This is a genomic window from Stenotrophomonas sp. TWI377, from assembly GCF_039674525.1.
Classification (GTDB): domain Bacteria; phylum Pseudomonadota; class Gammaproteobacteria; order Xanthomonadales; family Xanthomonadaceae; genus Stenotrophomonas.
Map to the genome: position 1 here is coordinate 1 of NZ_JBDJNT010000006.1, position 115,343 is coordinate 115,343.

Sequence of the window (115,343 nt, forward strand, 5' to 3'; positions counted from 1 at the left end):
ACCCCCATGAACCCCGGTAGAGCCGACCGTTGGTCGGCTGCCGTTGTTCGTACCGCCGGCCTCAGGCCGCCTGCGACTGCTCCCGGCGCGGGCCTTCCTTCAACGCGCGGCCGACCAGGCCGACCAGCAGGTCCAGCTCTTCGCCGTCCATGCCGAAGTGCGGGGTGAAGCGCAGCGAGTTCTCGCCGCCATGGATCACATTGATGCCATGGTTGCGCAGCCACTCTTCGGTGGAGCCGGTGCCATAGCACTTGAACTGCGGGGCCAGCTCGCAGGAGAACAGCAGGCCGGTGCCTTGGACCTTGGTGATCAGCCCGCCCAGCTCGGTCTTGAGCTGTTCCAGCTTGCGCACGGCTTCCTCGCCGCGCACGCGGATGTTCTCGCGCACCTGCGGGGTCAGCAGCGACAGTGTTGCGCAGGCCACGTCCAGCGCCCGCGGGTTGGAGGTCATGGTGTTGCCGTAGATGCCCTTGCGATACAGCTGCGCCGCATGCTCGGTCACGGCCAGCACGGAAAGCGGGAACTGGGCCGCGTTGAGCGCCTTGGAGTAGGTTTCCATGTCCGGCACATCCAGGCCTTCGAAGCCCGGGTAATCCACGATCGAGAGCACGCCGTGCGCGCGCAGGCCGGCCTGGATCGAATCCAGCAGCAGCAGGCTGCCGTGCTGGCGGGTCAGTTCGCGGGCCAGCGCATAGAACGCGGGCGGCACCGAGCGGCCGGGGTCGCCTTCGCCCATCACCGGCTCCAGGAAGACCGCCTCGATAAACCAGCGGTTCTGTTCGGCCTCGGCGAACACGCGCTTGAGCGCCTCCTCGTCATAGGGCGCGATCGCGATCACCGTGTCCTCGCCGCGGTAGCTGGCCAGGTGCTGCATGTAAGTCTTGCGACTGGAATCGGAATACAGGCCCGGGCGGTCGGTGCGGCCGTGGAAGCTGCCCTTCACCACCACGCGCTTGATCTTCGCACCGGCGTGGCGGGCGCCCGGATCGGTCTGCAGCTTGGCGTTGACATCGGCGATGCGGGCGGCCAGCCCTACCGCTTCGGAGCCCGAGTTCAGGCACATGAAGTGGCTGTACGGGCAGCCGCCACGACGGTGGCCGATCTCCTTGCGCAACGCCTGGATGAAGCGCTGCTGGGACAGGCTGGGGGTCATCACATTGGCCATGACCTGCGGCGCGGCCATCGCCTGCATCACCGCCTCGGGGGTGTGCCCGAAGCCGAGCATGCCGTAGCCGCCGGCGTCGTACAGCACCGCGCCCTTCAGGGTGACCACCCATGCGCCACGGGCGGCGAGGGCGACGTACGGGGTGACCGCATCATCGGCATAGAAATTGACGAACCCCTCCTGCATCGCATCGATCTGGGCGCGCTCGTCCAGTGCCAGCAGGCCGCCAAGATCGGCGCGCACGCGCTCGAATTCAGCGGCGGCGGCGTCGATGGCGGCGACCAGGGCGGGGTGGCCGGCGGCCAGGCGTTCGAGGGTGGCGTCATCCAGGCCGGTGGTGAGGCGGGTGCCGGGCTGGGCGCGGAGCGGGGCGAGACGTTCGATGAAGCTCATTGCAGATCTCCTGAAACGATGGCGGCACGGCGGAAAAGCAAAACGCGCGTCTATTCGCGCGCGCTTCGGGCATTCCTGCTCGTGCATCAGACTTCCGGCTCGATGCTAGCACGCGGTTTTTCGCGCGATAACCCCGTCAAAAACTGTTGCAAAGCAGCATTTTGCGCGACGTTTGGCGAATCCTTCGTTGCCACCGAGAGCCAGTCGTACAATGGCCGACATTGCCTACACGTTGCCGTGCGCTCCCTTGAAGAAGTCCGATTTCAACTACGACCTGCCGCCTGAACTGATTGCCCAGGCGCCGCTCGCCGAGCGCTCGGCGAGCCGCCTGATGGTGGTGCCGCCGGCCCCGGCCGCGTTTGATCACCGCCAGGTGCGCGATCTGCCCGACCTGCTGCAGCCCGGCGACCTGCTGGTCTTCAACGACACCCGGGTGATCCCGGCCCGTCTGTTCGGCCAGAAGGCCAGCGGCGGCCGTGTCGAGATCCTGATCGAGCGCCTGCTCGGTGGCCAGCAGGCCCGCGCGCAGGTCGGCGCCAGCAAGTCGCCCAAGCCAGGCAGCCGCATCGCGCTCGACGCCGGTGGCGAGGCCGAGGTGCTGGGCCGCGACGGCGAGTTCTACGTGCTGCAGTTCCACGTGCCCGAGGCGCTGGAGCAATGGCTGCTGCACGCCGGTCGGCTGCCGCTGCCGCCCTACATCCAGCGCGAACCGGGCGTGGACGACCGCGAGCGCTACCAGACCGTGTTCGCGCGCGAGATCGGCGCGGTGGCCGCCCCGACCGCCGGCCTGCACTTCGATGAGGCCCTGCTGGCCACGTTGAAGGACAAGGGCGTGGCGTTCGGCCACGTGACCCTGCACGTGGGTGCGGGCACCTTCCAGCCGGTCCGCGTGGACGATCTGAAAGAACACGTGATGCACCGTGAGTGGCTGAACGTCGGGGCTGAACTGGTCCAGCAGGTGCGCCGCACCCGGGCTGCGGGCGGCCGGGTGATCGGCGTCGGGACCACCGTGGTGCGCGCGCTGGAAAGCGCCATGCGCGAGGGCGAACTGCTGCCCTACGCCGGGGAAACCCAGATCTTCATCACGCCGGGCTACCGGATCCGCAGCGTGGACGCGATGGTGACCAACTTCCATCTGCCGGAAAGCACGCTGCTGATGATGATCTCGGCGTTTGCCGGCCAGGCCCGGGTGTTCGAGGCCTACCAGGCCGCGATCGCGGAGAAGTACCGCTTCTTCAGCTATGGCGATGCGATGCTGCTGTTCCCGCAGGGGGAATGACGGCAGCGGGGCAGGCGCGGCCGTTTTCGGCGACAATGGCAGACTATTTGCCCGAATGACCGCTCCATGTCCCGACTCCAGTTCCAGCTCCAGACCACCGACGGTCGCGCCCGCCGCGGCCGCCTGACCTTCCCGCGCGGGACCGTGGAAACCCCGGCCTTCATGCCGGTGGGGACCTATGGCTCGGTGAAGGGCATCCTGCCGGAGCAGATCCGCGCGCTGGGTGCGGAAATCATCCTCGGCAACACCTTCCATCTCTACCTGCGCCCGGGCCTGGACGTGATCGCCGACCACGGCGGCCTGCATGGCTTCGCGCGCTGGAACGGCCCGATCCTGACCGACTCCGGCGGCTTCCAGGTGTTCTCGCTGGCCCACCGCCGCAAGATCACCGAGCAGGGCGTGACGTTCTCCTCGCCGACCGACGGCGCCCGTGTGTTCCTGGGCCCGGAAGAGAGCATGCGCATCCAGAAGGTGCTCGATTCGGACGTGGTGATGATCTTCGACGAGTGCACCCCGTACCCGGCCACCGAGCCGGTCGCGCGCACCTCGATGGAGCTGAGCCTGCGCTGGGCGCAGCGCAGCCGTAACGCGCACGATGAACTGGGCAACGACGCGGCGCTGTTCGGCATCGTCCAGGGCGGCGTCCATCACGACCTGCGCAGCCGCTCGGCCGAGGGTCTGCAGCAGATCGGCTTCGACGGCTACGCCATCGGCGGCCTGGCCGTGGGCGAGCCCGAGCACGAACGCAACGCCATGCTCGACCATATGCACCCGATCCTGCCGGCCGATCGCCCGCGCTACCTGATGGGCGTCGGCCGCCCGGAGGATCTGGTCGAAGGCGTCGCCCGCGGCGTGGACATGTTCGATTGTGTGATGCCGACCCGGAATGCCCGCAACGGCCACTATTTCACCTCGTTCGGCACGGTCCGCATCCGCAACGCCCGCTACGAGCGCGACATGGACACCATCGAGCCGGGCTGCGGCTGCCATGCCTGCACCAGCGGCTATACCCGCTCGTATCTGCGCCACCTGGACCGCTGCAACGAGATGCTGGCGCCGATGCTGGGCACCATCCACAACCTCTATTACTACGAGAAGTTGATGGCCGACATGCGCGAGGCGATCGCGGCGGGAACCTTTACCGCCTTCCGCGAGTCCTTCTACGCGGCCCGTGGTGCGGTCACGCCCGCGCTGTAAAGTGCCCCCCGCCAGCCGATCCAGCGCGCGAACCCTGCCAAACGGCCCAAGGACGAACTCCCGGGGCCATGGCATACTTCGAGGCTGACCCCCGTTTCGCGGCGACTCCCCGACCCTCAAAGAGGGCAGGGCGCCTCCCAACCCAAGGACACACTATGAACCTGCTCGCCTTCCTGATTCCCACCGCCAACGCCCAGGCCGCCGGTGGCCAGCCGCAGGGCATGGGTCTGACCACCCTGCTGTTCCCGATCATCCTGATCGCGATCATGTACTTCCTGATGATCCGCCCGCAGATGAAGCGCCAGAAGGAACACAAGGCCATGCTGGAGAAGGTCAAGCGCGGTGACGAAGTGCTGACCAACGGCGGCATCGCCGGCGTGGTCACCGACATCGGCGACAACTTCATCACCATCGAAGTGGCCGAGAACGTGCGCATCCGCGTGCAGAAGGGCGCCGTGGGCAATGTGCTGCCGACCGGCACGCTGAAGTCGGCCAACTGATCCACTCCCTTTCCGTTCAACCGCGGTGCCGGGACGGGCACCGCGCGGGACCCAAGCAATGCTCGAATTTCCACGCTGGAAGTATTTCCTCATCCTGATCGTGTTGGCGGTCAGTGCGTTGTACGCACTGCCCAACATCTACCAGAAGGACCCTGCCGTGCAGATCACCGCCAACCGTGGCGGGCAGATCGACGACGCCCTGCGCGACCGCGTGCTGGGTGACCTCAAGCAGGCCGGCGTGGAGCCGCTGTCGGTGGCCAAGGAAGGCGACAGCCTGATCGTGCGCCTGCCGACGCTGCAGGCGCAGACCGCCGCCAACGACGCCCTGCGCGACGAGATGGGCGAGGACTACGTGGTCGCCCTGAACCTGGCCTCCACCGTGCCGGAGTGGCTGAGCGACCTCGGCGCCAAGCCGATGGTGCTCGGCCTGGATCTGCAGGGCGGCGTGCACTTCGTGCTGCAGGTCGACCAGAAGGCTGCACTGGACAAGCGTCTGGACGCCTACGCCGAAGACGTGCGGACCAGCCTGCGCGATGCCCGCATCGCCTACCAGTCGGTTGAGCGTCGTGGCGACAACACCATCGTGGCCACCATCAGCCCGTCCGCCGGTGCCGATGCCGCCGCGCGCGCCCGCGAAGTCATGGTCAAGGCGCAGCCGACGCTGGGCTACGAGGTGGCGGGCAACCGCATCACCGTGAGCATGCCGGAGACGGAACTGACCGCGATCGCCAACGGCGCCATCGAGCAGAACGTCAACACGCTGCGCAACCGCGTCAATCAGCTCGGCGTGGCCGAGCCGATCATCCAGCGCCAGGGTGCCGACCGCGTGGTCGTGCAGCTGCCGGGCGTGCAGGACACCGCTGAAGCCAAGCGCATGATCGGTGCCACCGCGACGCTGGAGTACCGCGCCGTGGTCGAGGGCAATGCCCAGGACGCGATCACCAGCGGCCGTATCCCGCCGGAGGCCAAGGTCTACCAGCAGCGTGACAACCGTGGCCCGATCCTGCTCAACAAGCGCGTGATCGTGACCGGTGACCAGATGGTCGCCGCCCAGGCCACCACCGACCAGAACGGCGCTGCGGCCGTGAGCGTGACGCTGAACAATGTCGGCGGCCAGCGCATGTTTGATTTCACCAGCGCCAACGTCAACAAGCCGATGGCGGTGGTCTACACCGAACGCATCCCGACCGTGAACGTGGTCGATGGCAAGGAAGTGCGCAGCTTCCGCGTCAAGGAAGAAGTGATCTCGGTCGCCAACATCAACGGCGTGTTCGGCAAGAACTTCCAGACCACCGGCCTTGAGAAGACCGAGGCGGAAAACCTGGCCAAGCTGCTGAAATCCGGTTCGCTGGCCGCACCGATGGACTTCGTTGAAGAACGCATCGTCGGCCCGAGCCTGGGTGCGGAGAACGTCGAGCGCGGCGTGACCGCGGTCGGCTTCGCGTTCCTGTTCACGCTTATCTTCTTCACCGTGTACTACCGGATGTTCGGCGTGATCACCTCGGTGGCCATGCTGTTCAACCTGCTGATCGTAGTGGCGGTGATGTCGCTGTTCGGTGCGACGATGACGCTGCCCGGCTTCGCCGGTCTGGCGCTGTCGATCGGCCTGTCGGTCGACGCCAACGTGCTGATCAACGAGCGTATCCGTGAAGAGCTGCGGGCCGGCATGCCGCCCAAGACGGCCATCGTGGCCGGTTACGAGAAGGCCTCCGGGACCATCCTGGACGCCAACCTCACCGGCATCCTGGCGGGTGTGGCGTTGTATGCGTTCGGTACCGGTCCGTTGAAGGGCTTCGCCGTGACCATGATCGTCGGCATCCTGGCCTCCATGTTCACTGCAATCACCGTCTCGCGTGCCCTTGCCGTGCTGGTCTACAGCCGCCGCAAGAAGCTCAAGACCCTGGCCATTTGACGGGAAGCGAATAGAAACCATGAAACTTTTCCCGTTGCATCTGATCCCGAACGACACCAAGTTCGACTTCATGCGCACCCGCTGGGTGGCCATCGGCCTGGCGGCGCTGGTGTTCATTGCCGCCATCGGCTGCATTGCCTTCAAGGGCTTCAACTACGCGCTGGACTTCACCGGCGGCACCGTGGTCGAAGTCCGCTTCGACAAGCCCGCTGACGTCGATGCCGTGCGCGACCATCTGGAAGGCGCCGGCTATGCCGGGGCCCAGGTGCAGAGCTTCGGCAGCGGCAGCAACCTGCTGATCCGTCTGCAGCCGCAGGAGATGGCCGAAGGCGAGAACGCCGGTGAGGCCAACAACCGCACCGCCGAAGCCGTGCAGAAAGCGATCTCGATGGAGGGCAACCAGGCCGCCATCGTGGGTGCCGAGTTTGTCGGCCCGCAGGTGGGTAAAGAGCTGGCGCTGAACGGCCTGTACGCAGCGCTGTTCGTGCTGATCGGCTTCCTGATCTACATCGGTTTCCGCTTCGAGTGGAAGTTCGCGATGGTGGCGATCATCACCACGCTGTTCGACGTGCTGGTGGTGGCCGGTTACTTCTCGCTGAGTGGCCGTGAGTTCGATCTGACCGTGCTGGCAGGTCTGCTGTCGGTGATGGGCTTCTCGATCAACGACACCATCGTGGTCTTCGACCGTGTGCGTGAGAACTTCCGCAGCCTGCGCGTGGAGCCGCTGGAAGTGATGAACCGGTCGATCAACCAGACGCTGTCGCGCACGATCATCACCTCGCTGGTGTTCTTCCTGTCGGTGCTGGCGCTGTACCTGTACGGCGGTGGTTCGCTGGAAGGGCTGGCGCTGAGCCAGATGATCGGTGCGGTGATCGGTACGCTGTCGTCGATCTTCATTGCCTGCCCGCTGCTGACGATGGGCGCGCTGGCGGTGACCAAGCAGGATCTGCTGCCGAAGGCCAAGGACGTGGAAGCGTTGGAGCGTCGTCCGTAAGTTTTCTGGTGGTGTGAAACATCTGAGAGGCCGCGCATTGCGCGGCCTTTCTTTTTGTTTGGGGCCAGCGCCGGAGTTAGAGCCGGAGCCGGAGCTGGAGCCAGACCCAGAGCCGCAGCCAGAGCGGCGCCTTGGATGTTCACTATTGGAGGGCGACGGATAGCGCTGTGCTGGACCCGCCGTAAACCCATCCCTGGGGGCTCGTGAGCGCCATCCATGGCGCTCCAACGGTCCTGCACATCGCTATCCGTCACCCTCCAGACAGGGGGCTGGATGGCGGTTGGTAGGGCAGAGCGAAGCAAGGCAAAGCCACGCAAAGCAAAGCCACGCAAAGCAAAGCCACGCAAAGCAAAGCAACGGCACCCGCGCTGGCGTGGATCTACGTGGGGCAAGAATCGGCCTTGGCATTGGTGACTCTCTGCACGCGCGATCCTGGTTCGGCGACAGTCGGCCAATCTCCAAGAGTCAGCATCCACTGCACTCGTCACAGCGTCAGGTGTGGCAGGTAGAGCCACGCCATGCGTGGCTGCTCTCCGTCCGCAGCGACCCTGTGTCGGGCAGGGGCCGGTGAGGGCAGGGCGGGACCGTCACCCGCATGGATGCGGATGTCGAGCCTCCAGGGGCGGATTCACGGCGCGTCCCGACCTGCCCTCACCGGTCCCAGGCCACGAGGAACATACACCCCCGTCGGTTGTACTAAGCAGCGCTGCGCACTACGATCCCTTGCGTTCCGCGCAGCCGCTCCGGTGGCGCGCGACCTCCCTTTTCATCGCGCCGGTCCGCCCTGCGCCAGTCCCCTCGAGGTTTACATGGTCATCAAACCGCGTGTGCGCGGCTTCATCTGCGTCACCACCCATCCCGTCGGCTGCGATGCGGCCGTCAAGCAGCAGATCGATTACATCCAGTCCAAGCCGAAGATCACCAATGGCCCGAAGAAGGTGCTGGTGCTCGGCGCCTCCACCGGCTACGGGCTGGCCGCGCGCATCACTGCCGCCTTCGGCAGCGATGCCGCCACGCTGGGCGTGTTCTTCGAGCGCCCGGGCACCGAGACCAAGCCCGGCACCGCCGGCTGGTACAACACCGCCGCGTTCCACAAGTACGCCGAGCAGGCCGGTCTGTACGCCAAGAGCGTCAATGGCGATGCGTTCTCCGATGAGGTCAAGGCCAAGGTCATCGAGCTGATCAAGCAGGACCTCGGCCAGGTCGACCAGGTGGTGTACAGCCTGGCCGCGCCGCGCCGCAAGCATCCCAAGACCGGTGAAGTGATCAGCTCCACGCTCAAGCCGATCGGTGCGCCGATCACGCTGCGTGGCCTGGATACCGACAAGGAAGTGATCACCGAGACCACGATCGAGCCGGCCACGCCCGAAGAGATCGCCGGCACCGTCGCCGTCATGGGCGGCGAAGACTGGCAGATGTGGATCGATGCGCTGCTCGAGGCCGGTGTGCTGGCCGAGGGCGCGACCACCACGGCCTTCACCTATGTCGGTGAGGAAATCACCCAGGCGATCTACTGGAACGGCTCCATCGGCGCGGCCAAGAAGGATCTGGACGAGAAGGTCGTCGGTCTGCGCCAGAAGCTGGCCCCGATCGGTGGCGATGCGCGCGTGTCGGTGCTCAAGGCGGTGGTCACCCAGGCCAGCTCGGCCATCCCGACCATGCCGCTGTACCTGTCGCTGCTGTTCAAGGTGATGAAGGCCAAGGGCACGCATGAAGGCTGCATCGAGCAGCTCGATACGCTGTACGACATCCTCTACGGCGGCAAGGATGCGGGCACCGCAACCGAGCGCCTGCGCCACGATCTGGTCACCGATGGCGGCCGCAAGGTCGAGCTGATCGATGACGCCGGCCGCCTGCGCGCGGACTACAAGGAAATGGCACCGGAGGTGCAGGGCGAGGTGGTCGCGCTGTGGCCGCAGGTGACCAACGAGAACCTGTACGAGATCAGCGATCTGGCCGGCTACAAGGCTGATTTCCTGCGTCTGTTCGGGTTCGGCGTGGAAGGCGTGGATTACGACGCCGATGTCGCCACCGACGTGAAGATTCCGAACCTGGTCGAGATGGCCTGATCGGAAGGAGGGATGCCGACCAACGGTCGGCATCTACCGGTGTGGTGCGCGCAGATGCCCACGCGCCGCGCCGTGACGCCCATGCGGCGCACCGGGATGCGCCGGCAGCGCACCCGGATGTCCGGGAAGCCGTAGGTCACGACCGTTGGTCGTGACGCTCAGACGCTCAGCTGAAGTCGAAGTTCATCACCGGCCCCGCCGGGCCGACGAACTCACCCTGCACGTAGTCCACGCCGGCACTGAAGAGCAGGCTCATCGAGTTGGCATCGGCGACGAACTCGGCGATGGTCCGGATGTTGGCGGCCTGCGCACGCGCGGTGATCTCGCTGATCTTCTCGCTGTGCTCGCGGGTGCGGGCGAAGTCGGACGTGAAGTCGCGGTCCAGCTTGAGGAACTGCGGCTGGAAGTGCGCCAGCAGCTGGAACGAATCCAGCCCTGATCCGAACTGCTCCAGACCGATCCGGCAACCCAGCGGGGCGACCGCGGCCAGGAACTGCTGGGCATTGCGCAGGTGGGTGAACACCTTGGCCTCCGGCGCGTGCAGCCACAGCTGTTCGCCCGGCACGCCCTGCGCCTCGAGTTCGCGCCGGAGCGTGGCGATCATCTGCGGGTCGTTGAACGACTCCGGGGTGATCTTCACCATCAGGTGGGTCACATGGCCCTCGCGCTTGCGCGCGGCGAGCATGCCGATCGCGTGGGTGACCACCCAGCGGTTGATGTCGGCCAGCAACCCGTGATCCTCGGCGATGCCCAGGAAGGCTGTCGGGCTGAGCAGCTCGCCGTTGTGGTCCAGGCGCAGGTAGGCTTCGTAGAGCTCCAGCGCTTCGCCCTGCAGGTTGAGCACCGGCTGGTAATGCAGCTGGAAGCCATCGCCGGCCAAGGCCTGGCGGATGCGTGCCACCCAGTGCTGGATGCGTTCTTCTTCCACGCGATCCACCGCGGCCGGATCGAATACGCGGGTGGTGTTGCCCAGCTCCAGTGCCGCCTGGGTGCACTCGGTGGCACGCGCCAGCACCTGGCCGATGCTCGCGATCTTTTCACCGACCTGCACACCGCCCACGCTGACCGTGACCGTGGCCGAGCGCTCGCCGATGCTGAACACCTGCGAGGCGAATGCCTCACGGATCTGGTCGGCCAGGGCGACGGTCTGCGCGTAGGGCGCTTCGGTCAGCACGGCAAAGCTGTGCTCGCCGAAGCGCGCCACCTGTGCGGTGTCGCCCACCGAGTGGGCCAGCACGCGGGCGAGGGCACCGATCAGCGTGTCGGCCGAGTCCAGGCCGATCTCCGGCAGCAGGCGCGCGTAATGATCCGGTTCGATCAACAGCAGGCCGAACCGGCCCTCGCTGCGACCGGCCTGGGCCACGGCATGTTCGACATGCAACATGAAGGTCGGGCGGTTGAGCAGGCCGGTGACCTGGTCGCGCTGGCGCAGGTCCTCGACCTCGCGCGCCAGCTCCGGATCGAACTCCATGCGGCGGCGGAACACCACCTGCAGGCACGATTCGCCCTCATAGCTGGCCTGGGTGAACTCCATCGTGGCCGGGAACACCGCGCCGTCCTGGTTGCGCGCATCCACCTGGTACTGCGGCGGCGGCGCATCGCCCTTGCTCATGGATTTGAGCAGCTGCTTGAAGCCGTCCACATGCTGCGGGGCGACCATGTCCAGCAGCGAGATGCCTTCCACATCGTCGAAGGTTTCGTAGCCGAACATCTCCAGGTAGGCCTCGTTGGCCCGGATGTGCATGCCTTCATGGATGTAGGCGATCGGGTCGCGCGAGGAGGAGATCAGCGCATCGCAGCGGCGCTCGGTCTCGCGCATCTGCGCCTCGATCCGGCGCAGCCCGCGGCGCGCATGCAGATCGGTCCATTCGTTGCGCACTACCGCCAGCAGGTGCTCGGGGCGGTGGCGCAGGGCGATGGCGCGGATGCCATTGGCCCCGGCCTCGACCCACTCGGTTTCGTTGATCGATTCGGCCAGCAGGATCATCGGGATGTCCTTGCCGCTGGCCGCGATCTGCTGGGTCACCTGCAGCAGTGGGATGCTCTGCGCCGCGGTGACCAGCACCAGGTCGATCGGCTGGGTACCCAGTGCCTGGGCCAGTTCCTCACTGTGCTGCGGGCGCGTCGGGCGCACCGCGATGCCGCTGTTGCGCAGCGTGCTGACGATGGTCTCGGCGTTCTCGCCGCTGTCGTCCACGATCAGCAGGCGGACCGTCATGTCATTCGCGTTCTGCATTCACTACTCCCCGGACTGCAAACTTGATACACGATGCGTGTGACTACGTCCATGCGGCAAACGGTAGCCGATCACGGAACGCTGGTTCCGGCTCAGGCCACGCTCCCTGCCGCATGGCCACAGGCCCAGGCCCACTGGAAGTTGTAGCCCCCCAGCCAGCCGGTCACGTCCAGCACCTCCCCAATGAAGTGCAGGCCGGGAACCACGTGCGATTCAAAGGTACTGGAGGACACCTTCCGGGTGTCGACTCCGCCCAGCGTCACTTCGGCGGTACGGTACCCCTCGGTGCCACTGGCCACCAGCGGGAAATTCTGCAACAGCTCGGCCGCCTCGCGCAGCTGTGGCTCGTCGATCTGGCGCACCAGCCGGTCCGGGAGCCAGTGCTCGCACAGGCGCAGCGCCAGCCGGCGCGGCAACACCTCCGACAGCACCGTGCGCAGCTCGGCGGCACCGCGTTCGGCCTTCATCCGGCGCAGCCACTCCAGCGCGTCCTGGCCGGGGAGCAGGTCCAGGTGCAGCGTATCGCCGGGCTGCCAGTACGAGGAGATCTGCAGGATCGCCGGGCCGCTGATGCCGCGGTGGGTGATCAGCATGGAGTTGCGGAACTCGGTGCCGTTGCAGCGCGCTTCGATCGGCAGGGCCACGCCGCTGAGATCGTTGAAGCGCTCCTGATGCTTGCCACTCAGGGTCAGTGGCACCAGCCCGGCGCGGGTCGGCAGGACCTCATGACCGAACTGGCGGGCCAGCTCATAGCCGAAGCCGGTCGCGCCCATGCTCGGGATCGACAGGCCACCCGTGGCCACCACCAGCGAGGCGGCATGGAAGTGCCCCTGCGCGGTGTGCACGTGGAAGCCGTCCGCGCCGCGCTCCACCTTCTGCACGCCGCAGTCGGTGCGGATCTGCACGCCGGCGGCCTGGCATTCGTCCACCAGCATCTTCACGATCTGCTTGGAGGAGATGTCGCAGAACAGCTGGCCCAGCTCTTTTTCGTGATACGCGATGCCGTGCCGCTCCACCATCTCGATGAAGTGGTATGGCGTGTAACGGGCCAGCGCGGATTTGCAGAAGTGCGGATTGGCCGACAGGAAGTTGGCCGCCGTGGTGCCGGTGTTGGTGAAGTTGCAGCGCCCGCCGCCGGACATCAGGATCTTCTTGCCAACCTTGTTGGCATGGTCGATCACCTGCACCAGGCGCCCGCGTTTGCCTGCGGTCATCGCGCACATCAGCCCGGCCGCGCCGGCCCCGATGACCAGCACATCACAGCGGATCACACTCACGCCTGCGGCTTCTGCTTGCGCCAGGTGGGGATGACGCTGAGCTGCGCCTTGTCGGACGTCAACTGCACTTCGCCGTCCTGGATCTGTACGTCCCACTGCATCGTGCGTTCGATCTGCGCGCCCCATTCGGTGACGAACTCGCCCGGCAGGTCCATCACGTCCAGCGTGGACAGCTTCTTCAGTGCGGAGGCGTTGCGGTCCCACCAGATGTCGGCGGCGCGGCCGCCGTAGGTGACCAGCTGCACCGCGCGCGCGCGGCCGGCGGCCTTGCGCAGGCGCGACTCGTCGGGCTGGCCCAGTTCGATCCACAGCTCGACGTCACCGGTGTAGTCGCGTCGCCACAGGTCCGGCTCGTCGTCCACGCTCAGGCCGCGGCCGAACTCCAGCCGGTCATCGGCGTTCAGCGCGAAGGTGAGCAGGCGCACCATCAGGCGGTCGTCGGTCTCGGACGGGTGCTGGGCCAGCGTCAGCGTATGGCTGGCGTAATAGCCGCGATCCATGTCGCTGATCTGTAGTTCGGCCTTGCGGATGGTGGCGGTGAGGGCCATGGGGATACCTGAAACAAAGAGCGCCATGATAATGGTTCGCCATGAGCCCGTCCGATCCGATCCTCGCTGCCCCCGCACCCAGCCGCCTGCAGTTGCCCCCCGGCGACTGGCCGAGCCTGCTGGAGGGACTGTGTGCGCGCTTTCCGCGCATCGACCGCGCGCAGTGGGCAGACCGCTTCGCCCGGGGGCGGGTGCAGGACGCGCAGGGCAGGGCGCTCGCGCCGGACCAGGCCTGGCAGGTGGGGCTGGAGATCGTGTATTTCCGTGAAGTGGCCGATGAGCCGGTGATTCCCTTCGCCGAGGCCATCGTCCACCAGGACGCGGACCTGCTGGTGGCCGACAAGCCGCACTTCCTGCCGGTCACTCCTGCCGGCGGTTACGTGCGCGAGACGCTGCTGGCCCGGCTGGTGGCGCGCACCGGCAACCGGGATCTGGTGCCGCTGCACCGCCTGGACCGGCTGACCGCCGGGCTGGTGCTGTTCTCCACCCGGCCAGACAGCCGCGATGCCTACCAGCGCCTGTTCCGCGAGCGGCGCATCGAGAAGGTGTACGAAGCCTTGGCGCCGGCATTGCCGCCCCTGGCGTTCCCGCTGGAACGCCATACGCGACTGGTCCCCGGTGAGCCGTTCTTCCGCATGACCGAGGCGCCCGGTGAGCCCAATGCCCGAACCCGCATCGAGGTGGCCGACAGCACCGGACCGGTCTGGCGCTACCGGCTGCACCCGGTCACCGGCCGCAAGCACCAGCTGCGCGTGCACATGGCGGGGCTGGGCGCGCCGATCCTGGGCGATGATCTGTACCCAGACCTGCTCGCGGACGGGCCGGCGGATACGCCGCTGCAGTTGCTGGCGAAGGAACTGACATTCGATGACCCGCTGACCGGGCAGCGGCGCACGTTCACCAGCGGCCTGTCGCTCCACCTGTAGAGCCGGCCGCTGGCCGGCTGCCGGGGTGTGTGGTGGTCACCAAGCGCTACGGAGGAGCCGGCCGGCGGCCGGCACTACCGGGCCGCGACTTTCCGCCGCGCCGGACCTCGACCCGCCATCCGTCCGTTCATCTTGCCGAACGCTTGGCCAGCCAGCGGTCCAGTTGCGCGGCAAAGGCCTGCTTGTCCCGCGCATGCAGCGGCGGAGGGCCGCCGGTCTGAACGCCGGCGCCGCGCAGTTCCTCCATGAAATTGCGCATCGACAGCCGCTCGGCCATGTTGTTCGGGGTGTACAGGTCGCCGCGCGGGTTCAATGCGACGGCCTTTTTGTCCAACACCAGGGCCGCCAGCGGGATGTCCTGCGTGACGACCAGATCGCCCGGCTGGACCCGTTCCACGATCACACTGTCGGCCACATCCAAGCCCGGCGGAACCTGGATCGAGCGGATGAAACGGGACGGAGGGGTCCGCAGCCAGTGGTTCGCGACCAGCGTCATCTCGATCCCGGCGCGCTCGGCGGCCCGGAACAGGATCTCCTTGATGACGGCCGGACAGGCGTCGGCGTCCACCCAGATGTGAACTTTAGGGGTCGGGGCATCGGTCATTTGGCTGATCTTAAGGTAGGAAAAATCTGAATAGGGGGTGCGATTTCGTGTAGGATCGCCCGACCCCTTGTCCTGTCAGGCGGGAGGGGGAGGATGGCTGAATCACCCAGCTATCGCTTTTTCGGTAAAACACGAGTATCGTCACCCACACTGTGTTTGCTAGGGTCACCGTGAATCGTGGCCTGGTGCAGTTGATCTCACGATCTGCTCATCGATCCGCTTTACCAACGCCTGCAACTCAGTCTCGGCTCCGATACGCGGCGGCCGCGATTATTTCAACTATTGTTTCAGGAGTTAGTACATGTCTGATCGTCAGCAGGGCACCGTGAAGTGGTTCAACGACGCCAAGGGCTTCGGCTTCATCACCCCGGAAAGCGGCCCGGACCTCTTCGTGCATTTCCGCGCGATCCAGGGCACCGGCTTCAAGTCGCTGCAGGAAGGCCAGAAGGTGACTTTCGTCGCCGTGCAGGGCCAGAAGGGTATGCAGGCTGACCAGGTGCAGGCGGTCTAATCGACCCCCCGCCACCGTAAGGTCGCCTAAAACGCCGGAAGCGAAAGCTTCCGGCGTTTTTTATTGGGCGGCGTCCGGCCATCGTCGACGCAGAGCCGTTGAAGACGTCATCGCAGACCCCGTTGAAGACGTCATCGTTCCTGTTGCCCGGTTACGATGCCGCTTTGACCCTGCGGAACCCTCGATGATCAAGGTGCACCATCTGGACCACTCGCGCTCGCTGCGCGTGCTGTGGATGCTCGAAGAACTGGGCCTGCCGTACCAGGTCGTCAACTACCAGCGCGATCCCAAGACCTGGCTGGCACCGCAGGCGCTGCGCGACGTGCACCCGCTGGGAAAATCGCCGGTGCTGCAGGACGATGCCCTGGTCCTGGCCGAATCCGGCGCGATCCTGGAATACCTGGCCGACCGCTACGACAGCGGCCGCCAGCTCTCGCCCGAGCCGATGCCGGCCCAGGCCCCCGAGCGCGTGCGTTACCGCTACTGGATGCACTACGCCGAAGGCTCGGCAATGCCGCCGCTGGTGATGACGCTGGTGTTTTCGCGGCTGCGCAAGGCGCCGATGCCGTTCTTCGCCAAGCCGATCGCACGCTCCATCGCCGACAAGGCGCTGAACGGCTTCGTGCGTCCGCAGGTAAAGCTGCACATGGACTGGATGGAACGCGAGCTCGGCCAGTCGCCGTGGTTTGCCGGTGAACGCTTCACCGCTGCCGATATCCAGATGAGCTTCCCGATCCAGGCCGCCGGCGCGCGCGGTGGCGACATGACCGCCTATCCACGGCTGCAGGCGTACCTGGCGCGGATCGAGCAGCGCCCGGCGTACCAGCGTGCGGTGGAGCGCGGCGGTCCGTTGAACCTCGGCGGCGGTTCGCGCTGAACTTGCGGGGCAGCCGGTCTGCCCCCATTTCATACCGATGAGCACCCAGCCCCTGCGTTTCGACAACCGTTTCATCCGCGACCTGCCCGGCGACCCGGAAACCGGCCCGCGCGTGCGGGAGGTGCGCGAGGCCGCGTGGTCTTCGGTCATGCCGACGCCGGTCGCCGCGCCACAGCTGCTGGCGTACTCGCCTGAGGTGGCCACGCTGTTGGGCATGGGCGAGGACCTGATCGAGAGCGAGGATTTCGCGCGGGTGTTCGGCGGCAATGCGCTGTATGCCGGGATGGCACCGTGGGCGGCCAACTACGGTGGGCATCAGTTCGGCCATTGGGCGGGGCAACTCGGCGATGGCCGTGCGATCTCGCTGGGCGAGCTGCTCACTCCGGATGGTGCGCATTGGGAGCTGCAGTTGAAGGGTGCCGGGCGCACACCGTACTCGCGGGGCGCCGACGGGCGGGCGGTGCTGCGCTCGTCCATCCGCGAGTTCCTGTGCAGCGAAGCGATGCATCACCTCGGTGTGCCGACCACGCGGGCGCTGAGTCTGGTTGGCACCGGCGATGCCGTGGTGCGCGACATGTTCTACGACGGTCGCCCTGAAGCCGAGCCCGGCGCGATCGTGTGTCGCGTCGCGCCGTCGTTCATCCGCTTTGGCAGCTTCGAACTGCCGGCGTCGCGCGGCGACACGACGTTGCTGCGGCAGTTGGCCGATGTCTGCATCGCGCGCGATTTTCCTGCGCTGGCAGAGGCGGGCGAGGCGCGCCATGCGCGCTGGTTTGCCGACATCTGCGAGCGCACCGCGGTGCTTGTCGCGCATTGGATGCGCGTCGGTTTCGTGCATGGCGTGATGAACACCGACAACCTCTCCATCCTCGGGCTCACCATCGATTACGGCCCGTATGGCTGGGTCGAGGATTACGATACCGAGTGGACCCCCAACACCACCGACGCGCAGGGCCGACGCTATCGTTTCGGCACGCAGCCGCAGGTGGCGTACTGGAATCTCACCCGGCTGGCGCAGGCCTTGGCGCCGCTGTTCGAGGATGTCACCCCGCTGCATGACGGGCTGGCGCGCTTCCAGCAGGTGCACGCGCAATGCGAGCGCGCCGACATCGCCGCGAAGCTGGGCCTGGACGGCTGCCGCGATGACGACGTGGCGTTGATGGCGGCTTGGCTGGAGATCCTGCACGAGGGCGAGATGGACATGACGCTCGCGTTCCGCGGGCTGATGGCGATCGATCCTGCATCGCCTTCGGTGGCGGTGCTGGAGGAGGCGTTCTACAGCCCGGCCCGTCGCGAAGCGGTGCTGCCGTCGCTGCAGGCATGGCTGCAGCAGTACGCGGTGCGCCTGCGTTCCGATGGCTTGAGTGCACAGGCGCGTCAGCAGCAGATGGGCCGCGCCAACCCGGTCTACGTGCTGCGCAACTGGCTGGCCCAGGAGGCGATCGAGCAGGCGGAGCAGGGCGATCTCAGTGGCGTGCACACGCTGCTGGAGGTGCTGCGGCGCCCGTATGACGTGCAGCCCGGGCGCGAGCACTTCGCGGCCAAGCGACCCGAGTGGGCGCGTGTGAAGGCCGGCTGCTCGATGCTGTCCTGCAGCTCGTAGGGCGCTCGGTTACCCTATGCCACCCTTTGTGCTGTGCCGATCATGACCGAGTCTTCCGCCACGCCCGCCTGGGCCGGCCGCCTGCGCGACATCGCCGATTTCCCCAAGCCGGGCATCCTGTTCAAGGACATCATGCCGTTGCTCGCCGACGGCCCGGATTTCGCGGCCGCCATCGATGCGATGGTCGCGCCCTGGCGCGACGCCAATCTGCAGGCGGTGATGGGGATCGAGTCGCGCGGTTTCATCCTCGGCGCGGCCATGGCGCGGGTGCTGGGCGTGGGCTTCGTGCCGGTGCGCAAGCCGGGCAAGCTGCCGGGCAAGGTGCTGCGCCAGGATTACACCCTGGAATACCGCACCGACAGCATCGAAGTGCACGCCGATGCCTTGCCGGCCGGTGCACGCGTGCTGGTGATCGATGATGTGCTCGCCACGGGCGGCACCCTGCTGGCGGCGTTGTCGCTGGCCCGCCAGCTGCAGGTCGAGGTGGTCGGCGCGGCCGTGCTGGTGGAACTGGCGGGCCTTGGCGGCCGCGACCGCTGGACGGATGACGTCCCGCTGCTGGCCAACCTGGTCTATTGAGCCGGACATCCGCGCGGGCGCGCCGGCACTGGTAGTGCCGGCCGCTGGCCGGCACCTCAAACGCCCCGACGCAAGTGCAGCCGACCAACGGTCGGCTCTACCCAATGCGTGAAGCGATCAGCCGACCAACGGTCGGCTCTACCGCTCAGACATCCATCTTGCGGACGCGGAACCGGCGGCCCTTGATCTTGCCGGCCTCCAGCTGGGCGATCGCCCGGCCGGCATGTTCGCGCGCGATTGCCACATACGAACGCGTGGCGTAGATGTCGATCTTGCCGATGTACTTGGCTGCCAGCCCGGCATCGCCGGTCAGTGCGCCGAGGATGTCGCCCGGGCGCAGCTTGTCGGTCTTGCCGCCATCGATGCGCAGCGTGGTCATCGCGGCCTGCGGCAGCACCGGCGGGCGCGCGGTGGCCAGCGGCGTCTTCTGCCAGTCCAGCGGCTTGCCCTGTGCCATTTCCAGCGCATCGGCGCGGTTGCGCTCGCGGTGCGTCACCAGGCTGATCGCCAGGCCCGTGGCACCGGCGCGGCCGGTGCGGCCAACGCGATGCTCGTAGGTTTCGATATCGGTCGGCAGCTCGTAATTGATCACCGCGGCCAGATCCTGCACATCCAGGCCCCGCGCGGCGACGTCACTGGCGACCAGCACGTTGCAGCTGCGGTTGGCGAAGCGCACCAGCACTTCATCGCGGTCGCGCTGCTCCATCTCGCCGTGCAGCGGCAGCGCGGAGAACCCGAACTGCTGCAGCGAAATGGCGACATCGTCGACATCGCGGCGGGTGTTGCAGAACACCACGGCCGATTCCGGCGTGTACTTGAGCAGCAGGCCGGCCAGCGCCTTCTGCTTCAGTGCCAGCTCGGTCTCGCAGAACAGGTGGCGGATCGCCGGCGCGTGATCGGCGCCTTCCACGGTCACTTCCACCGGATCGCGCAGCAGCACGCGGGCGATCTCGCGGATCTCATCCGGGAAGGTCGCCGAGAACAGCAGCGTCTGGCGGTCCTTGCTGGTGCGCCCGGCGATCTCGCGGATCGGCTCTTCAAAGCCCATGTCGAGCATGCGGTCGGCTTCATCCAGCACCAGGGTGGTCACGCCGCCCAGATGCAGGACGCGCTTGCGGCCCAGCTCCTGGATGCGCCCGGGGGTGCCGACGACGACCTGGGGATCGTGTGCCTCCAGCGAGGCCAGCTGCGGGCCCAGCGGCATGCCGCCGGTCAGCACCAGCAGCTTCAGGTTCGGAATGCCGGTGGCCAGCTTGCGGATCTGCTTGCCGACCTGGTCGGCCAGCTCGCGGGTCGGGCACAGCACCAGCGCCTGGGCGCGGGTCACGGACGGGTCCAGCGCCTGCAGCAGGCCCAGCCCGAAGGCCGCGGTCTTGCCGCTGCCGGTCGGGGCCTGTGCGATGACATCGCGGCGCTCAAGGATGGCCGGCAGGCTCTGGGCCTGCACGGGGGTGAGCGAGGTATAGCCCATGGCATCGATGCCGGGCAGCAGCGCTGGTTTCAGCGGCAGGGAGGAGAATTCAGACATGCGGTAGTGTCGCAGAAGTCCGCCCGGCGTGCCTCAGCCGAGCAGCGCGTGCACGCCCAGGTTGATCCCCAACCCGCCCGCCAACAGCCAGCCGAACAGCAGCAGCGCCAGCAGCAGCGGCTTCATCCCGGCCTTGCGCAGCGCCGAGGCGTGCGTGGTCAGACCGAGCGCGGCCATCGCCATCGCCAGCAACACGGTGTCCAGATCGATCGCTGCACTGACGATGGCCGCCGGCAGCACCTGCAGCGAATTGAGCCCGGCCACGGCCACGAAGCCGAACGCGAACCAGGGCACCACGATCTTCGCGCGCTGGCCGTCAGCGGCTCCCTTGCGGCCCCGTGCCAGCAGCATCGACAGCCCGATCAGGAACGGCGCCAGCATCATCACCCGCACCATCTTGGCAATCACGGCGGTGTCGGCCGCCGGCGCACTCACTGCACGCCCGGCAGCGACCACCTGGGCCACCTCATGCACGGTCGAGCCGGTGAACACGCCGTAGACCTGCGCGCTCATCGGGATCCAGCCGTGCGCCTGATTGAGCTGGTACAGCAGCGGGTACAGGAACATCGCGAGCGTGCCGAACACCACCACGGTGGAAACGGCCACCGTCACCTGCTCGGCGCGCCCGCGCACCACCGGTTCGGCCGCCATCACCGCCGCCGCCCCGCAGATCGAGCTGCCGGCGCCGATCAGCAGGGCGCTTTCCTTCTCGAGACCGAACCATCGCGTGCCGGCCCACCAGGCCAGCGCGAACGTGCTGGTCAGCACCAGCGCATCGATCAGCACCCCGCTGATACCGACCTGGCCGATATCCTGGAAGGTCAGGCGCAGGCCGTACAGCACGATGCCCGCCCGCAGCAGCCAGTGCTTGGAAAAGCCGACCCCGGCGCCGGCATGGACCGCCAGCCGCGGGTAAAGGGTGTTGCCCAGCGCGATGCCCAGCACGATGGCCAGGGTGAGCGCGCTGATGCCGTGCGCCTGCAGCCACGGCAGTGGCGCCAGTCCCATGGCCGCAGCTGCAACGGCGCCGGTCAGCAGCAGCCCGGGCAGGCGGCCGCGCCAGCGCTGCGCGGTGGTGGGTGAGGGCAGGGCGGCGGCAGAAGTGTTCACAAGGGTCTCCAGTCAAAGCACAGCCCTAGGCTGCGCGTCGCCGATGAACCTGTAAAACGCATTGTTCATGTCAATTCGACCTGTTTGGTGCGTTAATTGGCCTCATGCACCTCACCCTCCGCCAATGGCAGGTTTTCGTCTCCATTGCCGACGCCGGCACCACGGCCGCGGCGGGCGCGCAGCTGGCGTTGTCGCAGTCGGCCACCAGTGCCGCGCTCAACGAACTGGAGAGCCACCTGGCCAGCCCGTTGTTCGACCGGATCGGGCGTCGGCTGGTGCTCAATCCGCAGGGGCGGGCGCTGCTGGATCCGGCCCGCGCGCTGCTGGTCGCCGCCGCCGATCTGGAGCGGCTCGCCGGCGCAGGGCAGTCCAGCGCCGGCGTCCTGCCTCTGCTGCTGCGGCTCGGGGCCAGCACCACGATCGGCAACTACCTGCTGCCGTCCTGCGTCGCCGCGCTGCTGGCCGATAACCCGCAGGCGCAGGTGGACCTGCGGATCGGCAACAGCGCGGACGTTGTCGCGGCCGTACAGCGGCTGGAGGTCGATCTGGGCCTGATTGAAGGCCCGTGCCATGAAAGCGGCCTGCAGGTGCTGCCGTGGCAACGCGATGATCTGGTCATCGTGGCCGCGCCGGGAACGACGCCCACGTGCATGGACGTCGCGGCGCTGGCGCAGGCCCGCTGGCTGCTGCGTGAGCCGGGTTCGGGCACCCGCGAGGAGGTCGAGCAGGCGCTGCTGCCGCACCTGCATCACTTTGCCCGCGCCATGCAGTTGGCCAGCACCGAGGCGATCAAGCAGGCGGCTGCGGCCGGGCTTGGCCTGGCGTGCCTGTCGCGGCATGCGGTGGCCGATCTGCTCGCGCTGGGCAGCGTGCGCGTCGTGGAAACGCCGGTGCCGCCGATGTCGCGCCAGCTGTGGGTGGTACGCCATCCGGCCAAGCGGGTGCCCGCGGCGCTGTGGGCGCTGCTGGGGCTGCCTGCGGACGCGTTCGGTCAGGAGTAAGCGACGCGGTTGCCGTCAGACCGTACAATGGTCAGATGCCTCTGATTACTCTGCAAAACGTCGACTTCAGCGTCGGCGGCCCCCTGTTGCTGGAAAAAGCCGAACTGTCGATCGAGCCGGGCGAGCGTATCGCCCTGATCGGGCGCAATGGCGCCGGCAAATCGACCCTGCTCAAACTGCTGTCCGGCGATCACAAGCCCGATGATGGCGAAGTCCGCGTGCAGCAGGGGGTGCGCATCACCCGCCTGGAACAGGAGGTGCCGCACGGTGCCGCCGGCAGCGTCTTCGACGTGGTCGCCGACGGCCTGGGCGAACTGGGCCAGTGGCTGGCCGAATTCCATCACCTGAGCATGGCCGACGATTTCGACGGCGATGCGCTGTCGGCCGTGCAGGCCAAGATCGACGCCGCCAACGGCTGGGGCCTGGACCAGCGCGTCAGCGAAACCCTGACCAAGCTCGACCTGGATGGCGAGGCCGAATTCGCGCGCCTGTCCGGCGGCATGAAGCGCCGCGTGCTGCTGGGCCGCGCGCTGGTGTCCTCGCCGGATCTGCTGCTGCTCGACGAACCGACCAACCACCTGGACATCGAAGCCATCGACTGGCTCGAAATGTTCCTCAAGAACTGGAACGGCAGCGTGGTGTTCGTCACCCATGACCGTCGCTTCCTGCGTGCACTGGCCACCCGCATTGTCGAGATCGACCGCGGCCAGGTCACCAGCTGGCCGGGCGACTGGGCCAACTACGAACGCCGCCGCGAAGAGCGCATGAACGCGCAGGCGCAGGAAAACGCACGCTTCGACAAACTGCTTGCGCAGGAAGAGATCTGGATCCGCCAGGGCATCAAGGCCCGCCGCACCCGCGACGAAGGCCGTGTGCGCCGCCTCAAGGCAATGCGCAACGATCGCTCGCAGCGCCGCGAACTCGGCGGCAACGTGCGCATGGAAGCGGCGCAGGCGGAGAACTCCGGCAAGAAGGTGATCGACGTCAAGGACATCTCGTTCGCCTTCGGCGAGCGCGTGATGGTCAAGGACTTCAGCACCGTCATCCTGCGCGGCGACCGCATCGGCCTGATCGGGCCGAACGGCAGCGGCAAGACCACGCTGCTCAAGCTGCTGCTGGGCGACCTGCAGCCGCAGAGCGGCGAAGTGCGCGCCGGTACCAACCTGCAGATCGCGTATTTCGACCAGTACCGTGCGGTGCTGCGCGAAGACTGGACCGCGATCGAGAACGTGGCCGAGGGCCGCGATTTCATCGAGTTCAACGGCAAGCGCAAGCACGTGCACGCCTACCTGCAGGACTTCCTGTTCTCGCCCGAGCGCGCCCGCGCGCCGATCACCCGTTTGTCCGGTGGTGAGCGCAACCGCCTGCTGCTGGCCAAGCTGTTCGCGCAGCCGTCCAACCTGCTGGTGATGGATGAACCGACCAACGATCTGGACGTGGAAACCCTCGAGCTGCTCGAAGAGCTGCTGAGCGATTACACCGGCACGTTGCTGCTGGTCAGCCATGACCGTGACTTCCTGGACAACGTGGTGACCTCCACGATGGTGATGGAAGGCGACGGCGTGGTCGGCGAGTACGTCGGCGGCTACACCGATTGGCAGCGCCATGCTGCACGCGTGGCCGCCGCGGCTGCGTCCGCACCGGTGGTGGCGGCCAAGCCGGTTGCTGCGGCCGCCGCTGCTGCCGCGCCGGCCGAGCCCAAGCGCAAGCTGAGCTACAAGGACGCGCGCGAGCTGGAACAGCTGCCGCTGAAGATCGAAACGCTGGAGAAGGACGTCGAAGGCCTCACCGCCGCGATGAACGACCCGGCGTTCTATCAGCGCAGCGCGCCCGACATGGCCGCGCACAATGCGAAGCTCGCCAAGGTGCAGGCCGAGCTGGATGCCGCGTACGCGCGCTGGGAAGAGCTGGACGCCTGATCCAGCGATCGATGTAGAGCCGACCGTTGGTCGGCTGGCGTTGCCATACCGGTAGTGCCGGCCGCTGGCCGGCTCCAGGCAATCCAGCGGAGAGCCGGCCAGCGGCCAGCACTACCTCATGGCGCCCGGACGGAAGGCAGCCGACCAACGGTCGGCTCTACCGCCGTCACTTCAAGCCGTGCAGATCCCGCAGCTGGGTCGGCCGTGAGCCGAAATAGGCCGCCAGATCGGCGATGTCCTGATCACTCAGGTCGGTCGCCTGCGGGGTCATCAGCGCGTGCTGGCGATCCCCCGCGCGGTAGGCCTGCAGGCTGTGCGCCAGGTAATCCCCGTACTGCCCACCCAGTTTCGGGTAGGTCGGGTCGATCGGCTTGTTGCCGTCCGCCCCGTGGCAGTCGATGCAGCTCTGGCCGGTGGCTTTGCCCTTGACCTGGGCACGCGCCTCACCGGCGGCGATGCGGCCGGCCGGCAGGCCGGCGGAGGAGCCGGACCCGTGTTCACCACTGGCGTGGCCCGGATCGGCGGCGGAATCTGCGCTGTTCTCCACCTGTGACTGCGAGCACGCAGTCATCAGCAGGGCAACGGACAGGGCGATGGCGTAACGCTGGAGTGGCGTGGCTTTCGACATGAGCGCGCTTATTTGACGGTGGACAGGTAAACAGCGAGATCGGCGATCTCCTGTTCGCTGAAACTCATCGACTGCGCCTGCATCGTCGGATGCTTGCGCTTGCCGTGGCGGTACTCGGTCAGCGCCTGGCTGAGGTACTCACGGGTCTGCCCGCCGATCTTGGGCACCTTGTAGCTGGGGTAGGCGTTCTTGTACCCGGTGATGCCGTGGCACCCCTGGCACGTGTACGCCAGGACCCGGCCATTGTCGAACCGGCCGGTGACGGCGGCGGGCGCCGGCGCGGTGGCGGCCGGAGCGGGGGTGGCGGGTACTGCAGGAGCGGGTGTTGCGGCCTGTGCGGCGGCCCCGAGGGGCAGGAGGACGGCCAGAACGAGACAAGCGGCGAGCGGCTGCGGGCGCATGATGTCCTTTTCCGATAAACGGGTCTGGTCGTTCCGGCGTGGGGTACGGAACTGGGCCGAGTATAGCCTGCCATTTCATCTAGCTGAAACCGGGCCCGGGAAGCCGTCGCCGCAGGTCACCATGACCTTTGGGATATGGTGTGGTCGTGACGTGGTGCATTACTTTGCTACCACACCTGCCCACGCATCCTTAGGGACACGACGATGTCGCGACACACTTTCCTGCTCGGCCGCACCGGACGCTGTGCCGCTGCACTGCTGATCACCTCCACCCTGCTGCTGAGCGGCTGCGGTGGCGCCGGCCCCGCCGAAGCCAACGCTGCTGAAAAGGACGGCAAGGCCGAGAAGAAGGTCGATGCGGTACCGGTCGAAGCCGTCGCTGCCAGCCGTCGCGCCGTCGCCGCCAGCTATACCGGCACGGCCGCACTGGAACCGCGGGGCGAGTCGCAGGTGGTCGCCAAGACCTCTGGCGTCGCGCTGGTCGTTCTGGTCGAAGAAGGGCAGCAGGTACGTGCCGGCCAGCCGCTGGTGCGGCTGGACCCGGACCGTGCGCGCCTGGCGGTTGCCCAGAGCGAAGCGCAGATGCGCAAGCTGGAGAACAATTACCAGCGTGCCCACAAGCTGGTCGGCGAGCAGATGGTCAGCGCCGCCGATGTCGACCAGATCAAGTACGACCTCGACAACGCCCGCGCGCAGTACCGCCTGGCCACGCTCGAACTGTCCTACACCACGGTGGTCGCGCCGATCTCGGGCGTGATCGCCTCGCGCTCGATCAAGACCGGCAACTTCGTGCAGATCAACACACCGATCTTCCGCATCGTCGACAACTCGCGCCTGGAAGCCACGCTCAACGTGCCCGAGCGCGAGCTGGCCACGCTGCGCCCGGGCCAGCCGGTCACGCTGATCGCCGACGCGCTGCCGGGCAAGACCTTCCCGGGCACGGTGGACCGCATCTCGCCGGTGGTCGATGCCGGCAGCGGCACCTTCCGCGTGGTCAGCGGCTTTGGCGAAGATGCTGAAGGCCTTCAGCCGGGCATGTTCGGCCGCATCCGTATCGACTACGACCAGCGTGCCGATGCTCTGGTGGTGCCGCGGATCGCACTGCTCGACGATGGCGAGCCGGCGGTATTCCGCGTGCGCGAGGGCAAGGCCGCACGCGTGCCGGTCAAGCTGGGCTATGCCGAAGGCCCGTGGGTGGAAATCCGCGAGGGCCTGGCCGCCGGCGACCAGGTGGTTACGGCCGGCAAGGTGGCGCTGCGTGACGGCACCGCGGTGCAGGTGATCGGCGCCAAGCCGGCCGCCACTGCCGTCGCCAAGCCGGCGCCGGCCAAGGCGGAGAGCCGTCAATGACAGCGGCCGGCAACGACCACGGCAATGGTCCGCACCAGGGCGAGCGCCCCGGTGCCCAGGGCGGCGGCCTGGTGGAATTCGCCACCCGCCGCCGCGTCACCATCGCGATGTTCACCGTCACGCTGATGCTGTTCGGCTTCATCGCGCTGGGCAATCTCAAGGTCAATCTGCTGCCCGACCTGAGCTACCCGACCCTGACCGTGCGCACCGAATACACCGGTGCAGCGCCGGCGGAAATCGAAACGCTGATCACCGAGCCGGTCGAAGAAGCCGTCGGCGTGGTCAAGAACCTGCGCAAGCTCAAATCGATTTCGCGTACCGGCCAGAGCGATGTGGTGCTCGAGTTCGCCTGGGGCACCAACATGGACCAGGCCAGCCTGGAGGTGCGCGACAAGATGGAAGCGCTGAACCTGCCGCTGGAGGCGAAGTCCCCGGTGCTGCTGCGCTTCAATCCGTCCACCGAACCGATCATGCGGCTGGTGATCTCGGCGAAGACCGATCCGTCCAGCGATGCCGAGGCCGTGCGCCAGCTCACCGAGCTGCGCCGCTACGCCGATGAAGACCTGAAAAAGAAGCTGGAGCCGGTCACCGGCGTGGCGGCGGTCAAGGTCGGCGGCGGTCTGGAGGATGAAATCCAGGTCGACATCGACCAGCAGAAGCTGGCCCAGCTCAACCTGCCGATCGACAATGTCATCAAGCGGCTCAAGGAAGAGAACATCAACATCTCCGGCGGTCGCCTGGAGGAAGGCTCGCAGCGTTACCTGGTGCGCACCGTCAACCAGTTCGCCGATCTGGAGGACATCCGCAACCTGCTGGTGACCACCCAGAGCAGCAACGGCAGCGCGGCCGATGCAGCGATGCAGCAGATGTTCGCCATCGCCGCCTCGACCGGCTCGGATGCCGCCGTGGCCGCCGCCTCGGCCGCGCAGAGCGCATCCAGCAGCAGCTCCACCAACATCGCCAACGGCGTGCCGGTGCGGCTGAAGGATGTCGCCACCGTGCGCCAGGGCTACAAGGAACGCGAAGCGATCATCCGTCTGGGTGGCAAGGAAGCGGTCGAGCTGGCGATCTACAAGGAGGGCGATGCCAACACGGTGTCGACCGCCGAAGCGCTGCGTGCGCGGCTGGAGCAGATCAAGGGCCAGGTGCCCGGCGATGCCGAGCTGACCACGATCGAAGACCAGTCGCGCTTCATCGAACACGCCATCAGCGACGTCAAGAAAGACGCCGTGATCGGCGGCATCCTCGCCATTCTGATCATCTTCCTGTTCCTGCGCGATGGCTGGAGCACGTTTGTGATCAGCCTGTCACTGCCGGTCTCGATCATCACCACGTTCTTCTTCATGGGCCAGCTCGGCCTGAGCTTGAACGTGATGTCGCTGGGCGGTCTGGCGCTGGCCACCGGCCTGGTGGTGGACGACTCCATCGTGGTGCTGGAGAGCATCGCCAAGGCGCGCGAGCGTGGCCTGAGCATCCTGCAGGCCGCCATCGTCGGCACCCGTGAAGTGAGCATGGCCGTGGTCGCCTCGACCCTGACCACCATCGCGGTGTTCCTGCCGCTGGTGTTCGTGGATGGCATCGCCGGCCAGCTGTTCCGCGACCAGGCGCTGACCGTGGCGATCGCGATCGCGATCTCGCTGTTGGTCTCGATGACCCTGATCCCGATGCTGAGCTCGCTCAAGGGCCGCCCACCGCTGGCCTTCCCGGAAGAACCCGCGCATCAGCCGTGGCAGCCGGACAGCCGCTGGTTGAAGCCGGTCGCCGGCAGCCGTCGTGGCGTAGGCACGCTGGTGCGCTGGATCTGCTTCGGGATGGCCTGGTCGGTGATCCGCGTCTGGCGCGGTCTGGTGGCCGTGGTCGGCCCGGTGATGCGCAAGGCCAGCGATGTGGCGATGAAGCCGTACGCCGGTGCCGAACGCGGTTACCTGAAGCTGCTGCCGGGCGCGCTGCACCACCCGGGCAAGGTGCTGGGTCTGGCCGCGCTGGCCTTCGTCGGCACGATGGCGCTGGTGCCGATGCTGGGTGCGGATCTGATCCCGCAGCTGGCCCAGGACCGCTTCGAAATGACCGCCAAGCTGCCGGCCGGCACGCCGCTGAAGCAGACCGATGCACTGGTCCGCGAGATGCAGCTGGCCCATGCCAAGGACGACAGCATCGCCTCGTTGTACGGCGTCAGTGGCAGCGGCACGCGCCTGGATGCCAGCCCGACCGAGAGTGGCGAAAACATCGGCAAGCTGACCGTGGTGATGGCCGGTGGCGGCAACGCACGCACCGAAGCGGCGATCACCGAGCGTCTGCGTGAGTCGATGCAGCAGCATCCCGGCGTGCAGGTCGATTTCGCCCGCCCGGCGCTCTTCAGCTTCTCCACCCCGCTGGAAGTGGAACTGCGCGGCCAGGACATGGCCACGCTGGAAACGGCCGGCAAGGCGCTGGCCGCGATGCTGCGCAACAACCCGCACTACGCAGACGTCAAATCCACGGTGGAAGAGGGCTTCCCGGAGATCCAGATCCGCTTCGACCAGGAGCGCGCCGGTGCCTTGGGCCTGACCACGCGGCAGATCGCCGATGTGGTGGTCAAGAAGGTGCGCGGTGATGTGGCCACGCGCTACAGCTTCCGCGACCGCAAGATCGACGTGCTGGTCCGTGCCCAGGAAGGCGACCGGGCCAGCGTGGACAGCATCCGCCGGCTGATCGTCAATCCGGGCAGCAACCGGCCGGTGACGCTGGATTCGGTGGCCGAGGTGGTCGCCACCAACGGCCCGAGCGAGATCCATCGCGCCGATCAGACCCGCGTGGCGGTAGTCTCGGCCAACCTGCGCGATATCGACCTGGGCGGCGCCGTGCGCGAAGTGCAGGACATGGTCGCCAAGCAGCCGCTGGGTGCCGGTGTGGGCATGCACATCGGCGGCCAGGGTGAGGAGCTGGCCGATTCGGCGCGCTCGCTGATCTTCGCCTTCGGCCTGGCCATCTTCCTGGTGTATCTGGTGATGGCCTCGCAGTTCGAGTCGCTGCTGCACCCGTTCGTCATCCTGTTCACCATCCCGCTGGCGCTGGTCGGTGCGATCCTGGCGTTGATGCTGACCGGCAAGCCGATCTCGGTGGTCGTGTTCATCGGGTTGATCCTGCTGGTGGGCCTGGTGACCAAGAACGCGATCATCCTGATCGACAAGGTCAACCAGCTGCGCGAGGCCGGTGTGCCCAAGCGCGAGGCGTTGGTGGAAGGCGCGCGCTCCCGCCTGCGGCCGATCATCATGACCACCCTGTGCACGCTGTTCGGCTTCCTGCCGCTGGCGGTGGCGATGGGCGAAGGCGCCGAAGTGCGTGCGCCGATGGCGATCACCGTGATCGGTGGCCTGCTGGTCTCCACCCTGCTGACCCTGGTGGTGATCCCGGTGGTGTACGACCTGCTGGATCGTCGTGGCGACGCCTACTACCGCGCGCGTGGCCGGCACCTCAAGACGCCGCTGGCCGATGCCGGCCATGACACCGCACAGGAGCCGGCATGAGCATTGCCGAGTTCTCCATCCGCCGGCCCATCACCACGATCATGTGTTTTGTGTCGTTGGCGGTGGTGGGCCTGATCGCCTCGTTCCGGCTGCCGCTGGAAGCACTGCCGGACATCTCCGCGCCATTCCTGTTCGTGCAGGTCCCGTACACCGGTTCCACGCCGGAAGAGGTCGAGCGCAACATCATCCGGCCCACCGAAGAAGCGCTGGCAACGATGACCGGGATCAAGCGCATGCGCTCCTCGGCCACCTCCGAAGGTGCCAGCATCTTCATCGAGTTCACCGACTGGGACCGCGACATCGCCATCGCGGCCTCCGATGCCCGCGAGCGCATCGATGCGATCCGCAGCGACCTGCCTGACGACCTGCAGCGCTACAACGTGTTCAAGTGGTCCAGCAGCGATGACCCGGTGCTGAAGGTGCGCCTGGCCAGTGCCACCGACCTGACCGGCGCATACGACATGCTCGACCGCGAGTTCAAGCGGCGGATCGAGCGCATCCCGGGGGTGGCGCGGGTCAACATCTCCGGTGCCCCGCCGAACGAGGTCGAGATCGCGATCAGCCCGGACCGGTTGACCGCGCACAACCTGAGCATCAACGAGCTCAGCGATCGCCTGCGCACGCTGAACTTCTCGATCTCGGCCGGGCAGATCGACGACAACGGCCAGCGCGTGCGCATCCAGCCGGTGGGCGAGATCACCGACCTGCAGGAACTGCGCGATCTGGTGATCGACACCAAGGGCCTGCGCCTGGGCGACATCGCCGAGATCCGGCTCAAGCCCACGCGCATGAACTACGGTCGCCGCCTGGACGGCAACCCGGCCGTCGGCCTGGATATCTACAAGGAGCGCAGCGCCAACCTGGTGGAGGTCTCGCGTGCCGCGCTGGCGGAAGTGGAGGCGATCCGCACGCAGCCCTCGATGCGCGATGTGCAGATCAAGGTGATCGACAACCAGGGCAAGATGGTGACGTCTTCGCTGCTGGAGCTGGCCGAGGCGGGTGCAGTGGGCCTGCTGTTGTCGATCACGGTGCTGTTCTTCTTCCTGCGCCATTGGCCCTCCACGCTGATGGTGACCCTGGCGATCCCGATCTGTTTCGTGATCACGCTGGGCTTCATGTATTTCGCCGGCGTCACGCTCAACATCCTGACCATGATGGGCCTGCTGCTGGCGGTCGGCATGCTGGTGGACAACGCCGTGGTGGTGGTGGAGAGCATTTACCAGGAACGTGAGCGGATGCCTGACCAGCCACGGCTGGCCTCGATCATCGGCACCCGCAACGTGGCCATCGCGCTGAGCGCCGGCACGCTGTGCCACTGCATCGTGTTCGTGCCGAACCTGTTCGGCGAGACCAACAACATCAGCATCTTCATGTCGCAGATCGCCATCACGATCTCGGTCTCGCTGCTGGCCTCCTGGCTGGTCGCGGTGAGCCTGATCCCGATGCTGTCCGCGCGTATGCAGACGCCCAAGCTGGTGCATTCGGACAGCGGGGTGATCGCCCGCCTGCAGCGCCGCTACGCCACACTGCTGCAGTGGACGCTGGAGCATCGCGGTTGGAGCGTGTTCGGCATCCTGATGGTGATCCTGATCAGCCTGGTGCCGATGAAGCTGACCAAGATCGACATGTTCGGTGGCGAGGGTGGCCACGAGGTGTTCATCGGGTACAACTGGAAGGGCGCCTATACCTTCGGGCAGATGTCCGAGGAAGTGGCACGCGTCGAACGCTACCTGGATGACAACCGCGAGGCGCTGCACATCACCCAGGTGTATTCCTGGTACAGCGAGCAGGAAGGCAGCAGCACGATCGTGACCTTCGATACCGCGCACGCCAAGAGCATGCCGGCCGTGCAGGAGGCACTGCGCAAGGGCCTGCCGCGGTCGGCGCGTGCCGATTACGTGGTCGGCAACTCGGGCGACGGCGGCGGCGGTGGCAACAACCAGGTGCAGGTGCAGCTGGTCGGCGACTCGACCAAGATGCTGCAGGAGATCGGCGAGGAAGTGGTGCCGCTGCTGGCCCAGCGCAAGGAACTGCGCGACGTGCGCATCGACAACGGCGAGAAGGGCAGCGAGTTGTCCATCCATGTGGACCGCGAGCGCGCGGCCGCGTTCGGCTTCAATGCCGAGCAGGTGGCCAGTTTCGTCGGCCTGGCCCTGCGTGGCGCGCCGCTGCGCGAGTTCCGCCGCGGTGACAGCGAAGTGCCGGTGTGGGTGCGTTTCGCCGGGGCCGAGCAGAGCAGTCCGGAAGACCTGGCCAGCTACACCGTGCGCACCGGTGACGGCCGCTCGGTGCCGCTGCTGAGCCTGGTGGATGTGGCGATCAAACCCTCGGCCACGCAGATCGGCCGCACCAACCGCCAGACCACGCTGACCATCAAGGCCAACCTGGCCGAGAAGGTCACCGTGCCGGAAGGGCGCAAGGCCATGGAGGAGATGCTCACGCCGATGAGTTTCCCGGCCGGCTACACCTTCAGCTTCGACGGCGGCGACTACGGCGACGACGACCAGGCGATGTCGCAGATGATGTTCAATCTGGTGATCGCATTGGTGATGATCTACGTGGTGATGGCGGCCGTGTTCGAGTCGCTGCTGTTCCCGGCGGCAATCATGAGCGGCGTGCTGTTCTCGATCTTCGGCGTGTTCTGGCTGTTCTGGATCACCGGCACCTCGTTCGGGATCATGTCCTTCATCGGCATCCTGGTGTTGATGGGCGTGGTGGTGAACAACGGCATCGTGATGATCGAGCACATCAACAACCTGCGCCGTCGCGGGATGGGGCGGACCCAGGCGCTGGTGGAAGGCTCACGCGAGCGCCTGCGCCCGATCATGATGACGATGGGCACCGCGATCCTGGCGATGATCCCGATCTCCATGACCGACACCCAGCTGCTCGGCAATGGTCCGCCGTACTACCCGATGGCCCGCGCCATCGCTGGCGGCCTGGCGTTCTCCACGGTGGTGAGCCTGCTGTTCCTGCCGACCATCTACGCGATGCTCGATGACATGAGCACGGCGGTGTCGCGGATCATCCGGCGCGCGCGTGGCCGCGGCGTGGATGCTCCGGTGGTCGAGCCGGGCGCAGAATCGATTTGAGGGTGGATGGAGGCCCGTTGGGCGGGCCTCCTTTTTTCGCGGACCGCATCCACGCATGGCGTGGATCTGCCGTTGAGAACCCCCAATTCTGCCGCATGGCAAGGGATTACACGCTTGGCGGTAGTGCCGGCCGCTGGCCGGCTCACGCGGTATCGACCGGAGACAGGAGACGGCCAGCGGCCGGTACCACCAAGTGCGTAGCCGGCCAGCGGCCGGCACCACCAAGTGCGTAGCCGGCCAGCGGCCGGCACTACCCGCGGTTCCCACATGCGTGCACAAAAAAGGCCACGCATTGCGTGGCCTTTCGATTCACAGCCGGCGCGGGAATCACCCCGCGACCTTGCCCCACACCTGGAACCCGGTCAGCCACAACCCGAGCATGCTGCCCAGGTTGGTCAGCATGAAGGTCAGCACCACGCGGGTCACCCGGTTGCGGTACCAGCCCTTGACGCTCTGCGCATCGTCGCGCAGCTTCAGGAAATCCTCGTAGGCCGGTTTGCGCAGGCGCGCTTCCACCAGGGCCGAGAACGCACCGGTCGGGATGCTCAGCCGGAACGGCTTGAACGGGGCCACCACGATCGCGGTCAGGATGCTCAGCGGGTGGCTGCCGGCCAACAGGCAGCCCAGGCCGGCCAGACCGCCGGTGTACATCGCCCAGACCGCCAGCAGCTCACTGCCGACACCCAGGCCACCGCGATAGAAGCCCACGCCGATACCGGTCAGCACGATGGCCAGGATCGCCAGCGTGATCCACGGGATGTTGCGCTTCTTCGGCACGTCTTCCAGCGACTCGCGCAGCGGGCCCGGCGCGTCGGTGTCGGTTTCCAGGTACCTGGCCAGCCCGGCCAGATGACCGGCACCGACCACGGCCAGCACTTCGCGCTGGGCCGGATCGTGCACTTCGCGCAGGCGCGTGGCCATGTAGCGGTCGCGCTCGCCGATGATGGTTTCGTACAGGGCCGGGCTCTCGCTGGCGAACTCGCCGAAGCTGGCTTCGAGCATGTCGCCCTGCTTGAGCTTCTCGATCTCGTCTTCGCCGACTTCCTCGGACGCGAACAGGCCAGCGCCCAGGCCCATCACCAGCTTGATCTTGCCGAAGAAGCCCAGGCGCTGCGAGGCACGCCGGAACGTCAGGCCGACCTCGCGGTCGATCAGATGCACGGGCAGGTTGCGTTCGTTGGCCAGGGTGACCGCGCGCTTGAGCTCGGCACCCGGCTCGATCTCGAGCTGTTCGGCCAGGCGGCGCTGGTAGGCGGCCAAGGCCAGGTTGGCGGCGAACAGGGCGACGCGGCCCTTGCGGATTACCTCGACCAGGTCCAGCTTGGCCAGCGCATCCGGATCGGTCAGTGCCTGCAGGCGCTGGGCGTCCAGTTCGACCGCGACCGCATCGAAGCGGCCACTCTCGATCGCACGCTCCACCGCTTCCACGCTGGCCTGCGAGACGTGCGCGGTGCCCAGCAGGGTGTAGCGCACGCCATCGCGTTCGACGATGCGGACGGGCTGGCCGGCGAACAACGTGTCGCCGGCGTCAATCAGGGTATCGGTCATTGCATCATTCATTCGAAGGGGCGCTGTCGGCACCATCGCCGAGCGCGCGCTGCATCTGGACGGTATCCAGCCAGCGGCCATGCTTGCGGCCGAGGCCGCGGAAAACGCCGACGGTATGGAAACCGAAACGCTCGTGCAGTTTGATGGAGGCGGTGTTGGTGGGCTCGCCGATGACGGCCACCATCTGCCGGTAACCGCGCGCGACGCAGGCATCGATCAGGCCCTGCATCAGCGCGGTGCCGACACCGCGGCCCTGGAACGCCGCGTCCACATAGACCGAGTTCTCCACGGTCCACTGATAGGCGATCCGGCCGCGGTAGGTATTGGCGTAGGCATAGCCGGCCACCTGGCCATCGACCTCGGCCACGATGTACGGAAAGCCGCGGCCAACGATGTCCTGCATGCGGCGGTGCATTTCCGCCGCCTCCGGGATCTCGTACTCGTAGGTGTTGACGAAGTCGGTCACTTCCACCGCATAGATCGCGGTGATGGCCGCGATATCGGCATCGGTGGCATCGCGCAGGTGCACGGTCACGGTGGGGTGTCCTGGTCGGTCAGTCGATGTAGCGCTTGAGCAGATCGCCGTATGCATCGATGCGGCGATCACGCAGGAACGGCCAGATGCGGCGGACGTGTTCGCTGCGCTGCAGGTCCACATCGCAGACCAGCACGGTCGGCTCGCCACCGGCTTCGGCGATGAATTCACCCTGCGGGCCCAGCACGTGGCTGTTGCCCCAGAACTGGATGCCCGAAGCACCCATCGGCGAGGCTTCATGGCCGACGCGGTTGCAGCTCAGCACCGGCACGCCGTTGGCCACGGCATGGCCGCGGTGGCTCAGCACCCACGCATCACGCTGGCGGCCCTGTTCGTCGCGCTGGTCGTCCGGGTCCCAGCCGATCGCGGTGGGATAGAGCAGCAGCTCGGCACCGGCCAGCGCCATCAGGCGCGCCGCTTCCGGATACCACTGGTCCCAGCACACGAGCACGCCGAGGCGACCCACCGAGGTATCGATCGGGGTGAAGCCCAGATCGCCCGGGGTGAAGTAGAACTTCTCGTAGAAGCCCGGATCATCCGGGATGTGCATCTTGCGGTACTTGCCGAGCAGGGTGCCGTCTTTCTCGAAGACCACCGCGGTGTTGTGGTACAGCCCGGCAGCGCGACGCTCGAACAGCGACCCGACGATCACCACGCCATGCTTCCTGGCCAGCGCGCCCAGGCGCTCCGTGCTCGGGCCCGGGATCGGCTCGGCCAGATCGAATTCATCCACTGATTCGTGCTGGCAGAAGTACGCGCCGTTGTGCAGTTCCTGCAGCAGGATCAGCTTGGCACCCTGCGCGGCCGCTTCAGCCACGCGCGCTTCGATGACGGCCAGATTGGCCTCGGCATCGCCGTGGTTGCGCTCCTGGATCAGGGCGACGGAAAGGGTGTGGCGTGAGCTCATCCGGAGACGGTCCTGCAAGGGGAAAAACGCAGTTTATCGCGGATGGGTGCACGCAGCGTGCTGGCTGCTAAATGGAAAGCGCCCACGCCTCGGTAGTGCCGGCCGCTGGCCGGCTCTGCAGGATGACCGGAACATCGGCGGACAGGCCACAACCCTCGGTCGTGGGCTGTCGCTCTTCCATCGGCTGCCGACCCGCTCCGACACGCCAGGCCGAGGCGCTCACTGGTCGATCAGGCCAGCAACCCCGCCGGCAGCTGCATCGTGATGCAGTGCAGGCTGCCGTTCTGCCAGATCAGCGAACGGCACGGGACCGGCACGATCTCGCGGTCCGGATAGGCCTGGGCCAACACCGCACGCGCCGCTTCGTCGGCCGCATCGCCGTAGGCCGGCATCAGCACCGCGCCGTTGAGGATCAGGTAGTTCGCATACGAAGCCGCCAGGCGGCGGCCATCGTCGATCACCGGCTGCGCCCACGGCAGCGGGAACAGGCGGTACGGCTGGCCGTCGGTGGTACGCAGCGCCGCCAGCTCGGCACCCATCGCCTGCAGTTCGGCGTAGTGCGAATCGCCGGCGTCGTCGCAGGCCTGGTAGACGATGCTGTCGGTCGAGGCGAAGCGGGCCAGGGTATCGATGTGGGCGTCGGTATCGTCGCCTTCCAGATAGCCATGGTCCAGCCACAGCACGCGGTCCTGGGCCAGCCAGGTGGCCAGGTCGGCGCTGAGCGAGTCGCGGCTGCGGTCCGGATGACGCTCGTGCAGGCACTGCCAGGTGGTCAGCAGGGTGCCGGCGCCGTCGGTCTCGATGCCGCCGCCCTCCAGCGCGAACGGAATGCTCTGCAGCTCCGCGTTGTTGAACAGGCCCGCCGCGTGCAGGACGCCGACCAGCTGGTCATCCAGGCTGGCGTCGAACTTGCCGCCCCAGCCGGTGAAGCGGAAATCCAGCAGGCGGAAGCCGCCATCGGCACGCGTGAGCGTGATCGGACCGGAGTCGCGCAGCCAGGTATCGTCGTACTGGGCAGTCACGAACCGCACGCGGTCCGTGTCGATCCGGTTCGAACGCAGGCGCGCATCGGCGTACGCCTCCAGGTCGTCGTCGGCAACGATGATCACCATCGGCTGGAAGCGGGTGATGGCCGCGACGAGCGCGATGTAGGTGTCCTCGACGTCACCCAGGCGGTCGGCCCAGTCGGTGTCGGCGTGGGGCCAGGCGATCAGGATGGCGGACTGGGATTCCCATTCGGCCGGAAAGCGGAGCGTGTCGTTCATGATCTCAGTGCGATGGCCCGCCGGCTGGCGGGCAAAGGGAAAGGGGTCAGCGGATCGGCGGTTTCGGACCGATCTCGTTGGCGTCGGCGCGGTTGGCGACCACGTCGATCACCTTCTGCTTTTCGAAGTACACGGTGAACTGCGGGTAGACCCAGCGGTTGATCGTGGGCCACTGGCGCTTCTGCCCGCCGCGGGGTTCCAGGCGTTCGCCCGGGTCGCCGAACTGGGCCTGGACCTGCTGCATGCTCTGGCCGCGGACGGGCAGGGCGACGGCGGGCTTTTCACGGCTGCGGTCGATCAGCAGCGTGTCGGCGTGGGCGCTGGAAACGGCCAGTACGGCCAGCAACGGCAAGGTGGTCAGGTAACGCTTCATCTCGATCTACTCCCCAGTGGTCAAGAATGCGGAAGGTCTCACGACTGCAGGTCTCACGACCAACGGTCGTAAGCTACTTGGCGATTACACCAAAAATGGCAGCAAAAAGCCGCCCGGAGGCGGCTTTTTGTTCATCACCCGGTCCGGTGGGGGACCGATGGCGGCCGTGAGGCCAGCCGGCTCAGCGCTGGCGAGCCTTGAAGCGCGGGTTCGACTTGCAGATCACGAAGATCTTGCCGCGACGACGGACGACCTTGCAGTCGCGGTGACGGGTCTTGGCCGACTTCAGGGAAGACAGGACTTTCATTGCATACCTCGGCGTAAACGTTGGATTCGGTTGGAGCGCGGCCGCGATATGCAGATGACAATCGGCAGGTGACGCCCGTTCAAGCCCGCCATTCTACCGGCCTTTTTCCCATCCTTTCAAGTGGTTGGGCCAAAAAAGTCTCAGGGCGCCCCGGGCAGGGGCTAGAATGGGCGGTCACATCTACCGGGAAACCCATGAATCAGCTTCCATCCGTGCTCACCATCGACGGTCCTTCCGGGGCCGGCAAAGGCACTGTCAGCCGCATTGTCGCACGCCGCCTGGGCTGGCATTACCTGGATTCGGGCGCCCTGTACCGGGCGGTGGGCGTGGCCGCCAGCTGGGCTGATATCGATACCTCCGACGCTTCGGCGCTGGTGCGCTGCACCTTCGACACCCACGTGCGCTTCGTGGAATCGGCCGATGGCGGGCTGCGGGTGCTGGTCAACGAGACCGATGCCACCGACGAGCTGCGCCTGGAGACCACCGGCGCGCTGGCCTCGGCCATTGCCGCCATCCCGGAGGTCCGGGCGGCGCTGAAAGAGCGCCAGCGCGCATTCAGGATGGAGCCGGGGCTGGTCGCCGACGGACGGGACATGGGTACGGTCATCTTCCCGGACGCTCCATTCAAGGTGTTTTTGACCGCCAGCGCCGAGGAACGGGCCGAGCGGCGGCATAAGCAGTTGAAAGACAAGGGTGTTTCGGTTAACTTTGACGACCTCCTGCGCGAGATCATGGCCCGCGACGCCCGTGATGCACAGCGCACAGTGGCGCCCCTGAAGCCGGCAGACGATGCCGTCGTCATCGACACCAGTGGTATTGGCATCGACGCTGTCGTTGCCAAGGTATTGGATCTGCTTCCGGTTTCGGGTGCCTGATCCGTTGTAAAGGAGGGCCGTCAATCCATCGACGGTGTCGCACCATCGCAAGGCAACAAAAGCTCCGTCCCGCAATGATGCGTGGCGGTTTTCCTACTTAACACACGACCTGCCTTACCGGGGTCGACCAACAGGCGGGCAGTAAGCGGTTCCCTTCGGGGGCCAATGCCCATGTGTCCAACAGAGTAAATCTAATGACCGAATCATTTGCAGAGCTGTTCGAAGCCAGTCAGGCCAATCTGGCCAAGCTGAAGCCGGGCTCGATCGTCAGCGGTGTCGTTGTTGAAGTCCGCGGCGATGTCGTGGTGATCAACGCCGGCCTGAAGTCCGAAGGCATCGTGCCGATCGAACAGTTCCGTAACGACGCTGGCGAGATCGACGTTGCTGAAGGCGACGTCGTCAAGGTCGCCCTCGATTCCATCGAGAACGGCTTCGGTGAAACCGTTCTGTCGCGTGAGAAAGCCAAGCGCGCGATGGTGTGGGACGAGCTGGAAGAAGCGTTGGAAAAGAACGAAACCATCACCGGCCGCATCAGCGGCAAGGTCAAGGGTGGTTTCACCGTGGACATCAAGGATGTCCGCGCGTTCCTGCCCGGTTCGCTGGTGGATGTGCGCCCCGTGCGCGACCCGGCCTACCTGGAAGGCAAGGAGCTGGAATTCAAGCTCATCAAGCTGGACCGCAAGCGTAACAACGTCGTTGTGTCCCGTCGTGCAGTCGTCGAAAGCGAGCATTCGGAAGAGCGCGAGCAGCTGATGGACAAGCTGCAGGAAGGCGCGATCCTGAAGGGTGTCGTCAAGAACCTGACCGATTACGGCGCATTCGTGGACCTGGGCGGTATCGACGGCCTGCTGCACATCACCGACATGGCCTGGAAGCGCGTGCGCCATCCGTCCGAAGTCGTGAACGTCGGCGACGAGCTGGACGTGCGCGTGCTGAAGTTCGACCGCGAGCGCAACCGCGTTTCGCTGGGTCTGAAGCAGCTGGGTGAAGATCCGTGGGACAACATCGCCCGTCGTTACCCGGCCAACAGCCGCGTCTTCGGCAAGGTCTCCAACGTCACCGATTACGGCGCATTCGTCGAGATCGAGCCGGGCGTCGAAGGTCTGGTGCACGTCTCCGAAATGGATTGGACCAACAAGAACGTCAACCCGTCCAAGGTTGTGCAGGTCGGTGACGAAGTTGAAGTCATGGTCCTGGACGTCGACGAGGAGCGTCGCCGCATCTCGCTGGGCATGAAGCAGGTTGCCGCCAATCCGTGGGAAACCTTCGCTGCCATCCACAAGAAGGGCGACAAGGTGTCGGGCCAGATCAAGTCGATCACCGACTTCGGCATCTTCATCGGCCTGGACGGCGGTATCGATGGCCTGGTGCACCTGTCCGACATCAGCTGGAACACCACCGGCGAAGACGTGGTCCGCAACTACAAGAAGGGCGACAACCTGGACGCAGTGGTCCTGGCCGTCGATCCGGAGCGCGAGCGCATCAGCCTGGGCGTCAAGCAGCTGGAGCAGGATCCGTTCGGTCAGTACATGGCGGCCAACCCGAAGGGTTCCAAGGTCGAAGGCGTGGTCAAGGAAGTGGACGCCAAGGGCGCTACCATCGAACTGGCTGACGGCATCGAAGGCTACGTGGCCGCTCGCGACGTTGCGAACGAGCGCGTGGACGACGCGACCCAGTTCCTGAAGGTCGGCGACAAGGTGGAAGCCAAGTTCGTGGGCATGGATCGCAAGGGTCGTACCCTGCAGCTGTCGATCAAGGCCAAGGACGACGCTGAAATGCGCGAAGTGCTGGAGGAATACCAGTCCTCTTCGGCTTCCAGCGGCACCACCCAGCTCGGCGCGCTGCTGCGTGCACAGCTGAACGGCAACAAGTCCGAGTAATCGGTCTGTCGCTGTCGTAGTTTCCTGGGCGGCCCGGACATCAGTCCGGGCCGTTTCAGGGTCTGAGTTCCTCCCCAAGAGCCCGTAATGACCAAATCCGAGCTGATCGAAATCCTGGCGCGCCGACAGGCGCATTTGAAGTCGGACGATGTCGATCTGGCCGTGAAGTCGTTGCTGGAAATGATGGGTGGGGCGCTGGCCGGCGGGGATCGCATCGAGATCCGCGGGTTCGGCAGTTTTTCGTTGCACTACCGGCCCGCACGGCTGGGGCGCAATCCCAAGACCGGGGAATCGGTCGCGTTGCCGGGCAAGCATGTCCCGCACTTCAAGCCGGGCAAGGAACTGCGCGAGCGCGTCAGCGCCGTGGTACCGCTGGAAAGCGATCCTGCGTAGAGCCGACCGTTGGTCCGCTGCTTTTTTCGTTCCGGGCCTCTTTGTCCCACTGCTCTATATTCCGCTACTCTTGAATCTCCCGGAACTGGAGCTGCTGCATGAACATCGTACGTCTGCTGATCCTGCTGGCGGTTCTGGTCGTGGGTCTCATCATCGGCGCCCTCAACTCGCAGCCGATCATCATCAGCCTGGGCTTTACCCAGATCAATTCCACCACCGGCGTGGCGATCATCATCGCCCTGTTGTCCGGTGCAATCATCGGCGGCGGCCTCGTGCTCGCCAGTGTGGTGATCCCGTTGTACGCCAAACTGCGCCGTGCGCAGAAGGCCGCGCCTGCCGTGGTCGTGGCACCCCCTTCTTCTTCTACATTCGACGGACGCTGAGCGCCGATGGAATTTGTCTCCGAGTGGTTCTGGTTCTTCCTGTTCCTGCCCCTGGCCGCGTTGTCGGGCTGGGTGATCGGGCGTCGCGGCGGTCAACGCCATGGCGACAACCAGGTCAGCCATCTGTCCAGCACGTACTTCCGCGGCCTGAACTATCTGCTCAACGAGCAGCCGGACAAGGCGATCGAGCTGTTCCTGCACATCGCCGAACTGGACAAGGAAACCTTCGAGACCCAGGTCGCGCTGGGCCATCTGTTCCGCCGCCGCGGTGAGGTTGATCGTGCGATCCGCCTGCACCAGGGCCTGGTCAACCGCGCGGACCTGAGTGATCAGCAGCGTGTCCAGGCACTGCTGGCGCTGGGCGAGGACTACATGAAGTCCGGCCTGCTTGATCGCGCCGAAACCGTGTTCACCGAGCTCGCCCAGATCGACCAGCGCGCACCGCAGGCGCTCAAGCACCTGATCGGCATCTACCAGGCCGAGCGCGACTGGGAAAAGGCGATCGACAACGCCAGCCGCTTCGAAGAGGTCACCGGCGAGCCGATGGGCAAGCTGATCGGACAGTTCGAATGCGAGCTGGCCGAGCGTTACCGTGGCGCTGGCAAGATCGAAGAGGCCCGCGCGGCCATCGCGCGCGCCTACCAGGCCGATGCGATGTCGGTGCGTGCCGGCATCATCGAAGGGCGCCTGGAGAACGATGCGGGCAATGCCGAAGCCGCCGTGCGTGCCTTCGAGCGGGCCGCCCGCAACGATCCGGAGTACCTGCCGGAAGTGCTGCAGGCGCTGATGCAGAACTACCGCAAGGTCGGCGACCTCGGTGGCGCGCGCGCGTTCCTCTCGGAGATGACCGAGCACTATCGCGGCATCGCCCCGGTGCTGGCCCTGACCCAGCTGATGGAAGAGCAGGAGGGTGTCGCTCCGGCGCGCGCCTACCTCGGCCGCCAGCTCAAGGATCGTCCGTCGGTGCGTGGCGAGTCGGCCCTGATCGACCTGACCCTGGCCGAGGGCGCGGATTCCACCGCGACCCTGCACGACCTCAAGCACATCACCGACCAGTTGCTGGTCCGCAATCCAGCGTACCGCTGCACCCGCTGTGGCTTCGGCGCGCGCACGCATCACTGGCAGTGCCCGAGCTGCAAGGAATGGGGCACCGTCAAGCCGCTGCTCAACTACGCGGTGCTCTGAACCATGATGGTCGCCTGGATGGCGGGGCTGCTGGCGGTGCTGGCGGTATCGGCGGGCCTCACCTGGGGCGCACGCGCCTATGCGCTGCGCCGCAATCTACTGGATGAGCCCGGCGAGCGCCGCAGCCACGGGGTGGCGACGCCACGCGGCGGCGGCATCGCGATCGTGCTGACCCTGCTGCTGGCCTGCGTGGTCGCCGCGGTGATCTGGCCCACGGCCGGGCTCACCCTGGCGGTATTCGCGCTGGGGCTGGTGCTGGTCGCGGGGATCGGTTGGTGGGACGACCATCGGCCGCTGCCGGCGGTGCGTCGCCTGTTGGTCCATGTCATCGCGGCCGCGCTGCTGGCTGGGTTGGTCTGGCACGCCAGTGGTAATCCCTGGCAGGCGCTGCTGGCGCTGTTGTTTGCCACTTCGTTGATCAACATCTGGAACTTCATGGATGGGATCAACGGGATAGCCACCACGCAGGCGATCCTGGCCGGTCTCGCGTTCGCCCTCGTCCTGCCGCCACCTTATGGGCTGGCCGGCGTGGTGTTGGGGCTGGCCTGCCTGGGCTTCCTGCCGTTCAACTACCCGAAGGCGCGCATCTTCATGGGTGACGTGGGCAGCGGGGCGCTGGGCTATGCGATCGCGGCGCTGGTCTGTCTGGTCAGTGTGCGCACCGATATCCACTGGCTGCTGTTGCTGGTGCCGCTTTCGGCCTTTCTTGTGGACGCAGGCTTCACATTGCTTTCGCGCATCCTGTCCGGACAGCGCTGGATGGAACCCCACACGCAGCATCTCTATCAGCGCGCGGTGAAAGGTGGTGCAAGCCACACTTTCGTCACCGGGATGTATCTTGTTTTTGGAATATTCAGTGCGGCAGTGTTTAATGCATGCACGAATTTGCAGCCGAGGTGGGAGGCTGCCGTGGCCATCGCGTGGTTGATCTTCGCGTCCGGCCTTTGGCTGCTCCTGCGCAAGGGAATGCGCAACTAGAAGGATTACGTTGTTTATGACGCCTTGGCAGGACCGACTTACCGGCTTGATGCCCCGCGCGGCCATCGTCGCCCACGACCTGTTCATGGTCTGGGCGTGCTGGCAGTTGCTGCACGCCGGACGCTACTCGATGCTGGTCGACGCGCCGGCGTTGCCGCTGTGGAACATCGACACCTCGCTGGTGCTGGTCATCCAGGCCGTGGTGTTCTGGCGGGTGGGCCTGTACCGCGGCCTGTGGCGCTTTGCCAGCGTCGCCGATCTGCTCAATATTTTCAAAGCCAGCTTCATCGGCCTGCTCGCCGTCGTGGTGGCCTTGGCGTACAAGCGCTTTGAAGGCGTGCCGATGTCGGTGCTGGTCATCTACCCCTTCGCGCTGTCCGCGCTGCTGGGCGCGCCGCGCCTGCTGTACCGCGCATGGAAGGACTATCAGGCGCTGCAGTCCGACGTCACCGCGCGCCGTGTGCTGATCCTGGGTGCCGGCCAGGCGGCCGAGGCCCTGGTCCGCGACCTGCGCCGCTCGGGTGATTTCGAGCCGGTCGGCCTGCTCGACGACGCCCCTCACCTGCAGGGCGCCAAGCTGCAGGGCCTGCCGATCCTGGGCACCCTGGAAGATGCCCCGGCCGTGGTCCGCGAGACCGCCGCCAAGCTGCTGGTGATCGCCATTCCCTCGCTGGATGCCGTGGGCATGCAGCGGGTGGTGGCCATCTGCGAAAGCACCGGGGTGCCGTTCCGGATGGTGCCCAAGCTCAACGACATCCTGCTGGGTCATTCCTTGCCGGGTGAGCTCAAGGAAGTGGCGATCGAGGACCTGCTCGGCCGCAAGCCGATCCTGCCGGACTGGGCGCTGATCCGTGGCTGGCTGGGCGGGCGCACCGTGCTGGTCACCGGCGCGGGCGGTTCGATCGGTTCGGAGCTGTGCCGCCAGTGTGCACGCCACGGGGCAGGGCGCATCGTCCTGGTGGAGATGAGCGAGCTGCTCCTGCTCACCATCGAGGCCGAGCTGCAGCGCAGCTTCCCGGATCTGGTGGTGGAAGCGGTGCTGGGTGACTGCGGCGACCCCGCGGTGATCCGCCATGCGCTGTCGCTGTCACGGGTGGACTCGGTCTTCCATGCCGCCGCCTACAAGCAGGTGCCGGTGCTGGAGCGCCAGCTCCGCGAGGCGGTGCGCAACAACATCCTCTCCACCGAAACGGTGGCGCGTGCCTGCGTCGAAGCGCGCATCGAGCATTTCGTCTTCATCTCCACCGACAAGGCGGTCGATCCGGTCAACGCCCTGGGTGCCAGCAAGCGCTACGCGGAGATGATCTGCCAGAGCCTGGACCAGAAGACCAGCCACACCCGTTTCGTGACCGTGCGCTTCGGCAACGTGCTGGCCTCGGCCGGCAGCGTGGTGCCGGTGTTCCGCGAGCAGATTCTCAAGGGTGGCCCGGTCACCGTGACCGACCCGGAAGTCACCCGCTACTTCATGACCATTCCCGAGGCCTGTCAGCTGATCCTGCAGGCGGCCGCGTCGGCCTCGCATGGGGCGATCTATACGCTGGACATGGGCGAGCCGGTGCCGATCCGCGTGCTGGCCGAGCAGATGATCCGCCTGGCCGGCAAGCAGCCGTACAAGGACATCGCCATCGTCTATACGGGCCTGCGCCCGGGCGAGAAACTGCACGAAACGCTGTTCTATTCCGACGAAGATTATCGTCCGACCGCGCACCCGAAGATTCTCGAGGCCGGCGTACGCACGTTCGCGCGCGAACAGGTATTGGCCAATGTGCCGAAACTGCGCGAGGCGATTGCCAGCTACGATACTGATGCGATCAACAGCATTCTGTTTGCGACCATGCCGGAATTTTCTCCGCTGCAACAGGACGATCACGTCAGTTCTGCTAAAGTGCTCGCCTTTCCGGCGCGTGAGGCCACTAGGTTCTGATGAGCAAGCGTATTCGCAAGGCGGTATTTCCTGTCGCAGGGTTGGGAACGCGATTCCTTCCGGCTACCAAAACCGTTCCGAAGGAAATGCTGCCGATCATTGATCGGCCGTTGATCCAATATGCCGTGGATGAGGCGATCGAGGCGGGCTGTGACACGCTGATCTTCATCACCAACCGCTACAAGCATGCGGTCGCAGATTATTTCGACAAGGCCTACGAGCTGGAGCAGAAGCTCGAGCGCGCCGGCAAGCAGGAGCAGCTCGAACTGGTTCGCCATGTGCTGCCCAATGGCGTGCGCGCCGTGTTCGTGACCCAGGCTGAAGCGCTGGGCCTGGGCCATGCGGTGCTGTGCGCCAAGGCGATTGTCGGTGACGAGCCGTTCGCCGTGCTGCTGCCGGACGATCTGATCTGGAACCGCGGCAACGGTGCGCTCAAGCAGATGGCCGACGCCAACGAAGCCACCGGCGCCAGCATCATCGCGGTCGAAGACGTACCGCATGACAAGACCGGCAGCTACGGCATCGTGGCCACCGAAGCCTTCGACGGCCGCCAGGGCAGGATCAGTGCCATCGTCGAAAAGCCCAAGCCCGAAGATGCCCCGAGCGACCTGGCCGTGGTCGGCCGTTACGTGCTCAGCCCGAAGATCTTCGAGCTGCTCGAAGCAACCGGGACCGGTGCAGGTGGCGAAATCCAGCTGACCGACGCGATCGCCGAGCTGCTCAAGAGCGAACGTGTCGACGCGTTCCGCTTTGAAGGCCGTCGCTTCGACTGCGGCACCCATCTGGGCCTGGTCGAAGCCACGATCCGCTTTGCGCTCGACAACGAGAAGCTGGCCGGTCCGGCGCGCGAAGTGCTCCAGAAGATGCTGGCTGAAGGCTGAGGACGAGCTGCCGCCGCGCGATGCAGCGGCGGTAGTGCCGGCCGCTGGCCGGCTCCTCAAGCAGCTGTGGTAGTGCCGGCCTCTGGCCGGCTCCCGGCAGAACAGAAAAGGGCAGCCGCGAGGCTGCCCTTTTCGTTTCCGACCGTGCACCGACCAACGGTCGGTGCCTACCCGTTGCATTGGTGCCACCAGTAGGGCCGGTGATACCCGTTGCATTGATGCCACCAGTAGGGCCGGTGATACCCGTTGCATTGGTGCCACCGGTGGGGCCGGTTATCCGCCGCATCGGCGCCGACCCGTGGGCCGGCACCGATCAATGCCTTACAGCGATTCGAAGATACCCGCCGCGCCCATGCCGGTGCCGATGCACATGGTCACCATGCCGTACTTCTGCTGACGACGGCGCAGGCCGTGCAACAGGGTGGCGGTGCGGATCGCGCCGGTGGCGCCCAGCGGGTGGCCCAGGGCGATCGCGCCGCCCAGCGGGTTGACCTTGGACGGGTCCAGGCCGCAATCGCGGATCACCGCCAGCGACTGTGCGGCGAAGGCTTCGTTGAGCTCGATCCAGTCCAGCTGGTCCTGGGTCAGGCCGGCCTGCTTGAGCGCCTTGGGGATCGCGGCGATCGGGCCGATGCCCATCACTTCGGGGCGCACACCGGCGACCGAGAAGCTGACGAAGCGGGCCAGCGGGGTCAGGCCGTAGTCCTTGATCGCCTGCTCGGAGGCCAGCAGCACCGCACCGGCGCCATCGCTCATCTGCGAGGAGTTGCCGGCGGTGACCGTGCCGCCGAACTGGCCGTTGCGGAACACCGGGCGCAGCTTGGCCAGGCCTTCAGCGGAGGAATCCAGGCGCGGGCCTTCGTCGGTATCCACGATCGTGTCGCGGGTGATGATGCGGCGGCCGTCGGCCAGGTCTGGCTGGCGGGTGCGCACGTCGTACGGGCTGATCTCGTCCTTGAACTCGCCGTTCTGGATCGCGGCGATGGCCTTCTGGTGCGAGGCGAGGGCGAAGGCGTCCTGCTCCTCACGCGAGACCTTCCATTCTTCGGCGACCTTCTCGGCGGTGATGCCCATGCCGTAGGCAATGGCGACGTGGTCGTTGTCGAACACGCTCGGTGCCATCGCGATCTTGTTGCCCATCATCGGCACCATCGACATCGACTCGGTACCACCGGCCAGCATCAGGTCCGAATTGCCCAGACGGATCTGGTCGGCGGCCATGGCCACGGCCTGCAGGCCGGAGGAGCAGAAGCGATTGACGGTCTGCGCGGCGATGGTGTCCGGCAGGCCGGCCAGCAGCACGCCGATGCGGGCCACGTTCATGCCCTGCTCGGCTTCGGGCATCGCGCAGCCGATGATCGCGTCATCGATGCGGTTGAGGTCGATGCCCGGCGCCTGTGCGACCACGGAGCGGAGCACATGGGCCAGCATGTCGTCGGGACGGGTATTGCGGAACACGCCCTTGGGCGCCTTGCCCACCGGGGTACGGGTGGCGGCGACGATGTAGGCGTCCTGGATTTGCTTGGTCATTGCAGTGATCTCTCTAAAAGGGTCAGTTGCGCAGCGGCTTGCCGGTCTTGAGCATGTGCGCGATGCGGGCCTGGGTCTTTTCCTGCTGGGCCAGTTCGACGAAGTGCTTGCGTTCCAGGGTCAGCAGCCACTCTTCGTCCACCAGCGTGCCGCGATCCACTTCGCCACCGCACAGCACGGTGGCGATGCGCACGGCGATCTCGTAGTCGTACGGGCTGATGAAGCGGCCTTCCAGCATGTTGACCAGCATCATCTTGAACGTGGCGATGCCGACGTCACCGGCGACCTGGATGCGGCGGGCCGGCATCGGCGGACGGTAGCCACCTTCGGCCAGCGCCAGCACTTCGGCCTTGGCGATGTGCAGCGTCTCGAAGCTGTTGAACACCACCTTGTCGGTCGCGCGCATCAGGCCCAGTTCCTTGGCGTTGACCGCCGAGTTGGAGACCTTGGCCATCGCGACGGTTTCGAAGGTCTTCTTCAGCTCGGCGAACACGTCACCGCCTGGACCGGCGGCCTGCGAGGCGCGCACGGCCAGTTCCTTCAGGCCACCACCGGCCGGCAGCAGACCCACGCCCGCTTCAACCAGACCGATGTAGCTTTCCAGCGCGGCCACGCTCTTGGCGCTGTGCATCTGGAACTCGCAGCCACCGCCCAAGGCCAGGCCGCGCACCGCGGTCACCACCGGCACCAGCGAATACTTGATCGCCTGGCTGGTGCGCTGGAAGTTGTGCACCATCTCTTCGAACTGGTCCACCTTGCCGGCCTGCAGCAGGCCGAGCGCACCGGACAGATCGGCGCCGGCGGAGAAGGGTTCCTTCTGCTGCCAGATCACCAGGCCCTTGTAGTCCTGCTCGGCGCGCTTGATCGCTTCCTGCAGGCCGTTGAGCACGTGGTCGGACACGGTGTTCATCTTGGTCTTGAAGCTGACCACCGCGATGCCGTCGCCGTCGTGCCACATGCGCACGCCGTCGTTCTCGAACACGGTTTCGCCCGGGCTGAAGGTCTCGCCCAGCAGCGGATCCGGGAAGCGCTGGCGCTGGTACACCGGCAGCGCCGAACGCGGCAGCTTGGCATTGCGCGACGGGCTGTAGCTGCCTTCGGCGGCGTGCACGCCGTCGCGGCCGTCGAACACCCAATCGGGCAGCGGTGCGCTGCTCATGCTCTTGCCGGCCACGATGTCATCGGCGATCCACTGCGCGACCTGCTTCCAGCCGGCGGCCTGCCAGGTTTCGAACGGGCCGAGCGACCAGCCGTAGCCCCAGCGGATGGCCAGATCGACGTCGCGCGCGGTTTCGGCGATGTCGGCCAGGTGGTAGGCGCTGTAGTGGAACAGGTCGCGGAAGGTCGCCCACAGGAACTGCGCCTGCGGGTGCTGGCTTTCGCGCAGCTTGGCGAACTTCTCGGCCGGGTTCTTGATCTTCAGGATCTCGACCACTTCCGGTGCGGCGGTGCGGTCGGCGGGGCGGTAGTCCTGCTTCTCCAGGTCCAGCACCACGATGTCCTTGCCGACCTTGCGGAAGATGCCGGCACCGGTCTTCTGGCCGAGCGCGCCCTTGGAAATCAGCGCGTCCAGCCACTTCGGCGACTTGAAGAATTCATGCCACGGATCGTTGGGCAGAGTGTCGCCCATGGTCTTGATCACGTGGGCCATGGTGTCCAGGCCGACCACGTCGGAGGTGCGGTAGGTGGCGGACTTCGGGCGGCCGACCAGCGGGCCGGTCAGGCCGTCCACTTCATCGAAGCCCAGTCCGAATTCCTGGGTATGGTGGATGGTGGACAGGATCGAGAACACGCCGATGCGGTTGCCGATGAAGTTCGGGGTGTCCTTGGCGTACACCACGCCCTTGCCCAGCGTGGTGACCAGGAACGCTTCCAGGCCTTCCAGCACGGCGGCGTCGGTGGTGGTCGCCGGGATCAGCTCGGCCAGGTGCATGTAGCGCGGCGGGTTGAAGAAATGCACACCGCAGAAGCGGTGGCGCAGCTGTTCTGGCAGTACGTCGGCGAGCTTGTTGATGCCCAGGCCCGAGGTGTTGGAGGCCAGCACGGCGTGATCGGCCACGAACGGGGCGATCTTCTTGTACAGGTCCTGCTTCCAGTCCATCCGTTCGGCGATGGCCTCGATGATCAGGTCGCAGTCCTTCAACTGCTCCAGGCCGGTTTCGTAGTTGGCCGGCGTGATCGCCTCGGCGTAGGACTTGCTGGCGAGCGGGGCAGGGCTGAGCTTGCCCAGGTTGGCAATCGCCTTGAGCACGATGCCATCGGCCGGACCTTCCTTGGCGGGCAGGTCGAACAGCACCGTGTCGACGCCGGCGTTGGTCAGGTGGGCGGCGATCTGGGCACCCATGACGCCGGCACCCAGCACGGCGGCACGGCGGACTAGCAGGGAATTGGACATGTCGATAAGCCTTTGGTTGTCTGGAAGCCGGTCAACGCCCGGCTCTACGGGGTGGAAAGGGAGGTCGTCGAAGCGCTCGAGGCCGCGCTGGCGCGGAATCCGGCTTCGGCGAAATGAATCAGTTCCTGGGCGGCATGGGCACGATGCGCCGCTTCGGTGACACCGGCGGGTCGCTTGATCAGGCCGAAGTCGGCCATCGCGTAAGTCAGCGAGCCGGCGAGGAAATCCAGGCGCCAGTACAGCTCTTCCTTGCTCAGCTCCGGCACGCAGGCGGAGATCGCCTTGCCGAAGTCGCGCAGGACGTGGCCGTAATGGTCGGACAGGAACTTGCGCAGGTTGTCGTTCTTTTCGGCGTAGGCGCGGGCGATGACCCGCACGAACGCGCCGCCGGTCTGGCGGTCCTGGGCCATTGCCAGGGCCGGCTCGACGAAGGCGGCCAGCACCGGGCGCAGCGCGCCGGGGTGCTCACGGCGTGCAGCCTCCAGCTGGGCCAGGCGGGCCGAGGTCATCTCGTCCATCCGGCGGCGGAAGACCTCGTTGACGAGGTTCTCCTTGGAGCCGAAGTGGTAGTTGACCGCGGCGATGTTCACATCGGCCTGGCTGGTGACCTGGCGCAGCGAGGTGCCCGCGAACCCGTGCAGGGCGAACAGTTCTTCAGCGGCGCCGAGGATGCGGTCCTTGGTGGAGAAGTGGGCAGGTTTGGCCATGGGGCAGGGCAGTTCAATCAAACGATTGTTTGATATTAGACCTGCGGCTGCGGCATCGCATTGTGCGGCGCAGCAGAAATAGGCCTCCGTTCATCCGCCCCCGGGTAGTGCCGGCCGCTGGCCGGCAACCCTTCATTCCATGAACGGGGCGAGCGATCCCATGCGGTCCAAGCCTGCCACGCATGGCGTGGCACTACCGGAGATGGGGAGGACACGTTAGAATTGGCGCACGTATATCAGGCTAAGCCCGCGTTTTGACGCGGGTTTTTTTCATGTTAACCTCGGGCCGATCAAGTGGCCCGCCCAACGGAGTATTCCCATGGCGCTGGAGCGCACCCTTTCCATCATCAAGCCGGACGCCGTCGCCAAGAACGTCATCGGCGAAATCTACGCCCGCTTTGAAAAGGCCGGCCTGAAAGTCGTCGCCGCCAAGTACAAGCAGCTGTCGCGCCGTGAAGCCGAAGGCTTCTACGCCGTGCACCGCGAGCGTCCGTTCTTCAACGCGCTGGTCGAGTTCATGATCTCCGGCCCGGTGATGATCCAGGCGCTGGAAGGCGAGAACGCCGTGCTGGCCCACCGCGACCTGCTGGGCGCCACCAACCCGAAGGAAGCCGCCGCAGGCACCATCCGCGCCGACTTCGCTGAATCCATCGATGCCAATGCCGCCCACGGCTCGGACTCGGTTGAGAATGCCGCGATCGAAATCGCCTACTTCTTCGCCGCGACTGAAGTCGTCTCGCGCTGAGAGTGATGCCGTGAACGAGGTCGTACAGCCAACCGCCATCCCATCCGTGCTCATCTCGAGCCCGGTTGTGGCCAAGCAGAACCTGCTCGACCTCGATCGCGAGGGTCTGGAGCGCTTCTTCGCCGAGACACTCGGCGAAGCGCGCTACCGTGCCCACCAGGTGATGAAGTGGATCCACCATCACTACGTCACCGATTTCGATGACATGACCGACCTCGGCAAGGCGTTGCGCGCCAAGCTCAAGCAGCATGCCGAGGTGCTGGTTCCGAACATCGTGTTCGACAAGCCCTCCGCCGATGGCACCCACAAGTGGCTGCTGGCCATGGGCACCGACGGCAAGAACGCGATTGAAGCGGTCTACATCCCGGACAAGAACCGCGGCACGCTGTGCGTATCGTCGCAGGTCGGCTGCGCGCTGAACTGCACCTTCTGTTCGACCGCCACCCAGGGCTTCAACCGCAACCTCTCCACCGCCGAAATCATCGGCCAGGTGTGGGTCGCGGCGCGCCATCTGGGCAACATCCCGCACAAGCAGCGTCGTCTCACCAATGTGGTGATGATGGGCATGGGCGAGCCGTTGATGAATTTCGACAACGTCGTGCGCGCCATGAGCGTGATGCGCGACGATCTGGGCTATGGCCTGGCCAACAAGCGCGTGACGCTGTCCACCTCCGGCCTGGTGCCGCAGATCGACCGCCTCTCCACCGAGAGTGACGTGTCGCTGGCGGTGTCGCTGCATGCGCCCAACGATGCACTGCGCGAGACCCTGGTCCCGCTCAACAAGAAGTACCCGATCGTCGAGCTGATGGCCTCGTGCGCACGTTACCTGCGCGCCAACAAGCGCCGCGAATCGGTCACCTTCGAATACACCCTGATGAAGGGCATCAATGACCAGCCCGAGCACGCCCGCCAGTTGGCGCGGCTGATGCGCCAGTTCGACAACGCCGTACAGGCCTCGAACTCGGGCAAGGTCAACCTGATTCCGTTCAATCCATTCCCGGGCACGCGCTATGAGCGCTCCGGCGAAACCGACATCCGCGCCTTCCAGAAGATCCTGCTCGATGCGAAGGTGCTGACGATGGTGCGACGCACCCGTGGCGACGACATCGATGCCGCCTGCGGCCAGCTCAAGGGCCAGGTCATGGATCGCACGCGCCGCCAGGCCGAGTTCAATAAAACGCTGCAGGACGGGAAAGGCCGGGATGCGGCTGCCTGATTGCCGATTGCCAGCCGTTGTTTTCCTCGCGCTGGCAGTGGTCGGCTGTGGCAAGCAAGGCATCAAACCGCCGTCCGGGCCCCTTGAGGTCGCGCCGACCTATGAGGCCCGGGACAACCCTGAGATCCGCAAGCGCGTGAACTACCAGGACCAGATGGTCCTGGCTGGCGAATCGCTGCGCGCAGGTGCCCCGGATGCCGCCGAGAAGCGGGTGCGGGCGGCCATGAAGATCGATGCGCGGCGTCCCGAGGCCTATATGCTGCTGGCGGCCATCGCCGCCCAGCGCGGCAACGAGGCCGAGGCCGGCCAGCTGTACGCCAAGGCCGCTGAGCTGGGCCCGGAGCGCGGCGACGTCCTCAACAATTATGGCGCGTGGCTATGTGCTCATGGCCGGCCGGCCGAGTCGCTGGTCTGGTTCGACCGGGCGCTGCAGGCCCCGGGCTACACCACGCCGGCGTCCGCCCTGGCCAATGCCGGTGGCTGTGCGCTGGACGCAGGCCAGCCCGAACGGGCCGTGCCGGACCTGCGACGGGCGCTTGAGATAGATCCCGTCAATGCCTATGCGCTGGAGTCGATGGCCCGCAACGAGTACGCCCAAGGGCGCTATTTCGAGGCCCGGGCCTTTTCGCAACGGCGTTTGACGGCTGCACCGGCCACACGTTCCGTGTTACAACTTGCCTCTCAAATCGAGGCGCGGCTTGGCGACAGCGTGGCATCCGGTCGCTATCTGCAGCGAATTCATGACGAATTTCCGCAGGATGCGGCACCTAATCCCCGGGGTTGAAGCATTGTGATTGATGACCAGACTGTGAACGCTTTTGATACTGCGGCCGGTTGCGGAGCTCGTCTTCGCCAGGCCCGGGAAGCGGCCGGACTGACCCTGGAGGCGGTGGGGCAGCAGCTGCATATGCCGGTTCAGGTACTCAAGTCCCTCGAAGAAGAACAGTGGCAGCGTCTCGGCGCGCCGGTCTTCGTCCGCGGCCAGCTGCGCAGTTATGCCCGCCTGCTCAAGGTGGACATCGGCGAGATCCTCGAGCAGGCGCATATCGGGCCGATCGTGCCGCCGCAGCTGGTCAGCCACACCCATACCCCGCGGGCCCGGCGCATTGCCGAGAGCCTGGGGCGTCGTGTCCTGTATGTCGGCATCACCGCCGTTCTGGCCGTGCCGGTCTGGTTCGCCACCCGCGGCCATTTCGATGGCACGGCGACCACCCCGAACACCGCCTCGCTGGATGTGATCCCGGCGGCGGTACCGGTGGCCGGTGGCGACACCCCGGACCCGGCCGCACCGGTGGCGGTCGAAGCGGCCAAGCCTTCGGCACCGGCGGCGCCGTATCTGGCATCGCTGACCCCGGTTCCGCGTCCGGCCGCTGCGCCGGCATCGCAGGCCGGCGCCCTGAGCCTGCAGTTCAAAGGCGACAGCTGGGTGGATATTTCCGGGCCCGACGGCACCACCGTCGAAAAGGCCCTGATCAAGTCGGGCGAGACCCGCAGCTTCGCGCCAGGCCAGGTGGCCCGCATGGTGCTGGGCAATGCATCGGCGGTCGAGGTTCAGCAGGCCGGCACTATCGTCGACCTTTCGCCGTACCAGCGAGCCAACGTGGCACGCTTTACGGTATCCTCTGACGGCTCCGTGGTCCCAGTTTCGCACTGAACCGCGTTTCCCCAATCCAATTCAAATAGCTCCTCCTCATGGGCGGGGCGAGAGTACGCATGGCGATCGACGACCTGCTCGACGAGCACGAACAAAGTGAACGCGTCCGCGGCTGGCTGCGGAAGAACGGTGTCAGCATCCTCGCTGGCGTAGCCATCGCGATCGGTGGCATCTGGGGCTGGAAAGAGTGGCAGACCCGGCACAGCAACAGCCTGGCCGGCGCCAACGTCCAATACCAGATCGTCCTCAAGAGCCTGGAAGAAAAGGATCTGGAGCAGGCCGCCAAGGGTGTGAAGGACCTGGAAAGCGGCAAGGCCAACATCTATGCCGATCTGGCCGCACTGCAGCTGGCCAAGGCCCAGGTCGATGCCGGCAAGAACGAAGATGCGCTGGCGACCCTGCGCGCGATCAAGGCCGACCCCGAATTCAAGCCGGTGATCGAGCAGCGCGTTGCGCGCCTGCTGGTGGCCACCGGCAAGACCGAGGATGCGATCAAGCAGCTCGGCACCGCAACCGACAGCGCCAGCCTGGAAATCCATGGCGACGCACTGATGGCGCAGGGCAAGCGTGATGCCGCCCGCGAGCAGTATGAGAAGGCGCTCAAGACGCTGGACGTGGCAGCGCCCCAGCGGCGCCTGCTGGAAACCAAGTTGACGGATGCCGGTGGCACCGTCACCGATCCTGCGGAGTCGGTGTAATGAATCAGATGGTCATGATCAAGCGCGTTGCCACGGTCGCCCTGTTGGGCATGGCCCTGACCGGCTGCAGCACGATGAAGGGCTGGTTCGCCGGCAAAGATGCGGCGGCCAAGAAGGCGCTGGAGCCGGCCGAGCTGGTCAAGTTCGATGCCACCGCCAAGGTCGACAAGATCTGGACGGCCAACGTCGGCAAGGGTGAGAAGCGCATCGGCGTCCGTCAGGGCCCGGTGGTCGCCGATGGTCGCGTGTACGCGGCCGCCATCTACGGTGGCGTGCATGCCATCGACCTGCAGACCGGCAAGAAGATCTGGACCTATGAACCGGCCAAGGTGAAGAAGCAGCCCAAGCTGCGTCTGTCCGGTGGCCCGGGCGTGGGTGACGGCCTGGTCGTCATCGGCACCCTGGATGGCGAAGTCATCGCGTTGAACGCGGCCGACGGCACTGAGAAGTGGCGTGCCAAGGTGCCGGGTGAAGTGATCTCCGCGCCGGCCGTGGGCCAGGGCATGGTGTTCGTGCGCAGCAACGACGGCCGCGTGACCGGCCTGGATGCCGAAAATGGCACCCAGCGCTGGTTCAACCCGCGCGAGCTGCCGGCACTGACCGTGCGTGGCAACGCGCCGGTCGTCGCCGGCCCGGGCGTGCTGTTCATCGGTAACGACGACGGTTCCATCGCCGCGCTGGCCATGCAGGACGGCCGCACGCTGTGGGACCAGATGGTCGGCACCGGCGAAGGCCGTACCGAGCTGGAGCGCATGGCCGATATCGATGGCGCCCCGGTGCTGGAAGGCAATACGCTGTTCGTCAGCAGTTTCAAGAACCAGACCATGGCGATCGAAGGCCCGACCGGCCGTCCGCTGTGGGCACGTGATCATGGTGGCGCCGGTGGCGTGGCCCTGACCTCGAGCAATGTGTTCGTCACCGACAACAAGGGCGGCGTGTTCGGCCTGGACAAGGCCAGCGGTTCGGCCATGTGGTCGCAGACGGGCCTGGCCCGTCGTTCGCTGACCGGTCCGGTCATCCACGGCGATTACGTTGTGGTCGGTGATTACAAGGGGTATCTGCACTGGTTGCGGACCGATAACGGTGAGTTCGCGGCGCGCGCCAAGAGTGGCGGCGACGCCCTCCTGGCACAGCCGGTAGCTGCCGATGGGATTCTGCTGGTGCAGAACGTTGATGGAAAGCTGACCGCGTTCCGGTTGGCACAATAAGGAGTTACCGCGATGCTGCCCTTGGTCGCCCTGGTTGGACGGCCGAATGTCGGCAAGTCCACGCTGTTCAATGCGTTTACCCGTACGCGCGACGCGCTGGTCCATGACCAGCCCGGCGTGACCCGGGACCGTAATTACGGTGTTTGTCGTCTTGATGAAGACCACCCGTTCCTGGTGGTCGATACCGGCGGTATCGCCGGTGAAGAAGAAGGTCTGGCCGGCGCTACTGCCCGCCAGGCCCGCGCCGCCGCCGCCGAGGCGGACCTGATCCTGTTCGTGGTCGATGCCCGTGAGGGCCCGATGGACGACGAGATCCTGTCCTGGCTGCGCAAACTGGCCCGTCCGACCCTGCTGCTGATCAACAAGATCGACGGCATGAACGAAGACACCGTGCGTTCGGAGTTTGCCCGTTACGGCTTCAGCGAAATGCTGACCGTCTCGGCCGCGCACCGTCAGGGCCTGGATGATCTGCTGGACGAGGTCGTGGAACGGTTGCCGGAAGAGGGCACCACCGAGACCCTGGACACCGATCCGAACCGCATTCGCATCGCCTTCGTCGGCCGCCCCAACGTGGGCAAGTCGACGCTGGTCAATCGTCTGCTCGGCGAAGAGCGCATGATCGCCTCCGAAGTGCCCGGTACCACCCGTGATTCGATCGCGGTGGACATGGAGCGTGACGGGCGCGAGTACCGCCTGATCGATACCGCGGGCCTGCGTCGCAAGGCGCGCGTCGAGGAAGTGGTCGAGAAGTTCAGCGTCATCAAGACCCTGCAGGCCATCGAGCAGTGCCAGGTCGCGGTGCTGATGCTCGATGCCTCTGAAGGTGTCACCGATCAGGACGCCAGCGTGCTGGGTGCGGTGCTCGATGCCGGCCGTGCGTTGGTGGTGGCGATCAACAAGTGGGATGGCCTGACCGATTACCAGCGCGAGCAGGCTGAAGCGCTGGTGTCGCGCAAGCTCGGCTTCGTGCCGTGGGCCGAAGTGGTGCGCATCTCGGCCAAGCACGGCTCGGGCCTGCGTGAGCTGTTCCGCTGCATCCACGCCGCGCATGCCTCGGCGACGCATGAGTTCAGCACCAGCGAAGTCAACAAGGCGCTGGAAACGGCCTACGAGACCAACCCGCCGCCGGCGATCCGTGGTCACGTGTCCAAGCTGCGCTACGTGCATCCGGGCGGTTCCAACCCGCCGACCTTCATCGTCCACGGCACCCGTCTGAAAGACCTGCCGGAGTCGTACAAGCGCTATCTGGAAAACTTCTTCCGCAAGCGCTTCAAGCTGGTCGGCACGCCCGTGCAGTTCATCTTCCGCGAGGGTGTGAACCCGTACGAGGGCAAGAAGAACGTGCTCACCGAACGTCAGCTCAAGCGCAAGCGCCGCTTGATCAAGCACGTCAAGGGCAAGTGATGCAGAAAGAGCCGGCGCAAGCCGGCTCTTTTCATTGGAGCTGCCGGCCAGTGGCCGCACGCAGCGGTAGTGCCGGCCGCTGGCCGGCAAACCGGACAAACCGGCGGCCGGCGCGCCCGTGCGCGATAATCCCCGCATGAGCACGATCCCCGAACTCACCCCGGCGCAGGCCCGCGAACGCCTCGCCCACGGCGCGCTGCTGATCGACGTCCGTGAGGCGCACGAGCGTGCCACCGGCATGGCCGAAGGCGCCGTTGGCATCGCCACGGGCGATCTCCAGGCCGAACCCCGCACGCACCTGCCGGCCATCGACCGCGAGGTCGTCCTGATCTGCCAGAGCGGCAAGCGCTCGATGGAGGCCGCGAACGTCCTGGCCGGTCTCGGCTATACGCATGTCGCCTCCGTCCACGGCGGCACGTCCGCGTGGCGCGCTGACGGGCTGCCGTTGGTGCAGCCGATGCAGAGCGACGCCGAGCGCGATTTCAACGAACGCTACTCGCGTCATCTGCTGTTGCCGCAGGTGGGTGTCCAGGGCCAGAAGACGCTGCTCGCCTCGCGCGTGCTGGTGCTCGGCGCCGGCGGTCTGGGCGCACCGGCCAGCTTCTACCTGGCCGCGGCCGGGGTAGGGCACCTGCGCATCGCCGACGACGACGTGGTGGATCGCAGCAACCTGCATCGGCAGATCATCCATACCGATGCCAGCGTCGGCGAGCCCAAGGTGCGCTCCGCCCGCGCGCGCCTGCTCGCGCTCAATCCCTCGCTGGATGTGGAGGCCGTGCAGGCGCGGGTCACCTCGGACAACATCGATGCGCTGCTCGAGGGGGTCGACGTGGTGCTGGATGGCTCGGACAACTTCCCGCTGCGTTATCTGCTCAACGATGCCTGCCTCCAGCACGGCATCCCGCTGGTGTATGGCGCGGTGGAGCGCTTTACCGGCCAGATCAGTGTGTTCGATGCCGGTCGCCAGCGTGGCACAGCGCCGTGCTACCGCTGCCTGTTCCCGGAGCCGCCGCCGCCCGAGTTCGCGCCCAACTGCTCGGAGGCCGGTGTCCTGGGCGTGCTGCCGGGCATGGTGGGTCTGCTGCAGGCCACCGAAGTGCTCAAGCTGCTGCTCGGCATCGGCGAGCCACTGATCGGACGCCTGCTGACCTTCGATGCGCTGGGCATGCGCTTCCGCGAGACGCGGCTCAGGCCGGACCCGGCCTGTCCGCTCTGCGCGCCCGGGCGCGCGTTCCCTGGGTACATCGATTACGCCGCGTTCTGCAGCGGCGCGTAGATCCACGCCATGCGTGGATGCGGTTCGCCGGGACGCTATGCGTGGATGCCGTTGGCGAGGGGCCGCCGGGTGAGCGCAGCCACGCGTGGCGTGGCTCTACCGGTGGGTTCGGTGGCGATTTCGGGACGATGTGGCATCCAGATTCAATATCGTTCTGAATTCAGCACGATAAAACGCATCATCCGCGCTATTGCCCTTCACCGCTTTGCCCTATCGTTGACCCATCTTGTGTAGTCCGGGGAAACAACCGCATGGCGGTGGAAGCAGGTGCCAGTGAACTGGTGAAAGTCGTCGCTCTGCTGGGCGCGGCAGTGGTCATGGTGCCGCTGTTCCGCCGGCTGGGGTTGGGCTCGGTGCTGGGCTATTTCGCCGCGGGCCTGGCCATCGGCCCGTTCGGGTTCGGCTGGTTCTCCGATCCGCAGGCCATCCTGCATACCGCCGAGCTCGGCGTGGTGATGTTCCTGTTCGTGATCGGCCTGGAGATGCGGCCCTCGCACCTGTGGAGTCTGCGCAACGAGATCTTCGGCCTGGGCACGCTGCAGATCGTGGTCTGCGGCGCGGTGCTGACCGGCGTGTGCATGCTGCTCGGCTTCCCCTTGCCGGTGGCCTTCATCGGCGCCGCCGGGTTCGTGTTGACCTCCACCGCGGTGGTGATGCAACTGCTTGCCGAACGCGGCGACATCGCGCTGCCGACCGGCCAGAAGATCGTCTCGATCCTGCTGTTCGAAGATCTGCTGATCGTGCCGCTGCTGGCGGTGGTCGCGTTCATGGCGCCGGTGCACAGTGATGCGGGCGAGAGCTCGCGCTGGGTCACCGTGGGTATCGCTGCCGGTGCGATCGTCGGCCTGGTGCTGGTCGGCCGCTTCCTGCTCAATCCGTTGTTCCGCATCCTCGCCGCCGCCAAGGCGCGCGAGGTGATGACGGCCGCTGCCCTGCTGGTCGTGCTCGGCGCCGCGCTGCTGATGCAGCTGGGTGGGTTGTCGATGGCGATGGGCGCGTTCCTCGCGGGCGTGCTGCTCAGCGAATCCACCTTCCGCCACCAGATCGAAGCGGACATCGAGCCGTTCCGCGGCATCCTGCTCGGCTTGTTCTTCCTCAGCGTCGGCATGGCGTTGGACCTCACCGTCGTGGCCAACAACTGGCCGCTGATCGTCTCCGGCGTGTTCGCGCTGATGCTGGCCAAGGCGGTCTGCATCTACGTGGTCGCGCGCATCCTGGGCAGTGATCATCGGCAGGCGCTGGACCGTGGCGTGGTGATGGCGCAGGGCGGCGAGTTCGCCTTCGTGCTGTTCTCCGCCGCGGCGGTGGCCGGTGTGATCGACGTACAGGTCAATGCCAATCTGACCGCGATCGTGGTGCTTTCGATGGCGCTGACGCCGCTGTTCGTGCTGCTGCACGACAAGCTGATGCCGGACCGGGAAGTCTCGCTCGATGGTGTCGAAGAAGCCGACGGCTTGTCCGGCAGCGTGCTGCTGATCGGCTTTGGTCGCTTCGGCCAGGTGGCGAGTCAGTCGCTGCTGGCGCGCGATGTGGATGTGACCATCATCGACAACGACGTGGACATGATCCACAACGCCGAGCGCTTCGGGTTCAAGATCTACTACGGCGACGGTACCCGGCTGGATGTACTGCATGCGTCCGGCGCGGGGTCGGCGCGTGCGATCGCGGTGTGCGTCAACAGCGACCAGGATGCCGATCGCATCGTCGAGCTGGTCACCCACGAGTTCCCCCAGGCCAAGCTGCTGGTGCGCTCGTTCGATCGCGAGCATTCGCTGCGCCTGATCCATGCCGGCGTGGACTTCCAGATCCGCGAGACCTTCGAGTCGGCGCTGCAGTTCGGCCAGGCCGCGTTGATGGAGCTGGGTGCCGATCCGGACGATGCGCGTGAGATCGCCGAGCAGATCCGCGAGCGTGATGCGGAACGCTTCGAGCTGGAGATGGCGGGCGGAGACCTGCGCGCCGGGGCGCACATGGTGTTCGGCACGGCGCTGCCGGGCGTGCCCACGCCGACCCCGTTCACCGCGCCCAAGCGCAAAGCGCGCACGCTCAACGCGGACGAGGTGCCGGAAGAAGAATAAGCAGGGTAGTGGCCGGCGCGGGGCGGGCCCCCCGGGGGGCCCCCCCCCCCGGCCGGCACCCAGGTGGGCCCATCCCACGTGCCGGCCAGCGGCCGGCACTACCGGTGGGCGGGGCGGGCCGAATCAGGGACAATAGCCGACCGTCGCCCCCACGCCTGCCGCCCTCGATGAGCTCACCGACTTCCGACACCGCTTCTTCCGCCCGCATTCTCGACGGCCGCCGCATCGCCGAAGACCTGCTGGACAGCCTCAAGGTCCGGGTAGATGCCCGCCTGGCTGCCGGTGGCAGCCGTCCGGGCCTGGCCGTGGTGCTGGTGGGTGGCGATCCGGCGTCGACCGTGTACGTGCGCAACAAGCGCCGCGCGGCCGAAAAAGTGGGCATCGAAGCCTTTGATTACGATCTGCCGGCCGGCACCACCGAGGCCGAGCTGCTGACGTTGATCGACCAGCTCAACGCCGATCCGAAGATCCACGGCATCCTGGTCCAGCTGCCGCTGCCGGGCATCCCGGACGCCAATCGCCTGATCCACCGCATCGACCCGCGCAAGGACGTGGACGGCTTCCACCCGGAAAACGTCGGCCATCTGGCCCTGCGCGAGTTCGGCCTGCGCCCGTGCACGCCGCGCGGCATCGTGACCCTGCTGGGCCATACCGACCAGCCGGTGCGCGGTCGCAACGCCACCATCGTCGGCGTCAGCAACCACGTCGGCCGCCCGATGGGCCTGGAGCTGCTGATCGCCGGCTGCACCGTGACCAGCTGCCACAAGTTCACCCCCAAGGACGTGCTGGAGCAGTCGGTGCGCAACGCCGACATCCTGGTGGTCGCCGTGGGCCGCCCGGGCATCGTCCCGGGCGAGTGGGTCAAGCCGGGCGCCGTGGTGATCGACGTGGGCATCAACCGCCTGGAGGATGGCCGCCTGGTCGGCGATGTCGGCTTTGAGGCCGCCGCCCAGCGCGCCAGCTGGATCACCCCGGTCCCGGGCGGGGTAGGGCCGATGACCGTGGCCACGTTGATGCAGAACACGATCGAGGCCGCCGAGGCGTTCTGACCGCCCTGTGCCGACCCACGGTCGGCACCTCCCGCGGCGGCGCCTCCGGGCGGACCGACACCTGCCGCCCCTGGTCGAGCCGCCGGGTGGCCGGCTGCTGTTGGGGCGGTGGCAGGGGTTTCCTGGCGCTCCCGCCCACCGGTCGGCTCTACCCGATCCAGGCGTAGCCGACCAACGGTCGGCTCTACCGGGTTCGTCGGCGCGACACAGCGTCGCACCTGCCCCCTGCCAAAGACGCCCGAATCAGGGTAAAATGTCGCGCTTCCCCACATCTCGGGTATGCCGATGCTGCGCATCCAGGCTGAAGCTCTCACCTACGACGACGTCTCCCTCGTCCCCGCTCATTCCATCATCCTGCCCAAGGATGTCAGTCTGGAAACGCGCCTGACGCGCGACCTGCGGCTGAAGCTTCCGATCCTCTCGGCTGCCATGGATACCGTCACCGAAGCCCGCCTGGCCATCGCCATGGCCCAGCTCGGCGGCATGGGCATCATCCACAAGAATCTGAGCGTCGAGCAGCAGGCTGCCGAAGTGGCCAAGGTCAAGAAGTTCGAGGCCGGCGTCATCCGCGACCCGATCACCGTCGGCCCGGAGACCACCATCCGCGACGTGCTGGCGCTGACCCAGGCGCGCAACATCTCCGGCGTGCCGGTAGTGGACGGCGGCGGCCAGCTGGTCGGCATCGTCACCCACCGTGACATGCGCTTCGAGACCGAGCTGGACGATCCGGTCCGCCACATCATGACCAAGAAGGATCGCCTGATCACGGTCAAGGAAGGCGCGGCCTCCGATGAAGTGCTGCAGCTGCTGCACCGCAACCGCATCGAGAAGATCCTGGTCGTCAACGATGAGTTCGCCCTGCGCGGCCTGATCACCGTCAAGGACATCCAGAAGAACACCGATTACCCGAATGCCGCCAAGGACACCGCCACCCGCCTGCTGGTCGGCGCGGCCGTCGGCGTCGGTGGTGATACCGACCGCCGGGTCGAGGCGCTGGTCGCCGCCGGGGTGGACGTGCTGGTGGTGGACACCGCGCACGGCCACTCGCAGGGCGTGCTGGACCGCGTCAGCTGGGTCAAGAAGCACTTCCCGCAGGTGCAGGTTGTCGGTGGCAACATCTGCACCGGTGAAGCCGCACTGGCGCTGCTGGACAGCGGCGCGGACGCGGTCAAGGTCGGCATCGGCCCGGGCTCGATCTGCACCACGCGCGTCGTCGCCGGTGTCGGCGTGCCGCAGATCACCGCGATCGACCTGGTCGCCGAGGCGCTGCAGGACCGCATCCCGCTGATCGCCGACGGTGGCATCCGTTACTCCGGCGACATCGGCAAGGCGCTGGCCGCCGGTGCCTCCACCATCATGATCGGTGGCCTGCTGGCCGGTACCGAGGAATCGCCCGGCGAGACCGAGCTGTTCCAGGGCCGCTCCTACAAGAGCTACCGCGGCATGGGCTCGCTGGCCGCGATGGAGAAGGGGTCCAAGGACCGCTACTTCCAGGACGCCTCCAGCGCCGACAAGCTGGTGCCCGAAGGCATCGAAGGCCGCGTGCCGTATCGCGGCCCGGTCGGCGGCATCATCCACCAGCTGATGGGCGGCCTGCGCGCCACCATGGGTTACGTGGGCTGCGGCACCGTCGAAGACATGCGCAGCAAGCCGAAGTTCGTCAAGATCAGCGGCGCCGGCCAACGTGAGAGCCACGTCCACGACGTGCAGATCACCAAAGAGCCGCCGAACTACCGCGCCTGACGCGGCATGAGCAAAGAGGAACGAGGAAGCTGATTCCCGTTCCTCTTTCTCTATCGGCCGCCGGTAACGACGCTGTGTTTCCCGTATTTACTCCTGCATTGCCCGGGCACCATGACCAACATCCATAACGACAAGATCCTCATCCTCGATTTCGGCGCCCAGTACACCCAGCTGATCGCGCGCCGCATCCGCGAGCTCGGCGTGTACTGCGAGATCTGGGCATGGGACCACAATCCGGCCGACATCGCCGCGTTCGGCGCCAAGGGCATCATCCTGTCCGGTGGCCCGGAATCGACTACGCTGCCGGGTGCGCCTGCCGCACCGCAGGAAGTGTTCGACAGCGGCCTGCCGATCTTCGGCATCTGCTACGGCATGCAGACCCTGGCCGCGCAGCTCGGTGGCGCCACCGAAGCGGCCGACCAGCGTGAGTTCGGCCATGCCGAAGTCAACGTCGTCGCCCCGGATGCGCTGTTCAAGGGTCTGAGCGACCACGGTGGCGAGCCGAAGTTGAATGTCTGGATGAGCCACGGCGACCACGTCTCCGTCGCGCCCCCGGGCTTCACCGTCACCGCCGTGACCGATCGCATCCCGGTGGCCGCGATGGCCAACGAAGAGAAGCGCTGGTACGGCGTGCAGTTCCACCCGGAAGTGACCCACACCCTGCAGGGCCAGGCGCTGCTGCGCCGCTTCGTGGTGGATGTGTGCGGCTGCGAGACCCTGTGGACCGCCGCCAACATCATCGACGACCAGATCGCCCGCGTGCGCGAGCAGGTCGGCGATGACGAAGTGATCCTGGGCTTGTCCGGCGGCGTCGATTCGTCCGTCGTGGCTGCGCTGCTGCACAAGGCGATCGGTGACAAGCTGACCTGCGTGTTCGTCGATACCGGCCTGCTGCGCTGGCAGGAAGGCGACCAGGTGATGGCGATGTTCGCCGAGCACATGGGCGTCAAGGTGATCCGCGTAAATGCAGCGGACCGCTACTTCAGCAAGCTCGAAGGCGTCAGCGATCCGGAAGCCAAGCGCAAGATCATCGGCAACCTGTTCGTGGACATCTTCGATGAAGAATCCACCAAGCTGAAGAATGCCAAGTGGCTGGCGCAGGGCACCATCTACCCCGACGTGATCGAGTCGGCCGGCAGCAAGACCGGCAAGGCCCACGTGATCAAGAGCCACCACAACGTCGGCGGCCTGCCGGAGCACATGAAGCTGGGCCTGGTCGAGCCGCTGCGTGAGCTGTTCAAGGACGAAGTGCGTCGCCTCGGCGTCGAGCTCGGCCTGCCGCGCAGCATGGTCTACCGCCATCCGTTCCCGGGTCCGGGCCTGGGCGTGCGCATCCTCGGCGAAGTGAAGCGCGAATACGCCGAACTGCTGGCCAAGGCCGATGCCATCTTCATCGACGAACTGCGCAAGGCCGATCTGTACGACAAGACCAGCCAGGCGTTCGCGGTGTTCCTGCCGGTGAAGTCGGTGGGCGTGGTCGGTGATGCGCGTGCGTATGAGTGGGTGATCGCGCTGCGCGCGGTGGAAACCATCGATTTCATGACGGCGCATTGGGCGCACCTGCCGTATGACTTCCTGGGCACGGTGAGCAACCGGATCATCAATGAGCTGCGGGGAGTGTCGCGGGTGGTTTATGACATCTCGGGGAAGCCGCCGGCGACGATCGAGTGGGAGTGAGTCTGCGTCCAGCCCTGGCTGGTATCTAGACACACGGACGTACACGGAAGCCCGCAGAAATGCGGGCTTTTTTGTTCTCTTCGGGTGTACGGGGTCAGAGGTGGTCGCGCATCAGCGCGATCACATCGCCAGCGGCACGTCGCACCGGCTTCCTGCGCAGCCACACCAGGTGCACCGGCATCGTCACGCCGTTCTCCAGGTTGTCGAACGCCAGCACTTTCACGCGTCCAGCAGAAACGGCGACCTCAACGACATCCGCCGGCAGGTTGGCCCAGCCAGCACCGCGTTCCACCAGCCCCAGCGCAGCCTCCACAGAGTCCACATGCCAGCGGGCGTCGGACACCAGCAGCCGACGATCTGCGACGTCGTCGTCTGGCCCAGCCACCACGATCTGGCGGCTGCCGCTGAGATCCTCCAGACGCCGAAGGCCCGCCGGGAGACCGGGCGTGTCCGCCGTGGCCGAAGCGACGGCGATGAAAAGAACGTTGGTGACATAGGTGAAGGCCTCTTCTCGGTCCACCTCCGTGGAGACGGGCAGCAGGACCAGATCGGCCCGCTCCTGGTGCAGCATCTCGCGAACCTGGTCCTGGGGCAGTCGAAGCAGGTTCACCCGCAGCAGAGGGTACCGACAGCCCACCCGGGCGAGCGCCTCCAGCAACGTCTGGTCCGGAACGCCGGCGGCGACAGCGACGGTCAGAGTGCTCTCCAGATTCTGCGAAAGCTCCACGGCATGGATCTGCAACAGCCGCAACCTGCTGGCGACGGAGCGCGCGTGGGGCAGCAGGGCCAGTGCTTGTGCGGTCGGCAACGCCTCGCGGCGCGAGCGGTCAAACAGTGGATAACCCAATCCGGCCTCGATGTTTGCGATGCCCATGCTCACTGCGGAGGGCACCCGACGCAGCGCGCGGGCCGCGCCGGAGAAGGAGCCGTGGTCGACCACAGCGAGGAAGAGATCGATGTCATCGCTGGAGAGGGACATATATCTTTCAATAATTCTGAAAGGAGATGACTTTTTCAGTCAGTGATTCTGAATATAGCATCCACACCCTTCGCCAGTGACCAAGCAGGAGGATGTGATGCAGGGCGTAAAACGCAAGGTGATCTACGTCGGGGGCTATGAGCTTCTGGGACTCGCGGTGGGAACGATGGTCATGACGGTGCTGACCGGCAAGTCACCGGCCACGACCGGACTGCTGGCGCTGATGATCACGGGGATAGCCACGGTATGGAACGTGAGCTTCAACTACCTGTTCGAGGCATGGGAGCGGCGCCAGCGCGACCGCACCCGCACGGTACGCCGACGTGTGCTGCATGCCGTGGCGTTCCAGCTGACCCTGGTGTGCTTTCTGGTCCCGCTCATCGCATGGTGGCTGGGCATCACGTTGACGCAGGCGTTCGTACTGGACCTGGTGTTCATCGTCTACATCCCTTTTTATACGTTCGCCTACAACTGGGCGTTCGACCGGTGCTTCGGCGTTCCCAGTTCCGCAGTGAATCACGAGGGGAACCCGCATCTTGGCTGATCAGAAAATTGTTTGACAGATCCGAAATTGCTTTGTAATCCTGTGAAGGTCCCCTTGCTGGATTGCCCCTGTGCTCGTTATCCCGCGCCTCTGCAGCCTGGCGAATGACCTAGACCACAGGGTGCGCGCATGAGCGCGCTCCGGTCATCCCGCGGCGTCGCACGCTACACGCTGCCACTGCTGCTCCTCAGCATCGTCATCGCCGCCTGGTCCGCCTGGAGCGCGCAGAAAACCCCGCCGCCAAAGCCAGCCACCATCGCCACCACCGAGTTCTCGGCCGCACGTGCGATGCAGCACCTGAGCTGGATCGCGGCCGAGCCCCATCCCACCGGCTCAGCGGCTGCGGCAAGGGTTCGCGACCAATTGGTGAACCACCTGCAGCAGGCCGGACTCCAGGTATCCGTGCAGCGTGGCCAGGCGGCTGCCGAGTACGGCAAGGGCGACGGTCGCGGTGTGCGGGCGGCCAATGTCGAGAACGTGGTTGCGGTGCTGCCGGGCCGCGATCGCAGCCTGCCGGCGGTGCTGCTGATGGCGCACTACGATACCGTTCCCCATTCGCCCGGCGCAGCCGACGATGGCCTCGGCGTGGCGGTGATGCTGGAGATCTCGCGTGCGCTGCAGAACGATCTGCGGCAGCGTGACGTGGTCTTCCTGTTCACCGATGCGGAGGAGGCCGGCCTGCTTGGCGCGCGTGCGTTCTTCGCCTCGCATCCGCTGTCGTCGCGTATCGGCACGGTCGTCAATCTGGAAGCCCGCGGCAGCAGCGGCCGTGCGGTGCTGTTTGAAACCGGGCCGGGCAACGCGGCGCTGCTGGGCACGTTCGCCAAACTCGCGCCGCAGCCGCTGGGCAATTCGCTGACCGGTTTCGTCTACCGCTACATGCCCAACGGCACCGACTTCACCGTGCCGGCGCAGAAGGGCATTCCGGGGCTCAATTTCGCGATCATCGGCAGCCAGATCGACTACCACGCCGCCACCGCGAGCGTGGCCAATCTCGACCCGGGCAGCGTGCAGCACATGGGCGCGCAGGTGCTGCCGCTGGTGCGCCGGCTGGCGACCTCGGCGACACTGCCGACCTCCACCCAGGATGCGATCTACAGCGATCTTCCTGGCGGCTGGATGATCAGCGTGCCGATGTGGTCAGGCTGGTGCGTGCTGGCGGTCGGGCTGCTGGTCATTGTCGTCGTCGCACGGCGTGCCACGTTCAACCTGGGCGGATGGCGCGGCGTGGTCAGTGGTGTGGCCTGGTGGCCGCTGGCACTGCTGTCGGTCGCGCTGGCGGTGCGTGTGTCTTACCGGTTGCTGGGCGGTGGCGATGCCACGCTGGTGATCAATCGCGACCTGCTGGCGGCATTCTCGACGCTGGCGGCGGGCGAGGGGCTGTTGTCCATCGGGGTGGTGGTGGGGTTGGGTGCGTTGCTGGCCTGCAAGGCTGCGCGCAAACCGGCTGCCGCACTGGCGCTGCTGGCCGGTGCGTGCGCCTCACTGCGGGGTGGGTTCGATGTGATCGGGCTGGTGCTGGGCGTGCTGGTTGCGCTGCTGGCCTGGACAAGCGCGGGAACCGCTGCACGCGGTGAAAGCGTGCGGCTGGGCGCCTTGCTGGTGGCCTGGATCATCGGCGCGGTCGTGCAGGTGCTCGCGCCGGAGCTGGCACCGTTGCTGCTGTGGCCGCTGCTGGCGGTGGCCGCGGTGGTCTGGCTGCTGCCGGCGCACGCGCCGCTGACCGCATTGCGTGTCCTTGTCGCGGCAGTGATCACCGCGTTTGCTCTGGCGCACGTCTTCCACTTTGCCCTGCAGCTGTTCGAGGCGATCGGCTTCGGCACGCCGGAGGTGCTGGCGTTGCCGTTCGCGTGGCTGGCCGTATTGCTGCTGCCGTGGGTACGTATAGCCGAGGGTGGACGCGGGTTCGCGATCGCTGCGCTCGTGACGTTGCTGGCGGCTGCGGGTGTACTGGCCGCCGCGTCATTCACCGAGGCGGACCGCACGCGCTACCCCGAGCTGTCCCAGGTGCTGTTCGTTGCGGACCCAGACAACCAGCACTACCACCGCGTCAGTTCACTGCCGCAGCTGTCTGACTGGAGCCGGCGTGCGTTGGGCGGCGCGCAGGCTGAACCTGCCCGCCTGCCGATTCCTGCGATGGATCTGACATCTGTCTGGGCAACGACGGCGGACGCCATTGCGGTGCCAGGGCCGGTGCGTTTCGAGCGCTCCTACGATGCCGATACGGGCCAGGCGATATTGCGCGTGCTGGCACCAGCAGGCACGCGCGAACTCCGTGTACGGCTCAAGAGCGGGGCAATCGTGCGCAATGTGCAGCTGCAGGGCGAGGATGCGCCCCTGCTGGACGAGGCAGGTCGCTGGTCACGACTGCGTTGGCAGGCGCCGGGCCCGGACGGGATCGAGCTGCGCTGGCCGGCAGACAGTGGCCCGGTCGAGGTGCAGGCCGCAGCCGGGATCGATGGCTGGCCCAGGGATGCGGCGCCATTGCCTGCGCGGTCTGCGCACATCGTGCCGTGGTCGACCTCGGACATGACCTGGATTCTGGGCGCGACGCGCGTGAGCCACGAGGGCGGAGCGCGGTAGGGCGGAGCGCATTGGGATCGGCGGCACTACGCACGATGGGATGGACGGCCGGTGGCCCATCCGCCACAGCCAACAGCCACGGCCGCTCGTTGCGGCGTACCGGAAGCAACACAAAGAAACGGCCCGCAGTGCGGGCCGTTTCTCTTCCTGCCTGGACATCCAGCGCTGCCGATGCCTCAGCAGCGCCTTGCAGATGCGTCAGATATGCAGCGCATGCCCCAGCGCACGCAGTGCCGCTTCCTGCACCGCCTCACCCAGCGTCGGGTGCGGATGGATCGTGCCGGCGATGTCTTCCAGCGTGGCGCCCATCTCAATCGACTGCACGAAGGCGATCGACAGTTCCGAGACCTGCACGCCCACGGCCTGCCAGCCGAGGATGCGGTGGTCGCTGCTGCGCGCGACGACGCGCACGAAACCATCGGTAGATTCCAGCGACATCGCACGGCCATTGGCGGCGAACGGGAACAGCGCGACCTTGGTCTCGATGCCCTGTGCCTTGGCTTCGTCCGGCGACAGCCCGACCACCACGATTTCCGGGTCGGTGAAGCACACCGCCGGAATCGCGGCCGGCACGAAGTGGCGCTTCTTGCCGCTGACGATCTCGGCCACCAGTTCGCCCTGCGCCATCGCCCGATGCGCGAGCATCGGCTCACCGGCGACATCGCCGATGGCCCACACGTTGCGCATCGAGGTCTTGCACTGGTCGTCGATCTTGATCGCCTTGCCGGTCAGATCCAGCTGCAGCGATTCGAGATTGAAGCCGTCGGTCTTCGGGCGGCGGCCCACCGCGACCAGGATCTGGTCGGCGTCCAGCGCGATTTCGTTACCGTCCTTGTCACGCACGCGCAGCTGGCCGTTGTCGGCCAGGCCGAGCACGCTGTGGCCGGTCAGCAGCTTCACGCCGGATTTCTCCAGATGCGTGGCCACTGGCTTGGTCAGCTCGGCGTCGTAGGCCGGCAGGATGCGTTCCTGGGCCTCGACCACGGTGACGTCGCAGCCGAGCTTGCGGTACACCGTGCCCAGCTCCAGGCCGATGTAGCCGCCACCGACGACGATCAACTGCTTCGGCAGCGAGGTCGGCGAGAGGGCTTCGGTGGAGGAGATGACCTTGCCGCCGAACGGCAGGAACGGCAGTTCCACCGGCACCGAGCCGGTCGCCAGCAGCAGGTGCTCGCAGGTGATGCGCAGCGTGCCGCCGTCTTCCGCGGCACCGGCGATCTCGACGGTCTTGCCGTCGACGATCGTCGCCCAGCCCTTGATCAGCTGCGCGCCGTTCTTCTTCAGCAGTGCGCTGACGCCACCGGTCAGCTTCTTGACGATGCCGGCCTTCCACGCGACGGTCTTGGCCAGGTCCAGCGACGGGGCCTGCACGCTGATGCCCAGCGGCGAGGTACCTGCCGCATAGGCGGTGACCTTGGCGAACTCCTCGGCGGCATGGATCAGCGCCTTGGAGGGAATGCAGCCGATGTTGAGGCAGGTGCCACCCGGATTGACGCCCTCGACCACGACGGTCTTGACGCCGAGCTGGCCGGCGCGGATGCCGGCGATGTAACCGCCGGGGCCGCCGCCGATGATCAGCAACTGGGTTTGAAGGGTATTGGACATCGCTTACTCCACGAACAGCAGGGCCGGGGTTTCCAGGCGCGTACGGATCGCCTGCACGAACTCGGCCGCATCCATGCCATCGACGATGCGATGGTCGAACGAGGACGACAGATTCATCAGCTTGCGCGCCACCACCTGGCCCTCGCGGAACATCGGGCGTTCGATGATGCGGTTCACACCGACGATCGCCACTTCCGGATGGTTGATGATCGGGGTCGACACCACACCGCCCACCGCACCGAGGCTGCTGATGGTGATGGTCGAGCCGGAGAGCTCCTCACGGGTCGCCTTGCCCACGCGCACGGCATTGGCCAGGCGCGCGATCTCGGTGGCGGTCTGCCACAGATCCAGCGACTCGGCATGCGCGACCACCGGGACCGACAGGCCGACCTCGCTCTGGGTCGCGATACCCAGCTGCACGCCCTCGTAGCGGGTCACGATGTTGGCCTGGTCATCAAAGCGGGCGTTCATCTGCGGGAAGTCGCGTGCGGCCAGCACCACGGCGCGTGCCAGCAGCGGCAGCAGGGTCAGCTTGCCGCGCTCCTTGGCCCAACGTTCGTTGAGCTTGGCACGCAGGGCTTCCACTTCCGTGACGTCGATTTCTTCCACATAGGTGATGTGCGGAATGGTCGTCCAGGACTGCTGCATCTTCTGCGCGATCTTGCGGCGCAGGCCGATGATCGGCACCTGCTGCTCGCCGGTGCGGCGCGCGTAGCTGCTGCCGCCGGCACTGCCACCGACCGGCTGCGCCTTGCCACCGGCGGCGGCGTAGGCATCCAGATCGGCCTGCAGGATGCGACCGCCCGGGCCGGTGGCCGGCACGTAGCGCAGCTCGATACCCAGGTCCCAGGCGCGGCGGCGCACGGCGGGCGAGGCCAGCGGGGCTTCACCGGCGTTGAGCACGCCGTTGGTGACCGCGCCACGCGCGTCCTGCTTGGCGGCACAGGCAGGTGCGGAGGCAGCGGCGGCCTTGGCCGGCGTCGCAGCCGGTGCGGCCTCGGCGGCGGTGGCAGGTGCAGCGGCCGGTGCAGCCGCCTTGGGCGCAGCAACCGGTTCGGCCGGCGCGGCAGCAGCCGGTGCACTGGCAGCACTGGCATTGCCGGCGCCTTCCACTTCCAGGCGGATCAGCTCGCTGCCGACGGCCATCATCTGGCCGGGCGTGCCGCCCAGCGAGACCACGGTGCCTGACACCGGCGAGGGGATTTCGACCATGGCCTTGTCGGTCATGACCTCGGCCACGACCTGGTCTTCGGCGACCGGGCCGCCGACCTCGACCTTCCAGGTGATCAGTTCGACTTCGGCGATACCTTCACCGATGTCCGGCATCTTGATGACGTGATGTCCCATGGTTCAGTCCTCCAGCACGCGCTGCATTGCATCGATGACCCGGGACGGACCCGGGAAGTAGTCCCATTCCTGCGCGTGCGGATACGGGGTGTCCCAGCCGGTAACGCGTTCCACCGGGGCCTGCAGATGGTAGAAGCAGTGCTCCTGCACCAGCGCGACCAGCTCGGCGCCGAAGCCGCAGGTGCGGGTGGCTTCGTGCAGCACGATGCAGCGGCCGGTCTTCTTGACCGAATTGACGATGGCGTCCAGGTCCAGCGGCCACAGGCTGCGCAGGTCGATCACTTCAGCATCGATCCCGGCATCTTCGGCGGCGGCCTTGGCCACCCACACGGTGGTGCCATAGGTGATGATCGTCAGTGCCTTGCCTTCGCGGGCGATGGCGGCCTTGTCCAGCGGCACGTTGTAGTAGCCCTCCGGCACCAGGTTGTCCGGGTACTTGGACCACGCGGTGACCGGGCGATCGTGGTGACCGTCGAACGGGCCGTTGTACAGGCGCTTGGGCTCCAGGAAGATCACCGGATCGTCGTTCTCGATCGAGGCGATCAGCAGGCCCTTGGCGTCGTACGGGTTGGACGGCATGACCGTGCGCAGGCCGGTGGCGTGGGCGAAGATCGCTTCCGGGCTCTGGCTGTGGGTCTGGCCACCGTAGATGCCACCGCCGCACGGGGTGCGGAACACCAGCGAGGAGGTGAAGCTGCCGCCGGAGCGATAGCGCATGCGCGCCGCTTCGGACACGATCTGGTCGTAGGCCGGGTAGATGTAATCGGCGAACTGGATTTCGGCGACCGGGCGCAGGCCGTAGGCGGCCATGCCGATCGCCGCGCCGGCGATGCCGTTCTCGGAAATCGGCGCATCGAACACGCGCTGCTTGCCGTACTTGGTCTGCAGGCCGTCGGTGCAGCGGAACACGCCGCCGAAGTAGCCCACGTCCTGGCCGAAGACCACCACGTTGTCGTCGCGTTCCAGCATCACGTCCATCGCCGAGCGCAGCGCCTGGATCATGGTCATCGGCGTACCGCCGGTGTTGTTCTGTTCAATCCCGCTCATGTGTTCAGACTCCCAACTGCTGACGCTGGCGACGGAGGTGTTCGGGCATGTCCTTGTAGACGTCTTCGAACATGAGGGCCGCGCCGGGACGGTTGTCGCTGCCGAGCAACCCGTGGGTCTCGGCTTCCTTGAGGGCACGCAGGATCTCGGCATCCAGTTCGGTGCGCAGTTCGTCGTGCTGCTGCTCGCTCCACAGGCCGCGCTTGATCAGGTGCTGCTTCAGGCGGTCGATCGGATCGCCGAGCGGGAACTGCTGGGCATCATCGGCGGGGCGGTACTTGGACGGATCATCCGAGGTCGAATGCGGCCCGGCGCGGTAGGTCACCCACTCGATCAGGGTCGGGCCAAGATTGCTGCGGGCGCGTTCGGCAGCCCAGCGCGAGGCGGCGTACACCGCCAGCAGATCGTTGCCATCCACACGCAGCGACGGAATGCCGTAGCCCACGCCGCGCGCGGCGAAGGTGGTGTTCTCACCGCCGGCAATCGCCTGGAAGGTGGAGATCGCCCACTGGTTGTTGACCACGTTGAGCACGACCGGGGCGCGGTACACGTGCGCGAAGGTCAGCGCGGCGTGGAAATCGCCTTCGGCGGTCGCGCCATCACCCACCCATGCGGTGGCGATGCGGGTGTCGCCCTTGATCGCCGAGGCCATCGCCCAGCCCACGGCCTGGATGTACTGGGTGGTCAGGTTGCCGGAGATCGAGAAGAAGCCGTAATCCTTGTACGAATACATGATCGGCAGCTGGCGGCCCTTCAGCGGGTCGGCCGCGTTGGACAGCACCTGGCAGATCATGTCGACCAGCGACACTTCCTTGGTGATCAGGATGCCCTGCTGGCGGTACGTCGGAAACTGCATGTCGTCATCGCGCAGCGCCAGGGTCTGGCCGACGGCGATCGCTTCCTCACCCAGGCACTGGATGTAGAACGAGGTCTTCTTCTGGCGCTGGGCGATCAGCAGGCGGGCGTCATAGGCGCGCGTCTTGAGCATGGCGTGCATCGCACGCAGCAGCACGGCGTCGTCGATGTCGGCAGCCCACGGGCCCACGGCGTCGCCGTTGTCATCCAGCACGCGGATCAGCTGGCCGGTCAGCGGTGCGGTCTGGCTGGCGCTCACATCCACGGGCGGTTTGTCGACCGCGCCGGCGGGGCTCAGCTTCAGATAGGAAAAGTCGGTGGCCTCGCCGGGACGGGCGCTGGGCTCGGGCACGTGCAAACGCAACGGTTCACGCGTGGCGGGGATCTGGGGTGATGACATGTCAGGGGCCTCGCTGGGCTTGGGTCATGGAGCTACAGGCATACCGCAGGCGGGGGGCAACGGTAATGGCGATGTTGGCGCGCCGACATCCGGGCGGGATCTCGTCGCGAAGCGGGTAAGGGCCAGCGCTTGCAAGGCGGCTGGGGCCATGGCGCATTGCACCCGGTGTGAAGTCTAGAGGCACAGCGGCTTATCGTAAATTTGTTTAATTGCGTATGAGGTATTGTTTATTCAGATATCTTCATTCCGTGGGAGCCCGTGCATGCAAATCCCCGCCAACATGACCCTGCGCCAGCTGCGGTACTTTGCCGAAGCGGCCGAGTTGGGGCAGTTTTCGCAGGCTGCGCGCAAGCTGCACGTCTCCCAGTCGGTCATCACCACCGCGGTCGCCCAGCTGGAAACCTCGCTGGGGCTGAAGCTGTTCGACCGCATGCCGCACGGGGTCGGATTGACCGCCGAGGGGCACCGCTTCCACCAGCATGTGCGGCACATCCTGGATACGTTGCAGGACGCGCTCAGCGAGCCGATGTTCCTGGCCAACACGCTGCCAGGCCGGGTGAGGATCGGCGCGTCCTACACGGTGCTGGGCTATTTCCTGCCGAGCCTGCTGGCGCGCTTCAAGCGCTCCTACCCGCAGGTGGAGGTGGATCTGGTCGACATGGACCGCGCGGCGATCGAACAGGGCGTCGGCAGCGGTGAGCTCGATTTCGGGCTGTGCATCATCTCCAACATGGCCGAGCCCTATGTGCTGCGGCGCCAGGTGCTGATCCGCTCGCGCCGCCAGCTGTGGCTGGCCGAGTCGCATCCGCTGCTGCAGCTGCCGGTGATCAGCCCGGCCGACGTCGAGCCGTACCCGTACATCATGCTGATGGTCGACGAAGGGCAGGAGTCGGCGATGCGCTACTGGCGCTCGGTCGGGCGCGAACCCAACGTGGTGTTCCGCACCTCGTCGCTGGAAGCGCTGCGTGGCATGGTCGCCTACGGCTTCGGGGTCAGCATCCTGTCGGACATGGTCTATCGACCGTGGTCGCTGGAGGGGCGCCGGATCGACGTACGCACCCTCACCGATGCGGTACCGCCGATGGAAGTCGGCCTGGTCTGGCGCCCGGACGAAGACCTGTCCGCGCCGGCACGCGCACTGCATCAGTTCCTGGTCTTCGCCTGTGGCGGATGAGCGCCGATGGCATCGGCCAGCGCGGGGCGCGGATCGGGCAGTTCACCCACGGGCGCGGTGAAGGCCTGCCCGCGGCGTGACCAGATCTGCCACGCCGAATAGGCCAGCAACGGCACCACGTAGGTGGCCAGGATGGCGTAGGCCAGCAGTCGGTAGCCCTTTGCGATCAGTGCGACCAGGCCGATGCCATCGGCCATGAACACGGCCATCAGCAGGATCGCCACGATGATCGCCACGCGGACCCCGCGCTTCGGTGCGGTACCGGTGCGTTCCTTCCAGTTGACGCTGATGCGGCCGTCCACCGAGGCCATCAGGGTGACGCCGGTTTCGACCAGGGCCACCATGATCATCAGGCGGAACAGCAGCTGGAACCACGGCAGGCCGAGCTGGCCAAGCATGAGGTCCGACGGCAGCGGCGCGTCGGCGATGTCCGGCAGGAACGCGAGCATGCAGACGTAGAACACGATCGCCGGCAGGATCGCCAGCGGGCCGGCCAGGGCGCCTGCGATCACCGCATCGCGTCGGCACAGCAGGTGGCGCACCACCAGCAGGATCGAGACCGCCGCGAACATGTTGTAGCCGGCGTAGGTCACGCCGTTGAGCACCCAGTCCTTGCCCAGTTCATGGGTGTTGGAGAGCTGTGCCATCGCGCCGCCACCGAAGCGGTACAGGATCAGGCACGCGGCAATGGCGTAGACCAGATACATGAAGGCCGACATCAGCTTGAACATGCGTTCGACGGCATTGGTGCCGGCCTGCACCACGCCGGTGATGATCGCCACCAGCAGCAGGGTGCCCACGATGCGCGGCCAGCCGAACATGGTCGCGGCCAGTTCGCCGGCGGCGGCACCGAACACGGCCAGCACCACCACGATCAGCGCCAGGTAGGCCACCTCGAAGGTCCACCAGCCACGGCCGAGCAGATGCCGGAAGAAGGTGCGGTAGTCGTTGGCACGGATCGCCCGTGCCAACAGGAACGTCAGGATGCAGATCACGCTCCAGATCAGCATCGACAACACCATCGCCGCCAGGCCGCCCCAGGGGCCCGAGGGCAGGAAAAACTCCGCCAGCTCACGGCCGGTGGCGTAGCCGCCGCCGATCACGGCCGACTTGAACGCCAGACCGGGCAACAGATACCGCTGGAACCGGCTGGCGGCGGCGGTCACTTGCGGGCGGCCGTGGGCTGCAGCAGGTAGAAGTCACGCACGGTGCGGGCGATCTCGGCGATCACACGCTCACGTTCGCTGCGCGGGGAATTGCTGGCTTTGACGAACACGGAGATCGCGAACTGGCTGCCATCGGGCAGGGTGACCACGCCCACATCGTTGACGGTGCCGGCCACGGTGCCGCTCTTGTCGGCCACCTTGGTGCCCGGCGGCAGGCTGCCCCGCAGGCGTGCACTGCAGGTGCGGCAACGTTCCATGATCTGCACCAGCACCTCGGTGCTGGCCGGGCTCAGCGCCTTGCCGGTGAACAGCTGGGTCAGCAGGGTCGACATCGCCCGCGGCGTGGAGGTGTCGCGCGGATCCTTGTCGAAGGCTTCATTGCCGGATTTGGTGCGCTTGACGACCTCGGGGTCGAGGGTCAGTTCGGCCACGCGCTCCTTGGTCAGCGGCTCGTCACCGAGGCCGAAGATATCGCTGAGCAGCTGCCGGGTGTTGCGATCCAGGCGCTGGCCTTCAATGCCCTGCGCGCGCAGCCAGGCAGTGACCGCAGCCGGCCCGCCAGCCTGCGCCACCAGCACGTCGGTGGCGGTGTTGTCGCTCTGGGTCAGCATCACTTCAAGCAGGTTGTGCACGGACAGGCTCACGCCGTCGTGGATGAAACGATCGGCGATCACTTCCGAATCGACATAGAACGATTTCGGCACCGGCACCATCGTGGTCAACGCCAGTTCGCCGGCATCGACCTTGGTCAGGATCACGGCCGCCACGGCGACCTTGAACGTGCTGGCCATCGGGAATGCTTCGTCGGGATTGAGATGGACCTGCGCCCCCTTGCCATCCAGGCGCCACGCCGAGACACCCACCTTGCCGTCGACCAGGGTAGCCAGGCGCGCGACTTCGGTTTCCACCGGGCTGGTCTTGCTGGCGCTGAACGCGGCGAGCGGACTCAGGCCCAGCAACGCGGCAACGCACAGGCTCAAGGTACGGGATGTCATCTTCATGCGATGCAGGCCTCCAGCAAACGGTTGAATTCCCCATCTTGCCGCATCGGGTCGGCCACCGGCAGACCAAGACGCGCGCTGACCTCGGCACAGGCGGCCGATGCCGCGGCCTCGGTCATGCCATGGGTGTTGAGACTGACGCCGACGCAGCGGATATCAGGATTGGTACGGCGTCCCAGCTGTACGGTCAACGCGATCACCTCTTCGATGGAGGGCAGCGGATAGTCCGGATACCCCAGCACGTGCTTGCGCCCCGGCTGGTGGCAGACCACGAACACATCCGGCTGGCTGCCATGCAGCAGACCGAGGCTGACGCCGGCGTAGGCGGGATGGAACAGCGAACCCTGGCCTTCGATGACATCCCAGTGATTGTCGGCCGCATTCGGGCTGAGCAGTTCGGCGGCACCGGCCGAGAAATCGGCGACCACCGCGTCCATCGGAATGCCGCTGCCGGCGATCAGGATGCCGGTCTGGCCGCTGGCACGGAAGTCGGCATCCACGCCGAGTCCACGCAGGCCGCGTGCCAGCGCCAGCGCGGTGTATTTCTTGCCCAGCGCGCAGTCCGTGCCGACGGTCAGCACGCGCTTGCCGGTGCGCTTGCGGCCGTTGCCAACCGGGATGCCGCGCGGCGGCACGCGCACGTTGATCAGCTCGCGTCCGTGGCGTTCGGCCGCGGCAGCCAGTTCCGGAATGTCATCCAGCTTCTGGTGCATGCCACTGACCAGGTCCAGGCCGTTTTCCAGTGCGTCCACCAGCGCCGGCAGCCACTGCGAGGGAATCACCCCACCGCCGTTGGCCACGCCGATCACCATCGCACGGGCACCGGCGGCGCGCGCCTGCGCGGGGGTCATGCTCGGCAGGCCGGTGGTGATCGGGCAGCCGGGCAGGCTCCACTCGGCCACGCACACTTCCGGCGCCCAGTCGTGCAGGCCGATCGCGGTCTTGGCGAAGCCCGCTTCGGTGGTATCGCCCAGGAACAGCAGGTACGGCTGGGGGAGGGCGGCGAGAGCCTGTACGGCAGCGGTGGGCGTTGCGCTCATGAGGGATCCAGTAGTCGGCGGAGAGAAGAGAGGGGAGGCATTCACGACGAGGGGCTCGTAGTTGTTAGACCTGGTTGGATCTGTATAAGTCCTAATCAGAGAATATGCAACCCAATCAGGATAATCCTTTAGTCTCTTCCGACGGTGGGCCCGGCGACGGCGTGCGCAACACCGGGCACGGCGCTACGGCACTCAGTAGCGATAGTCGATCGACATGCCGATCGTGCGGGGCTGCAGCGGCACGCCGGTCACCGCGACGTAGCGGTTGAGCGCGTCCCGCACCGAGCCGGTGGAGACGTAGGCACGCTCGTCGGTGGCATTGCGGGCGTACAGGCGGACCGTCCACGTCATGTTGGTCAGCTCGGCATGCAGGTCCAGCGCGTTGTAGCTGTCGATGTCGTACGCGCCGGCCACGCGCTCGCCGGTGACGCGGTAGCCGGCGCCGACCCGGCCCTGCCACTGGTCGCTCACATCGAAGTCGTAGTCGATCGTGCTCGACCAGCTCAGGCGCGGCGTCATCGGCATCCGGCTGCCGGACACCAGTCCGCTGGACGGCGGTACATCACCGATCTTCGAATCGATGTAGGCGGCATTGAGGCCGATCGTCAGGCGCTCGGCCGGGCGGACCATGAAGCTCAGTTCCGCCCCCTGGCTGCGCGCGCTGCCGGCGTTGCCCATCCAGCTCAGGCCGTTCTCGGAAACGCGCACCTGGATGTCGTCCCAGTCGATCCGGAACAGCGCCAGGTCGATCATCGCGCGGCGGTCCCAGAAGTGCGATTTGAAGCCGAGCTCGAGGTTGTCCAGCGTGTCGGCCTTGGTCATCGGCACCACGCCGGAGGTCGATACGTTCGGTCCACCCGGGCGATAGCCGGTGGCGTAGCGCGCGTAGATCATCGAACTGTCGTTGAGGTGCCAGCGCGAGGCCAGCTTCCACGTGGTCACGCTGTCATCGGCGGAGTCGGCCAGATCGATCGGCCGCGGGCCGTACAGCAGCCCGGTGCTGTGCTGTTCGAAATCCTGCTGGTTGCGCGCGTGCCGCACACCGGCGGAGACATCGAAGCGTGGGCTGAACTTATACGTGACGTCGGCAAAGATCGCCTGCTCGTCGTAGGTGCCGGGCAGGCTGGCGGCACCGGGGTTGAACGGCAGCGGGACGCCGTTTGCATCGTAGGCACTGACCTGCTGGCGGTTGGTGTTTTTCTCGCCGGTGAAGAAGGTGCCAAGCAACCATTCGAAGCGCTCGTTCTCCTTGGAGTTCAGGCGGAACTCCTGGGTCCACTTGCGCGTGCCGAGGAAGACATCGAACTGGGCCTGGCCGGCCGGGTACGGGGTCAGCAGCGGCCAGGCCACGCCATAGACCAGCGTGGAATCCTGCACTTCGTCCATGCGGGTTTCGGAGAAGCTGGTGGCGGAGACGAAATCAACGTTGCCCAGATCCCAGTCCAGGATCGCCGAGTAGTAGTCGGTTTCCATCCGGTACGGCGTGGCGCGCTGGAGGATGCCTTCGAGCGGGCCGCGGATCGGCTCCAGCGTGGGATAGGTCAAGCCCACCGCACTGGAGTTGTCGGCATCCACGATCTGCGACAACGCCTGCACGCGCAGGTTGGCGGTGTCGCTGATGCGCCAGGTCAGCGCCAGGCGGGAGGCCAGCTGGTAGTAGCCGTTGCTGTCCTTGGCGTCCTCGCCGGTGAGGTCGGGTTGATCCACATAGCCGGGCGTGCCCTGGCGCGAGAGGCTGGCGCGCAGGCCCAGCTTGCCTTCGATCAGCGGCACGTTGAACGAGGTGCGCACGCCAGTGCCCACGTCGCCCGCTTCCTTGGTGGCATTGACGTCCATGCCGGCGCGGAACTCGAAACCATCCGGATCAGCCGCCTTGGTGACGTACTTGAACAGGCCGCCCATCGAGCTGGCGCCGTACAGCGTGCCCTGCGGGCCGCGCAGCACTTCCACGCTCTGGATGTCATACGGCAGCAGATCCAGTGCATAGGTGGTCGCGCGCTGCTTGTTGCTGCTCGGGCCGATCGGGGTGTCGTCGATGTAGGTGCCGATGATCGAGCCACCGCCGAGGGGCGCGACACCGCGCAGTGCCATCGTGGTCTGACCCGGTGCGCCGCCGCTGTCCACCTGGAAGCCCGGCACGTAGGCGGCGAAGTCGTTCAGGCGGGTGGCGCCGAATGCCTCGAGACGCTCTTCGCTGATCACGCTGACCCCGGCCGCCACCTCCATCACGTTCTCGGCGCGCTTCTGTGCGGTCGCCACCACGCGATCAAGCTCCACCACATCGGGTGTGCTGCGGCTGCCATCGGCGTCGGCATCCTGGGCCATCGCCGCGGTGGCAAGGCCCATGCAGCACAAGGTGACGGTGGAAGCGAGGATCGAACGTTTCATCGGCTTGCGCATGTGGCGGGCTCTCCGGAATCAGCAACGGGGTCAGGCAGGAAAAACGACGGCCGTGCACGGCGGTAACCGCCGTGCACGGGTAGGGACGCGCGCGCTGTCGCAGCCGCGCCGGGTTGGCACGTCGGTAAGGGGAGGGGGCGTGGGGGAAGGAAACGGCAGGTAACGGGCCTTGGCAGGTGCAAGGCCGTGTTGCTGGCCAGGGGCGCGATGGGCGTGGAGGCTGGCGGTCAGTGCGGGCGCGCGGGCACACCGGCGGCTGGGGTCGTACGGAAACTGATCGGGCATTTCGACATCCCTACAAATCCTATGTAAGGAATATTTAGCCTGATCAGGTATATGTCAAGCGCAATCAGAAAACATCATCCCATTACGGACTATTGCGCTGCAGCAATTCAGCGGGTGCCGAACGGCGTTGCCGGGCGGTCTGATCTGTCCCAGGGGCGTACGCCGGGAAACGGGTCGCTATCGACCGCGATCGTCGCTGCGGCCGATCGCGATGCTCAACGCTGCCGGCTCAACCCGACGTCACGGCACCGTCGGCCGCGGCGGCACGCTGTGGTGCAGGTGCAGCATTGCCGACGAGCAATGGCCGGGCACGTCGCTCCAGGCGCAGCATCAGCACCGCAACCAGCATGCAGGTGCCCGCCATCAGCGAGAAGAAGACGGCACTGGAGAGCGTTGACCACAGCGTGCCGACCGCGCCGGCCAGCAGGTTGCCGCCGAACGAGGCCAGGAACCAGAACGCGATGATCGTGGCACCAAAGCCGACCGGCGCCAGCCGTGCGAACAGGCCCAGTCCCACCGGCAGGATGAAGAGCTCGCCGAAGGTGAAGATCGCAAAGAACAGGACGGCCCACAGCCAGCCCACCTTGGCCGACGGTTCACCGCCCAGCATCGCCACCAGGGCAAAGGACAGGCCGACCACCGCAGCACCGATCGCCATCTTGGTCAGTGCGGCCGGCTCGCAGCCGTTGCGGGCCTGGCGGGTCCAGTGCTGCACCAGCATCGGCGTGATCAGGAACACCAGCAGCGGATTGAGCGAGAAGAACCAGGTCATCGGCAGGGTGAAATCGGCGGTGAGCACGCGGTCCACGCCGGTGTCGAGCCAGATCGCGATGGTGTTGCCGATCTGCTCGTAGGCCAGGCGGAACACCACGATCAAGCCGGCAATCATCGCCATCACCTGCAGCAGCGGGCGGTAGGCTGGCTGCCACAGGGCGGAGAAGGGCAGCGTGGCGCGTTCGCTGCGCGGCGGATCCGGCGGCAGATGGCGGCGGCCGGTGATGTAGATCACCAGGCCGAGCAGCATGCCGATGCCGGCTGCGGAGAAGCCAACATGCCAGCCATACACCTCACCCAGCGTGCCGCAGATCAGCGGGGCGAGAAACGCACCGAGGTTGATGCCCACGTAGTACACATTGAACGCCGAGCCACGGCGCGGATCATCGCGCTGGTACAGATCGCCGACCTGGCCGGGCAAGGTCGGCAGGAACAGCCCGTTGCCGAGCACGATCGCCAGCAATGCCGGATACAGCAGTGCATCGAAGGCCATCAGGAAGTGGCCGAACGCCATGATCGCGCCGCCCAGGATCACGGCCCGCCGCTTGCCCAGCCAGCGATCGGCGAGCATGCCGCCGAACACCGGGCTGAGGTAGGCCAGCGCCGTGTACAGGCCGTAGACCATCGAGGCCTGTTCCTGCGAGAACAGCAGCTGCTTGGTCATGTAATAGACCAGCAGCGCCCGCATGCCGTAATAGGAGAACTTCTCCCACATCTCGGTGAGGAACAGGATGGTCAGGCCTGGCGGTTGCCCGAACCAGGCCTTGCGCGGTGCATCGAGGGTCATCGGGCAGGGCGTCCGTAGGTCAGAGCTGCAGACCGGTGCTGATCAGGCGCTGGGTAATGGCGACGAACGCCACCACCAGGCCTGCCAGTGCGACGACCCAGGCACCGTAGCGGCGCACGCGCGGCCAGCTGGCCGGCGCGCGGACGGCCACCCAGACCAGTGCGAGGGCGGCGATAACGCTGAGCCAGGACAACGCCTGCACCAGGATCAACGGCCCGTTGGTGTACGAGGAGATCGCGCCCGGACCAGCGATCGATTTCACGTACAGCGCCCAGGCGACGACGGTGCCCAGCTGCGTGGTGATCGACAACGTCTGCAGCCAGCGCAGGCCGCGGCGTTCTGCCGGCGCGCCGACACGGTAGTAGCGGCGCACGAACACGCCCCCGATGCGCAGTACGGCCGACAGCGTCAGCAACCCCAGCGCGACGAACAGCGCCGGGCGCAGCCACGCCGGCGAACGCCAGCCCGGCATCGGTTCAAAGCCGAACACCGAGGCGAACGGGCCACCGGAGAAGTACACCGGCCGGCCGTCCTTGACCTTCACTTCCAACAGGCCGCGGCCGTTCTCCTGCTGCCACAACCACGGCGACACCTCGCGCCAGCGCAGCAGCTGGCCGTTGAGGCCCTTCTGGCCATCGACGGTGATCGTGCCGTCCTCCTGCGGGTGCACACGGATCGGTGCAAACAGCGTCAGCATGCGCAGATACGAACTGTCCGAACGGCGCGTGCTCTGCCAGCTCGTCCCGGCCAGCGCAGCGGCGTGCTCGCGCGCCATCGCAGCATCGACGCCCGGGCCGGCGCGTTCGATCGGCAGGGTCGGCAGGAAATTCTCGACGAAGCGCTCCCACACCTGGGCGCGCAGGGCAGAACCGGCCGCATCACGCCCCACGCTGTTGGTGGAAACGAAGACGCCGATGTTGCGTTCCGGGATCATCCACAGCCACGAGTAGAAGAACAGCATCGTGCCGCCGTGCGAGCGCGTGTCGTAGCCCCCGGTGTCCGAGGCCATCCAGCCCAGGGCCATGCGCGGCAGATGCGGCAGGATCGCCGGCTGCGGGGTCAGCATCTGTGCGTTGGTCTCGGCGCGCATGATGCGCTGGCCGTCGAGCTCACCATGATTGAGCGTGGCCATCATGAAACGTGCCATCGCCGAGCCGGAGGCATACAGACCGCCCACGCCCGGCGCGGTGTTCTTCTCGGCCGGATAGCTTTTGCCCGAGCCCAGCAGATAGCCCTTGGCGGCGTGCGGCAGCAGCTCGGCCGGCAGCTTCTGTTCGAAGCTGGCGTACTGCATGTCCAGCGGCTGCAGGATGTGCTGCCTGGCGTAGTCCTCGAAGCGCTGGCCGCTGACCCGCTCGACGATGTACGAGGCGATGCCGGTGGCGTAGTTGGAATACGCCGGCGTGGTGCCCGGTGCGGAGATCTGGTTGGGCACCCATTCCTTGAGGTAGTTGTCGCGGTTGGCCGGATGGTCCGGGCCGAGCACGATCAGGTAGCGCATGCGCTCTTCCAGACCGCTGGTGTGGGTCATGATCTGGCGCAGTGTGATCGGCTCACCCTTGGCCGGGACCTTGATGTCCAAGTAGGTGTTGATGTCGGTGTCCAGGTCCAGCTTGCCCTGTTCCACCAGCTGCATCACCGCGGTCCAGACGAACAGCTTGGAGATCGAGCCCGGGCGGAACAGGGTGGTCTTGGGATCCACCGGCGTGCGCTTTTCAACATCGGAGAAACCAAAGCCGCGCTCGGTGACGACCTTGCCGTTCTCGACCACGGTGACCACGGCGCCGGCGAGATCGCCCTGCGCCATCAGATAGGGCACCAGGCCATCCAGGAACGTATCGACACGGGCCGCATCCAGCGTGCCGGTGGCGGCCGGTGCGGGCGTGAGGGTGTCCGGCGTCTCGGCAGCCACCGGTGCGGCGGGTGTCGCGACGGGCGTGGGTGCCTGCGCATGCAGCGGCGAGAACGCGGCGGTGGAGGCCAGCAGCAGGCCGCAGATCAGGGGGCGCCAGAGACTCATGCCTGCACTCCCTTGCCCCACACGGCATCTTGGCAATGCACCAGGCCCTCGTCGTAACGCAGGCCCGGCACGCGATCGTCGCGCAGGAACAGCGGGCCATCCAGATCCACCACGTCGCAATGCTGGCCCACGATGAAGGCCGGGCCCATCGCCCAGCTGCTGCCGATCATGTTGCCGACCATCACCTGCATGCCCAGCGAGCGCGCCTTGCCGACCATCGCCAGGCTTTCGGTGAGGCCGCCGGCCTTGTCGAGCTTGATGTTGATGACGTCGAACAGGCCTGCCAGCGCTTCGATCTCTGAAGCGTCCTGCACGCTTTCGTCGGCGGCGAACGGCAGCGGCCGCGCAAAGCCCTTGAGCTCGGCTTCGCGACCGCGCGGCAGGGGCTGTTCCAGCAGCTTGATGTCGTTCTCCAGCAGCACCGGAATCAGCGCATCGAGCACATCCACGCTGTAGCCCTGGTTGGCGTCCACGCCCATCCACACCTCCGGGCGCACCTTGCGCACCGCGCGCACGCGCTCGATGTCGATATCCAGGTCACCGCTGAGCTTGAGCTTGAGTGCCTTGGCCGGCGCATAGCGTCCGGTGGCGATCGACTGCATCGTCGCCGGGTCATCGGCGCCCAGCGTCCAGGTGGTCAGCAGCGGCCGGGTCTGTGAGAGTCCGGCCAGCGCCCAGGCATGCTTGCCGGTGCGGCTTGCTTCCAGATCCCATAGCGCGCAGTCCAGCGCGTTGCGCGCACCGCCGCGGGGCAGCAGCTGCTGCAGTTCGGCGCGGGTGATGCCGGCTTCGATCCGCGCACGCAGCAGTTCCAGCGTGGCCAGCATCTGCTCGGGCGTGTCGTTGAAGTAGTACACGCCGCTGGCTTCGCCACGGCCGCGATGGCCGTCCTCTTCCAGTTCCACGCGCAGCACCGGCGCGTTTTCGAACACGTAACCGCTGATCCGGAACGGGGCCAGCAACGCAAGCGAGTCGATCTGCAGGGTCAGTTTCACAGGATGTCTCCAGCCCCACGGCGGGGCCATGGGTCAGTAGTTGAGAGCGAAGTCGGCCAGGCCCATCAGGACCAGGGCGTAAGCGAGCACGCAGGCCGACAGCAGCAGCAGCGCGGCCCACAGGCGCGCCAGCCAGCCGCGTCCAGCGCGGACCGTCTGCACCAGGTTCCAGGCCGTTGCGCCGATTCCGCCGATGATCGCGATCACCGTGGCGATGCCCAGCCCGATCACCGCCGGATCCAGACGATCATCCAGGCGCGCGAAATCGGCAGACGCCCAGGCCATCACGGCCATCGCGGCGGCAGGCACCAGCAGCAGGAGCCAGCAGGCGGCGCGGCTCAGGCGATAGGCCAGCAGCGTGCTGCGCGGCCAGCCCAGCACGCGGCCATGGCGGCGGCGGACGAACGCGGCGATCGGCCACGCCAGCGCGGCCAGTGCCAACACCGCCACCGCAGCGGTCAGCAACGGCTTGAGCCACAGCGCCGAGCGGTAGCCTTCCGCGACCAGGAACACGTTGAACGGGGAGGAGGAATCCACCGCGAAGCCGACCGGCTTGCCGTCCTTGAGGATGGCGGCCAGGCGCAGTTCGCTGTTGCTCGCCTGCCACAGCCACGGTCCGATCGGCTTGAAGGTGGTCGGCTGCCCGGTGGGCTGCTTCAGGCGCGGCAAGCGCAGGCTGCCATCGTCGAGGGCTTCCAGGCGCGTCTGGGTGAGGATGCCGGTGCGGCCGATGCCGGTCTCGGCGCGACGCGAATCGAGATAGCTCGGTGCGGCCAGCTGGCGGGCCTGCGCCTTGGCCAGCGCCGCGTCGACGGCCGCTGCCGGGGCCGCGGTGCCCGCCGGGAAGTAGCGGTCAGCGAAGTTTTCCAGCAGTTCACGCCGGATCGGGCCGGTGATGCCATTGGCGCCGGCGCTGTTGAGCGAGACGAACAGGCCGACATCGTGATCGCGGAACAGGAACAGCTGTGAGTGGAACGAGTAGGTGTCACCGGCGTGTGACACCACGCGCTGGCCGTTGACATCGATCTCGTAGAAGCCGAGCGCCATGGTGTTCAGTGGCGGCGCGAAGCGGGTCTGCGGGGTCAGCATCAGCTGGCTGGTCGCGGCCTTCAGGATGGCGGTGTCGTGACCGCCGGCCGCACTGAGGTGCGCGATCATGAAGCGCGCCATGTCGCTGCCGGTGGCCGAGAGGGCGCCGGCCGGCGCGGACGGGGTCACTTCGAACTCACGCGGCTTGCCCGAGCCGAGGGCATAGCCCTTGGTGACCAGGGCGCGCAGCGCCGGCGGCAACGGCTGGCGGAAGCTGGCGTGCTGCATCTGCAGCGGCACGAAGATGTGCTGCTCGACATACTCGGCGAAGGGCTGGCCCGACACGCGCTCGACGATGTAGCCGGCCAGGCTGGTGCCGTAGTTCGAGTACGCGGGCACGGTACCGGGCGCGAAGATCTGCGCCGGCACGCGGCGCTTGAGGTACGGCCCCAGTTCAATGCCACCGGCTTCGGCCACGGCCTCGCTGGTCCACATGTACTTGATGTTGGCCTCGAAGCCGCCGGTATGCGTCATCAGCTGGCGCAGCGTGATCGGCAGGCCGCGTTCGGGCACCTTGAAATCCAGGTACTGGTTGATGTCCGCGTCCAGATCCAGCTTGCCCGCTTCCACCAGCTGCATCACCGCGGTCCAGGTCATCAGCTTGGAGACCGAGGCCATCCGGAACAGCGTGCGGTCCGGATCCACCGGCGTCTGCTTCTCCACATCGGAGACGCCGTAGCCGCGGCGGACCAGGATCTTGCCGTCCTTGACCACGGTGACCACCGCACCGGCGATATCGCCGCGTGCGATGGCATACGGCATGAAGCCATCCAGCCAGGTGGTCGCATCGTCAGCGGTCAGCCGGGCAACGGAATCCACGCCGGCAGGCGGTGTGGCCGCCTGGGGTGGGGAGGATGGCCGCTGTGCGTCGGCCTGGAAAGACAGCAACAGCCCACAGCACAAGCCGACAAGCCCTGACAACGCACGCATGTGACGATCCCCTTCAAACCATCTCAATCAGACAACAATATTCCTGATCAGAGAAATGTCAAATGCGCGTGATCGTGATTGGATCCCGCGAACCGGGCTGAATGTGACGTTTGGACGCCCAGCGCAGGCCGTTTTTTGGCCATTGAGAACGTTTTCAGGGCGTAGAGAAGCGCTTAACGCGGCGAACGCGACAAGAAAGCATCCTGATCAGGATGGCATTCATCTCTACGTAGTATCGTATCGGCAACTTCACCAGCAATAGCCCAAAGGTCCTGTCGATGAGCCCCAAAAGCCCGACGCTCGGAACCCTGCTGCGCGGTCTGCGCACCCGCCAGGGATGGACGCTCAAGGAAATGAGCGAGCACACCGAAATTCCGCTGTCCACGCTGTCCAAGATCGAGCATGACCGCTTGACCTTGACCTACGACAAGCTGCAGCACCTGTCCCAGCGCTTGAACCTGCGCATGTCCGAGCTGTTCTCCGAGCCGGAGACCGACAGCGCGCCCAAACCGGTCACCGCGCGGCGCAGCCTCGGCTCGCTCGACAAAGCGCTGCGGGTGCAGACCGACAACTACGACTACTACTATCTGTGCACCGAACTGCGGCGCAAGCGGATGATCCCGATCCTCACCAAGGTGCGGGCCAAGACCACCGCCGAGTTCGGTGAGCTGGTCCGCCACCCGGGCGAGGAGTACGTGCATGTGATCGAAGGCCGCATCCAGGTCCACACCGAGTTCTACGATCCGGTGGTGCTGGAGACCGGGCAGGGCATCTACATCGACAGCCAGATGGGCCACGCCTACATCGTCGATACCGGCTGCGAGGAAGCGGTGCTGCTGGCCGTCTGTGCCAGCGCGGACGAGGATCTGATGGAATCGCTGATCACCCTGCATGAGCAGGAGGGCGGGGTCTGACCTTCCCCAGTCTCACCACGTCGCCTCCAGCCGGCGGAACGGCTGCGTGAGCAGTACACCGCGTGCGTCGTAGTCAGTGAGCCTGCGCCCATCCACCCGCACGGACGTCGGGCGTGTCCGGCTCGGCCACCACACGCGCACCGCGGTGTCCTTGCGCAGTCCCTTGCCCAGCGTGACCTGCAGCGCTCCGTCGCGCTGCCGGGCCTGCAGCGCCAAGGTGCCATAGGCGGTCGGCAGGCGATCCACGGCCAGCCCATCGCCGGCCAGCCATGACGGCGGGGTGCCCGGCAGCAGAGACAGTGCGTCATCGTCTTCGCGCATCAGCATCCCGAACAGCGTGCGCCCGTATTCGGCACCGATCCAGGTATGCGGCATGTCGCCGAGGTAGCGCGGGAAGCGCAGCCGCGAGTGCACCACCTCGGCCAGCACCTGCCATTCCAGCGGGCGGCGGTCGTGCAGCAGGCCCTGCAGCAGTTCGTCGGCCGCCTCGGGCTGGTCCAGGTGCACGTAGCTCAGCACGTTGCGGATTTCATACGGCGTGTAGGCGTACAACGCGCCCGGCTCGCCGCGCTTGCGCACATCCTGCAGATACCGCGCGAACGTGGTGCGCAGTGCCTCGGCCGGCAGCACATCCTGTGCGCCGGTCGGGTCGAGCGCGATCGACACACCGGTCGGGTCGCCATCCCCAAGGTCGGCCGAAGAGGGAATGAAGTCGATGCCCTTCCACGCCATCGTGGCGCGGATCGAGGCAGCCAGCGCATCGTGCAGGGCGGTGTACTGATCGCGCGCCCACGCCGCGGTTTCGTGATCGCCCAGCGACTCGGCCAACCACGCGCCGTCATGCCAGCCCTTCAGGCCCCAGTAGTCGTCCCAGTAGCTGTGCGTGGGCGACGGGTAGCCCTCGTGGCTGATCGATGGCGCCAGGATGCCGGCGAAGCGTTCGGGCGCGGGCTGGCTGGCCATGTAGCCCGGCACCAGCGTGCGCTCGCGCAGTGCCTGCAGGAAGCGCATCGCTGCTTTCACCTTGGGCAGGTAGGCGCGCACCGATTCCGGGCCGCCATCCAGCCGCGCGACGTCGGCGACCAGACTGATGTACTGGCCTTGGCTGTCGTATTCGATATCCGAGCCGAAGCCGGTGTTGACGCTGCCGTCGTCGTTGAGGATCGGCGAGACCAGGCCGTTGGCGTGCACGCCGTGCTCGCTGTACCAGGCGAGGTAGTCGCGCGCGACCTTGGATTCGCCCATGCGCAGCAGCACCGCCGAGGTGGCCATGGCGTCGCGGATGAAGGAGCGGTTGTAGTTGCGCGGGCCGGGCTGCATCGCCGGGCCGGTCTGGTTGATCAGCATGTAAGCGGCCTGCGCGCGCAGCATGTCCACCAATGAGGGATCAGGCAGGCGCAGGCCGACCTGGCCCAGGCGCGCCTGCCAGTCGTCCGACGCACGTTTGGCCAGCGCGTCGTACGCGGCATCGGGTGCACGGGGTATGCCGGAGAGACCCAGCGCGGGCGCATCCGGCAGGGAGCCGTCTTTGGCTGCTGCCGCGGTGCCGAGCGGGAAGGCGACCACCACCGAGTGGCTGGCACCGGGCGCAAGCTGCACGCGGTAGGCCAGCGCCGCGGAGGCCAGGCCATCGGCATCGCGTGCCTGCATGGCGGCGGGCAAGGTGCCGCTGGCGATCGCCGCGGTGATCTCGCTGCTGCCGTCCGGGCCGAATGGTGCCGCGCCGGCCGCATCCACCGGCGTCAGCGACTGCAGCAGGGCGCGACCATTGATGCGTACGCGTTGCCCCTCGATGTCGACTTCGCGGATCGGTGAGAGGCCACCGTTCTGCCACGGCGGATTCATCTGCATCGGCCGCACCGCCAAGGTCAGGGTGCCGTCGACGGGCGCACTGCCGGTGTTGCGCAGGCGGTGACGCATGAAGGTGACCGGCTGGCCATCGAGCTCGACGGCGAATGCCTCGCTCTGCAGTTCAAGCCCGGGTTGTGGCGACCACGTCGCCGAGGGCATCGGCTTCCAGTCGTCGCGCAGTGCGTGCTGCACCGGTTGGTCGGCGGCGCCTGCGGCAACACCGTCGGCATTGCGCCAGATCGGCTGCACCAGCGGCGCGCCCTTGAAGGCCTCGATGTTGCCGTACTCGTCAAAAATCGATTTCTGCCGGCCGGCATGGATGCCGACTGCGGTCCAGTAGGTCTGCTGCAGGTGCAGCGAGGCCGGGAACAACGCGCGCTGCGCGCCACTGGCGGCAATCTGGTAACGCTTCATGGGCGTCATCACCGCCTTCGGCCCCAGCAGGCGCAGGCGGTCGACCTGTGGCGCGTCGCCCTCCACCGTCAGCCGCAGCGCCGTGGCGCTCACCGCCGCAGTGCCGGCCAGCCAGCTCTGCTGGCGTGAACCGGCCTGCGGATCGCGCGCAAGCTCCATCCAACTGCCCTGCGCATCACGCGCCTGCAGCCGTGCGGCGCCATGCGCGCCTGTCCACTCCACGGCCAGGCCGGTGGTAGCCACGGCACGCGGCAAGGTGATCTCAAGCGTGTGCGTACCGTCCTTGCCACGTGGAATCGTGACCGCGCTGCCGCCTTGCCACAGCGCCGCGGCCTGGGCTGCGTCCACCCCGGCCACGCGCGCACTGATGGTGCTGTCCAACGGCTCCAGTTCGAAGATCGACACGCCCCAGTCCGACGTGCGCTCCGGGCTCGCCAGACGAAGGTAGCGGGCCTGGCGCGGCGCGAAGTAAAGCGTCTCGATACCGCCGAGCGAATCGCGCATGGTGTAAGCCGGCTGCCACTGCTGGCCGTCCAGCGAGGTCTGCAGGCTGTAGCCCTCGGGATTGGAAACGTCCCAGGTGATCTGCGCGCCGCTGAGCGTGCTCGGCGTGCCCAGGTCCACCTGGAACCAGTGCCCGGGGCTGAAGGCGCCGCCGGTCACCGTCTTCGGGTCGCCATCGATCAGGTGGCTGACCGCCATCGCCGAGACCTGCTGCGAGGAACTGCTGGCCTGCCACTGGCTGCGCGGCGGCAGGGTCTGGGCGGCGACGCCGAAGCTCAGCGCGAGCGCGGAGAAGAGCAGGGTGCCGGCCATGACGCGGCGCGGCCGGTGCACAACAATTGAACGGTCAGCATGCAGCCCCATCAATGCGCTCCTGATCTGAAACGACCCCGACGGCGGGGTGGAGGTCACGCTAGCAGGGGCTGTAACCGTTTACATGACGCGTCGCAATATCGAACGCGGCATCAGGTGAGTGGATTTGCGATCGGCTCGCGCGCGTCAGCGAATGTCCGTGCGCAGGCTGCCGCGGATCTGATCGCGCCAGACCCCGGCGACGCCGGCCTCGTCGGCAAAGTGCGGCCAGCGCAGCACGCTTTGCCGGACCTGCTCAATGATGTCCCGGGCGCGGCGGGCATTGATCGAGGCGGTGGCGGCGCATGCGGCCAGGTCGGCCACGTCGAACCCCTCGCGCTTGCCGTTGATCGACATCTGGTGCCGGGCCGTCCAGTCGCCGTCCGGGTTGTACGCCCAGGTGATGTCGAACGCCGGGGACAGCGACCATTGGCCCTGCCGGTCCATCAGGTAGGCGATGTTCTTGACGTGGTCGTCCTGGTTGCGCGCGATCACGTTGAACACCATCCGCCGGAACTGTTCCTCCAGCTGCGCCATGGGCAGGCGCAACTGACGCATGACCAGCAAGGCCTGCTCGTAGGAGTAGGCAGTGGGATCATTGAAGTCGAAGTGGGCCATCGCCGCCAACGACTGCATATGGCGCTTGCCGCCTGCATCGGTGCGGTCGAAGCGTTGGGTCATGAAGTGGCGGCGGCCGCCTTCCTCGAGCAGCCGGCACTCGCTGATCTGGATGCCCGCATCACGCGCCATCAGCGCGTACGCGTACTCGACCACGCCGTAGCCCTTGGGGTCTGCCAGTTCCTTGTCGCGGTTGTTCTGCACGCCATCGAACTTGAGCAGCCAATAGCTGAAGCCTGGCGCCGCCGCGGCCTGGCCCGATCGGACTTCGCCGGTGCCTTCGTTCCAGGCGATGACGGCCTTGGCCCGTGCGCCACCGGCCGAGGTGCCCACGCGCAGAATGTCGCGCAGCGCATCCGCACGTTCTTCATCGCCGAACGAGGCACGCAGGTTGTCGCGGTTGCTCAGGACCTCGGTGGCCAGCGCGACCAGGGCATCGATCTGGATCTTGTGTGCCGTGCGGACGCGCGGCCCATGCACAGGCGAGAACTCCAGCGCCCCCATGCCGCGCGTGCCGGTGTAGCAGAGCCGCTCCACCGCATTGAAGCTGTCCGGCGTGCGGCCTTGGGTCGCCAGCCACGCGTTGATCAGGGTATTGCCGTACTTGTCCGGCAGGGCGTCGGCGAGCAGGCCGGGCAGGCCATGGAAGCCGGAAGGGTTGAGGGAGGGGAAACCGTATATCCGATCCGCCGCGAGCGGCATGGTCAGTGGGGCGACCTCAATGCTGGAACGTGCGAAGGCCGGGTCGTAGGCAAATTGTGCGATCCGCTCGCCGTCGGCCAGCGTTACCGCGCCGATCCGGCTGCCCCACAGGCGCACCTCGGCCGTGGTGCTCATTGCTCATCGCCCCAGGTCCACGGCTTGGCCGGTGCCGCCGCGGCCGCCCCCGGTCGCGCGCGCTGGCGCGGGTGGCCGCGGCGCTTCAGCAGATCGAGCGGATTGGGGCCGTCGCTGGGCAGCATCACGTCCAGCGCATCCAGCCTGCCGAGGGCGCGCAGGCAACGGATCAGGTTGGCCAGCTGGGCGGGCGTGCCGTCTTCGAGCCGCTGCACGGTGCGCTTGGAGACGCCGGCCGCATCAGCGAGCTGTTCCTGGGTGATGCCCTGCGACAGGCGCATGCGGGCAAGGCGGCGCCCGAGCTCCACCAGGACAGCCTCGTCGGTCATCAGATGTGTGATCGTCATAAAGTGGCCCTCTTGACGCTTTATCATCCACTATTTGGATGTAGCGTCAAGAATGACGCTTTGTGGCGCTTAAATGAGATTAATCGAAAGCGTCACAGATGGCTATTTAACTGGCAAAAATCGCATAAAGCGCCACAAATGACGTTTAAAGATACATGTATTAACTGAGGCCATTGGGACCCCGAAACCCTGCGCTCGCACGATGCCTATCGGGCCAGGCAGCGGCAATCACAGGGATCGGGTCGAAATGCCGCCCACCTGCGCCGGCGTTCAGTGCACGGCGTTTGCTAAAATTCGCAGTTCACTCTGGATGCTGTAAAAAAAAGGACCTTGAATGAAGATTGCCGTCGCCGGTACCGGGTACGTGGGCCTGTCCAACGCGGTGCTGCTCGCACAGCATCACGAGGTGGTGGCGCTGGACATCGATCCGGCCAAAGTGGCGATGATCAATGCCCGCCAGTCGCCCATCGAAGATGTCGAGATCGAAGACTTCCTCGCCAACCGCGCGCTGAATCTCACCGCGACGCTGGATCCGGCGCAGGCCTATGAGGGCGCAGATTTCGTCATCGTCGCCACGCCGACGGATTACGACCCCAAATCGAATTACTTCAACACCGGCTCCGTGGAGGCGGTGATCGGCGATGTGCTGCGGATCCATCCGTCTGCCGTCATCGTCATCAAGTCGACCGTGCCGGTCGGCTGCACGGCCGCGTTGCGGGCCAAGTTCAACACCGACGCCATCCTGTTCTCGCCGGAATTCCTCCGCGAAGGCCGCGCGCTGCATGACAACCTGCACCCGAGCCGGATCATCGTCGGCGAGCGTTCGGAACGCGCCGCGGTATTCGCCGAACTGCTGAAGGAAGGCGCGATCAAGAAGGACGTGCCGGTGCTGTTCACCGACGCGACCGAGGCGGAGGCGATCAAGCTGTTCTCCAACACCTACCTGGCAATGCGGGTGGCCTACTTCAACGAACTGGATACCTACGCCAGTTCGCACGGGCTGGATTCGCGCCAGATGATCGAAGGCGTCAGCCTGGATCCGCGCATCGGCGGCCATTACAACAACCCGTCCTTCGGCTACGGCGGCTACTGCCTGCCCAAGGATACGAAGCAGTTGCTGGCGAACTACAGCAAGGTGCCGCAGAACCTGATCCACGCCATCGTCGAGTCCAACCGCACGCGCAAGGATTTCATCGCCGATGACATCGTGGCCCGCAATCCGAAGGTGGTGGGCATCTACCGGCTGGTGATGAAGGCCGGCTCGGACAATTTCCGCGCCTCGGCGGTGCAGGGCGTGATGAAGCGGGTCAAGGCAAAGGGCATCGAGGTCATCGTCCACGAGCCGGTGCTCACCGAGCCGACGTTCTATCGCTCCCGCGTGGTGAACGATTTCGCCGCGTTCCTGGCCGAGGCGGACATCATCGTCGCCAACCGTCTGACGCCGGAGCTGGAGGGCGTGGCGCACAAGGTCTACACCCGCGATCTGTTCGGCTCGGATTGAGCCTGGAGAGCATCCACGCATGGCGTGGATCTACCCGCAGGCGACCGTTTGTCTCGGTAGGGCCACGCCGTGCGTGGCCGACTGCTCCGGGCCCCGCATCACCCCATGCGGGGGCTATTCTCCCGGCTTGGCGGCCGCGGTGACGGCCTGTGATTTCGCCCGCCGTGCCAATACCGCTTCGCGGTGGGCGATGTAGGCATTCGCGCCGAGGATGATGCCGGCGCCGATCACGGTCCAGCGGTCCAGCGCCTCATTGAACAGCAGCCAGCCCAGCAGGCTCACCAGCGGCAGCTGCATGAAGCTGATCGGGGTCAGTGCGGAGACCTCGCCCAGGCGCAGGGCGCGCGTCCACAGCAGCTGGCCCAGCGTGCCGAGCACACCGGTCGCGACCAGCCAGACCCACGCCAGGCCGGTCGGCCAGACCCACACGAACAGCGCCGGCACCAGCGACAGCGGCACCCAGAACACATAGGTGTAGAACACCACGGTATCGGCGCTGTCCACGCGGGTGAGCTGCTTGATCTGGATCGCCACCAGCGAGCTCAGCACCGCGGCGCCCACGGCGACCAGGGTGCCGGGGGTGAAGTTGGTCGAGCCCGGGCGCACGATGATCAGCACGCCGATGAAGCCGATGATCACCGCCGCCCAGCGGCGCATGCGCACCGTTTCGCCCAGCCACAGCACGGCAGCGATGGTCACGAACAGCGGCGTGGAGTAGGAGAGCGAGATCGCCTGGGAGATCGGCAGGTGCCCGATCGCCCAGAACGCGCACAGCATCGAGGCCAGCCCGATCGCACTGCGCAGGAAGTAGCGCGGCAGCTGCTGCGTCTTCAGCGGTGCGCTGCCGGGACGGATCAGCATCGGCAGCAGCGCCAGCAGGCCGAAGGCATTGCGGAAGAACGCCACTTCCTGGGTCGGCACGTAGCGGGTGGCGTAGCGGATCGCGATCGCCATCAGGCCAAAGGCCAAGGTACTGCCGAGCATCAGCAGGGCGGCCCGCAACGGCGTGGCCACCGGAAACGCGGGGGCGGGGTTCACCACTGTGCGCCGATCAGCCTGGGCTCCGGTTCAATCGGCACGCCGAACTTCTCCAGGACCGAGGCGGAGATCCGCCGCGCCAACGCGAGCAGTTCCTCACCGGTGGCCTGGCCGTAATTGACCAGCACCAGCGCATGGCTCGGGGCCACGCCGGCATCGCCATCGCGGTAGCCCTTCCAGCCGCAGCTTTCGATCATCCAGGCGGCAGAGATCTTGCGGCGGCTGTCGTCGTCGGCCGGGAACACCGGCAGCTCGGGGAAGTGCTGCAGCAATACCTCTACCTGCTCCAAGGGCAGGATCGGGTTCTTGAAGAAGCTGCCCGCATTGCCGAGCACGTCCGGATCGGGCAGCTTGCGGCGGCGGATGTTGATCACCGCGTTGGCCACATCGGCGGCCACCGGCAGTTCCACCCCCATCGCCTCCATTTCCTCGGCGATCCCGGCATAGCCCAGGCGCAGGCCATGCAGCAGCGGCAGCCGCAGTTCGATCGCGGTGATCAGGTAACGGTCCGGGTCGTGCTTGAAGATGCTGTCGCGGTAGGCGAACTGGCAGCCTTCGGCATCGAAGCGCACCCAGTCGTTCTCGTGTCGGTCCCAGGCATCCACAGCCTGGATGAACTCGCCGACCTGCGCGCCGTAGGCGCCGATGTTCTGGATCGGCGAGGCGCCGGCAGTGCCGGGGATCAAGGCCAGGTTTTCCAGACCGGACAAGCCGTTCTGCAGCGACCACATCACCAGGCCATGCCAGTTCACGCCGGCACCGGCGCGCACGATGGTGTGGTCGGCGCGGTGCTCCAGAATCTCGATGCCGCGGTTGGCGAATACCAGCACGGTGCCTTCCACGTTGTCAGCGATCAGCACATTGCTGCCGCTGCCCAGCACCAGCAGCGGCTGCTCTGCGACGCGTGGCAGGGCCAGCACCTCCGGCAGCACGGAAGGATCGAACACCTCCAGCAGCTGCGCAGCGGTGGCGTCGACATGGAACGTGTTGAGCGCCTTCAGCGAGGCGTTTTCAGTGATGGCCCAGGCAGTCATGGCGTCGTTCACAGCGGTGCCACCGCGCCGCGGCTGGGCGCCTCTCTGCGGCGACGGATCGCCTCCACGCAGTCATGCACCAGTTCGGGGCCACGGAAGATCAGGCCGCTGTAGCACTGCACCAGTGCGGCGCCGGCCGCCATCTTGGCCACCGCATCCGCACCGGATTGAATACCGCCCACGCCGATCAACGGCATCGACTCGGGCAGGCGCGCGCGCAGGCGGCGCAGCACCAGGGTCGACTGGCCCAGCAGCGGCGCACCGGACAGGCCGCCGGCCTCGTTCGCACGCGGGTCACCGGCCACCGCGCTGCGGTCGATGGTGGTGTTGGTGGCGATCACGCCGTCCACCTTGAGCTCACCGAGCACGCGCGCGGCGGCGTCGATATCGCGGTCGCTCAGATCCGGAGCGACCTTGACCAGCATCGGTACGCGCTTGCCGTGCTTGGCCGCCAGGCTTTCCTGGCTTTCGCGCAGCTGCGAAATCAGCTGGCGCAGCGCGGTCTCCTCCTGCAGCTCGCGCAGGCCGGCGGTGTTCGGCGAGGAGATGTTGACGGTGATGTAGTCGGCCAGCGGATACACCTTCTGCAGGCAGTGCTGGTAATCGTCGAACGCCTGCTCGTTGGGGGTGTCCTTGTTCTTGCCGATGTTGATGCCGAGCAGGCCGGTGCGGCGCTTGGCGCGTTCGACATTGCGGACCAGTGCATCCACGCCCAGGTTGTTGAAGCCCATGCGATTGATGATGGCCTGGTGGTCCGGCAGCCGGAACAGCCGCGGCTTCGGGTTGCCCGCCTGCGGGCGCGGGGTGATCGTGCCGATCTCCACGAAGCCGAAGCCCAGGGCCAGCAGCGCATCGATGTGCTCGCCGTTCTTGTCCAGGCCGGCGGCCAGGCCCACGGGATTCGGGAAACTCAATCCGAACGCGGTGGTCGGCAGCGGGTCGATGCGGCGGCCCATCAGCGGCGTGGTGCCGGTGCGATAGGCCAGGTCCAGCGCGCTCAGGCCAAGGCCGTGGGCGCGTTCTGCATCAAGGGCGAACAGGAAGGGGCGGGCAAGCGAGTACATGGCGTTCAATCAGTCCAGCGTGCCGACGAAGGCACGGGTTTGGTATTCAAAGGCAATCTGGCCGTCCACCGCATGGGCGTCGAACAGCTGTTGCAGTGCATCGAGCATCGCCGCGTGGCGCGGGTGGCCGGCCTGCGGTGCATAGGAAGAGGACAACAGGCGCCCGCGCAGGCCGTCGTAGTCCATGCGCTGCACGTTCGGCAGGCGGGCCATGCCGCGCAGGCCTTCGCCGAACCACGCGCGCATGGTGTCATCGTCCTGGTAGCGCTCGGCCACCTCGGTGTAGTCGGTGCCGAACTCCAGCAGCAACTGTTCGTAGCCGATCAGGAACGGCGAGGCATCGAGCAGACGCGAGTTCCAGAACACCAGCGCCATGCCTTCGGGCTGCAGGATGCGCGCCCATTCGCGGCGCACCGCGGTGGTGTCAAACCAGTGGAAGGCCTGCGCGGCGGCGACCAGGCCCACGCTGTTGTCGGCCAGGCCGGTGGCCTCGGCGGTGCCGTCGGCGACCTTCAGGCGCAGATAGTCCGGCGCCAGCAGCTGCTCGGCCGCCTCGCGCATGGCCGCGTTCGGCTCCACCGCGATGACCGGGTGGCCAGCGGCCAGGAACAGCCGGGTGGAAATCCCGGTGCCGGCGCCGATATCGGCGACCAGGGTTTGGGTGGGTACACCGATGTCCTGGTGCAGCCAATCCAGCAATGCCGGGGGATAGTCGGGACGGTAGCGGACGTAGTCGGCCACCCGACTGCTGAAGCGTTCGGTCGAATCCGAGCGGCTCATGTGCACCTCACGATTGGGTAGCGGCAAACCAGGCCAGTCCGCCGAAGAACAACAGCACCACCACCAGGGCAAGCAGGCTGCCGATCACGATGATCCAGCCCAGGATCAGGCCGGCCAGCGCCATGCCGTCGCCTTCCAGCTCCAGCGGGCGGCGACGGATCTCGGCGCGGGCCAGGTGGCCGGTGATGATCGCCGCGATGCTGCCGATGAAGGGCAGGGCGGTCCAGCCGAGGATGCCCATGATCAGGCTGACCACGGCCATGGCGCTGGTTTGTCGGGGCGGAAGGCTCATGCAGGTCCTGGTCGCGGTGGGGTGGTTCGATGATAGGGCCAGCGGCGGGTTTATCCCATCAGGACCTGGCCACCATCCACATTCAAAGTGTGCCCGGTGATCCAGCCCGCCAGCGGCGAGCACAGGAACAGCGCGGCGTTGGCGATGGCCGCCGGCTCGCCGAAGCGGCCGAACGGAATCTTCGCCAGTGTATTTCGATACAGCTCGGGGTCCTGTTCGCGGCGGCGTGCCCACAAGCCATCCTCGAACTCGATCGAGCCGGGGGCGATGGCATTGACGCGGATCCGCTGCGGCGCCACGTCCAGCGCCTGCGAGGTGGTGTAGTGCATCAGCGCGGCCTTGGCGGCCGCATACGGCGCGCCACCCGGGCGCGGCTGCTGGGCGGCGATCGAGGCCAGATTGAGAATGCAGGCATCACTGGACTGTTGCAGCCAGGGCAGGGCCAGCCGCGAGGCCCGCACGGCAGACATCAGGTCGACGTTCAAACTGGCTTCCCAGCCCGCCTCATCGTCGGCCATGCCGTAGCCGGTCGCGTTGTTGACCAGCACGTCGATGCCGCCGAGGGCCTGCGCGGCATCGGCCAGCCAGCGGCCGATGTCGTCCAGCTGGGAGAGGTCGGCCGTGGCCGTGTGCACGGCCAAGCCGAGCGCCCCGGCGTCCGCACGCAGCGCGGCCAGGCCGGCCTCACCGCGTGCGCAGACCGAGACGCGGGCGCCTGCCGAAGCAAACGCCAGCGCCATCGCGCGCCCGATGCCCTTGCTGCCACCGGCAATCAGGACCCTGCGCCCGGTGAAATCGAGGCGCGGGCCGGCCGGCAGGTAGGGCGCGGGATCCATCACAGGTCGAACTTGATGCCCTGGGCCAGCGGCAGCGAATCGGAGTAGTTGATGGTGTTGGTCTGGCGGCGCATGTAGACCTTCCAGGCATCCGAGCCGGACTCACGGCCACCGCCGGTGTCCTTCTCGCCGCCGAACGCACCGCCGATCTCCGCACCCGAGGTGCCGATGTTGATGTTGGCGATGCCACAGTCCGAACCCGCGGCCGAGAGGAAACGCTCGGCGGTCTTCAGGTTGGTGGTGAAGATCGAGGACGACAGGCCCTGCGGCACGCCGTTCTGCATGTCGATCGCTTCGTCCAGCGTGCTGTACTTCATCACGTACAGGATCGGGGCGAAGGTCTCGTGCTGGACGACCTCGTCGCTGTTGTTCAGGCCGGTCACGATGGCCGGCAGCACGAAGTTGCCGGCGCGGTCGATGCGGGTGCCACCGGTCTGCACGGTGCCGCCGCTGGCCTTGGCCTTCTCGATCGAGGCCAGGAACTGCTGCACGGCGCCGTCGCTGTTGAGCGGGCCCATCAGGTTGGCCGGGTCGGTCGGATCGCCGATCTTGCCTTCCACCTGCTTGTACGCCTTGATCAGCGTGGCCAGCACGTCGTCATGGATGGATTCGTGCACGATCAGGCGGCGCGTGGTGGTGCAGCGCTGACCGGCGGTACCGACGGCGCCGAACACGATACCCGGGATCGCCAGCTTCAGATCAGCGGTTTCATCCAGGATGATGGCGTTGTTGCCGCCCAGCTCCAGCAGGCAGCGGCCCAGGCGATGCGCGACCCTCTCGGCGACCTGGCGGCCGACCTGGGTCGAGCCGGTGAAGCTGATCAGCGGCACGCGCTTGTCGGCCACCATCTTCTGCGACAGTTCGGTGCCGGCATCGTTGATCAGGAAGAACAGGTCCGGGAAGCCACCGTCGCGCAGCGCCTCATTGCAGATGCGCATCGAAGCGATCGCGGTCAGCGGCGTCTTGTTGGACGGCTTCCACAGGCAGATGTCGCCGCAGATCGTGGCCAGGAACGAGTTCCAGGCCCACACCGCGACCGGGAAGTTGAACGCACTGATGATGCCGACCAGGCCCAGCGGCTGGTACTGCTCATACATGCGGTGGCCCGGGCGCTCGGAATGCATGGTGTAGCCATAGAGCATGCGGCTCTGGCCCACGGCGAAATCGGCGATGTCGATCATCTCCTGCACTTCGCCATCGCCCTCGGGCTTGCTCTTGCCCATTTCCAGCGCGACCAGGGAGCCCAGGGCGTCCTTGTTGGCGCGCAGGGCTTCGCCACACAGGCGCACGGCTTCGCCACGGCGCGGGGCCGGGGTGGTGCGCCAGACCTTGAAGGCCTCCTGGGCGCGGGCGACGATGGTTTCGTAGTCGGCGTCGGTGGTCGCGTAGACCTTGGCGATGGCTTCGCCGGTGGTCGGGTTCACCGGGGTAATCACACCGGCATCGGTGGCCGAGGACCACTCGCCGTTGCCAAGGTAGGTGCCAGCGTTGGTCGCGTCGAGGCCGAGGGCCTTGAGCAGGTCAGAGGACATGCAAACTCCTGTTGCGTTGCGTTTGTAAGGCGCTGGCCGCTGGCAGGGTGGGGGGCGGCAAGCTGAACCCCGAATGGTAACAGAGGGGGGCAGACGCGCTCTTTTGTGCGGTACGGAGAATGTTAATTAAGGGTGGGGATTAGCCGACGAGTTCATCAGGCAGGGCTATTGAGGGTAATCGTCAGAGGTCGAGTGATGCGCCTGACGGTGAGATCGTCAGGCGTGACGTCAGCTCGGCGGTCCACGGCGCGCGACGTCCGTCAACTAATTGACGAAAGCATAGGCATTTGCGGGGAAGTGTGATGTAGTGCACGTTCGCGTTGCGACAGAGTACTGGGGATTTCTGGTATCTTTGCGTTGTAAATCAACGTTTTGACGGAAATTCGTTTATACAGGGCTGGCTGGGGAGCCGGTGTCATAGAAGGGATAGTGCTGGCCGATGCCGAGTCGAGGAGAGGTAGAGTGTTACAAGGATCAGTAGATGGTTTGCCCAAGAAGGGCTCTCGACCACGTACCCGAGTAGAGGCGCGCGCCGCGCTTGAGCTTGGATTGCGACTCGCAGATCTGATTATTGTGCCTGGTGCAGCAATTCTTACGCATGTCCTGCGCTGGGGTCCTGAGGTTCCTTCTCAGTCGCAACGGGTTGTGTTTGGTGCGATGCTGATGAGCGCCATCATCTGCTTCGGTATAGCGCCGATCTATCGCAACTGGCGGGCGCGCAGTTTGCTCGCAGACTTATGGGTGTTGCTGCTTGCGTGGACCGCAGCGTTTGCTTTGTTCTCTACGTATGCGGTGCTGGTCGATATGGCCGACGCGATACCATCCTTCTGGCTGGTGGGATGGTACGTGAGCGGCTTGGTCGGAATGGCTGCTGTCCGTATCGGGCTGCGGATTCAACTGCACCGTCTCCGTTCGAGAGGTCTCGACCGCCAGCGTGTTCTGCTGGTTGGGCTGCGGGCGCCCGCATTGAAGCTGCATCGCCTGCTGCGTGGCAAGCCGGAACTGGGCAAGGAAGTGGTGGGGTACTTTTCAAGTGCTGGCGATATCGCTAGCCGCCGCGGTGCTGATGCACCCGACTGCTTGGGGAGCATCGATGAGTTGCCTGTGTACATGGATCGGCATCGGGGCGAGTTCGATCAGATATGGGTTTCCCTCCAGATGGGCAGTGGCGCACAGATCAAGGACATGCTCAAGAAGATTGAGCGCTATCCCGTCCCAGTGCGGATTATTCCTGATATCAGTGGTTACGGTACGCTGAACCCTGGGGTGTATCAGGTCGGCAGCGTGCCGATGATCGGGGTGCGCCAAGGGCTTCCCGATCAGCATTTCAGGCTGATCAAACGCATCGAAGATCTTCTCATCGCAGGCCTGGCGGTCCTAATGCTGGCGCCTGTTTTTGTAATTCTTGCTGCCGGTGTGAAGCTGAGTTCGCCGGGACCTGTGTTGTTCCGCCAGCGCCGTCATGGCCTGGGGGGGAAGGAATTCTGGATGCTCAAGTTCCGTTCCATGCGGGTACATGCTGAAACGCCAGATAAGATTACGCAGGCGAGCCGCAACGACCCTCGCGTTACGTGGTTTGGCGCGTTCCTGCGACGCAGCAGCTTGGATGAGTTGCCGCAGTTCTTCAATGTGCTGGGTGGCAGCATGTCGGTAGTTGGGCCACGCCCGCACGCGGTTCAGCACAACAACCAGTACGAAAAGCTCATCGAGCGTTACATGCACCGGCATTACGTGAAGCCCGGCATCACCGGCTGGGCGCAGGTACACGGGCTTCGTGGTGAAACACCTCAGTTGCGGTCAATGAAGAAGCGGGTGCAGTACGATATCGACTACATCCGCCGCTGGAGCCCCACGCTGGACGTCCGTATCATCGCGCTGACGGCGTTCAAGGTGTTAGGGCAAAAGTCGGCCTACTGACACGTCGCCTCGCTGCGACCGAAGAGAGCACGGTTTTGTTCAAGAACATCCTATTTGTATGCGTCGGCAACATCTGCCGTAGCCCGTCCGCTGAGGTGATGCTGCGCCACGCGGTGGCAGGGAAGGGCATCCAGGTGTCATCGGCTGGCCTGGGCGCGCTGGTGAATCACGCCATTGATCCTACGGCGCAGGCCTTGCTGGTGGAGCAGGGGCTGGATGGCGCCGATCATCGGGCACGTCAGATCAGTGATGCAATCCTGGCGCAGGCGGACCTGGTCTTGACCATGGAGCGCAAGCACGTGCGACGGATCGCAGAGATCGCGCCCCAGGCCTCAGGCAAGACCTTCCTGCTTGGGAAGTGGCAGCAGGAGCGCGAAATCCCCGACCCATACCGGCAGCAACGGCCGGCATTCGAGCATGTGTACAAGCTCATGTCCGAAGGTGTGCAGAGCTGGTCGCGCCACCTGTAAAGCACAAGGCCGGCGCTCTGCGCCGGCCTTGATCGCATCAGTCGCCGATCGATTCCAGGTTGTCGTAGAAATAGCGTTCGTCACGCTCGCCCGTAGCGTTGTACAGGGAGTATTTGCGCGAAAGCATTGCGCCGCCGTCGCGGATCAGTGGGTTCCAGTTGATGGTTCCCCGTCCGCGCGTAGACCGCGGCAGAACGATGTCGAAAGGAATGCTGAAGTAGATGCCCTTGTCGAAGCTGCCTTCGCCGAAATCCCTGGCCGAGACATCGGTCTTCGTTGCATAGGCGCCCATCGTGACGCCATTGTCAAAGGCGCGCGCTATGTTCACTGTCGCGCCGTAATCGCCTGCCAGATAACGTCCCAGCGAAAGCGAGCCGACGATTCGCTCCCTTGCATCAAACGTGTAGTAAAGCGTCGCGTGACCCGTAGTGATGCTGTAATCACGCAGCCCGAAATGCTGGTCAAAGTCGCGTTGTTTTACCCAGTTGACGTTGGCGCCAACGGCCCAGGGCTGGTCCATGGGACGATACAGCAGCTCGCCACCGACACCCGCGTACATCCACTCGAGGTAGCCGGCATAGGCCAACCCGTAGGTGTCCCGGCCCAGGCGACGCGCAGCCGTCAGCTGCAGGTTGGGCAACGTGATGTCGTTGTCGATCATGTAACGACGCAGATCAGTACGCACACGCGGCAGACGACTGGGTGCGTTGTACTTGAATTTGTCGTAGTTGTTGAAAAGATCGACGCTCGTCGTCCCTGTCAGCCAGACGTCCGGCCGGAAGAAGTAACTTGCCGAGTAATTGGCGGCAACCTGATACAGGATGAAGCCGTCAGGCCCGCCCAGGTTCTGGCGGTAGCCCACGCTGAAGCCGCCGCCGAACGGTCCGGCCGGCGCTCGATAAAGCTCATTACGGTCGACTTCTGCAGGAACTTCCAGCTCGGTACTACGGCGCAGAACGTCCTCAGTAACCGTGCCGTCCAGGTAGCCCTCCAGTGCATGCCGGCTCACGGACATATCGACGATTGGCATGCCCAAGCGGGTGCTGCGCACCGTGTACCAGTCATATTGGTCACCCAGCGTGGTGCTCAGGATCCTCCCCGCGCGCCCGAGGCCCTTTGCCGCGCTGGGATAGCGCGTCTGGTAGCCGTCAATGAAGAGCTCGCCGTTCCTTTCGGAGATGGAGTCTACCCGGAGGCCGGCGTTGCCACGTAGTTGAGAGGCAATTGCTCCCCAATCGTGATCATTGTCGGGTTCTCCAGATGCATTCGCACCAACGGTAGCGGGTGAGATTCGGGTATCAACAGTCCCACCTCCTGCTTGGGAATAGATGGGGGTGATTTGAATAGGCTTGGGGTCAAATGGCTTAGGAGATTGGCTGGCATGACCTGGATTCCCCCTAACGGTAAGCGAGAACATGACAGCGTCGCCACGCTCCCACGCCGCTGTCAATTCTATATTTCTATTGGGCAGATAGACGAAGCCAATATTTACAGGAGTTCGCTGTTCGAGATTATTACGTCGCGGCTCGCGCCTGTAATCATTGCCGTCGTACTCAGCCTTGACGAGCAGGCTTTCAATAGGTGTTTGCCAAGTTACGCCACCGAAAATCCCCACCGGCCCTTTGAACATGTTGCCTATTCCGAACTTTCCGGCTCCTCCAACGCTGCCGCTGGCTAATGGTCTGCGGTCCTTGTACCTGTCATCAACTAGTCCAAGGGGATTTGAAAAATCACCACGATTGCCGATATATCCCGTCGCCAAGCCAAGGGATGCATCAACAGGTCCGAAGTTCTTGTTCGCAACAAGATACTCACTGGAAAAGAATCCAGTGCCACCTAGATCGCGAACGCCGACAGAGAGATCCGGCAGCCATCTCGACTCCCTCCAAAGGCGAACCTTGAAATCGATGGACTTATCTTTATAGTTCTGATCGCCTGCGTAGCCTGGTCCATAGCGAATATTCGAGACGTTGATGTATCGAAAGCTGCCCTCCAGCCACGGGAGGGGCTGCATCGTCACGTTGTATCGGCTGTACGGTGAGTTATGCGAGGCAGTGAAAGCAATCTCCCCGTCTTCCGTCATTCGAGCGGTCGGTGTCTGAAGCAGGCCGATGCCACCCCACTCGCTCGCGGTGGGCGGCGGCGCTTGTTGAGCATGAAGCGCTGCTGACATCGACATGGCGAGGATAGTGAGCGTGCATGCTATGGGGAGACTTTTCTTTGAGTACTTCAAGGTCAAATCATCAATAAATGGGCTGAGTGGCGATGAACATTGCAAACTCACTGTTGAAATGTGCATCTACTCTACCGACCACTGTCTCGGCGACTGGCACGTACAACGTGCCTCCGGGGGCAATTGGCTGGGAATCCGCACGGTTCCAGAGGGCTCTGCCCAATCTTTGAATCTTTCCATCGGGTTGGATGACGAGTAGATAATTCCTGTCCGCGCTCGGAGACGATGGGCAGCTACGCAAGTAGGCTTGTGCATCGCGGAGAGGCTCATGGGCTAGTGTGCACTCCGCCAGCACCGCACCCATTACACGAACGCTGGAGGGGCGAGCTGGAACAATGATCTGGTCGCCTGGCTCCAGTACGACATTCAATCGCGGCTGCACCTGCGCCAAGCGCGCGTCAAGGCCATGTGCCACAACGCCGGTGGCCTCATGCTCCTTAAGCCAGCGCGATAGACTGTGTGCAAGATTCGCAGTTTCAGTTGTCGGCCCCTGCTGGAGCAGGGAAAGCGTATGCAAGAGTCCAGCGCGGAGACGAATCTGATCCGGTCTCGCGCTTTGACGAAAGAGCTTGGTACCTGTCAAGTACGCGTCCTGCGCCGGTTCCGCTGATACGATGGCATCAGCAAAGCGAGGTGCCACAGCTATGTCTAGCTGCCCCGGCCTGCTGACCTTGCCCTTAACCTCAACTCGCTGCACAAGTTCGCCGGACAGCTCCGCACGCGCTTGAAAGCTCGCAAAAGAGAGGAGGGCGGAAAGTGCGACAGCGCTCGCGACCTTCATTGTCAATCCTTTGTCAGACGATAGGGTTTGAGTTGCACTAGTTCCACTGAATAGCCCGGTGCCAACATCTGCTTGCTCTTCCAGATGAATCCGGTAGCAGGGTCTGCCCAGTATGTGTTGTGGAAGCGTATGCCTTCGCCGGTTAGTGTTTCCTCGAACCTAGAGAGACGACGCGGCTGGCCGAGGATGACGACTGTATCTACGCCACTTGGACGCAATGTCCCGTTCAATATCACTCCGAAGACATAGCTCGGTAGCCAATCGTACTCGCGGCGCACATTTACCGGCGAAGACACGTCCGTCAAGTTCGAAAATGGTGAGATCCCGATCACCCGCGATTCAATGCGTTGATTCTCGCTGGAAACTCCCATAAGCAATCCTTGGGCGTTTGTTCGAAACACCGCGCGATCGCCGGCGTACCAGGCCTGAGTCTCACCATCGATATAGCTGAGCACAATTAGGGCAGTTAGATCTGGCGTTTTCACCTGAGCTTGCGGAAATCGATTTAGCGCAACAGATTCAGGAGTTCCCGTCACATCTCGATTAAGAAGCAATCGGAAAGATTCGGTGGTCCCTCGACTGGCTGTTGTGCAGCCAGTCAACAACAATACAGAGACCGCCATTACGAGCTTTAACCGATCTAAAGGTTTAGCCGCAAACAGTGTCGCGAGCTTCATGTCAATTCTTATCAAGGTCGCTGCTGGCACTCGCAGCATTACTAATGATCGCTGTAAACGGGAGCAGCTGATTGACAAATCTACTCCATCGCGTCACGCCGGCTGCGCCCACGAACACGACATCCCCAGGTGACAGCATGAATTGACTCCCTACAGCAAAAGCTGTCGGAGATCTAGCCTCAAGCTGGTACACAGTAGATGGCTCTTCCAGCAGATCCTTGGCTCCTCGAATGACATAGACCGCATTGCCGTTCGAGGTGGTCTGGCTAAGTCCACGGGCGCGTCCAAGTGCTTGATTTAAGGTGACGTCTCCTGTGCGGAAGCTATACGCGCCAGGCAATCCGACCTCACCAACCACAAAGATCTCTTTGCGGTCAAGGTAAGGTACGAAAATGGAGTCGCCGTCCTTCAGAAACAACTGACGGCCGCCATGCTGGGTGGCCAGTGTCTCCAAATTGATTGTGTACGTAGTCCCATCGCGACTTAGGCGAATGCCCGAGAGGTCTGCCTGCTGCGCGTTCAAGCCGGTTTGACTGATGGCATCGGCCAGAGTCAAGGGTGACGTACCTAGCGCGATTGAGTTTGCCCGTTCTGCGGCACCAGTTACCCAAACCCGCTGACTTCCATAGGTGAAAACTGAAACATCTACCTGTGGGGATTCAATGTACTGAGCCAAACGTCGCGTGATCTCTTCGCGCAATACTGTAGGTGTCTTCCCGCGCGCATCGACCTTGCCGATATAAGGGTAGAACAGCATTCCGTCACTCTGCACGGTCCGGCCGGCAAGATTACCCTGCTGTTGGGGGCCGGCTGGCACAGTCAGTTCCGGATGATCCCATACCGTAATATATAGTACGTCGCCGATGCCGACCGTATACTCAGCTGGCACGAAGTCGAAGAGGGCTGAAGGCAGCGTCTCCTCCGATCGAGTCGCGCGATCCATTGCGATCAATTTCGGAGTGATTGCGATAATCTGGAGCCGACCGTCATTAATGTGTGAGTGCGAGGCATCGCTATGGCGCAGGTGCTGACCGGGAGCGAGTGAGCACCCTGCTATCGAGGCGCACGCCAAGGCGGCCAATGCAGTGTAAGCAGGCTTTATTTTCATACGGGTATTGTGGTTTCTCGCGCGCATAAAAAACCCTCGCCAAGCAGAGCCCGGCGAGGGCTTCGAGTCGATCTTGGTATAAATCAGCCGCCGGTGCCGCCAGTTCCACCCGTGCCACCCGTGCCACCAGTTCCGCCCGTACCGCCGGTGCCACCCGTACCGCCGGTGCCGCCGCCGCCGTCGCCGCCACCACCGCCACCGCCACCGCCAGCATCGTTCTCGCCGCTGGAGCTGTCACCGCCTATGCTATACAGGACAGCCGACGTCGCGACCACTGCAAAGGCAGTTCCGGCAATTGCCGCAGTCGAGAGGCCGGCGCCTTCCGCACCAGCGACTTCGGCGCTGGTCGTTACACCGGTGCTTTGCTCAACCTGCCCATCCTGTGCAAAAGCAGGTGCGGTCGATACGGCCAGCAAGGCCAACACTGCAAACATCCTATTCATAAAATTCGACTCCTGATCCGTGTAGGGGCTCTATCACACCTATGTTCGCGGGATCTTACCTCCGGTGTCAAGTTCCAAAACGCATGAAATCAAACTGAAGTGGACCTCCAACGCTCCGGGGTGCCTTGGTGCTGCCGCGAGTGCTTGACCCCACCGTGGTTCCTGGAGGCCACCGAGGTGATCGGAGCAACGAGCCGCCTTGCGGGCGCGGCATCTACCGATCACGGATCAGTCAGCTAGATGATTTGCACCTCGTTTGACCGGCATCACGGCTACATTGCCATAGCAACAAAAAAGCGTGGTCGCTCGGCAATGTGGAACTAGGTTGGCGGCACTATGAAAATATTCCACGAATAGCTGAGTGATGGTGTGTGGGCGAGAATTTTGCAGTAATGGACTTCGATCGTTGCCACGCTTCCTTGCAGCTATTTCCGGGCATAAGTATGTGTTCTAGTGGGGCGGCCCAATCGTCCGTCGTCTCGCCGAGTACAACGAATTCAGGATCGATTGTTTCCGGAAGGCCGCCTTTCGATGAGACAAGTGCTGGGATGCCGTGATTAATGGCTTCTACGGCAACTCGCCCAAATGGCTCATGCCATCGTGACGGTACAATCAGTACGTCGATTTTTGAATATAGGGCGTTCGAGTCACTCATCCAGCCGCCGTACGTTATATTTGGCTGGCAGTATTGTTTGTCTATTGCGCCGAAGTAAGTGAACTCGACGTCGCTGAACCTGTCGGCAAGTGCCAAGAAGATGCCTTCGCCCTTGTGTCTACTTGGATTGATTATTCCAACTACGGGCTTGTTTGATGGCGCGCGCCAAGCCCAGTCAGCATTTTCTACCGGAGGATACAGTATGTGTATCTGACTTGAATTGAGTCCGAAATAGTCGATTACTGTTAACCTCATGAAGGAACTATTGACAATGACTCGGTCTGCGGCGCGATATGCCCTTCGAGTTCGTCCTAGGGAGATTGCATCGAAGAGAAATCCTTTTGCCATCGATGTGTATGAAGCTGATAAACGGGTATAGAACATGTCCTCGAATGCCCTGCACAGTACAAAGAGCCTTGGGCGATCTGCAGGTGTGGGTCTGTGTTTTGAAAGCGATTCATACGCAAGATCGCAGGTGCCATTCGATGCCACAACAATGCTCGTGTCGGCCAAAGAATGGATCGCCTCTGAGATGGTTGATCTGATCCAGCGCCTTTTCGCAAGGCGGGCGAGAATGCCTCGGCGGCTAAAGCTGGAGGTGATTACCGTCACTCCGCACTCCTGCAGGTCTCGGCTGAGCGAATCAGACACCGATGGGGCTATGACCGTCACGCCTCTTGATTTTGCTAGTTCTTTTATGAGTTCAACATTTGAGATATTTCCGCCGGATGCGCCCTTATCGCCGCCCCCTGCAAGTGAGTAGAGTGCAAATATGATCAACGTTCTTCTCGATTCATCTGAGTGATTGCTTTAGCTGTGTAAACGTAAAGCGAGACAAATAGGCACCAAACTATGCTGTTGTACGTCAAAAACTCATTTTCTGCGATGTTGATAACAAAAAAGTAGGCTGAAAATGTTACGCCCATCACGCCGAGTGCCGACGTGGCGTCGTCTCCCAGGCTGAGGCACTTTGCCGACATTGCTATCAGCTTAAACGTTGAATAGATACAAAGTGCAGCACCCACGAGTCCAAGGGCGGTGAGTGCGTGGATCAGTCCGTTATGAGCCTGTGGTGGCACATAAGGTCCGAGGCCGATCCATCGAGTAGTTGCTGCCCCGCCGTTGTCGGCAGTCCAAAACGCCTCGTATCCAAAGCCGAGGAGTGGGGAGCTTTCTCGCACCTGCGAGAATAGCTCTGCCCAGATTAGGGTTCGGCCCGTAAGTGTAATGTCGCGACCAGTTGTGGCGATTAATTTCAGAAGCACGTGCTCATACGCAATATAGATTGCCCATGGCACTACGAGAATCGCTAGTAATCCAGCGAATATCATCGTCGACCTGTGAAGACGCCGCCAAAGCAATGCCATCGAGAAAACGGCAAGGACAATCAGGAGGTCGAGAAGGGCGGTTGCTGAAAGGCTGGCAATAACTGCTAAAGTGCACGTCGCCACTGTGAATATCGCAAGAATCCGCGAGCGTCTTACGCTGACGGCTGTGATCATTCCGCAGATAATGCCAAGCAGTAGTACACGCCCCGCGATATTTTTCTGGGCGAAAAACCCCCGAATTGCCGGGTGGTGCTGATCTTGATGAATCGCGGTGCCTGGAAGAAGAAGTGCGCCAGCCAATCCAATCACACTTATTGCAATAAACGAGTAGCACAGCACCCGCACTAGCTGTGACGCGTCAAATCGAATGCATAAGCAGTAAGAAAAGAGAGTCAAGCCGGTTAGGATGATGCTCCGTCGCGCGGTACCAGTAGGATCGATGGACCAAGTAACAGAGCAGACGCAGAGTAAGCAGAGAATGATCGGAAGCGGGTTGCGCCAGACGACTGTCAACAATAGCGATGGGCGCAGGAGTAGATTAAATGCCGCATATAGAAGGGCGGGTGCGCTCATGATCTGTGCCAGTGAATTGCTCTGAGGTTCTGTGGCGAACCTGGCGTTCTCAAAAAACAGGAGAAAGAGGCCGCCACTGAGCGCCACTATTGAAGCGCCAACATAGAGCTGTTCCTTGCGGCCTGGCGCGTTAATTGGATTTTTCATTTGTTTCGCCAGGTTGTGAACTTCTTGAGTAGTATTTCTTTGACAGATAGGACGTCGAATAGAAATATCAACAATCCATATATTGTCACCCCTGTGAGTACCAAGGGTACAAGTATGGCCGGTCCCGAGCCGGGGAGAAGGCTCTTTACCGCAGTGAGCACTGCAAACATGCCGGACGAAGCGACGAGTATTTTCAGGGCAGAGCCCATCGGGAAGGGGAGCTCGAAGTATGAGCGGCCGACGGAGTAAGAAATGACAAGGCCCGAGGCTTGTGAAAATAGTAAAGCTGCGGCAGCTCCCATCATTCCAAACATGGGTATTAGGAGATAGGCAGAGCCGAGGAACACAATGATGATTGCGGCCGAGACGACTACTTGAGCACCAGTCTTCTTGCCTAGTTGCATAGCTTGGTCGAAATAGAAGGTGCGCAAGCACATGAAGAATGAGGCGACAGCTGATATAGGCAACAGCAGCTTGGCCGACTCTTGATACTCTGAGCCAAGTAGGAGTGCGGCAACGCTGTCACTAACCGCAATTAGTCCCAGCGTGGCAGGGGCTGAGACTAGAAGCAATAGTTCGACGTTTTTGCGGAGCTGCTCTTCTGCGCCTTTGCGGTCTCCGCTCTCGAGAGCTCGGATTGCCATGGGGTAGCCAGCTAGCGCGATTCCTTGGACAAAGACGAAGATGCTTTGCCGTGCGATGTCTACAGCTGGGCCGTACTGCCCGGCTTCTTCAGGGCTCAGCAGGGCGGCTACTAGCAGCCTATCACCGACCATGGCGGCCGTTGCGAGTGAGGTCGAGATCATTAAAGGCCAAGAATACCGCACCACCTCCGAAAGGAGTGCGGTATTTAGACGTCCATTACCTAGGTGACGCCAGATGAAAGGAAATGGCGGGGCAATAAAGGACAGAAGAACTCCAAACGTTAGCCAGAATCCGCTATCTGTCATTACTAGCGCGATTGTGCCTAGTATCAGTCCACTCGCCGATCGTGCAAGAAACAATATGCCATACCGCTTGGATTGCATATCAGCCCTCTGCAGCTCTTGGGCGAGGTCAAACCAGGCCTGTCCAAGCGTCAGAGCTCCACACAACAAGAGAATTGTAGGGTCCTGCATGTCACTGATGGCCCAAGCGACCGCGGTCAGGGCGATTGTGAGCAAGGCTTGCCCGCTATAAAGCGCCCCAATTGTTCCGATAACATCTTGCCGTGGAGCGGAAGAGGAAAATCGCAGGAGGCCTTGTCGAAGCCACTGAAATAGGAGTGCACTGCCTATCTGCGCAGTTGCATAGGCGAGGACATAGGTCGAATATGATTCGGGAGCGGCCAGTCGAGTGAAAATCGCTGTAGAGGCGAGATTTACCGCAGCTGGGATTATTCGGCCCATCATGTAGATTGCGCTGTGCCGCTCTTGGCTCTTGACAGTCACTGAATATCTTTCTTCATTTTTTTGGAATGCCAAAACAGGCCGTGGCCCATGCAGGAGCGGGTCCAAGAGTGGTTGCTGTGGCGACAAAGGTTGAATCTAATTCTGAGGCAAGCCAGAAAAGACTATTTGCCCCTTCCTTCCTCCAAGTTCCAGAAAAACCGGGGACCTTTGCCTCACGACGGGCGATATCGAATGGCACTCTCGAGTTTGTGAACTCAAAATGTCCAGTGTGGCCAGACGCGTACTCTTGCAACCACAGAATTCCTTTTCGAAGGCGTCCAGTTCCTATTCCTTCTGATGAGAACCAGTCGCGACCGGCAGACTGGGCTGCGATTGCTGAGCGAGTAAGCGGCTCCAGAGTATAAACGGCGTAATGCAGAGCATCACGAAGCTTATAGTCATATGTGGCCCCACTCTCGTCTATGTTTTCTGCAACCTGCGCAGCATAGAACTGCTCAGCGGAATCGAGTAGTGGAGAATCGTCGGTAGCGACAGCTATCAAGGTCACCAGTTTTATTCGGTGACTTTGCCAGTTGCTGATCCACACGCCTCGCCGTCCTTGGTTTTCAGTCATCTCAGTGGCATACTGGTGTCCTGCTTGACTAAGAAATCTGTGAACAGCCAATTC

The 115,343-nt window shown here is 65.3% G+C and carries 92 protein-coding genes (1 of these 92 running past the window's edge); 43 read left to right on the plus strand and 49 right to left on the minus strand.

What is annotated here, in order from left to right:
• Positions 1-61: 61 nt before the first annotated feature.
• On the minus strand, positions 62-1,558 hold the full coding sequence (locus tag ABE546_RS07325) for an aminotransferase class III-fold pyridoxal phosphate-dependent enzyme (RefSeq protein ID WP_313218031.1): 1,497 nt from the start codon (positions 1,556-1,558) through the stop codon (positions 62-64).
• Between the two features lie 247 nt (positions 1,559-1,805).
• Here ABE546_RS07325 and queA point away from each other — a divergent pair, with 247 nt between their 5' ends.
• From queA to fabV, 6 genes are all read left to right on the plus strand, one after another.
• Complete coding sequence (queA, locus tag ABE546_RS07330; RefSeq protein WP_313211590.1) at positions 1,806-2,837, plus strand: tRNA preQ1(34) S-adenosylmethionine ribosyltransferase-isomerase QueA; 1,032 nt, start codon at positions 1,806-1,808, stop codon at positions 2,835-2,837.
• Between the two features lie 66 nt (positions 2,838-2,903).
• The gene (gene tgt / locus ABE546_RS07335; RefSeq protein ID WP_176989755.1) at positions 2,904-4,034 is read left to right on the plus strand and encodes a tRNA guanosine(34) transglycosylase Tgt; all 1,131 of its coding nucleotides are present in this window, start codon (positions 2,904-2,906) and stop codon (positions 4,032-4,034) included.
• A gap of 155 nt (positions 4,035-4,189) precedes the next feature.
• Positions 4,190-4,534, plus strand: a complete 345-nt coding sequence (gene yajC / locus ABE546_RS07340; protein WP_019183141.1) for a preprotein translocase subunit YajC — start codon at positions 4,190-4,192, stop codon at positions 4,532-4,534.
• 58 nt (positions 4,535-4,592) lie between these two features.
• Positions 4,593-6,446, plus strand: coding sequence for a protein translocase subunit SecD (secD, locus tag ABE546_RS07345; protein ID WP_313218035.1), 1,854 nt, complete (start codon positions 4,593-4,595; stop codon positions 6,444-6,446).
• A 19-nt stretch (positions 6,447-6,465) separates the two neighbouring features.
• Positions 6,466-7,440 carry a protein translocase subunit SecF gene (secF, locus tag ABE546_RS07350; protein WP_313211573.1) on the plus strand — a complete coding sequence of 325 codons (975 nt, stop codon included), beginning with the start codon at positions 6,466-6,468 and terminating at the stop codon, positions 7,438-7,440.
• An 809-nt stretch (positions 7,441-8,249) separates the two neighbouring features.
• The gene (gene fabV, locus ABE546_RS07355) at positions 8,250-9,509 is read left to right on the plus strand and encodes an enoyl-ACP reductase FabV (protein ID WP_313211574.1); all 1,260 of its coding nucleotides are present in this window, start codon (positions 8,250-8,252) and stop codon (positions 9,507-9,509) included.
• A gap of 166 nt (positions 9,510-9,675) precedes the next feature.
• Here the strand turns inward: fabV and ABE546_RS07360 are convergent, their stop codons facing one another.
• The 3 genes from ABE546_RS07360 to ABE546_RS07370 all read right to left on the minus strand — a co-directional run bounded on the left by ABE546_RS07360 (position 9,676) and on the right by ABE546_RS07370 (position 13,570).
• A complete protein-coding gene (locus ABE546_RS07360) occupies positions 9,676-11,745 on the minus strand; it encodes an EAL domain-containing protein (RefSeq protein ID WP_313211575.1) in 2,070 nt (689 codons plus the stop codon).
• Positions 11,746-11,837: 92 nt separating this feature from the next.
• Positions 11,838-13,022, minus strand: coding sequence for an NAD(P)/FAD-dependent oxidoreductase (locus ABE546_RS07365; RefSeq protein ID WP_313218039.1), 1,185 nt, complete (start codon positions 13,020-13,022; stop codon positions 11,838-11,840).
• Positions 13,019-13,570 carry a YaeQ family protein gene (locus tag ABE546_RS07370; protein WP_313211577.1) on the minus strand — a complete coding sequence of 184 codons (552 nt, stop codon included), beginning with the start codon at positions 13,568-13,570 and terminating at the stop codon, positions 13,019-13,021. Before ABE546_RS07370 ends, ABE546_RS07365 begins: the two co-directional genes overlap by 4 nt.
• Before the next feature lie 41 nt (positions 13,571-13,611).
• Here ABE546_RS07370 and ABE546_RS07375 point away from each other — a divergent pair, with 41 nt between their 5' ends.
• The gene (locus ABE546_RS07375) at positions 13,612-14,496 is read left to right on the plus strand and encodes a pseudouridine synthase (RefSeq protein WP_346463064.1); all 885 of its coding nucleotides are present in this window, start codon (positions 13,612-13,614) and stop codon (positions 14,494-14,496) included.
• Positions 14,497-14,623: 127 nt separating this feature from the next.
• On the opposite strand, the gene ABE546_RS07380 is transcribed toward ABE546_RS07375, so the two are convergent.
• On the minus strand, positions 14,624-15,100 hold the full coding sequence (locus tag ABE546_RS07380) for a YaiI/YqxD family protein (RefSeq protein WP_313218043.1): 477 nt from the start codon (positions 15,098-15,100) through the stop codon (positions 14,624-14,626).
• A gap of 301 nt (positions 15,101-15,401) precedes the next feature.
• Between ABE546_RS07380 and ABE546_RS07385 the strand changes: the two genes are divergently transcribed.
• The 4 genes from ABE546_RS07385 (at position 15,402) to ABE546_RS07400 (ending at position 18,670) form a co-directional block, all read left to right on the plus strand.
• Positions 15,402-15,611, plus strand: coding sequence for a cold-shock protein (locus ABE546_RS07385; protein ID WP_017356920.1), 210 nt, complete (start codon positions 15,402-15,404; stop codon positions 15,609-15,611).
• Positions 15,612-15,795: 184 nt separating this feature from the next.
• Positions 15,796-16,488 carry a glutathione S-transferase gene (locus ABE546_RS07390; protein WP_346463065.1) on the plus strand — a complete coding sequence of 231 codons (693 nt, stop codon included), beginning with the start codon at positions 15,796-15,798 and terminating at the stop codon, positions 16,486-16,488.
• A gap of 37 nt (positions 16,489-16,525) precedes the next feature.
• Positions 16,526-18,091 (plus strand): protein adenylyltransferase SelO, encoded by a 1,566-nt coding sequence (locus ABE546_RS07395; protein WP_346463066.1) that lies wholly within the window; start codon positions 16,526-16,528, stop codon positions 18,089-18,091.
• A gap of 42 nt (positions 18,092-18,133) precedes the next feature.
• Positions 18,134-18,670, plus strand: coding sequence for an adenine phosphoribosyltransferase (locus tag ABE546_RS07400; RefSeq protein WP_123729042.1), 537 nt, complete (start codon positions 18,134-18,136; stop codon positions 18,668-18,670).
• A gap of 145 nt (positions 18,671-18,815) precedes the next feature.
• Here the strand turns inward: ABE546_RS07400 and dbpA are convergent, their stop codons facing one another.
• Entirely contained in the window at positions 18,816-20,198 is a 1,383-nt protein-coding gene (gene dbpA, locus ABE546_RS07405; protein WP_259260417.1) for an ATP-dependent RNA helicase DbpA, read from the minus strand.
• 33 nt (positions 20,199-20,231) lie between these two features.
• Positions 20,232-21,308 (minus strand): YeiH family protein, encoded by a 1,077-nt coding sequence (locus ABE546_RS07410; RefSeq protein ID WP_346463067.1) that lies wholly within the window; start codon positions 21,306-21,308, stop codon positions 20,232-20,234.
• 104 nt (positions 21,309-21,412) lie between these two features.
• On the opposite strand from ABE546_RS07410, the gene ABE546_RS07415 reads away from it, so the two are divergent.
• Together ABE546_RS07415 and ABE546_RS07420 are read left to right on the plus strand one after the other, a co-directional pair.
• A complete protein-coding gene (locus ABE546_RS07415; protein WP_346463069.1) occupies positions 21,413-22,309 on the plus strand; it encodes a LysR family transcriptional regulator in 897 nt (298 codons plus the stop codon).
• Positions 22,310-22,344: 35 nt separating this feature from the next.
• Positions 22,345-24,228 (plus strand): ATP-binding cassette domain-containing protein, encoded by a 1,884-nt coding sequence (locus ABE546_RS07420; RefSeq protein ID WP_313211584.1) that lies wholly within the window; start codon positions 22,345-22,347, stop codon positions 24,226-24,228.
• A gap of 166 nt (positions 24,229-24,394) precedes the next feature.
• On the opposite strand, the gene ABE546_RS07425 is transcribed toward ABE546_RS07420, so the two are convergent.
• Positions 24,395-24,856, minus strand: coding sequence for a cytochrome c (locus tag ABE546_RS07425; RefSeq protein ID WP_019183110.1), 462 nt, complete (start codon positions 24,854-24,856; stop codon positions 24,395-24,397).
• An 8-nt stretch (positions 24,857-24,864) separates the two neighbouring features.
• Positions 24,865-25,257, minus strand: a complete 393-nt coding sequence (locus tag ABE546_RS07430) for a c-type cytochrome (RefSeq protein ID WP_019183109.1) — start codon at positions 25,255-25,257, stop codon at positions 24,865-24,867.
• Between the two features lie 204 nt (positions 25,258-25,461).
• Here ABE546_RS07430 and ABE546_RS07435 point away from each other — a divergent pair, with 204 nt between their 5' ends.
• The 3 genes from ABE546_RS07435 to ABE546_RS07445 are packed head-to-tail and all read left to right on the plus strand — an operon-like array spanning position 25,462 to position 33,205.
• Positions 25,462-26,607 carry an efflux RND transporter periplasmic adaptor subunit gene (locus ABE546_RS07435; protein ID WP_313211586.1) on the plus strand — a complete coding sequence of 382 codons (1,146 nt, stop codon included), beginning with the start codon at positions 25,462-25,464 and terminating at the stop codon, positions 26,605-26,607.
• Positions 26,604-30,113, plus strand: coding sequence for an efflux RND transporter permease subunit (locus tag ABE546_RS07440; protein WP_346463071.1), 3,510 nt, complete (start codon positions 26,604-26,606; stop codon positions 30,111-30,113). The genes ABE546_RS07435 and ABE546_RS07440 overlap by 4 nt, the downstream gene beginning before the upstream one ends.
• A complete protein-coding gene (locus tag ABE546_RS07445) occupies positions 30,110-33,205 on the plus strand; it encodes an efflux RND transporter permease subunit (protein WP_346463073.1) in 3,096 nt (1,031 codons plus the stop codon). Before ABE546_RS07440 ends, ABE546_RS07445 begins: the two co-directional genes overlap by 4 nt.
• 327 nt (positions 33,206-33,532) lie before the next feature.
• Here the strand turns inward: ABE546_RS07445 and ABE546_RS07450 are convergent, their stop codons facing one another.
• The 6 genes from ABE546_RS07450 to ykgO all read right to left on the minus strand — a co-directional run bounded on the left by ABE546_RS07450 (position 33,533) and on the right by ykgO (position 38,140).
• Entirely contained in the window at positions 33,533-34,753 is a 1,221-nt protein-coding gene (locus ABE546_RS07450; RefSeq protein ID WP_123729051.1) for a TraB/GumN family protein, read from the minus strand.
• Between the two features lie 4 nt (positions 34,754-34,757).
• Positions 34,758-35,288 (minus strand): N-acetyltransferase family protein, encoded by a 531-nt coding sequence (locus tag ABE546_RS07455; protein WP_313218056.1) that lies wholly within the window; start codon positions 35,286-35,288, stop codon positions 34,758-34,760.
• A 19-nt stretch (positions 35,289-35,307) separates the two neighbouring features.
• A complete protein-coding gene (locus ABE546_RS07460) occupies positions 35,308-36,195 on the minus strand; it encodes a carbon-nitrogen hydrolase (RefSeq protein ID WP_152151648.1) in 888 nt (295 codons plus the stop codon).
• Positions 36,196-36,425: 230 nt separating this feature from the next.
• Complete coding sequence (locus ABE546_RS07465; RefSeq protein WP_346463075.1) at positions 36,426-37,460, minus strand: agmatine deiminase family protein; 1,035 nt, start codon at positions 37,458-37,460, stop codon at positions 36,426-36,428.
• Positions 37,461-37,506: 46 nt separating this feature from the next.
• A complete protein-coding gene (locus ABE546_RS07470; protein ID WP_123729053.1) occupies positions 37,507-37,833 on the minus strand; it encodes a hypothetical protein in 327 nt (108 codons plus the stop codon).
• A gap of 181 nt (positions 37,834-38,014) precedes the next feature.
• Positions 38,015-38,140: a type B 50S ribosomal protein L36 gene (gene ykgO / locus ABE546_RS07475; protein ID WP_057628212.1), complete on the minus strand. Its 126-nt coding sequence runs from the start codon at positions 38,138-38,140 to the stop codon at positions 38,015-38,017.
• Positions 38,141-38,334: 194 nt separating this feature from the next.
• Here ykgO and cmk point away from each other — a divergent pair, with 194 nt between their 5' ends.
• From cmk to galU, 8 genes are all read left to right on the plus strand, one after another.
• Positions 38,335-39,015 carry a (d)CMP kinase gene (cmk, locus tag ABE546_RS07480; RefSeq protein ID WP_046273768.1) on the plus strand — a complete coding sequence of 227 codons (681 nt, stop codon included), beginning with the start codon at positions 38,335-38,337 and terminating at the stop codon, positions 39,013-39,015.
• A 194-nt stretch (positions 39,016-39,209) separates the two neighbouring features.
• A complete protein-coding gene (gene rpsA / locus ABE546_RS07485) occupies positions 39,210-40,895 on the plus strand; it encodes a 30S ribosomal protein S1 (RefSeq protein ID WP_121042136.1) in 1,686 nt (561 codons plus the stop codon).
• 87 nt (positions 40,896-40,982) lie between these two features.
• A complete protein-coding gene (locus ABE546_RS07490; RefSeq protein ID WP_019183098.1) occupies positions 40,983-41,288 on the plus strand; it encodes an integration host factor subunit beta in 306 nt (101 codons plus the stop codon).
• 98 nt (positions 41,289-41,386) lie between these two features.
• Entirely contained in the window at positions 41,387-41,671 is a 285-nt protein-coding gene (locus ABE546_RS07495) for a LapA family protein (RefSeq protein WP_313212332.1), read from the plus strand.
• A gap of 6 nt (positions 41,672-41,677) precedes the next feature.
• Positions 41,678-42,856 carry a lipopolysaccharide assembly protein LapB gene (gene lapB / locus ABE546_RS07500; RefSeq protein WP_121042140.1) on the plus strand — a complete coding sequence of 393 codons (1,179 nt, stop codon included), beginning with the start codon at positions 41,678-41,680 and terminating at the stop codon, positions 42,854-42,856.
• Between the two features lie 3 nt (positions 42,857-42,859).
• Complete coding sequence (locus ABE546_RS07505) at positions 42,860-43,834, plus strand: glycosyltransferase family 4 protein (protein WP_313212330.1); 975 nt, start codon at positions 42,860-42,862, stop codon at positions 43,832-43,834.
• Between the two features lie 16 nt (positions 43,835-43,850).
• Positions 43,851-45,758 carry a nucleoside-diphosphate sugar epimerase/dehydratase gene (locus ABE546_RS07510; protein WP_346463077.1) on the plus strand — a complete coding sequence of 636 codons (1,908 nt, stop codon included), beginning with the start codon at positions 43,851-43,853 and terminating at the stop codon, positions 45,756-45,758.
• On the plus strand, positions 45,758-46,639 hold the full coding sequence (gene galU, locus ABE546_RS07515) for a UTP--glucose-1-phosphate uridylyltransferase GalU (RefSeq protein WP_313212327.1): 882 nt from the start codon (positions 45,758-45,760) through the stop codon (positions 46,637-46,639). The genes ABE546_RS07510 and galU overlap by 1 nt, the downstream gene beginning before the upstream one ends.
• Before the next feature lie 321 nt (positions 46,640-46,960).
• Here galU and ABE546_RS07520 read toward each other — a convergent pair whose 3' ends face one another.
• The 3 genes from ABE546_RS07520 to ABE546_RS07530 are packed head-to-tail and all read right to left on the minus strand — an operon-like array spanning position 46,961 to position 51,271.
• The gene (locus ABE546_RS07520; RefSeq protein WP_141058424.1) at positions 46,961-48,169 is read right to left on the minus strand and encodes an acetyl-CoA C-acyltransferase; all 1,209 of its coding nucleotides are present in this window, start codon (positions 48,167-48,169) and stop codon (positions 46,961-46,963) included.
• Between the two features lie 22 nt (positions 48,170-48,191).
• Positions 48,192-50,564: a 3-hydroxyacyl-CoA dehydrogenase/enoyl-CoA hydratase family protein gene (locus ABE546_RS07525; RefSeq protein ID WP_346463079.1), complete on the minus strand. Its 2,373-nt coding sequence runs from the start codon at positions 50,562-50,564 to the stop codon at positions 48,192-48,194.
• 44 nt (positions 50,565-50,608) lie between these two features.
• Positions 50,609-51,271 (minus strand): TetR family transcriptional regulator, encoded by a 663-nt coding sequence (locus ABE546_RS07530; RefSeq protein ID WP_313212322.1) that lies wholly within the window; start codon positions 51,269-51,271, stop codon positions 50,609-50,611.
• A gap of 319 nt (positions 51,272-51,590) precedes the next feature.
• Here ABE546_RS07530 and ndk point away from each other — a divergent pair, with 319 nt between their 5' ends.
• The 12 genes from ndk (at position 51,591) to guaA (ending at position 66,019) form a co-directional block, all read left to right on the plus strand.
• Positions 51,591-52,016: a nucleoside-diphosphate kinase gene (gene ndk, locus ABE546_RS07535; RefSeq protein WP_008265389.1), complete on the plus strand. Its 426-nt coding sequence runs from the start codon at positions 51,591-51,593 to the stop codon at positions 52,014-52,016.
• Between the two features lie 10 nt (positions 52,017-52,026).
• Positions 52,027-53,232 carry a 23S rRNA (adenine(2503)-C(2))-methyltransferase RlmN gene (gene rlmN / locus ABE546_RS07540; RefSeq protein ID WP_313218066.1) on the plus strand — a complete coding sequence of 402 codons (1,206 nt, stop codon included), beginning with the start codon at positions 52,027-52,029 and terminating at the stop codon, positions 53,230-53,232.
• Positions 53,219-54,016, plus strand: a complete 798-nt coding sequence (pilW, locus tag ABE546_RS07545; RefSeq protein WP_313212319.1) for a type IV pilus biogenesis/stability protein PilW — start codon at positions 53,219-53,221, stop codon at positions 54,014-54,016. Before rlmN ends, pilW begins: the two co-directional genes overlap by 14 nt.
• A gap of 6 nt (positions 54,017-54,022) precedes the next feature.
• Positions 54,023-54,886 (plus strand): RodZ domain-containing protein, encoded by an 864-nt coding sequence (locus ABE546_RS07550; protein ID WP_313218068.1) that lies wholly within the window; start codon positions 54,023-54,025, stop codon positions 54,884-54,886.
• A gap of 59 nt (positions 54,887-54,945) precedes the next feature.
• A complete protein-coding gene (locus ABE546_RS07555; protein WP_019183086.1) occupies positions 54,946-55,584 on the plus strand; it encodes a tetratricopeptide repeat protein in 639 nt (212 codons plus the stop codon).
• On the plus strand, positions 55,584-56,792 hold the full coding sequence (gene bamB, locus ABE546_RS07560; protein WP_313212316.1) for an outer membrane protein assembly factor BamB: 1,209 nt from the start codon (positions 55,584-55,586) through the stop codon (positions 56,790-56,792). The genes ABE546_RS07555 and bamB overlap by 1 nt, the downstream gene beginning before the upstream one ends.
• Before the next feature lie 12 nt (positions 56,793-56,804).
• Positions 56,805-58,196 (plus strand): ribosome biogenesis GTPase Der, encoded by a 1,392-nt coding sequence (gene der, locus ABE546_RS07565; protein WP_259261070.1) that lies wholly within the window; start codon positions 56,805-56,807, stop codon positions 58,194-58,196.
• A 136-nt stretch (positions 58,197-58,332) separates the two neighbouring features.
• Complete coding sequence (moeB, locus tag ABE546_RS07570; protein ID WP_346463081.1) at positions 58,333-59,472, plus strand: molybdopterin-synthase adenylyltransferase MoeB; 1,140 nt, start codon at positions 58,333-58,335, stop codon at positions 59,470-59,472.
• 251 nt (positions 59,473-59,723) lie between these two features.
• On the plus strand, positions 59,724-61,550 hold the full coding sequence (locus ABE546_RS07575) for a monovalent cation:proton antiporter-2 (CPA2) family protein (RefSeq protein WP_313212314.1): 1,827 nt from the start codon (positions 59,724-59,726) through the stop codon (positions 61,548-61,550).
• Between the two features lie 167 nt (positions 61,551-61,717).
• Complete coding sequence (gene folD, locus ABE546_RS07580; RefSeq protein WP_346463082.1) at positions 61,718-62,599, plus strand: bifunctional methylenetetrahydrofolate dehydrogenase/methenyltetrahydrofolate cyclohydrolase FolD; 882 nt, start codon at positions 61,718-61,720, stop codon at positions 62,597-62,599.
• 285 nt (positions 62,600-62,884) lie between these two features.
• Positions 62,885-64,342: an IMP dehydrogenase gene (gene guaB / locus ABE546_RS07585; RefSeq protein ID WP_123729717.1), complete on the plus strand. Its 1,458-nt coding sequence runs from the start codon at positions 62,885-62,887 to the stop codon at positions 64,340-64,342.
• A 111-nt stretch (positions 64,343-64,453) separates the two neighbouring features.
• Complete coding sequence (gene guaA, locus ABE546_RS07590; RefSeq protein WP_313218074.1) at positions 64,454-66,019, plus strand: glutamine-hydrolyzing GMP synthase; 1,566 nt, start codon at positions 64,454-64,456, stop codon at positions 66,017-66,019.
• Positions 66,020-66,113: 94 nt separating this feature from the next.
• On the opposite strand, the gene ABE546_RS07595 is transcribed toward guaA, so the two are convergent.
• A complete protein-coding gene (locus ABE546_RS07595) occupies positions 66,114-66,998 on the minus strand; it encodes a LysR family transcriptional regulator (protein ID WP_346463084.1) in 885 nt (294 codons plus the stop codon).
• A 97-nt stretch (positions 66,999-67,095) separates the two neighbouring features.
• Here ABE546_RS07595 and ABE546_RS07600 point away from each other — a divergent pair, with 97 nt between their 5' ends.
• Together ABE546_RS07600 and ABE546_RS07605 are read left to right on the plus strand one after the other, a co-directional pair.
• Positions 67,096-67,542, plus strand: coding sequence for a PACE efflux transporter (locus tag ABE546_RS07600; protein WP_346463086.1), 447 nt, complete (start codon positions 67,096-67,098; stop codon positions 67,540-67,542).
• 129 nt (positions 67,543-67,671) lie between these two features.
• Positions 67,672-70,125, plus strand: a complete 2,454-nt coding sequence (locus ABE546_RS07605) for a M20/M25/M40 family metallo-hydrolase (protein ID WP_346463088.1) — start codon at positions 67,672-67,674, stop codon at positions 70,123-70,125.
• A gap of 198 nt (positions 70,126-70,323) precedes the next feature.
• On the opposite strand, the gene lpdA is transcribed toward ABE546_RS07605, so the two are convergent.
• Genes lpdA through ABE546_RS07625 form a run of 4 tightly spaced genes read right to left on the minus strand, consistent with a single transcriptional unit; the run spans position 70,324 to position 75,379 of the window.
• Positions 70,324-71,730, minus strand: a complete 1,407-nt coding sequence (gene lpdA, locus ABE546_RS07610; RefSeq protein WP_346463090.1) for a dihydrolipoyl dehydrogenase — start codon at positions 71,728-71,730, stop codon at positions 70,324-70,326.
• A gap of 3 nt (positions 71,731-71,733) precedes the next feature.
• Positions 71,734-73,077, minus strand: a complete 1,344-nt coding sequence (locus ABE546_RS07615) for a dihydrolipoamide acetyltransferase family protein (protein ID WP_070427217.1) — start codon at positions 73,075-73,077, stop codon at positions 71,734-71,736.
• Between the two features lie 3 nt (positions 73,078-73,080).
• Positions 73,081-74,124, minus strand: coding sequence for an alpha-ketoacid dehydrogenase subunit beta (locus tag ABE546_RS07620; protein ID WP_070427218.1), 1,044 nt, complete (start codon positions 74,122-74,124; stop codon positions 73,081-73,083).
• Positions 74,125-74,128: 4 nt separating this feature from the next.
• Positions 74,129-75,379, minus strand: a complete 1,251-nt coding sequence (locus tag ABE546_RS07625) for a 3-methyl-2-oxobutanoate dehydrogenase (2-methylpropanoyl-transferring) subunit alpha (protein WP_070427219.1) — start codon at positions 75,377-75,379, stop codon at positions 74,129-74,131.
• A 262-nt stretch (positions 75,380-75,641) separates the two neighbouring features.
• Between ABE546_RS07625 and ABE546_RS07630 the strand changes: the two genes are divergently transcribed.
• A complete protein-coding gene (locus ABE546_RS07630; RefSeq protein WP_070427220.1) occupies positions 75,642-76,553 on the plus strand; it encodes a LysR substrate-binding domain-containing protein in 912 nt (303 codons plus the stop codon).
• On the opposite strand, the gene ABE546_RS07635 is transcribed toward ABE546_RS07630, so the two are convergent.
• From ABE546_RS07635 to ABE546_RS07670, 8 genes are all read right to left on the minus strand, one after another.
• On the minus strand, positions 76,523-77,719 hold the full coding sequence (locus tag ABE546_RS07635) for a hypothetical protein (protein ID WP_346463092.1): 1,197 nt from the start codon (positions 77,717-77,719) through the stop codon (positions 76,523-76,525). The genes ABE546_RS07630 and ABE546_RS07635 overlap by 31 nt on opposite strands.
• Positions 77,716-78,720, minus strand: coding sequence for a class A beta-lactamase (gene bla, locus ABE546_RS07640; protein WP_346463094.1), 1,005 nt, complete (start codon positions 78,718-78,720; stop codon positions 77,716-77,718). Before bla ends, ABE546_RS07635 begins: the two co-directional genes overlap by 4 nt.
• Positions 78,717-79,760, minus strand: a complete 1,044-nt coding sequence (locus tag ABE546_RS07645) for a DUF1611 domain-containing protein (protein WP_313212689.1) — start codon at positions 79,758-79,760, stop codon at positions 78,717-78,719. Before ABE546_RS07645 ends, bla begins: the two co-directional genes overlap by 4 nt.
• 192 nt (positions 79,761-79,952) lie before the next feature.
• Positions 79,953-82,160 (minus strand): TonB-dependent receptor, encoded by a 2,208-nt coding sequence (locus tag ABE546_RS07650; protein ID WP_346463096.1) that lies wholly within the window; start codon positions 82,158-82,160, stop codon positions 79,953-79,955.
• Between the two features lie 514 nt (positions 82,161-82,674).
• Positions 82,675-84,006, minus strand: coding sequence for a peptide MFS transporter (locus tag ABE546_RS07655; protein ID WP_346463098.1), 1,332 nt, complete (start codon positions 84,004-84,006; stop codon positions 82,675-82,677).
• Between the two features lie 19 nt (positions 84,007-84,025).
• Complete coding sequence (locus ABE546_RS07660) at positions 84,026-86,026, minus strand: serine hydrolase domain-containing protein (protein WP_346463100.1); 2,001 nt, start codon at positions 86,024-86,026, stop codon at positions 84,026-84,028.
• On the minus strand, positions 86,023-87,021 hold the full coding sequence (locus ABE546_RS07665) for a dipeptide epimerase (RefSeq protein ID WP_346463102.1): 999 nt from the start codon (positions 87,019-87,021) through the stop codon (positions 86,023-86,025). The genes ABE546_RS07660 and ABE546_RS07665 overlap by 4 nt, the downstream gene beginning before the upstream one ends.
• A gap of 33 nt (positions 87,022-87,054) precedes the next feature.
• Positions 87,055-88,929, minus strand: coding sequence for a serine hydrolase domain-containing protein (locus ABE546_RS07670; RefSeq protein WP_313218093.1), 1,875 nt, complete (start codon positions 88,927-88,929; stop codon positions 87,055-87,057).
• A 389-nt stretch (positions 88,930-89,318) separates the two neighbouring features.
• On the opposite strand from ABE546_RS07670, the gene ABE546_RS07675 reads away from it, so the two are divergent.
• Positions 89,319-89,954, plus strand: a complete 636-nt coding sequence (locus ABE546_RS07675; protein ID WP_070427228.1) for a cupin domain-containing protein — start codon at positions 89,319-89,321, stop codon at positions 89,952-89,954.
• Positions 89,955-89,966: 12 nt separating this feature from the next.
• Here the strand turns inward: ABE546_RS07675 and ABE546_RS07680 are convergent, their stop codons facing one another.
• From ABE546_RS07680 to ABE546_RS07690, 3 genes are all read right to left on the minus strand, one after another.
• On the minus strand, positions 89,967-93,086 hold the full coding sequence (locus tag ABE546_RS07680; protein ID WP_346463103.1) for a discoidin domain-containing protein: 3,120 nt from the start codon (positions 93,084-93,086) through the stop codon (positions 89,967-89,969).
• A gap of 135 nt (positions 93,087-93,221) precedes the next feature.
• Positions 93,222-94,529, minus strand: a complete 1,308-nt coding sequence (locus tag ABE546_RS07685; protein ID WP_346463106.1) for a HipA domain-containing protein — start codon at positions 94,527-94,529, stop codon at positions 93,222-93,224.
• Complete coding sequence (locus tag ABE546_RS07690) at positions 94,526-94,876, minus strand: helix-turn-helix transcriptional regulator (protein WP_346463108.1); 351 nt, start codon at positions 94,874-94,876, stop codon at positions 94,526-94,528. Before ABE546_RS07690 ends, ABE546_RS07685 begins: the two co-directional genes overlap by 4 nt.
• Positions 94,877-95,210: 334 nt before the next feature.
• Between ABE546_RS07690 and ABE546_RS07695 the strand changes: the two genes are divergently transcribed.
• On the plus strand, positions 95,211-96,377 hold the full coding sequence (locus ABE546_RS07695; protein ID WP_346463110.1) for a nucleotide sugar dehydrogenase: 1,167 nt from the start codon (positions 95,211-95,213) through the stop codon (positions 96,375-96,377).
• A gap of 114 nt (positions 96,378-96,491) precedes the next feature.
• Here ABE546_RS07695 and ABE546_RS07700 read toward each other — a convergent pair whose 3' ends face one another.
• Genes ABE546_RS07700 through ABE546_RS07730 form a run of 7 tightly spaced genes read right to left on the minus strand, consistent with a single transcriptional unit; the run spans position 96,492 to position 102,953 of the window.
• Entirely contained in the window at positions 96,492-97,379 is an 888-nt protein-coding gene (locus tag ABE546_RS07700; RefSeq protein ID WP_346463195.1) for a DMT family transporter, read from the minus strand.
• Between the two features lie 32 nt (positions 97,380-97,411).
• Positions 97,412-98,461: a UDP-N-acetylmuramate dehydrogenase gene (gene murB, locus ABE546_RS07705; protein WP_346463112.1), complete on the minus strand. Its 1,050-nt coding sequence runs from the start codon at positions 98,459-98,461 to the stop codon at positions 97,412-97,414.
• On the minus strand, positions 98,458-99,513 hold the full coding sequence (locus tag ABE546_RS07710) for a quinone-dependent dihydroorotate dehydrogenase (RefSeq protein ID WP_346463114.1): 1,056 nt from the start codon (positions 99,511-99,513) through the stop codon (positions 98,458-98,460). The genes murB and ABE546_RS07710 overlap by 4 nt, the downstream gene beginning before the upstream one ends.
• A 9-nt stretch (positions 99,514-99,522) precedes the next feature.
• A complete protein-coding gene (locus ABE546_RS07715) occupies positions 99,523-100,293 on the minus strand; it encodes a class I SAM-dependent methyltransferase (RefSeq protein WP_346463116.1) in 771 nt (256 codons plus the stop codon).
• A gap of 7 nt (positions 100,294-100,300) precedes the next feature.
• On the minus strand, positions 100,301-100,585 hold the full coding sequence (locus ABE546_RS07720) for a DUF4190 domain-containing protein (protein WP_121036624.1): 285 nt from the start codon (positions 100,583-100,585) through the stop codon (positions 100,301-100,303).
• A 50-nt stretch (positions 100,586-100,635) separates the two neighbouring features.
• On the minus strand, positions 100,636-101,421 hold the full coding sequence (locus tag ABE546_RS07725) for an SDR family oxidoreductase (protein WP_346463118.1): 786 nt from the start codon (positions 101,419-101,421) through the stop codon (positions 100,636-100,638).
• Complete coding sequence (locus tag ABE546_RS07730) at positions 101,421-102,953, minus strand: aldehyde dehydrogenase family protein (protein ID WP_346463120.1); 1,533 nt, start codon at positions 102,951-102,953, stop codon at positions 101,421-101,423. Before ABE546_RS07730 ends, ABE546_RS07725 begins: the two co-directional genes overlap by 1 nt.
• Before the next feature lie 462 nt (positions 102,954-103,415).
• Between ABE546_RS07730 and ABE546_RS07735 the strand changes: the two genes are divergently transcribed.
• On the plus strand, positions 103,416-104,870 hold the full coding sequence (locus ABE546_RS07735) for an undecaprenyl-phosphate glucose phosphotransferase (RefSeq protein WP_346463122.1): 1,455 nt from the start codon (positions 103,416-103,418) through the stop codon (positions 104,868-104,870).
• 35 nt (positions 104,871-104,905) lie between these two features.
• Positions 104,906-105,340, plus strand: a complete 435-nt coding sequence (locus tag ABE546_RS07740) for a low molecular weight protein-tyrosine-phosphatase (protein WP_346463123.1) — start codon at positions 104,906-104,908, stop codon at positions 105,338-105,340.
• A gap of 37 nt (positions 105,341-105,377) precedes the next feature.
• Here the strand turns inward: ABE546_RS07740 and ABE546_RS07745 are convergent, their stop codons facing one another.
• The 8 genes from ABE546_RS07745 to ABE546_RS07780 all read right to left on the minus strand — a co-directional run.
• On the minus strand, positions 105,378-107,639 hold the full coding sequence (locus ABE546_RS07745) for a YjbH domain-containing protein (RefSeq protein WP_346463125.1): 2,262 nt from the start codon (positions 107,637-107,639) through the stop codon (positions 105,378-105,380).
• Positions 107,640-108,356: 717 nt separating this feature from the next.
• Positions 108,357-109,031, minus strand: a complete 675-nt coding sequence (locus tag ABE546_RS07750; RefSeq protein WP_346463127.1) for a YjbF family lipoprotein — start codon at positions 109,029-109,031, stop codon at positions 108,357-108,359.
• 1 nt (position 109,032) lies between these two features.
• Positions 109,033-110,139 (minus strand): polysaccharide biosynthesis/export family protein, encoded by a 1,107-nt coding sequence (locus ABE546_RS07755; RefSeq protein ID WP_346463129.1) that lies wholly within the window; start codon positions 110,137-110,139, stop codon positions 109,033-109,035.
• Positions 110,140-110,222: 83 nt separating this feature from the next.
• Positions 110,223-110,582 (minus strand): hypothetical protein, encoded by a 360-nt coding sequence (locus tag ABE546_RS07760; protein WP_346463131.1) that lies wholly within the window; start codon positions 110,580-110,582, stop codon positions 110,223-110,225.
• Positions 110,583-110,916: 334 nt separating this feature from the next.
• Positions 110,917-112,017 (minus strand): glycosyltransferase family 4 protein, encoded by a 1,101-nt coding sequence (locus ABE546_RS07765; protein WP_346463133.1) that lies wholly within the window; start codon positions 112,015-112,017, stop codon positions 110,917-110,919.
• The gene (locus tag ABE546_RS07770; RefSeq protein WP_346463134.1) at positions 112,014-113,285 is read right to left on the minus strand and encodes an O-antigen ligase family protein; all 1,272 of its coding nucleotides are present in this window, start codon (positions 113,283-113,285) and stop codon (positions 112,014-112,016) included. The genes ABE546_RS07765 and ABE546_RS07770 overlap by 4 nt, the downstream gene beginning before the upstream one ends.
• Entirely contained in the window at positions 113,282-114,715 is a 1,434-nt protein-coding gene (locus tag ABE546_RS07775; protein ID WP_346463136.1) for a lipopolysaccharide biosynthesis protein, read from the minus strand. Before ABE546_RS07775 ends, ABE546_RS07770 begins: the two co-directional genes overlap by 4 nt.
• 13 nt (positions 114,716-114,728) lie before the next feature.
• Positions 114,729-115,343, minus strand: partial view of an alginate lyase family protein gene (locus ABE546_RS07780; protein ID WP_346463138.1) — the 3' portion only. The gene runs 411 nt beyond the window's last position; 615 of the gene's 1,026 nt are visible here — the last part of the coding sequence; the start codon falls outside the window, past its right edge; the stop codon is at positions 114,729-114,731.

What these genes read in the sequence shown, in the direction of transcription:
- secF (WP_313211573.1), top strand. Translation starts at nt 6,466, where the DNA reads ATGAAACTTTTCCCGTTGCATCTGATCCCGAACGACACCAAGTTCGAC.
- ABE546_RS07400 (WP_123729042.1), top strand. Translation starts at nt 18,134, where the DNA reads ATGACCGAGTCTTCCGCCACGCCCGCCTGGGCCGGCCGCCTGCGCGAC.
- ABE546_RS07620 (WP_070427218.1), bottom strand. Translation starts at nt 74,124, where the DNA reads ATGAGCGGGATTGAACAGAACAACACCGGCGGTACGCCGATGACCATG.
- bla (WP_346463094.1), bottom strand. Translation starts at nt 78,720, where the DNA reads ATGAAGATGACATCCCGTACCTTGAGCCTGTGCGTTGCCGCGTTGCTG.
- ABE546_RS07595 (WP_346463084.1), bottom strand. Translation starts at nt 66,998, where the DNA reads ATGTCCCTCTCCAGCGATGACATCGATCTCTTCCTCGCTGTGGTCGAC.
- ABE546_RS07415 (WP_346463069.1), top strand. Translation starts at nt 21,413, where the DNA reads ATGCACCTCACCCTCCGCCAATGGCAGGTTTTCGTCTCCATTGCCGAC.
- ABE546_RS07555 (WP_019183086.1), top strand. Translation starts at nt 54,946, where the DNA reads ATGGCGATCGACGACCTGCTCGACGAGCACGAACAAAGTGAACGCGTC.
- folD (WP_346463082.1), top strand. Translation starts at nt 61,718, where the DNA reads ATGAGCTCACCGACTTCCGACACCGCTTCTTCCGCCCGCATTCTCGAC.
- ABE546_RS07435 (WP_313211586.1), top strand. Translation starts at nt 25,462, where the DNA reads ATGTCGCGACACACTTTCCTGCTCGGCCGCACCGGACGCTGTGCCGCT.
- ABE546_RS07690 (WP_346463108.1), bottom strand. Translation starts at nt 94,876, where the DNA reads ATGACGATCACACATCTGATGACCGACGAGGCTGTCCTGGTGGAGCTC.
- guaB (WP_123729717.1), top strand. Translation starts at nt 62,885, where the DNA reads ATGCTGCGCATCCAGGCTGAAGCTCTCACCTACGACGACGTCTCCCTC.
- moeB (WP_346463081.1), top strand. Translation starts at nt 58,333, where the DNA reads ATGAGCACGATCCCCGAACTCACCCCGGCGCAGGCCCGCGAACGCCTC.
- ABE546_RS07710 (WP_346463114.1), bottom strand. Translation starts at nt 99,513, where the DNA reads ATGTACTCGCTTGCCCGCCCCTTCCTGTTCGCCCTTGATGCAGAACGC.
- ABE546_RS07505 (WP_313212330.1), top strand. Translation starts at nt 42,860, where the DNA reads ATGATGGTCGCCTGGATGGCGGGGCTGCTGGCGGTGCTGGCGGTATCG.
- ABE546_RS07675 (WP_070427228.1), top strand. Translation starts at nt 89,319, where the DNA reads ATGAGCCCCAAAAGCCCGACGCTCGGAACCCTGCTGCGCGGTCTGCGC.
- lpdA (WP_346463090.1), bottom strand. Translation starts at nt 71,730, where the DNA reads ATGTCCAATACCCTTCAAACCCAGTTGCTGATCATCGGCGGCGGCCCC.
- ABE546_RS07380 (WP_313218043.1), bottom strand. Translation starts at nt 15,100, where the DNA reads ATGACCGATGCCCCGACCCCTAAAGTTCACATCTGGGTGGACGCCGAC.
- ABE546_RS07600 (WP_346463086.1), top strand. Translation starts at nt 67,096, where the DNA reads ATGCAGGGCGTAAAACGCAAGGTGATCTACGTCGGGGGCTATGAGCTT.
- ABE546_RS07630 (WP_070427220.1), top strand. Translation starts at nt 75,642, where the DNA reads ATGCAAATCCCCGCCAACATGACCCTGCGCCAGCTGCGGTACTTTGCC.
- ABE546_RS07575 (WP_313212314.1), top strand. Translation starts at nt 59,724, where the DNA reads ATGGCGGTGGAAGCAGGTGCCAGTGAACTGGTGAAAGTCGTCGCTCTG.
- ABE546_RS07720 (WP_121036624.1), bottom strand. Translation starts at nt 100,585, where the DNA reads ATGAGCCTTCCGCCCCGACAAACCAGCGCCATGGCCGTGGTCAGCCTG.
- yajC (WP_019183141.1), top strand. Translation starts at nt 4,190, where the DNA reads ATGAACCTGCTCGCCTTCCTGATTCCCACCGCCAACGCCCAGGCCGCC.
- ABE546_RS07520 (WP_141058424.1), bottom strand. Translation starts at nt 48,169, where the DNA reads ATGACCAAGCAAATCCAGGACGCCTACATCGTCGCCGCCACCCGTACC.
- rpsA (WP_121042136.1), top strand. Translation starts at nt 39,210, where the DNA reads ATGACCGAATCATTTGCAGAGCTGTTCGAAGCCAGTCAGGCCAATCTG.
- ABE546_RS07650 (WP_346463096.1), bottom strand. Translation starts at nt 82,160, where the DNA reads ATGCGCAAGCCGATGAAACGTTCGATCCTCGCTTCCACCGTCACCTTG.
- ykgO (WP_057628212.1), bottom strand. Translation starts at nt 38,140, where the DNA reads ATGAAAGTCCTGTCTTCCCTGAAGTCGGCCAAGACCCGTCACCGCGAC.
- tgt (WP_176989755.1), top strand. Translation starts at nt 2,904, where the DNA reads ATGTCCCGACTCCAGTTCCAGCTCCAGACCACCGACGGTCGCGCCCGC.
- ABE546_RS07615 (WP_070427217.1), bottom strand. Translation starts at nt 73,077, where the DNA reads ATGGGACATCACGTCATCAAGATGCCGGACATCGGTGAAGGTATCGCC.
- cmk (WP_046273768.1), top strand. Translation starts at nt 38,335, where the DNA reads ATGAATCAGCTTCCATCCGTGCTCACCATCGACGGTCCTTCCGGGGCC.
- ABE546_RS07645 (WP_313212689.1), bottom strand. Translation starts at nt 79,760, where the DNA reads ATGAGCGCAACGCCCACCGCTGCCGTACAGGCTCTCGCCGCCCTCCCC.
- ABE546_RS07490 (WP_019183098.1), top strand. Translation starts at nt 40,983, where the DNA reads ATGACCAAATCCGAGCTGATCGAAATCCTGGCGCGCCGACAGGCGCAT.
- ABE546_RS07360 (WP_313211575.1), bottom strand. Translation starts at nt 11,745, where the DNA reads ATGCAGAACGCGAATGACATGACGGTCCGCCTGCTGATCGTGGACGAC.
- ABE546_RS07390 (WP_346463065.1), top strand. Translation starts at nt 15,796, where the DNA reads ATGATCAAGGTGCACCATCTGGACCACTCGCGCTCGCTGCGCGTGCTG.
- ABE546_RS07370 (WP_313211577.1), bottom strand. Translation starts at nt 13,570, where the DNA reads ATGGCCCTCACCGCCACCATCCGCAAGGCCGAACTACAGATCAGCGAC.
- ABE546_RS07440 (WP_346463071.1), top strand. Translation starts at nt 26,604, where the DNA reads ATGACAGCGGCCGGCAACGACCACGGCAATGGTCCGCACCAGGGCGAG.
- ABE546_RS07375 (WP_346463064.1), top strand. Translation starts at nt 13,612, where the DNA reads ATGAGCCCGTCCGATCCGATCCTCGCTGCCCCCGCACCCAGCCGCCTG.
- bamB (WP_313212316.1), top strand. Translation starts at nt 55,584, where the DNA reads ATGAATCAGATGGTCATGATCAAGCGCGTTGCCACGGTCGCCCTGTTG.
- guaA (WP_313218074.1), top strand. Translation starts at nt 64,454, where the DNA reads ATGACCAACATCCATAACGACAAGATCCTCATCCTCGATTTCGGCGCC.
- ABE546_RS07770 (WP_346463134.1), bottom strand. Translation starts at nt 113,285, where the DNA reads ATGAAAAATCCAATTAACGCGCCAGGCCGCAAGGAACAGCTCTATGTT.
- ABE546_RS07660 (WP_346463100.1), bottom strand. Translation starts at nt 86,026, where the DNA reads ATGAGTCTCTGGCGCCCCCTGATCTGCGGCCTGCTGCTGGCCTCCACC.
- ABE546_RS07425 (WP_019183110.1), bottom strand. Translation starts at nt 24,856, where the DNA reads ATGTCGAAAGCCACGCCACTCCAGCGTTACGCCATCGCCCTGTCCGTT.
- ABE546_RS07745 (WP_346463125.1), bottom strand. Translation starts at nt 107,639, where the DNA reads ATGCACATTTCAACAGTGAGTTTGCAATGTTCATCGCCACTCAGCCCA.
- ABE546_RS07730 (WP_346463120.1), bottom strand. Translation starts at nt 102,953, where the DNA reads ATGTCCTCTGACCTGCTCAAGGCCCTCGGCCTCGACGCGACCAACGCT.
- ABE546_RS07430 (WP_019183109.1), bottom strand. Translation starts at nt 25,257, where the DNA reads ATGCGCCCGCAGCCGCTCGCCGCTTGTCTCGTTCTGGCCGTCCTCCTG.
- der (WP_259261070.1), top strand. Translation starts at nt 56,805, where the DNA reads ATGCTGCCCTTGGTCGCCCTGGTTGGACGGCCGAATGTCGGCAAGTCC.
- ABE546_RS07530 (WP_313212322.1), bottom strand. Translation starts at nt 51,271, where the DNA reads ATGGCCAAACCTGCCCACTTCTCCACCAAGGACCGCATCCTCGGCGCC.
- ABE546_RS07510 (WP_346463077.1), top strand. Translation starts at nt 43,851, where the DNA reads ATGACGCCTTGGCAGGACCGACTTACCGGCTTGATGCCCCGCGCGGCC.
- galU (WP_313212327.1), top strand. Translation starts at nt 45,758, where the DNA reads ATGAGCAAGCGTATTCGCAAGGCGGTATTTCCTGTCGCAGGGTTGGGA.
- pilW (WP_313212319.1), top strand. Translation starts at nt 53,219, where the DNA reads ATGCGGCTGCCTGATTGCCGATTGCCAGCCGTTGTTTTCCTCGCGCTG.
- dbpA (WP_259260417.1), bottom strand. Translation starts at nt 20,198, where the DNA reads ATGTCTGAATTCTCCTCCCTGCCGCTGAAACCAGCGCTGCTGCCCGGC.
- ndk (WP_008265389.1), top strand. Translation starts at nt 51,591, where the DNA reads ATGGCGCTGGAGCGCACCCTTTCCATCATCAAGCCGGACGCCGTCGCC.
- ABE546_RS07385 (WP_017356920.1), top strand. Translation starts at nt 15,402, where the DNA reads ATGTCTGATCGTCAGCAGGGCACCGTGAAGTGGTTCAACGACGCCAAG.
- ABE546_RS07695 (WP_346463110.1), top strand. Translation starts at nt 95,211, where the DNA reads ATGAAGATTGCCGTCGCCGGTACCGGGTACGTGGGCCTGTCCAACGCG.
- ABE546_RS07420 (WP_313211584.1), top strand. Translation starts at nt 22,345, where the DNA reads ATGCCTCTGATTACTCTGCAAAACGTCGACTTCAGCGTCGGCGGCCCC.
- ABE546_RS07655 (WP_346463098.1), bottom strand. Translation starts at nt 84,006, where the DNA reads ATGACCCTCGATGCACCGCGCAAGGCCTGGTTCGGGCAACCGCCAGGC.
- ABE546_RS07680 (WP_346463103.1), bottom strand. Translation starts at nt 93,086, where the DNA reads ATGGGGCTGCATGCTGACCGTTCAATTGTTGTGCACCGGCCGCGCCGC.
- ABE546_RS07395 (WP_346463066.1), top strand. Translation starts at nt 16,526, where the DNA reads ATGAGCACCCAGCCCCTGCGTTTCGACAACCGTTTCATCCGCGACCTG.
- ABE546_RS07760 (WP_346463131.1), bottom strand. Translation starts at nt 110,582, where the DNA reads ATGAATAGGATGTTTGCAGTGTTGGCCTTGCTGGCCGTATCGACCGCA.
- ABE546_RS07470 (WP_123729053.1), bottom strand. Translation starts at nt 37,833, where the DNA reads ATGAAGCGTTACCTGACCACCTTGCCGTTGCTGGCCGTACTGGCCGTT.
- ABE546_RS07605 (WP_346463088.1), top strand. Translation starts at nt 67,672, where the DNA reads ATGAGCGCGCTCCGGTCATCCCGCGGCGTCGCACGCTACACGCTGCCA.
- ABE546_RS07625 (WP_070427219.1), bottom strand. Translation starts at nt 75,379, where the DNA reads ATGTCATCACCCCAGATCCCCGCCACGCGTGAACCGTTGCGTTTGCAC.
- ABE546_RS07460 (WP_152151648.1), bottom strand. Translation starts at nt 36,195, where the DNA reads ATGAGCTCACGCCACACCCTTTCCGTCGCCCTGATCCAGGAGCGCAAC.
- ABE546_RS07685 (WP_346463106.1), bottom strand. Translation starts at nt 94,529, where the DNA reads ATGAGCACCACGGCCGAGGTGCGCCTGTGGGGCAGCCGGATCGGCGCG.
- fabV (WP_313211574.1), top strand. Translation starts at nt 8,250, where the DNA reads ATGGTCATCAAACCGCGTGTGCGCGGCTTCATCTGCGTCACCACCCAT.
- ABE546_RS07525 (WP_346463079.1), bottom strand. Translation starts at nt 50,564, where the DNA reads ATGTCCAATTCCCTGCTAGTCCGCCGTGCCGCCGTGCTGGGTGCCGGC.
- ABE546_RS07465 (WP_346463075.1), bottom strand. Translation starts at nt 37,460, where the DNA reads ATGAACGACACGCTCCGCTTTCCGGCCGAATGGGAATCCCAGTCCGCC.
- ABE546_RS07495 (WP_313212332.1), top strand. Translation starts at nt 41,387, where the DNA reads ATGAACATCGTACGTCTGCTGATCCTGCTGGCGGTTCTGGTCGTGGGT.
- ABE546_RS07715 (WP_346463116.1), bottom strand. Translation starts at nt 100,293, where the DNA reads ATGAGCCGCTCGGATTCGACCGAACGCTTCAGCAGTCGGGTGGCCGAC.
- ABE546_RS07755 (WP_346463129.1), bottom strand. Translation starts at nt 110,139, where the DNA reads ATGAAAATAAAGCCTGCTTACACTGCATTGGCCGCCTTGGCGTGCGCC.
- ABE546_RS07325 (WP_313218031.1), bottom strand. Translation starts at nt 1,558, where the DNA reads ATGAGCTTCATCGAACGTCTCGCCCCGCTCCGCGCCCAGCCCGGCACC.
- ABE546_RS07445 (WP_346463073.1), top strand. Translation starts at nt 30,110, where the DNA reads ATGAGCATTGCCGAGTTCTCCATCCGCCGGCCCATCACCACGATCATG.
- ABE546_RS07725 (WP_346463118.1), bottom strand. Translation starts at nt 101,421, where the DNA reads ATGGATCCCGCGCCCTACCTGCCGGCCGGCCCGCGCCTCGATTTCACC.
- secD (WP_313218035.1), top strand. Translation starts at nt 4,593, where the DNA reads ATGCTCGAATTTCCACGCTGGAAGTATTTCCTCATCCTGATCGTGTTG.
- ABE546_RS07750 (WP_346463127.1), bottom strand. Translation starts at nt 109,031, where the DNA reads ATGAAGCTCGCGACACTGTTTGCGGCTAAACCTTTAGATCGGTTAAAG.
- ABE546_RS07450 (WP_123729051.1), bottom strand. Translation starts at nt 34,753, where the DNA reads ATGACCGATACCCTGATTGACGCCGGCGACACGTTGTTCGCCGGCCAG.
- lapB (WP_121042140.1), top strand. Translation starts at nt 41,678, where the DNA reads ATGGAATTTGTCTCCGAGTGGTTCTGGTTCTTCCTGTTCCTGCCCCTG.